Source organism: Mesorhizobium sp. M0040 (assembly GCF_040323505.1).
In the GTDB taxonomy this organism is placed as follows: Bacteria; Pseudomonadota; Alphaproteobacteria; order Rhizobiales; family Rhizobiaceae; genus Mesorhizobium.
This window is the reverse complement of the sequence record NZ_JAMYVA010000008.1, coordinates 1-115,343: the sequence shown is the minus strand read 5'-3', so window position 1 is coordinate 115,343 and position 115,343 is coordinate 1. Positions and strand designations below refer to the sequence as shown.

Genomic DNA, 115,343 nt, shown 5'->3' with positions numbered 1-115,343 from the left:
GGGCGTGAAGCTGCCCGGTGCAGCGTTGCAGACGGGCGATGCAGACTTCGCCCTATTCCATTCCGTGTCGGCCGCGGTCGAGGACAGCCTGCCGCCCATCCTCGAAATCTTGAGGGAGATCGACCCAACCTTCAGGGAAATCCCTCACAGATCAGATCCCGGACACGCGACGCAATTCGAGAACGCAGTCCGATACAAGGTCGAGTTCCTTACACCGAATACGGGCAGCGATGACTACGCCGATCATGCAACCTCGATGCCGTCTTTGGGCGGTGCATCCGCGCAGCCTCTTCGGTTTCTCGATTTCCTGATCCACGAACCAATCAGAACTGTGCTGCTGCATCGATCGGGAGTGCCTGTCGTGGTACCGTCGCCCGGACGATATGCGGTTCACAAGCTGATCGTTGCCTCGCGCCGACAGAACAACGCAAACGGCGTGGGCAAGCGGGAAAAGGATGTCCACCAGGCAGCACTTCTGGTCGAGGCACTGGAAGCTACCCGTCGCCAGGACGATCTCGCCATCGCGTTTTCGGAAGCGTGGGACAGGGGGAAACATTGGCGTGAAGCGATACAAAAAGGACTTGGCTTGATTCCCCAGAAACAGCGTGGCGACGTCGAGGCGACGATCGTCAACGCACTTTCAGGAATCGGCGAGGAACTGGAAGGATTCAGCGGCTCATCTGCGAAAACAAAGCACGGAGACTAAACGGCAGCAACGGGTGTGGAGGGTAACCTTCTGCCAGCCGTCGCCGAGGCGTTTTTGTTTTCAGGTTTCAAAATCGACTTTGCCTATTCAGCTCTGCGATCGGACCTGCTTGACGGCAGCCTCGAGCGACCGTTCAAACGCGTCGATCACCTGGTCGACCTGCGGCTCGGTGATGATCAGCGGCGGGCAGAAGGCCAGCGCGTCGCCCATATTGCGCGAGATGACGCCGTTCTGCTGCATGAAGCCGTTGACGAGCCCGCCCAGTTCACCGGTCTTCCCCCACGGCGTCTTGTTTGCCTTGTCGCCGACCAGCTCGACCGCCGCGACCAGGCCGATGCCGCGCACCTCGCCGACAAGCGGGTGCGAAGCGAGCGTGCGCAGCCGCTTCTGCAAATGCGCGCCGACCGCACGCGCATTGCCGACAAGGTCGCGCTCCTCGATCAGCTTCAGGTTCTCGAGCGCGACCGCTGCCGCAACAGGATGGCCGCCGCCGGTGAAACCGTGGCCGAAGGTGCCGATACGGTTGCTCTCGTCGGCGATCGGCTCGAATACCTTGTCATTGATCAGCAGGGCTGAGATCGGCAGGTAGGACGAAGAGATCTGTTTCGACAACACCATGATGTCGGGCCTGATGCCGAAGGTCTGCGAGCCGAACATCTCACCTGTTCGGCCAAAGCCGCAGATCACCTCGTCGGCGATGAGCAGGATGTCGTATCTCGATAGCACCGCCTGTATCTTCTCCCAGTAGCCGGCCGGCGGAACGATGACGCCGCCGGCGCCCATGATCGGTTCGCCGAAAAAGGCGGCGATGGTTTCCGGTCCTTCGGCGAGGATCAGCTTTTCCAGCTCGTCGGCGAGCCGCGTCGAAAACAGCTCTTCGCTTTCACCCGGCAGCGCCTCGCGCCAATGGTGCGGCGTCGAGGTATGCAGCACATTGGCAATCGGCAGGTCAAAGGAAGTGTGGTTGTTGGGCAGTCCGGTCAGGCTTGCCGAGGCGATGGTGACGCCGTGATAGCCCTTCTTGCGGCTGATGATCTTCTTGCGCGCCGGCTGGCCGAGCGCATTCGACCGGTACCAGATCATCTTCATGGCCGTATCGTTGGCCTCGGAGCCGGAATTGGTGAAATACGCCTTGCTCATCGGCACCGGCGCCATCTGCACCAGTCTCTCGGCAAGATCGATCAGCGGCGAATGCGATTTGGAGCCGAAATCGTGATAGTAAGGCAGCTTCGACATTTGCCGTACTGCCGCATCGACCAGCCGCTTCTCCGAAAAACCGACCGCGACGCTCCAGAGCCCCGCCATCGCCTCGATATAGCGGTTGCCGGCAAGGTCCTCGACATAGATGCCGTCGCCCTTCTCGATGACGAGCGGCCCCGACTCCTGATGCTTGCGCGCATTCGTATAGCCATGCATGTGAAAGCTTATGTCGCGGGCTTCGGGTGAATTCGGTCGTGCGTCCATGACGGCTCCTGTGTTGCACGCGGAACAGTCCTGCCGCCGGTCCGGCTCAGCAGGTCCCCGTGCGTTATGCCGTTTGATGCATCTTTCTCGAACGGTATAGTGTCAAGCGCTTTCGACAGGGCCAGCGGATGGATGGACGCATGCAGAACTTCGGCTTGACCTGACCGTGGACCATGTCGACTGCATTGTCGCCGGCGCCGGCGTTGTTGGCCTGGCGATCGCGCGAGAGATGGCGCAGCGCGGCATCGATACGCTGGTCCTGGAAGCCGAGAGCGCTATCGGCACCGGGACAAGTTCGCGCAATTCCGAGGTCATCCATGCCGGCCTCCATTATCCGGTTGGATCGCTGAAAGCCCGGTTCTGCGTGGCCGGCCGGGAAAGACTCTATCGCTATTGCGAGGAGCGGGCGATCCCGCACGCGCGCTGCGGGAAGCTCATCGTTGCCACAAATGCCGAACAGGAGCCGGTGCTCGCCTCAATCCGGGCCAATGCACGCGCTTGCGGCGCCGGCGACCTGTTGCGCTTGAGCGAAGCCGAGGCGCATACGCTGGAGCCCAGCCTTAAGTGCACGGCGGCGCTGCTGTCGCCCGCCACTGGCATCATCGACAGCCATGCCCTGATGCTCACCCTGTTGGGCGACGCCGAGGAGCACGGGGCGGCTGTTAGTCTCAACACGCGCATCGCCTCCGGCCGCATCGAAGCAGGCCGCGTCGTGCTCGAGACGGTGGACGCTGCCGGCGGCGAGCGCTTCGAGATCGCCACTCCGCGTTTCGTCAATGCCGCCGGGCTTGGCGCCGCAGCACTTGCCGGTTCGCTTGAAGGGCTCAATCAGCAATTCGTGCCAAAGCTCCATTATGCCAAGGGCAATTATTTTTCGGTGGCCGGCCGGGCGCCGTTCTCGCGATTGGTCTATCCGGTGCCCGAACCCGGCGGGCTCGGTGTTCATCTGACACTCGACCTTGATGGCGTCGCCCGCTTCGGGCCGGACGTCGAATGGACCGATCAACTCGACTACCGCGTCGACCCGGCTCGTGGCGAGCAGTTCTACAGCGAGATCCGCAAATACTGGCCGGACCTGGCCGATGGCAGCCTGCAACCCGCTTACAGCGGCATCCGGCCAAAACTGTCCGGTCCCGGTGAGGCCAATGCCGACTTCGTCGTCCAGGACGTGGCGGTGCACGGCGTGGATAGCCTGGTCAACCTGTTCGGCATCGAAAGCCCCGGCCTGACCTCCTGCCTGACGATTGCCTACCACGTCGCGCAGTGCCTCGCGCCGAAGTTGTAGCGTGCGGCGCCCCGCGCCGCGATCTGCACTGTATCAAGGCGCATTGCGTGAACTTTCAGACGCAAGTCCCCTATGAGGCACATCGCGCACTTGCAGCCCGCTCCGCGCTCTGATTCCCTGCATTCTGGGGCTGTCCTGATTCGCACTGCCCGGTTCAGAGTTTTCGCAGTGCGCCCGGGACAAGCTTCCAGCGACCACTCGGCGTATCCAGGGAGAACGGCAATGAACACCGCGACGAGGCCGGTAATCTCGGAGATGAGGCCCAAGATCACCGTCGTCGGGGTCGGCGGCGGCGGCGGCAACGCCGTCAACAACATGATCGCCGAAGGCCTGCAGGGCGCGGAATTCATCGTCGCCAACACCGATGCCCAGGCCCTTGCCATGTCGAAGGCAACGAGGCTGATCCAGTTGGGCGCTCATATCACCGAAGGTCTCGGCGCCGGGTCCCTGCCCGAGGTCGGCCGTGCTGCGGCCGTGGAATCCATCGACGAGATCATGGATCACCTTGCTGGAACGCACATGTGCTTCGTGACCGCCGGCATGGGAGGCGGAACCGGCACTGGTGCCGCGCCTGTGATAGCGCAGGCAGCGCGGGCAGCCGGAATACTGACCGTTGCCGTCGTCACCAAGCCATTCGTCTTCGAAGGCAGGCGCCGCATGTACGCTGCCGATGAGGGCATCGAGCGCCTGCGCGAAAGCGCCGATACCGTCATCGTCATTCCCAACCAGAACCTGTTCAGGATCGCCGACGCCAGAACCACGTTCGCCGACGCCTTCGCCATGGCCGACCGGGTCCTCTATGCGGGTGTCGGCTGCATCACCGATCTGATCGTCAAGGAAGGCCTGATCAATCTCGACTTCGCCGATGTGAAGTCGGTGATGCGCGACATGGGCCGCGCCATGATGGGAACCGGCGAAGCCGCCGGAGAAGGCCGCGCCAAGAAGGCAGCGGAAGCGGCAATCGCCAACCCGCTGCTCGACGAAGCTTCGATGATGGGCGCCAAGGGCGTCCTTGTCTCGATATCGGGCGGCATGGACATGACGCTGTTCGAGGTCGACGAAGCCGCTACCCGCATCCGCGAGGAGGTCGACAACGATGCCGACATCATCGTCGGCGCCATCTTCGACAAGGCACTCGCCGGAAAATTCAGGGTGTCGGTCGTGGCGACCGGCTTGCGGCGTGGCTTGGAGATTCCACTGCTTGCCGAACCGGAAGTTCGCATGAACTGAACGCGTATCGCTGCAACTCGCTCAGCCGACTGCCAGCCTCGCGTCACCAGGGCCGCGCGCCGTCGATGACTTCCATGGCGCGTGCAGCAAAACGGCCGGCCAGCGGTGCCACATCCGCCGCATCGGCCGCAACCGCGCTGCCGGCCAGCACGCGGTCGGCGATGCCGACGAAGATCACGGCAAAGCGGAACATGGCAAACACCAGATGGAACCGCTGCAGCGGCGCCGTCGGCACGGCGTGGGCGAAGTAATGATCGAGGAATTCGCGCTGTGTCGGAATCCCGAGGGCTGCCTGATCAAGGCCGAGGATGCCGCCATATTCGTCCGATGAGGAATGCCAGGGCATCGAGCAGAAGCCGAGATCAGCAAGCGGATGGCCGAGGGTCGATAACTCCCAGTCGAGTATGCCGATCACCTCGGGCCGCTCGGGATGGAAGATGAGATTGCCGAGACGGAAATCGCCATGCGCGATCGAAACGTGGCCATCATCTGGCGGAAGATGTCGCGGCAGCCATTCGGCGACGGCTTCGAGCGCGGCAATGCGCTCGCTCGGCGATTCCCGCAACTGTCTGGTCCAGCGCGCGATCTGTCGCTCAAAATAGTTCCCGGGACGGCCATAGTCGCCGAGCCCAACCTCTTCCGGCCGGACGGCGTGCAGCTTTGCCAGCGCCTCGGCCATGCCGAAATAGATGCCGCGCCGCTCGTCCGGCGTCAGTCCCGGCAACGCGCCATCGTGGAACACGCGGCCGTCGAGCCGCTGCATCAGATAGAACGGCGTGCCGAGCGGCTCGTCGCCGTCGTGATAGAGCACCGGCCGCGGCACCGGCACCTTTGTCGATGCTAGCGCCTCGATCACCCGGTACTCGCGATCGACCGCATGAGCGCCGCGCAGGATCGGTCCCGGAGGTTTCTTGCGCAGAACCATGCGGCGGCCGCCATAGTCGACGAAATAGGTCGGGTTGGATTGGCCGCCGACGATCCGCTCAAGCGACATTTGGCTATCGCCAAAATGCGCTCTCAGAAAATCCTCCAGGCGTACTGGATCGAAATCCATCCTCATTGCCGGCTCAGCGGTTCCCGCCGCGACCTGTTTCGTCTTTTCTGCCGGCTTCGACATGCCAGCGCCAGAAGCCCGCACCTTCCTCGTTGAGAAAGCGGTTGAGCACCATCTTGTGGACCTCGTCGGCGCCGTCGACCAGGCGAGCCTGGCGGGCGTAGCGGTAGATCCATTCGAGTACAGTGTCTTTCGAATAGCCGCGGGCGCCGTTGATCTGGATCGCCACGTCGGCGGCGTCATGCAGCACGTTGGCGACCTGGATCTTGGCCATGGAGACCTCCTTGCGGGCAAAGCCGCCGCGATCGAGCTCCCAAGCCGCCTTCATCACCAGCAGCCGCCCGATCTCGATGCGCATGGCAAGGTCGCCGAGCATCAGCTGGATACTCTCACGGTCGGCCAAAAGCTGCCCGAAACCGCTACGCTCGGCGGCATAGGCGCGCGCGATCTCGATGCAGCGCTTGGCAAGCCCGAGCCAACGCATGCAATGGGTGAGCCGCGCCGGACCGAGCCGGACCTGGGTAACCCGGAGGCCGCTGCCTTCGCCGGCAAGCACGTCCTCGACCGGGACTTCCAGGCCGTCGAACTCCAGCTCGCAATGGCCGCCATGTTCTTCCGGTCCCATGATCTCGATGCGCCGCACGATCCGCCAGCCCGGCTGGTCCTTGTGGAACAGCAAGGCCGAAAGGCCGTGACGCGGATCGTCCGAAGTGCGCGCAATGAGAATGAAGTGGCTCGCCTCTTGCGCGCCGGTGATGAACCATTTGCGGCCTTTGACGACATATCTGTCGCCACGCCGTTCGGCTCTGGTCATGATCATCGACGGGTCGGAGCCGCCGCCCGGGTGCGGTTCCGTCATTGCAAAGGCCGAGCGCACCTTGCCCTCGACGATCGGTTTCAGCCATCTTTGCTTCTGCTCCGGCGTCCCCAGTCGCTCCAACACCATCATGTTGCCGTCGTCGGGGGCCACGGAATTGAACACGACCGGACCGAAGATCGAGCGGTTCATCTCTTCATAGCAGACGGCCATATCCACCTTGGAAAGGCCGGCCCCGCCGGTCTCGGGTTTGAGCTGCAGGCACCACAGGCCGGCTGCTTTCGCCTTGCCCCGCAGCGTTTCAAGCAGCGGCAGCGCAATATTGCCATGGCCGTCATAGCAAGCCTTGTCAGCCTCGAGCGGCAGGATTTCGCGCTCGACGAAATCGGCGATCCGGCTGCGGAAGGCCTCGGTTCGGACGGAAATGTCGAAATTCATGGCGCTCACAAGGATGAAACGATATGCCGCCATCGGGTCCGATGGTCGCGCGGTTAGTGTAACTGCCGTCGTTGAATGGGAGCAACAGCAGTGCGCCGGCCGTTCCTTGCGCACGTCAAAGCGCCGGTTCGATATGGATCGATGCCGGCGTGCTGCCGATGGCGGTCGAATTCCAGGATCAAAGAGTACTCAGGTTTCGTATGGCTAACGTCCGCGACAATGCTCAGATCAATTCGAGGACAGCGCAGCCATAGCCGTCCAGCGTCAACACTCCGGGGACAGGTCCTTCGCTATCGAGCAGGTTGCTGCCGAAGGGAACGCCGGTTACCGTAACGGGCGTGTCTTTGACGTTTTGCACGAACAACAGCCGGCGTTCGTGATTCTCGCGCATCGTGACCTCGACGCCGTCCGGCAGACCCGGAACCAGAGGCTCCACATTCGCATCCACGAAAGTGCGCGTAGCGAGTTGAGCTGTCAGCTCCGGGGTTAGATAAGTGCCGACATAGAGCACACGGCCCTTGCCGACGGCGCGGGAGGTAATTGCAGGCGTTCCCGCCGCGTAGCGGTTCGACCAAACCCCTACAATTTCGACTTCCGGTTCGACTGCGAGGTTCTCATAGAAATAACCGGCATCGAACTCGTGGTTTCCGACGGCAAAACGACGGATACGGCGGCTGGATTCGGCCGGTCTGTCGGGAGGAATGACGAGCCCGCCGGAGCGCGACATGGTATTGAACAGGCCATTGGCCCCAGGTGCCGCCAGCCGCCCGAAATCCTCGACGCGAACGCCGGTCAACTTCGACAGCGACCGGCCCGGCGCTGTCTCGCGGATGACGTGGTTGTTTTCGTCGCGGGTTCCAGTGCGCGCGCCGATGATGACGGTACCGCCATTTTCGGCAAAGACTTGCAGCCGCTCGGTCCAGCTGTCCTTCCAGATCACCCAATGCGGCACGTAGAACACCTTGAGCTTCGACAGATCGTCTTCCGGGTGGATGAAGCCGCAGGCGATGCCGCGATCATAGCAATACTGATGCAGCAAGGTTGCATCATCCTGCGGACTTGGCAGGCCGATGGGGAAGGTCTTGTGGGCTTCCTGATTGTCGAAGTCCGAGCCGGCGATGCCGACATCCATCCGCACATGGGTGCCTAGGATCTTGTCTTTAAGCGCCGTCATCTCGGTGGCGAACTGCCTGGCTTCGTCATAGCGGCGGCGAGCGACATCATCGTGATCGATGATGCCCATCCAGTATATCTCGGCGCCGAAATGTGCGGGACGCCAGCGGAAGAACATGATCCCATCGGCGCCACGCGCAACCGACGACATCGCCATGCGTCGCATTTCGCCCGGCTCCGGCGTCAGCGTGCAGAAGCCCGGCTGAGCGCCAAAGCCCGACTGTTGTTCCGGCACTATGTAGTTGCCGGAAAATCCCCTGCAGATGTCGAGATGCAGCGCCTGGATCTTGGCGTGATTGCCGAGGCGAAAGAACTCGTCATAGAGGAACGGATAGATGTCGTAGCCGACGAAGTCGAGATCGGTGGAGAAATGGCCGCGAAAGTCGATGTCACGCAATCCGCCGAGATTGTGGAAGATGAACCAACTGGCATTCGCTTTTCTCAGGATCTCGACCTGGTCGTGCTGGAACCGTGCTGTCGAAAAGGCGAGAAAACGGTGGTAGTCCTGGAGGTGACCGGGACCGGGAAAGGACGGTGAGAATTCCAGCGGGAAGACAATTTCGCTGAAATCGCCGTAAGCCGTCGCCCAGAAGTCGCCACCCCAAGCGAAATTCAGCCTGTCTATCGTCTGGTAGGTTTCCTGGAGATAAGCCTGGAATTCCTTCAATGCCGACGGCGAATAGGATTCTGGCATGCTGGTGTTGAGTTCGTTGTCGGTCTGCCAGCCAATGACATTTGCGTTGTCGCGGTAGTGGTCCACCATCGCCCTGGTAATCTTGCGGCTATAGTCGCGAAACACCGGGCTGCTGGTGTCGGCATACTGGCGCGAGCCGTGGCCCATCGACCGGCCATTTCCATCAAGCCGCAGGATTTCCGGATGCTTTGCGGTCAGCCAGCGCGGCGGGGTGGCGGTCGGCGTGCACAGGATCGTGTTGACGCCGTGACGCGCGAGGCCCTCGATTGCCCGGTCGAACAGGTCGAAATCGAAGGTGCCTTCACGCGGTTCGAAAATGTGCCAGGCGAATTCGCCGAGGCGGGCGACGTTGAAGCCGGCCTCGGCCATGCGCCGGGCGTCGTTGTCCCAGTAACTCTCGTCCACATGTTCGGGGTAGTGCGGCGCGCCGACCAGAAAGCGGTCGGTCTGGATCGTGCGCCAGACCGACAGGGCGCGGCCTTTTGAAGTCTTGTTCACGAAGGATACTCCTGCAGATCAGTCGGTGATGGTGGATTTGCGGGCACTGATTGTCCGCTCATCGACAGAGGAAAAGAGATAGACGTCACGCGGCTCGACCTTGAAGCCGACGGTCGCATCGGCAGCGACGGCACTCGCATGGCCGATCTGGACGGTGACGTTGCCGCTGCCGCTTTCAGAACTGACGCATTGCAGCGGGCCCGCGTCGGCATAGAGGATGGTCTCGCGGCCGAGATGCTCGACCAGCCGCACCCGTCCTGCAAAACTCGCTGTCCCTTCCGCGGCCAAGCTGATGCTCTCCGGCCGAATCCCCATCGTCACCCTATCGCCGACCTGTACGGATGCCGCTTCCGTCAGTTCGACAGTCAAAGGAGAAAGACCGGCGGTCGACAGCGTGGCGGCGCCGCCGGAGACAGCGGCGACGGTCACTTCGAAAAAATTCATCCGGGGTGCGCCGAGGAAGCCCGCGACGAAGAGATTGGCCGGATTGCGGTAGAGTTCGAGCGGAGCGCCCACCTGCTCGACCGAGCCGCGATTGAGCACGACGATACGGCTCGCCATTGTCATCGCCTCGGTCTGGTCGTGCGTGACATAGACCATGGTGGCGCCGAGCCTGGCGTGCAGATCGGAAAGCTCGACGCGCATCTGCGTGCGCAGCGCTGCGTCAAGGTTGGATAGCGGTTCGTCGAACAGGAACACGTCGGGCGAGCGGGTTATGGCACGGCCGATCGCCACACGCTGACGCTGGCCGCCGGAAAGCTGTTTCGGCCGCTTGTCGAGCTGGTCGGTAATGCGAAGGATCTTGGCGGCTCGCAGCACGGCGGCATCGATCTCGGCCTTGGGGCGATGCGCCATGCGCAGGCCGAAACCCATGTTCTCGGCGACCGTCATGTGCGGGTAAAGCGCATAGGACTGGAAGACCATGGCAATGCCGCGCTCACCCGGCTCGGTGGTGGTGACATCACGGCCGTTGATGAGAATTTCACCGGTCGAGACGGTTTCAAGCCCGGCGATGATCTTCAACAGCGTTGACTTGCCACAGCCGGACGGCCCGACGGTGACAATGAACTCGCCCTGTTCGACGCTGAGATCGATGCCGCGCAGCGCGTGGTAGCTGCCATAATTCTTTTGTATCTGCCGGAGTTCAAGACTGGTCATGGAGCCCTGCTTGCGAAATGAGTTTCGGATCGGGTGGGCGACGCCTTGAAGCCATGGTCGCTCATCCCTTGACCGCTCCCATGGTGAGGCCGGTGATGAAGTGCTTCTGCATTAGGAAGAACATGGCAACCGGCGGCAAAGCCACGACGATGGTGCCAGCCGAGATCAGGTTCCAGGCCGAGACCCATTCGCCGCGCAGGTTGGCCAGGCCGGCGGTTACCGGTTTGACGGTATCGCTGATGGTGAGCACGACCGCCCAGAAATAATCGTTCCAGATGAAGGTGAAGAGCAGGATCGCCAGCGCCGCAAGAGCGGGCCGCACCAGCGGCACCACGACATGTACCAATGTCTGAAACGGTGTCGCGCCCTCGGCCCTGGCGGCCTGAAACAGTTCTCCCGGCAAGGCGGCGATGAAGTTGCGCATGAACAGCGTTGCAAACCCTGTCTGGAAGGCGATGTGGAAGATGATCAGGGCCGACATCGTGTCGTAGAGGTTGAGCCGCACCATGAGATCGCGCACCGGGATCATCATGATCTGGTGCGGCAGGAAGTTTCCGCCGACAAACAGGGCGAAGACGAGCATGTTGCCGCGAAACCGGTAACGGGCGAGCACGAAACCGGCGAGCGTGCTCAAGATGAGAACGCCGATCACCGAGGGGATGGTGATCGTCAGGCTGTTGAGGAAGTAGCGGGCCATCGGCGTCTGGGTGAAGACCGCCGCGTAGTTGTCGACCAGGCCGAATTGGGTCGGCCAGCCCCACAGATTGCCGCCCATGACATCCTGCGTAGAGCGGAACGAGGTAAGAATGATGGCAAAGAGCGGCGCCAGCCAAACAATCAAGATGCCGACCACCAGCACGACATAGAGGCCACGCTGCCAAATAGCAGTTTCGGGAATCGGGCGGGGAAACATCAGCCGCCTCTTTCATCGGCGCGGATCATCCGCGTCAGGTACCAGGCGATGAAGACCGCCATGATCACGAACAGCACCGAGGCAATGGCCGCGCCATAGCCGAAGCGGTAGGAAAATATGGACTGCTCGAACATCTGATAGGCAAGCACCTCGGACGAACCGAAGGGGCCGCCGCTGGTCATCACCGAGACCATGTCGAAGGAACGCAGTGCGCCGACGACGGTGACGGCGATGGCGATAAAGGTGACCTGCGTCAGCTGCGGCAACACGATGTGGCGCAGCATGTTCCAGCCCCTGGCGCCGTCAACCCGCCCGGCGCCGATCAGGTCCTCGCTGAGATTGTTGAGGCCGGCGAGATAGAGCACCATGCAGAAGGCGATCTGCGGCCACAACGCTGCGATCACGACGGCGAAGGTGACGAAATTTTCATCCGACAGCACTGCCGGGGCGGTCGCGCCGAAGGTGCGGAAGATCAGGGCGAGAAGTCCGAATTCCGGCGTATAGACCCAGGTGAAGACAACGCCGACGGCAACCGAAGCCAGCACCAGCGGAATGAAGAACAGCGATTTGAGCAGGCGCATGCCGCGGATTTTCTGGTTGACGAGCAGCGCGATGGCGAGGCCGAGCGGCGGCGCCAGCATGAACATCACCAACCAGATCAGATTGTTCTTCAGCGAAACATAGAACTGCGGGTCGGCGAACAGTTCGCGGTAGTTGCCGAGGCCGATCCAGACCATCGGGCTGAAGCCGTCCCATTCGTGCAGGCTGATCCATAGGCTCTCGACCGCAGGTGCCAGAATGACGACGGAAAACAGCACAGCGGCGGGCAGAATCAGAAGTGTCGGTGTCAGCCAGCAGCGATGGCGGCGCCAAACCTTCGTCATTTTGGGAGACCTCATTCACGGAAAGCATCGGGGAGCAGAGCACGAACCCCGCTCCCCTCCGCTGGGAGGCGCTAGATCTTGAAGATCCGGCGACGGGTTCCCTCGAGACGCTGAAGAATGGCGTCCCGGCGCTCCGGCTTGGCCATGAATTCCTGGAAGCCGACCAGGCCGGCCTGGGCCATGTCGGGATCGGTATCGCGGTCGTAATATTGCGATGTGCCGGCCACCGTCTTCAGGCTTTCCACGGCTGCGTTGACCAGCGGATCCTTGCTGGCCGGAAGGTCGTTGCGCGGCGGAACGTTGCCGCCAGGTTCCAGATAAGGGCCGAAATTTTCCGGCTGGTAGAAGAAGGCGAGGAACTCGCGGGCACCCGCCTTGTTCTTGGCGTTGGCCGGGATGTGGACCGAATTGACCGAGAATTCTTCGTAGCGGTCGAGGGCGCCGTCAATCTTCGGGAAAGGAGCGAATGTCAGCTGCTCGAGATCCTGCTCAGGGAAAGTAGCCTTCACGAAGGCACCGAGGTTCATCATGCCGGCCTTCTTCTGGGCGAGGAAGGCGCCGGCCTCCTGCCAGCCGAACGACGTCTGATCCGGTGTGAAGAAACTCTGCTTGATCAGCTCTTCCCAGTGGTCGAAAACAGGCGTCAGCGCCGGGTCGGTGTAAGCCATCTTGCCGTTCATCAAGGCAAAGTGCTTGTCGAGACCGTTGATCCGCAGGTTCATCTGGTCGAACCATCCGGCCGCCGGCCAGAGTTCCTTGGTGCCGATGCTGACGGGAATAAGGCCGGCAGCCTTGGACTTCTGGCCGTAAGCGAGGAATTCGTCCCAGGTCGCCGGCACCGTCAGTCCGTGCTCGGCAAAGACGTCCTTGCGATAGAACATGCCCCACATCGTGCCGCCAGTCGGCAGGCCATACTGCTTGCCGTCGACAGTGACGGCACCGGTCGTGGCACCCAGCACGTCCTTGTACTTTTCCTTCTCGAACAGATCCGAAATGTCGTCGAACAGGCCGCGGTTGACGAAGGCGCGCATGCGGTTTCCGGAGAACCAGAAGCAGACATCCGGCGCGCCGGCCACAAGGTAGTTGCGGATCGCGGTCTTGTGGGCCTCGTGATCCATATTGTTGATCACAACCTTGGTGCCGGACTGCTTCTCGAAGTCGGCCGCGATGCGCCGCAAGATCCGCAGGGCATCGGCATTGTTTTCGTCTGAAATGATGGTGACTTCGCTCGACTGGCTGAGTGCCGGCATCGGGAAGCCCGCGAGGGCTCCAGCGGAAATGCCCCCAGCTCCCTTCAGGAAATTGCGCCGCGTCGACGGCTTTTCAATCCACTTGAACGTCATTGTTACTCCTCCCGTGTTGTCAATTCTCTACTGGCACACCGGCCGGCGCGGTTGTTCTTCTCAACGGCACGGCTCACCTCCCGGGCAAGGGAATATGCTTGCCCGCTCCTTCAGAGCGCGGTGACATTGCTAACCGGATTAATTTCGCTGACCCCCGGTTTGGGTGTTGAACAGTCGGGCAAACTTACGCATATGTTTTCTCGAGAGGCAATAATTAATTTACAAAATTAAGAAAGCGGATCCGTGAAGCTCAAGGGTGACCCGAGCACGACTCGGGCGATGAACCGCAGACTGATCCTCAATCTCTTGCGGCAGGAAGGAGCGCGCAGCCGGGCCGACATAGCGTCAGTTACCGGCCTCAGTCCGGCAGCGGTCACCTTCGTCGTGGCCGACCTCATCGAGGATGGCCTGCTGATCGAAGGCAAGACAGTCGTGGGCTCGGCTGGGCGCCGCCCTATCCCGGTGGATATCAACTATGCCAACGGCCTTGCCATAGGTTTCAAGCTGATGGTCGGATCGGTCGAATGCGTGGTCACCGATCTTGCGACCAATCCGCTGGGCTCTCTGCGCGTCAAGCTCTCGGACAGCGATCCCGACCATATCATAGCGACCTTGGCCAAGGCGGTACCGGAGCTGATTTCCATTGTCGATCGGCCCGCTGCCAAGCTTGCCGGGATCGGCGTTTCAATGCCTGGCGTCATAGACAACCAGAAGGCTGTGTGTATCCGCAGCAATCGCTACAACTGGGACAACATTCCCCTTGGCCCGATGCTGGCCGAACTGGTAGACGTCCCCGTGTGGCTTGAGGACGACACCAATGCCTATGCCATTGCCCAGCAACTCTTCGGCCTCGGACGCCAGCACCGCAATATGGCCGTGCTGGCGATCGGCGTCGGAATCGGCTGCGCGCTCGTCTTCGATGGCAAACTCTATCGCGGCGCGAACGGTGCCGCCGGCAAGTTCGGCCACAGCTCTTATGAGGAGAACGGCCGCCTTTGCGAGTGCGGAAAACGCGGCTGCTTGATGGCCTATTACGCCGAGCCGGCGATCCTGCGCACCTGGCGCGAAGCCACCGGGCACAACGAAACGGATAGCAAAGTCAGCCTTATGGCAGCCTTGGCAGACCGCGAACCGCGAGCCGTCGCCATTCTCGAAGAAGCCGGACATGGCATCGGCCGGCATCTCGCCAATCTTGTCAACATCACCGACCCGGAGGTCATTGTCGTCGGCGGTGAAGCCGTGTCGTTTGGCGATGCGCTGTTTGGCCCAATGCGGCTGACGCTTGGGAAAAATACCTTTCGCGCGGCACCACCAATGCTGCTGGACTGGGAGGACAATTCCTGGGCAAGGGGAGCGGCTGCTCTCGTAACGCAGAAACTCTTTGATTTCGAAACATCTGCCGGCAACGCCGCTCCGCTTTCAAAGCCGGCCCTATGGTCGGCATAGGCGAGTGAAATAGACAGCCCTGCGCCTCAGGCCGCCCGAACGCTGCGCGCTCCACGCGCCCAGGCCGGCAGCCAATCGCCATGCGCAACCAGCAAATCATCGACCAGCGACCATATCTGGTCGAGGTCGAGCTCGGCCGCCGAGTGCGGGTCCATCATCGCCGCGTGATAGATGTGCTCGCGGTTCTCGGTCATCAGCGCCTGGACCGTCAGCTCCTGGACGTTGATATTGGTGCGGATCAGCGCGGTGAGCTGCACCGGCAGGTCGCCAATGAACGTGGGTTGAATGCCGGAGGCATCGACGAGGCATGGCACCTCGGCCGCGCAATTATATGGCAATGACGTGATGCAGCCATTGTTGCGGACGTTGCCGTAGATCACCGACGGCTCGCCGGTCCAGACCGAGTTCATGATCGAGGACGCATATTCCTTCGACTGCTCCACTTCGATCTTGTCAGCCGAGCGATAGGCTTCCGCTTGCCCCTTCCAGCGTTCGATCTGCTCGATGCAGCGCTTCGGGTATTCATCGAGCGGGATACCGAATTTCTCGATCAGATCCTCGCGCCCGTCCTTGATGAAATAGGGCGTGTATTCCGCGAAATGTTCGGAGCTCTCGGTGACGAAGTAACCGAGGCGCTTCAGCATCTCGTAGCGCACCTTGTTCGGGCAGCGCGGGTTCCATCCAGGCTTCGGCGCCCGCCCTTCGCTGTAGGCGCGCAGCAGATCCGGATAGAGATTGCGGTAGGAGCCGTCCGGCTGGCGATGCTCGAACTTCAGGTAGAAGGCCATGTGATTGATGCCGGCCGAGCGGTAGCGAATCTCCTCGTAGGGAATATCGAGATCATGCGCCAGTTCCATCGCCGTGCCTTGCACCGAATGGCAGAGGCCGACCTGCTTGATGTCGGGGTATTTCTCCGCGATCGCCCAGGTGTTGATCGCCATCGGGTTGACATATTGCAGCATGATCGCCTGCGGGCAGACCGCGAGCATGTCCTCGCAGATCTTCCAGAGATGCGGCACGGTTCTCAACCCTCGCATGATGCCGCCGACACCGAGCGTATCGGCGATGGTCTGGCGCAGCCCGTATTTCTTCGGAACTTCGAAATCAGTTACCGTGCAGGGCTCGTAGCCGCCGATCTGGAAGGCGACGACGACGAAATCGGCGCCCGCCAGCGCCTTGCGCTGGTCCGAATAGGTCTCGGCTTTGGCCTTTACGCCAAGCGTCGAGATCAGCTTGCCGACGACGATTGCGCTTTCCTCGAGCCGTTGCGGATTGATGTCCATCAGCGCGATCGTCGAGCCGGATAAAGCCGGACGCTGCAATATGTCGCCGACGATGTTCCTCATGAACACCGTCGAGCCAGCTCCGATGAAAGCGACCTTGGGATTTCTTGCCACAACAACCTCCGGCATAAGCAATTAGGCTACCTCGAAAGCGGCTTTGACCAGCCGTTCGGTGTAAGCGGTCTTGGGATGGGACAGGACTTCGTCGACCGGCCCCTCTTCGACGATCTTGCCGTGCTGCATGACGATGACGCGGTGGCACAGCGCCCGCACGACCTTGAGGTCGTGCGAGATGAAGATGTAGCTCAGGCCCCGTTCGCGCTGCAGCTTGCGCAGCAATTCGATGATCTGCGCCTGGACCGAGAGATCCAGCGCCGATGTCGGCTCGTCGAGTACGATGAATTCCGGTTCGAGCGCGACGGCGCGGGCAATCGCAATACGCTGGCGCTGGCCGCCGGAAAACTCGTGCGGGAAGCGCGAGAGGATATCGCCGGGCATGCCGGCGCTGATCAGCGCCTCGCGCACGCGCTCGATCCGATCGTTCCTGGTGGCGCCTATGCGGTTGACGACCAGCCCTTCCTCGATGATCTGGCCGATCGTCATGCGCGGGTCGAGCGACGAGAACGGATCCTGGAAGACGACCTGCATGCGCGACCGCAACGGCCGCATCTGCGCGCGCGAACAGCCATGGATCGGCTGGCCATCGAAATAGATCTCACCGCTGTCCGTGGTGTTGAGCCTGAGCAACGCCTCGCCGAAGGTGGTCTTGCCCGATCCGGATTCGCCAACGAGACCCAGCGTCTCGTGCCGTCGAAGGGTCAGGCTGAGGCTGTCGACGGCGACGAGTTCGCGCAGGTCCGGCCTCATGAACGTGCCATGCCGCAGCATGAAGGAGACGCGCACATTCCTAGCTTCAAGAATAACGTCGGCGCTTTCCGGCAACGGATTGGCCTGGCCGCGCGGCTCGGAGGCAAGCAGGTGACAGGTGTAGGGATGCTGCGGATTGGCGAACAGCTTCTCCGTCACATTGTGCTCGCGCATCTCCCCATGCTGCATGACGTAGACATAGTCGGAGAACTGCCGCACCACGGTCAGGTCGTGCGTGATCAGGATCACCGCCATGCGCAGTTTCTTCTGCAGGTTTCGGATGAGATTGAGGATCTGCGCCTGAACCGTGACGTCGAGCGCCGTCGTCGGCTCATCGGCGATCAGCACATCGGGATCGTTGGCCAGCGCCATGGCGATCATCACACGCTGGCGTTGGCCGCCGGAAAGCTGGTGCGGGTATTGTTTCAGCCGCGCCTGGGGCTCAGGAATCTGTACCTGCTGCAGCAGCTCGAGCGCTCTTGCTTCGGCCTGCCTGCGGCTCATCTTGCGATGCACCCGTATCGCCTCGACGATCTGGCTGCCGATCGTGTAGATCGGGTTAAGCGAACTCATCGGCTCCTGAAAGATCATCGAGATGCGGTCGCCGCGCAGTTTGCGCCGCGCACGCTCGGAAAATTTCAGGATGTTCGCCCCGTTGTATTCGACAGTCGATTTCGGCGACACGACTGCGCGCTTCGACAACAGTCCCATGACGGTGCGCGCCGTCACCGACTTGCCCGATCCCGACTCGCCGACAATGGCGATCGTCTCGCCGCGATAGAGCTGGAAGGAGATGTCCTTGACGGCTTCGATCATGCCGTGTTCGACCTTGAAATCGACGGCGATGTTGCGGGCATCGATGACCGGATTTTCCGAACGGCCGTCATGGTCGAGCCGGACAGGCGGTGCGAAGGATTTGACGAGCGCGTGTTGTATCATGTCACGCTCAATACGGATCGACCGCATCGCGCAGTCCGTCGCCAAGCGCGTTGAACGCGAAGACGGTGACAAGCACGAAGCCGACCGGTGAGAGGATCCAGGGATAGGTGCCGATGACCGAATAGGTCGCGGTGTCTTGCAGCATCAGGCCCCAGGAGATCAGCGGCGGCTTCACCGCGAAGCCGAGAAAACCGAGGAAGGATTCGAGCAGGACCACACTGGGGATTGCCAACGTGACCGCAACGATCACGTGGCTCATCACGTTTGGAAAAATGTGTTGCATGATGATGCGGCCATCTGTGGCGCCGACCGCCATCGCCGCACGAACGTAGTCGATCCGCGCCAGTGCCAGGGTCTTGCCGCGCACTTCGCGCGACATCTGCGCCCAGCCGAGTGCCGACATGACGACGATCACGAAGGCCAGGAAGACATTCGTCGGCGCCGTCACCGGAACCAGCGAGGTCAGCGCCAGATAAAGCGGCAATTGCGGAAACGCGAGCACCAGTTCGACGAAGCGCTGGACCCAGACGTCGAATGTGCCGCCGAAATAGCCCGACACCATGCCGACCGTCGTGCCGATCACGGTGACGATGAAGACCACGGTCAATGCGATCATCAACGAGATGCGCGAACCATAGATCGCACGAGCCAGCACATCGCGACCGAATTTGTCGGTGCCAAGGAAGTGCACCGGCTGGCCGTCGGTCGAGCCGAAGAAGTGCCGGTTCGCGGGAAGCAGGCCAAGCAGTCTGTACTCCGCTCCCTTGACGAAGAAGCCGAGCAGCCGCGGATGGTCGTAGTCCGGCCCGACGACGGGTTGGAAGGTGACCGGGTCGAGGTCTTCCGAATCCGCCAGGGCATAGACGCGTGGCTGGAAGACGAAGTTGCCGTCCTTGTCATGGAAGCTCATCATCTGCGGCGGGGCGAAGCCGACATCGGTCACCTTGGGATCCATCGGTGCGAAGAAGTCGGCAAACACCGCCAGCAGCACGAGAAACGCGACCAGGATGAGCCCGGCCATGCCGGTCCAGGACCGTTTCAGGCGGCGCCAGACGAGTGCGATGTAACTCTCATTGCCGCGCGGCTTGATCTTGGCCGGTTCCTCGGCAAGTGGCGGCAGCGAGGACTCGAAAGCAAGCATCTCAGGGCCCTGCATATTGGCGCACACGCGGATCGAGCATGACGAGCAGCATGTCGGCGATGATGTTGCCGACGATCAGCGTCGCCGACAGCACCATCATGAATGTCGCCGTGACATAGACGTCGCCCACCGCCATCGAGCCAACGATCGCCGGGCCGACGGTCGGCAGGGCAAAGATGATCGCGGTCTCGATCTCGCCGGTCAGCATATAGGGCAGCACCACGCCCTGATACATGACCAGCGGATGCAGCGCATTGGGCACCGCATGGCGCATCACGACCGCACCGCCGCTAAGGCCCTTGGCGCGAGCGGTTTCGACATATTGCGCGTTCAGCGTGTCGAGCAGATTGCCGCGCATCACCCGCATGTTGTAGGCGAGCCCGCCGAAGGTGGCGATGGCGACAACCGGCCAGACATGCCGGACGAGATCGACGAACTTCGCCCAGGACCACGGCGCTCCGCCAAATTGCGGCGAAAAGAAGCTGCCGATCTCGGAAACGTTGAACTGGAAGACCAGCAGATAGACGATGATCAGCGCCATCAGGAAGCGCGGCACCGTCATGCCGAGGAAGGAAATCGCCGACAGCGTACTGTCGATCCAGCTGTACTGCCTGGTCGCCGCCCATATGCCGAAGGTGATACCGAGGACCGAGGCCAGCAGATGGCACACCAGCGCCAGGAGCAGCGTGCGCGGCAGCCGCTCGCCCACCACATCGGCCACCGGCTTGTTGTAATAGAGGCTGTAGCCGAAATCGCCGCGGGTGATGATGCCGCCGATCCAGTTGAGATACTGGACGGGCAGCGGCTTATCGAGACCATGTTCTATCCGATAGGCCTTGGCCTGCGCGTCGGCCTCGGCGAATGAGGCCCCGCCCTGATTGATCAACTGCGAGCGGATGTAGTCGGCATAGTCGCCCGGCGGCGCCTGGATGATGGCGAAGGTGACCAGGCTCAGAATGGCGAGGACCGGGATCGCCGACGCTATGCGCGTGAGCAGGAATCGCAACATCGGTCGGTCCGCTTTCTTGTCTGGCCGGTCGCTCTCTTTGAGCGTACGGAGGTTTGCTTTGTCCGGCCGCGCCAACTGGCGCGGCCGGAGTTCTCAGTCAGGGGAGGTAAACCTAGTTCATCGGGCCCTTGTCTCCGGGCTTGCCGGGAAGCTCTTCGGGGAACAGCTCGTATTTGGCCTGCTTGTCGGCAGCGACAAAGACCCGCTCGCGGACGATCGAATCCTCGGCCCAGTTGAACATGAAGATCGGCGTGCCCTGCGGGATGTTGGAGAAGCGTTTGTTGATGATCAGCGCGCCGGGATATTCCGTCAGGCCGACATTGTAGACGTGCTCGGTCGAGATCTTCTGGAACTTTCTCATCAGGCTGGCGCGCTCGTCATTGTCCGCGGACGAGACAAACTTGTTGACGATGTCGACGAGGTCCTTCTCGAAAGGCATCATATCGACCTCGCCGTTTTCCGGCGCACGATGGTCCCAGCTGGTTCGTGGACCGACCGGGGCCAGTTGATCGGTATTCTGGACGACGGAAGTCAGCTCCTGATCGTTGCGCCGTACCAGCCAGTCGAAGCGGCCGGAGTATTGCGAGGCATCGCGCTGGGTGCCGTTGAGTCCGTTCAGCACGATCCGCAGCCCTAGCTTTTCCATCTGGGCGACTACACCTTCGGCAAGGCTCTTGTCGGTGGTGTAGTCGTTGTTGACGAGCATCACGATCTCGACATTCTTGCCGCCGGCGGTACCTGCAGGAAAATTGACGAAGCCGTCGCCGTCCGTGTCCTTCAGGCCTGCCTTGGCGAGTTCCGCCTTGGCGCCTTCGAGATCGAAGGGGTAGTAGACCGTCGACTTCCGGTCGTAGAAGCTCGTGCCCGAGGATAAGCCGCCCGGATAGATGGCAGTGAACGGACCCTTGACCAGCGAGTCGCCGAGCGCCTTGCGGTTGAGCGCCATGGTGACGCCCTTGCGGAAGTCCTCGTTGCGGTTCAGCTCGCGTATCGCCTGTCCGCGCTCGTCGGGGTTGCCCCAGCCATTGGCTGAGAAATTCATGCGCAGATTATAGCCGATCAGCCGCGCGCCGAACGCAAGCCGTGCCGGTGCGTCCTTTTGCGCCGCGCGCTTCAGCGAGGCGACGAAGTTCTCCGGCTGCTCCAGATTGGAGAAGTCGCCGGCTCCCGCGACGGCCTGAACGTCGCGGTCGGCCCAGGTCGACAATTTGTAGTGCAGTTCATTGAGATACGGCAGTTGGTTGCCCTTCTCGTCGACCTTCCAATAGTACGGATTGCGACGCATGACGATGATGTCGTCGGGGCGGTATGCCACCGGCACCCAGGCGCCCATCACCGGCATGTTCATATATTCCGGCGGGAACGCGTTCTTGAACTGCTCGTAGGTGTTCTTCGAGTATTTCGGATGCTGCGGCTTGAGGATATGCGACGGGCCCGGACAGAAGGTGCCGTAAGCCATGGCGTAAAGGTATTGTTTCGGAAAGGCGTCCTTGAATGTCCACTCGACGGTGTAGTCGTCGATTTTCTTCAACGTCGTGCCGACGCCGAAGGTCTCCTGCGTCGCGCCGTTCAGCGGCGACACATTGGGGTCGATCACCTCGTCGTCCCAATAGAACATCACATCGTCGGCGTTGAACGGAACGCCGTCCGACCATTTCGCGCCCTCGACCAGATGCATCGTCAGCGTGTGGCCGTCCTTGGACCAGTCCCAGCTCCTGGCGAGGTTAGGCAGCGGCTCCGTGTCCTTGGCCTCGACCTGGAAAAGCGGCGCGGTGCGCGTCAGGCATTCGGAAAGGCCGATGTCGATGCCGCCCCAGCCTTGCGTCTGGCCGGCGCCGTAGTTCCAGCCCTCCGGCCGGCCGCCGATGACATGACGCATCGTATCACCGTAGACACCGACGCCGTCCGGCATATTGCCGGTGTTGAAGACCAGCGGCTCCTTCGGCAGCCGGTCCTTGACCGGCGGCAGCTTGCCTGCCTTGACGTATTTGTCGGTGACCCAATCGGGTTCGTGGTATTCCGGAAGTGCCTTGAACTCCAGGATGGAGTCGCGCGCGACGTATTTGATCTTTCCCTCGGCGGGAAATTGCGCGGGCACCGGCGGCACGGTCGGCTCGGATGCATACGCGTTCAGCGCCGAGGCCGAGACGCTAAGCGCCAGCCCTGCGAGAATGCCAATGTTTCGAAAATTCCTCATCGTCTCTCCTCCCTGTTGTTCAGGAGCGCGTTGACGCCGCTCCATTTCTCCTCGACCGAATGTGCAGACGGGTGCGGAAAAATCCTCCGAAAGCTCGCCGCGATCCGTCCTGGCGAAATTCAGACGGCCTGCTTGAGAGCCGTTTTTTCCGCACGCAATTCCTCGATCGAACGGACGTCGCGCCTTGCCGCACCGGCCCATTCGCGGGTCTTGATCCTGGATTTCGAAAGCCGTTCCTTCGCGGCCGGCACCGCATCGGCATATTGCGGCAGCCAGCGAGCCTGGGCGACGACCATTTCGTCCACCATTTGCCAAACCTCTTCCGGCGTCGAAACCGCGCCGACCAGCGGGTCGTGCAGGACCGCGAGCTTCAGCAGGTCGATATCGCCGGAGATCGCCGCATGAACCGACATGCGCTGGACGTTGATCGAGGAAATGCAAGTGGCGGCGCAGGCCTCCGGCAGCGTGATGCCGGAGGCCATGTTGATACCGAAGCGGTCGACGAAGCCGGGCGACTCGACGATCGCGTCCTGCGGCAGGTTGGTGATGATGCCGTTGTTCTTGACGTTGAAATGGCCGCGATAAACGCGGTTCGTCTCCAGCGCCTCGAGAATGTGGCTGGCATGTTCGTTGGAGCGCTTGGCGGGGTCTATCGGCCTGGCGGCGGATTCCAGAAATTGCGGGAACTCCGTTTCGAACCAGTTGCGTGTTTCGGTCGAATAACGAAGGTAGCCGCCGGTCTCGCCGTGGATCCAGTCGGACATGTCGATCCAGCGGGTGATTTCGTCCGGCCGCTTGCGATACCAGGGCAGGTATTCGGAAAGATGGCCGTTGCTTTCGGTCGAATAGACGCCGAAGCGCTTCAGGACATCGATGCGCAGCTTTTCCTGCTGCGAATAGACCGGATGCGCCTCGAAGGCGGCAACCAGCTCGTCCTTACCGATCTTGCGGCCGTTGAGACGCAGGTCGATGAACCAGGTCTGGTGATTGATGCCGGAGCAGACGTAGTCGAGCTCGGTGCGCGACTTGGCGCCGAGCACTTCGGCGATCTGGTCGGCGCCATGCTGGACGCCGTGGCAGAGGCCGACGGTATCGACCCTGCCATATTCGATCGCCGCCCAGGTGTTCATGGCCATCGGATTGGCGTAGTTCAGGAATTTCGCCCCAGGCTCGGCGACTTCGAGGATATCCTTGCAGAAATCGAGGATCACCGGAATGTTGCGCTGGCCATAGAGGATGCCGCCGGCGCAGATCGTGTCGCCGACGCACTGGTCGATGCCATACTTCAAGGGAATGCGGATGTCGTCCGCATAGGCTTCGAGACCGCCGACGCGAACGCAGCTGATGATGTAGCGGGCGCCCTTGAGGGCAGCACGGCGGTCTGTCGTCGCCGTAACCTTGGTCGGCAGCCTGTTGAATTCGACGACCCTGTCGAGGATCAACTTGATCATCTGGAGGTTGCGCTCGCTGAGATCGGTCAATGCGAATTCGACATCCCTGAATTCAGGAACGCACAAAATGTCGGTGAAGAGCTTCTTGGTGAACCCGACGCTTCCCGCACCGATGATAGCGATCTTGAAACTCATCAGCCTCACCTCGACCTGATCGAACACTAGGGCAAAGGCGGCGAAAAGAGGCCTGGCCCGCCTGCCACGCTATGCAGGCTGGAATCCAGCACTTCCTCCCATCCGCTCTTTGACCGCAGTTTCTTTTGCTTTTCTCGAGGGATTATGCGCCTTATTCGGCACGCGACCAGAGAAGGATTATGCTTTTAGGGGTAATTCTGTGCTGCGGAACTTGATCGACATCGGGCCGGCGGGCAGGACGGTATCGCTGCCGCGCGGGCGCCAGCGCCTACACACCATGCCGACAAGCACCGGCTATGAAGTGCGCGAGAACGAGGTCTACGACTGGGATGGGCGCAAGCGCGGCCTGACGCCGTTTACCGTGCTCCAGCATACGATCAGCGGCACCGGCCGATTGCGCTACGAGAACCGGAACTACCGCCTGCAAAAAGGCGACACTTTGCTGGTTCTCGTGCCGCACAACCACCGTTACTGGCTGGCCAAGGGCGAACGCTGGGAGTTCTTCTGGATATCGATGAACGGCGAGGAGGCACTGCGCATCCACAAGTCGATCCTTGCCGCCGTCGGTCCGGTGCTGCGGCTGCAGCCCTCGACGATCGATCATCTGGCTGATTGCAGTGTGCGCCTGATCACGGGCGCGGTCTCGCCGGGAGCCGCCTCGGCCGTCGCCTATGAAGCAGCCATGGCGCTCTACGACGATGTCTTCGGCTCGCATGCCGTCACCGACGACAAGAGCGCCATGCAGCCGGTCATCGATCACATCAGGGCCAATCTCGACAGGCCGCTCCGCGTTGCCGATCTCGCTGAGATCAGCGGCCTGAGCCGCGCGCATTTCTCGCGCTGCTTCGCCGAGAGTGAAGGTCTTCCGCCCGCCGAATTCGTGCTGCAGCAGCGACTGCAGCGCGCGGCGAAGTTGCTGACGAAGGCCGATTTCCTGCCGGTCAAGGAAGTCGCCATCATGTGCGGCTTCGAGGATGCCAATTACTTTTCGAAGGTCTTCCGCCGCCTCTACGGCATCAACCCGACGCAATTCCGCACCAACGGAATGTATGCCAGCCTGGGAACCGCCCGATAGATTGGCACCGCGCGTGGCGTCGGAAGCGGGAACGCTTTTGCTTCCCCTTGGTTTAGGACAAGAGAGCCTGATCGCCGCTGCGGCAACCCGCTCTTGGCGGAGATCAGGTCACAGTTGTCAGGGGAGTGATCGATGAACAATCCCGATCCGAATAACCCGAATCCACTGCCGGACAATCCCAATCCGGAGCCGGCCCGGCCGCCTGCCCCGCCGGAGACTCCGCCGGCAGAACCTCCAGGCGTACCCCCGCCCTCGCCGGATCCAATTCCGACGCCGGACCAGGAGCCGATCGGAGTTCCTCCCGGCACGCCTTCCGAAATTCCTTCCGAACCGACCTTTCCCGGGCCGACCGCCTGAAGGGCGGTCGGGTGGAGGATGGCAAGGGTGATTTCGGCGAAGCGCTCGAAACGGGTCTTGCCATGGAACGTTTTGCGCTGGCGCTCATTCACCCTTCCATCATGGAAACCGGCGGCGGGCCCTGCAACCAACGGAGGTTAAAATGAAAGTTAGCAACTGCATGACAAAGGACGTCGAGATCGCCAGTCCGCAGCAAACCCTGCGCGATGCGGCAGAAATGATGGGTCGCCTCGACGCCGGCGCAATGCCGGTGGGCGAGAACGATCGGCTTGTCGGCATGGTAACCGATCGCGACATCGCAATCCGCGGCGTCGCCCAAGGCAAGACACCTGACGCCAAGGTACGGGAAGTGATGAGCACCGAGGTCAGGTATTGCTTCGAAGACGAAGACGCGGAGGATGTTCTGCGTAACATGGCTGACCTGAAAGTGCGCCGCTTGCCGGTGCTAAACCGCGACAAGCGCCTGGTCGGCATCGTTTCGCTGGGCGACCTCGCCACCAACAGCGAGACGGCGACAGCAGGTGAAGCGCTGAGCGGCATCTCGCAACCCGGCGGCGAGCATTCGCAAACGATACACTGACGGCGCACCACCGGCCGGCCTTTGCTACGACCGAACCGCCGGCTGGATAGACGCCGGCCGCCGGCGAAACTGTTCAGAGGCGAACTGGACTGCAACCCGACGAGGAGCAAGCCATGATTACTATGAAGGCCGTCCGTATCCACGATTTTGGTGGACCGGAGGTTCTTTCGCTGGACGCGGTTCCGTTGCCTCAGCCGCATGACGACGAGGTCACGCTCAAGGTCTACGCGGCAAGCGTCAATCCCGTCGACTACAAGGTTCGCGAGGGCTCTTCGGGCGCGGATCTGCCCGTCACGCTCGGCCGCGACGTATCCGGCGTGGTGGAACTGTGCGGCACGCGGGCCCATACGCTGAAGAAGGGCGATCCGCTATATGCCATGCTCGGCAACGACCGCGGCGGCAACGCCGAATATGTCGTCGTCAAGGCAACGGAGGCGGCGGCGAAGCCGCAACGCTTAAGCCACGCCGAAGCCGCCGCCGTGCCACTTGCGGGCCTTACCGCGTGGCAAGGCCTTTTCGATCACGGCGGCCTCAAATCCGGGCAGCGGGTCCTTATCCATGGCGGCGCCGGCGGCGTCGGTCATCTGGCGGTGCAGTTCGCAAAGGCCGCGGGCGCGTTTGTCGCGACGACCGTTTCCGCGCAGGATTTCGATTTCGTCCGCGCACTTGGCGCCGACCAGGCGGTCGATTACAAGAACCAGCGCTTCGAGGAGCTTGTCGAGGACGTCGACCTCGTCTTCGACCTGGTAGCGGGTGAAACACAGGACCGCTCGTGGCACGTGCTCAAGCCCGGCGGGACGCTCGTCTCAACGCTTTCCGAACCGTCGGCGGAGAAGGCTCGCCTGCATCGGGCTCGCGGCGTTTCCTATTTGACCAAGCCGAACGCGGCGCAGCTTGCCGAGATCAGCCGCCTCATCGACGCCGGGAAGGTCAGGCCATTCGTGCAGGCAATCTATCCTCTTGAGGAAGTCGCCAGGGCCGAGGAACAGCTCGAGAAGCAGCACACGCGCGGCAAGATTGTGCTTCAGGTAGCTGCCTGAGCACTCGCCGAACAACAGGCCGCAGGCCAGTTTGCGGAGTGCTCGGACACAGGCCGTTTTCTGCTGTCCAGAAGCCCGGCGGCCGAGAGTTTGACACAGGACGGCCCGCCGGGCCTGGCCGGCTTAGGCAGGTGCCGGCTGAAGCAGCATGCGCCGGGTTTGCCGGGATGCGCAAATCAAACAAATCAAGGAGATGCAACGGATTGTGAGGCACGTCGCGACGACACCGTCGCACGGCCGCCGTCAGTTAACTGCGAAGCGAAGGGCACAGCGTTTACCGACAGGCGGGCTAGGTTCCTACCGGCCGCAAGCCGCAAAAACCGCTTCAAACTGTCGGAAACCGGCGATAGGTTCGAACGATGTCTCAACCCGCCAATACGATCTCCATTGCCCGTCGCGATCAGATGTTTCCAGTGCTGGCTAAGGCGGACCTGGACCGCATGGGCCGTTTCGGCGAAGCCGTGTCCTATGCTGCAGGCGAACAGATCGTTAAAGCCGGCGAGTTGGCGCCCGGTCTGATCGTGGTCCTGTCCGGCAAGGTGGATATCATCCAGGGCGGCAGCTTCGGCCGGCGCGAAACAATCGTCACGCACGGTGCAGGCAATTTCGTCGGCGAGTTGGCGCAGCTTTCAGCCCGACCCTCACTGGTGGATGTGGAGGCGGTCGAGCCGGTCGAGGCGCTCGTCATCCCCTCGCAAAGGCTGCGGGACCTGATGGTGCAGGAAGCAAACCTCGGCGAGCGCATCATGCGGGCGCTGATCCTGCGCCGTGTCGGCCTGCTCGAGAGCGGCACAGCCGGCCCGATCATTGTCGGACCGGTCGACAGCGGCGACGTTTTGAGGCTGCAAGGTTTTCTGGCTCGCAGTGGTCAGCCGCATCGCGTTCTCGATTCGGCTGCCGATCCCTGCGCCAGGACCCTGATCGAACGCTTCCATGTCGACATCCACCATTTGCCGATCGTGCTCTGTCCGAACGGCAAGCTGCTGCTCAATCCCGGAGAGAACGAGCTTGCCCGCTGCATCGGCCTGGTGAGGCCGATCGACGCCGGCAAGCTGTACGACGTGGCCATTGTCGGCGCCGGACCGGCCGGCCTCGCGGCGGCCGTCTACGCGGCTTCCGAAGGGTTGTCGACGATCGTGCTCGATTGCCGTGCCTTCGGCGGACAGGCGGGTGCCTCCTCGCGCATCGAGAACTACCTCGGTTTTCCGACCGGCATTTCGGGAATGGCGCTGATGGCGCGCGCTTACAACCAGGCGCAGAAATTCGGCGTCGAGATGGTGATACCGGACGAGGCGAAGCTGCTGTGCAGCGCAAGCGACACGTCCGGTGCCCACTACACGCTCGCCGTCGGCGGCGGGGAGACCGTGCGGGCACGGTCGGTGGTGATCGCCAGCGGAGCGCGCTATCGCCGCCTCGACATGGCAAACCTGGCGCAATTCGAGGGAACCTCCGTGCATTACTGGGCTTCGCCGATCGAAGCGCGGCTTTGCGCCGGGCAAGAGGTAGCCCTTGTCGGCGCCGGCAATTCGGCTGGTCAGGCTGCCGTCTACCTGGCGGCGCATGTGAAGAAGGTATGGCTGCTGGCGCGCGGCAGCAGCCTCGATGCGAGCATGTCGCGCTATCTGGTGGAGCGCGTCAGGGCACAGCCGAACATCGAATTGCTGGCTGAGACGCAGATTGCGGCACTGGAAGGCGACGACGGCAATCTTGGCAAAGTGCGCTGGCGCAACCGCGACACCGAGACAGCACGTCCGATCCGCCACCTCTTCCTGTTCATCGGCGCCGATCCGAACACCGACTGGCTGGCGCAATGCGGCGTGGCGTTGGACGCGAAGGGCTTCGTTCGCACCGGGCCTGACATTGGCCAGGAACGTGGTGCGCTGGAGACGAACCGCGGCGGGGTGTTCGCCATCGGCGACGTGCGCTCCGGCTCGATCAAGCGCGTCGCCGCTGCCGTCGGCGAAGGCGCCCAGGTGGTTGCAGCGCTGCATGCATATCTCGCGCGAAACGGCAGTCTCGCCGTGGCGCCACAACTGGTCAGGAGCGTATGATGGCAGACGAATGCAGGCACGCCGGGGACATTCGCGACGTGACACCGAGCGCGCTCGGCTGCGAGGAATGCCTGAAGAGCGGTTCGCAGTGGGTGCATCTGCGGCTCTGCCGCACATGCGGCCATGTCGGCTGCTGCGACGACTCGCCCAACCGTCATGCCACCAAGCATTTTCGGGCAACCGGCCATCCTGTCATCGAAGGCTACGATCCGCCGGAAGGTTGGGGATGGTGCTACATCGACGAGATCTTCCTCGACCTCGGCGACCGCACCACGCCGCAAAACGGTCCGATACCGCGCTTCATTTGAGCTTTTTGCGAGCGGGCCGCTACAGCAATTCCAGGAAAAGTGTGAACGGTTTTCGTCCGGAATTGCGTCAAAACAAAAGATGGAGCTGTTCGGCGTTTCCGTGAAACGATGGACCGTTCTAGTCCAAGGCTGCTTCGGCTTGAGCGGGCGTATCGCGTCCCTCTGGTGGTGCCGATGAACGCTCGCGCATATGCCTGACGGTCTGGAGGACACGATCGGCAAGAGATGCAAGCGCACCCTGTGCCGTGCGCGTCCCGATGACGGATTCCAGCGTAACCGACTGCGTTGAGAATTTGTGTTTGAACGACTCTGCGCCACAGAGGAAATCGACCATGCTCAAGCCGTGATCGATCGACCACTGCACGTAATCCATCAACAGGATCACACCTGGCGACGCCCGGCCGAAATCCGGATCGAACGTCGTCACGAAGGCCATCATCATGTCGTGCTGGACGAAGTTGATCGACACCGCGACCATCACGCCATTGCATTCGAGGACGAAGATATGCAGCACGCCGGCGCGCGCCAACGCATCGACGAGCGCGGCGAGTACCGGCACGCCCTCTTCGAAGAGGTCTGATTCACGCATGCGCTCGGTCAGCCATTTCCGCTTCAAGGCCGCGAGGCGCTCCAGTACCGGTTGCAGCGGCTCGTCGGGCGCAAGCAGGCGAAATCTCATCTCTCCGGTTTCTTCCAGCGCCTTGATGCCGCGCCGATAGTTCTGGCGCGTCTTTTTCGACTGGTCCGCCAACCATGCCGCTCCGCTTTCCCATTGTCCGGCAACGCGATAGCTGACTTCCGTTCGGTGAAAGTGACGAAGCCTGATGCCGCCGGAAGCTCCCGGCGTGAAAATTTTGCGGGCCGCCGCATCCGGCGAGAGACGACTGATCAAGGCAAGATCGAAGCCACCTGCATCGCAGAGTTGGGTCCATAGCTCCTGCAGCGCCGATAACGAGCATTCCGGAGCGACGAGAATATCCCCATAGTCGGTATAGCTGCCGGCCGCCCATTCGAGAAACCGCAGCCCCCTGCGCCTGCCGATCGCCAGCGGAACGACAGCAACGAGTCTCTCGCCCTTCCAGACCAGGCCGATCCGCAACGCGCGCTGGTCACGGCGTTGTACGGTACTCCACCATGCCGAAATCCAGGCATGGCTTTGAAAGATCAGCCCGTCGGTACGATGCCAAAGCTCCATCCAAGCGGCTTCGATCGCAGCCAGGCGATCCGCCGAACGGACGATTTCCAGGCGCTCCGCGCCTAGGACGTCGATGGAAACAGCGGTGTTCATGAAGGAGAACTGTCCTGTGGCTGCGCGACCACATTGGGCCGTCTGTGAAACAGTCGCATGACATGCCTTGCCATCTTCTTGAGCGGCAGGATGTAGAGCCCAAAGAGCGACTGGTAATCGCGCACATCGCGATCGACGAGGCCAAATTTCAGGTCTTCATCCGGCTCCGGGACAAATTGCGTTCCGAACAGACGATCCCAGAACGAAAAAAGCAGGCCGAAATTCTTGTCATAATGACGAGGGTCGATGCTGTGATGCACCTGATGCCAGTGCGGACACAGGATGATGTTGTTCAACGGGCCGAACGAGATCTTGAGATGCGTATGGCGAACAAAGTCCATCATCAGGATGTTGCGGATGACGTAGACGTTGATGCCGAAGATAGCGACCTCTACCGGATCGAGTGCGATCAGGCTCCAGACACCGAAGCAGATGCCCGGGATGACGCCATCCCACATACGGTTCATCAGATCGTCCAGCGGATGAACCCGGTCCTTGGTGATCCCCACCATCACTTCGGCCGAATGATGTACCTTGTGCAATTCCCACAGGAACGGGAAACGGTGCTGGGCGACGTGGTAGAGGTAGTATGAAATATCATAGGCGACCAGCATGGTTGCGGTGAAGATGACGATCGTCACCGGTCCCGCCGGGCCGCCGAGAAGCGGCGCGTGGATGTTAAGGAGCCAGCCAATTGCCTCACGTGTGCCATAGCCCACCGCGACGACGAAGGTGACGCCGGCAGGAATAAGCAGGAAAGGCATCATCGCCCGTTTCGTGATCCAGAACAGGGCGTCGGCTCGCGCCGACGGGTGCAGGATGACTTCCTGTGGGAAGGCGAAGTCGAAAAAGTCCCTGAGGGACTTATGTTCGGCAGTTCGCCAGTAGGCGATCACCGCGCTGCCCAGTGCGGTGAGGAGAAGCAGGCCGAGCGTGGTCAGATTGACGTTCGAAAGCTTTTCCACAATCGCTCTGGCAAATTCGGAAAACATTGATGCAGCGGCTCCTGGTCGTAAGTCGTAAGAAGGCGATCTGGCGAATAGCAAAGCACAAAATTCCCGCCAAACTCGCTACGCCGCCTGCAACCAGTGGCTGTTGCGGGCGCAGCGGGCAAAGCAGGCTGGATGGTGCGAGACTAGCAGATCAACGGTAACGAAACCGCTAAATGTCCAAACGTAATTAATGTCGAATACGGCTGGAACTCGCCCGGCAACTCTACGTTGGCACCGGTTTTTGCTGTTGCGGCGGGTGAATTGGGGCAAGATGGATATCGATCCCGGCTTCGCCCACTTCACCGTGCCAGGCGAGGCGTTCGGCTTGCTGCCTAGTGCCAAAACGCAGTGAAACCCAACCGCCTTGGCCCGGCATGTCACCGCCCGCGCCGATATCGAGCGCAGCATCAGGAAAGCGGATGGCCAACAGTACCTCGTCGCCGCGCAATACCGTGACCGTATCTTCGTGCCGGTCGGCATGGAGGCCGGCGGCCAGTTGGAAGACGATCTCGGACTGGCGCCTGCCGCCGAGCAGTTGGTCGGTGATGAGGATGCCATCGGCCTGGCGCGCCAAAGTGCGCTGATGCACGACGCCGAAGCGGCTTCTATAGCCGTCATGCCGGGCGCTCAGCCTCCAGTGCGGTCCCGGCTCGCTCTCCACCAGCGCTGCGACTGCCTTGTGCGACCAGTTGAAATTTCCAGCGATGGTGCTTTGGCTCTCGCCCTCGATGTTGAGCGTGTTGTGCGCCGGTGTGGAGCGGAACCAGTCGCGCCATGCGCCTCCCGAACCGTAGAGCCAGGTGCCGGGATCGACCAGCACCGGCTCATCGTCGATGCACAGGGTGAGCGACAGCGCGTCGGCATGGCCGTGCGCCGCTATCGAGAGATAGCCGAGCGGTCCGTGGTCGAACGTCAGTTCGACATTGCGGCCATTCATTGCTCCGCGCCAGACGGAGAGCCCGCCTCGCTTGAATGTCTGCAAGCCATGCACCGCGGGCGCCGGGCCTGACGGCGCACCAAAGAAAAGCGAACGAAAATCGTCAGGCTCCGGCGCGTTGCCCGGCGTCCCCAGTAAGCCGTGGATGGCGGCCGCGACGGATCGGATATAGTTCGGCTCGTCGCCCAGCTTCAGCACGTGGCCCTCATCGTCGTCGCCGAAGCGGGCGGCTTTCTGTGGCAGCCAGCCGACGAAATTGGCGAAGGCGCCCAGACGCGCTTCGACGGCCGAGGGAAACGGCGTTCCCGCCTGGCGTGCCGCGGCGGCGCACAGCAAGATGAGTTCGGCGCTGAAGGCTGCATAGGTCGGCGTTTGCTCGGCACCGGCGCCGTCGGCAAGAATCTGCTTGTGCGTCTCATTTAAGAGGGCGCTGCGGGCAATTTCGGATTCGGCCCCGAGCGCCAGGCCAACCAGATATTCGCCAGCCAACTCTGCGACGAGATGGTTGTTGGCGGAGGAATATCGCGACGGAAACCGCGGCAGCCAATAGGCGCTTGCCGCGAGTATCTCACCAGCTTTCCGCAGCGTCGCCGGGTCAAGCCGGTCACCGATAAGGTCCAGGGTGACGATCAGGCTGATGGCTCGCAGCGCTACTTCGATGCCGGAAGCCCAGCCAATGCCTCGGAACGGCGGATTGGCGGAATGCCAACTGCCGATTGCCGCCTCAATGGCACTCCGGGATCGATTGTCCTTGCTGAGGAGCAGGTGTGCAGCCAGTACTGGCAATTGCTGCAGCCGGTTGACCTCCCAGACATATTTTATATCGCCAAGGTCGCCGCCATCGCGAAAATCGATATCGAAAGTATGAGCCTCGGCGCCAGGCCAAAGCCTGCCGGTTACCGGATCAAGACGCCAAAGCTCAGCAGGAAACAAAAGATCGGGCTCACGCTTTGGCCATGTCCGCCCGAGTGCCGAAAACCGGCCATGAAGCATCTCTTGCGCGGCCGCCGCTATGGCCTGCCGTTGAGCGTCGGTCGCTGCCAGCGCAGCATGGCGAAATCCGGGCAGCACTGGGTGCAACTGCGGCGATGGATAGCGCTCCCACCCATCATCGCGGCGGCGCGACGCGATCCTTCGACGTTGCTCGCCCAGCCGGTGCAACACCTCGGCCGGTCCCATGCTGCGCAATCGGTTGATGTACCAGCCGATTCTCATGCACGCCCCGTCAACGTTTCGGTCCTTGTATACCATGCCGTCGAAAAGCTGCGGGCCGGCAATCTTCTTTCCCGTTCGTTGCGGTTAATATCTCCCGCGAGCATGCGGAGGGAGCGATGCGAAAAGCGGTGTATGTTGTTGCCTGGGTGCTCGCCTTGCTTGTGGCGGCCGAGGCAGAGCCCATCCCTCTCAAGCGCGGCGTTGGCGTGCATCAGTGGCTCAACTGGTCGCCGGTGGCGAAAGACGGAACCTACGTTTGGCCGCCCTATCGCAGCGAAAAGGAGTGGCTTGCGGAAAGCAGGCCGCTCACCGACTGGCCGGCCGGGGAGGTGTTTGCCCACATCCGATCGATGGGCTTCGACTTCGTCCGGCTGAGCGTCGATCCCGGCCCGCTGCTTGCCAGCGGGGACGCCAAGCGGCAGCAGGCGCTGGACATACTTGCCGCCGCCGTCGAGCGGATCACGTCGACCGGCCTCAAGGTGGTTTTCGACCTGCATGGCGTCACTCAGGTTCCCGACTACAGCATGGAGATGATCTACGGCGGCGCCGACAGCGAGGGCGTTGCCCGCTATCGTCAAATGGTTGTGGCGGTCGCCGCCATGCTGGTCAAGATAGGCACCGACAAAGTCGCCCTCGAACCTTACAACGAGCCCGCATACTACCCTTGCGATGCGAGCGGCAGCGATCACTGGCAGCGGATCATGGCAGGGACCGTCCACGACATTCGAGCGGTCAGCAGCGAACTTACCATCGTTGCAACCGGCGCCTGCGGCGGCAGCATTGCCGGATTGGTCAACCTCAGCCCCAGCTTTGATGACCCAAACCTCTATTACAGCTTCCATATGTATGAGCCGCACAGCTTCACCCACCAGCGGCCCGATGACACGATCAGCTTTGCTTCGGGACTTCCCTGGCCGGCCGACAGCAGTACACCCGAAGTGGTGACCGAAACCCTTAGAGCGCGGATGGAAGCTGCCGGCTTGAGCAGGGTCGAGCAGGTCATGAACATGGCCACCGCGCGCCAAGCAATCGCGAACTATTTCGAGCAGAACTGGGGCCAGAGCCAACTGGAGGCGAGCTTTCGCCAGGCTGTCGACTGGGCTGAAGGCCACGGCATTCCCAGCCGGCGGCTCTTCATGGGCGAATTCGGCGCTATCCTCATGTCCGTGGACGGCCGCATGGGCGCCTTTGAGGCCGACCGTTCGCGCTATCTCAAGGCAGTGCGCCGAGAGGCCGAACGCTTCGCGATCCCATGGTCTGTCTGGGAGTTCTCCAATCCCTATGGGATGAGCCTCATCCCGCCCGATGGTCCCCCGGTTCCCGACCCGGAGATGCTGCAGGCATTGGGCCTGCCATAGGTGCCGTCACTCGCCCTCACCAGCGAACAACCGGTGGCAAACCCCTGACCGCCAGGCTCGATCGAGGAACGGCCCGCGGCAGCTTTCTCCCGGTTGGGTTGTATTGCACGAAGTGTTTAACACATTTGTTGTACTGAATTGAGGAATGCGCGCGCCTAGGGGGAAAAATGTGTGGAATTGCCGGATGGATCGGTCGAAGGGCTAAAAATCCACAAGAGCGGGCCGCCAGAATGTCAAACGCATTGCGGCATCGCGGTCCCGATGCCGAAGGCACCGAGATATTGGACCTGAATACCGGCGAGCAACAATTGGCATTGGTCCATCGCCGCCTGGCGATCATTGACTTGGCGCCTGAGTCAAATCAGCCGATGCAGATTGAGGACGGCCGTCTCAAAATAATTTTCAACGGAGAGATATATAACTACATCGAGTTGCGCCAGGAACTGATCGGCCTTGGCCATCATTTTCGAACGCGCTCCGATACCGAGGTGCTGCTCCGAGCCTACGATCAATGGCGCTTGTCCATGTTCGACCGGCTGAGCGGCATGTTCGCCTTTGCACTCTGGGATGCTCAGAGGCAGGAATTGATCCTCGGCCGGGATCCCTTCGGGGAAAAGCCGCTTTACCTCATGCAAAGCGAAAGATTGCTGCTGTTTGCCTCGGAGATCAACGCATTGTTGTCGGCGCAGCAAGATGCGCAGCAACTCGATCTGGATGCCGTGGACGAGTATCTGAACTGGCGTTATGTGCCGGGACCACGCACGCTTTTTAAACAGATCCGCAAGCTCAATCCCGGAAGCTATGCTGTCTGGTCGCAAGGGGTGGTCAAGGAAACGCGCTACTATACGCCTCCGGATCAGGTGGCCCTGACCGAGCGGATCGACGGAAAAACCGCCAAGAAGCGATTTCTGGAACTGCTCGACCATTCCGTCGAGATCAGGATGCGCAGCGATGCGCCTTTTGGGGCCTTTCTCTCCGGAGGACTCGACTCCTCGGCTATCGTCGCCCTGATGGCCAGGCATAGCGCTACGCCCATTCGCACGTTTTCCGTCGGGTTCGACGACGCGGCCTATAGCGAACTTGCATTCGCCCGGCGCGTTGCCGATCATTTCAAGACCGATCATTGCGAACTTGTCATCCAGCCAGGCGATCTGATGGATCACCTGCCGGCGATGGTTCGCCAACGCGGTGCACCTGTTTCGCAAAGCAGCGATATTCCAATTTACCTGATGTCGGAGCGCGCCGCCCAGGACGTCAAGATGGTGCTCACCGGAGAAGGAGCCGACGAGATTCTCGGCGGCTATCCCAAGCATCGCGCGGAATCACTGGCCGGGATCTACCAGTCGCTTGTTCCAGCCTCGCTGCACGGTAACGTCCTTTCCCCTTTGGTACGCGCCATGCCGGGCGCGTCGGCCAAGGTCGATACGTTTGCCCGCACCGCGGGCGAAAGGGACTTTGCCGCCCGGATGGTCTCCTGGTTTGGAGCCGTTTCGGCGCAGCAGCGCGCTTGCCTGATCGGCGCGTCCGCAAATCGCCGTTATGAGCGCAACGACTTTCCGTTCTCGTCAAGCGCTGCGGCCTCCCATCTTCGCCGCGTGCTGTTTTTCGATCAGACATCGTGGCTGCCTGACAATCTCCTGGAACGAGGCGACCACATGATGATGGCCGGTTCAATCGAAGGAAGAATGCCGTTCCTCGATCGCGACCTGGTTTCATTCGTCAGCAAATTGCCCGATCGCTACAGGCTGGGTTGGTTGCACAGCAAGCAGATCCTGCGCGACAGCATGGCCAATATCCTCCCGGAGGAAATTCTCAGCCGCCGCAAGGTCGGGTTCAAGGTACCGGTCGCCGAATGGTTTCGCGGATCGATGAGGAACTACGTGCATGACCATCTTTGCTCGCCTCACTCCGTCATCCGCAACTATTTGAGCCCGAAACAGCTTGATCAAATCGTCTCGGAACACACCACGCGTGCCGCAGACCACGAGAAGCTGATATGGGCGCTGTTGAATTTGGAGATATTCCACCGCGAATTCAGGCTCGACGCGCCGCCGCGATCGTCGGCCTCAGCGCTTGACCGGTTGACGGCTTGACGCGGCCGACCGCCAGACATCGCAGATTGCGCCGACAAACGGGGCGAGCTCAAGCCGTTCCCGATGCACGGCCATGGCACCGGCACCAAGCTTTGCCCGCAGTGCCGGGTTCTCCACGAGGCGGCTCAGCGCCTCGGTCAACGCTGTAACATCGCCTGGCGGCACCAGCAGCCCGGATTGCCCGTCGGTGATTATGTCTTCGACCGCGCCAACCGGGGTCGCCACCACCGCCAAACCGGCTGCCATGCCTTCGATCACCGACATCGGCAGATTTTCGGCGAAGGACGGAAGAACCAGAATATCGGCCGAAGAAATCAGCGATGCGACATCGTCCGGTCCCACCCAACCCGGAAAGGCGATCCGGTCTGCAATCCGCAGCGCGGCTGACTTTGCCCGTGCCGCCTCGACTTCGCCATCGCCGGCAATCGTGGCGCGCCAATTCTTGACGGGGTTCATGCGGTGCAGCGCGTCTAACAATTGCGGTACGCCCTTGCGGTCGCCGATGCGACCCAGGAATAGGATATGCACGTGGTCGCCGCCACCGACATGCGCCAGCGACGGGACTTCGGTCGCATTGGGCACGATCACGATATTGCCGGCTGCGCCCGGCGCCCGGCTGGCGACGAAATCGCGCCAAAGCCTGCCCAAAACGATCACCCGATCGGCATGCTCGAACAGAGCTTTGATACGGCGGCTTATGAACCCGCGGTCGGCTTTCCAGAATGTCTGATACTGCGCCCCGTGCAAATGCAGGACATAGGGTATCGACAGCAGCCGTGCGCAGGCGGCGATCACCATCTTGCGGTAGGTGCTGCCGGAAACTGAGATGTTGATATGAATGACATCGGCGCGTCCAGCCAGACGCGCTTTAAGCATCCGTAAGCAAAAACCGAGCATATAGAAGATCGAAAGTCCGACATGCCCCGGGCCACGACTGGCAAGGAAGCACACATCGATGTCGGCGATTTCTTGCCGTTCGAACTCCTGCTTCAGCGCCCCCATGATGCGGTCGATGCCGCCCTGCCCCGAAACGCCCGAGGGCGTCGCGACCAGGACATGTATTTTTCGATCGGATATGAGGCGCTGCAACATGATGGTACTCTAAATAACACAGACCGGGTAACTGCAAAGCAAACGTTCCCGATAAGGTTTACGGCAAATCTTTTAGTTCAAACTGAATCTGTTCACCCTTCGGCGTCATCGGGCTGGATTTTCCGCCAGTCGGCGGCTTGTCGAAGGTGAGTTTTCCAGGGACACGCCCTTGCTGCTCCGTTCCACGCTCATCTATGCTCCGGCGATCCTGCTGACGCGAATTTCGGCGCTGCTCCTGCTGGTCGTGGTGACGCGTCTGATCGACCAGACCGAGTATGGCCTGCTCACCCTGGTGGTGACCGTCGGCGAAATGACCGACATTGCCGTCACCAACTGGCTGCGCATCGCCTTGCTCAGGCTTGGTGGCAAGGGGGAGGTCAGCCGCGGCAGCCTGATGCTGGCCGGGCAGGTGTTGCTTGCCACCACGGCACTGGCGCTGGTCATATCGGTAGGCGCGTCGGCGGTGGTCGTGCCGGAACGCTGGGTCGAGTTCGCGATCGCGGTCTGCGGCTATCTGGTCGCCGGATCCATCAGCCGCTTCGCGTTGACGGTGCTGCAGATGCAGCAGCGCCATTCGGTCTATTCGATGCTAGAAGCCCTGCGTGCCCTGCTGCAACTCGCGTTACCGATCGGCGCTATCCTTGTCTTTCAGGATAGCTTTCTGACGGTGTCGCTCGGCTCGAGCCTCGGCGCCTTGATTGCCGGCATCGTGGCGGGCATCATGGCATCGCGACGGCTCGTTGCCGGTCCGCCGCGCTTCACCCACAGGGACTTCTTTGCGCTCGGTGTGCCGCTGATCATCATGGCGCTGGTAGGCTTCGGGCTCAACAGCGCGGAGCGTCTGTTCCTCAAGATCTATTACGATGCCAGCGCTGTGGCGATCTTCGCCGCAGCCTATGCGCTGGCCCGCCAGCCGATCGACATGGTCGCCAACGCCATCAACATGGGCGCCTTTCCCGAGGTGGTCAGCCGGTTCGACGAGGATGGGCCCGCGGCGTCGGGCCGGCTGCTGTCGCAACTGATGGCGCTGATGATGCGGCTTTGCCTGCCTATTGCAGCGATGCTGGTCGCGCTCAGCAGCGATATCACCGAGCTCATGCTGCCCTCGCAATATCACGGCCGCTTCGGCCTGCTGTTTCCGATCATTGCCTTCAGCGTGCTGTGCGCCAACCTCACCAGCTTCGTCTATGGCGTCGTGGTGCACGCGCACAAGCGGCCGTGGCTGCTGATCATCGCCAATCTCTTCGGCTCGGTGGCAACAATCGCATTGTCCCTGCTGTTGATCCCACCGATGGCGGAGATCGGCGCCGCTTTGGCGCTGGCGGGCGGCTCGGTGGTGGGCTCCATAACCTGCATTATCATCAGCGAGCGGCTCACACCGGTGCCGGTGCCATGGCGCGACATCGGTGTCTCGGTGGTCATCTCGCTCAGCACGGGGGTGGCCGCCAAGCTTGCCAGCATGGTGGCCGGCGACGTGCCGGCAATCTTCTCGCTTGTCGCCGGCGGCACTGCCGGTGCTGCGGTTTTCTTCGGGCTGACCTCGTTGTTCCACCCTGTGGCAGCGACGCAATTCGTCGCCCAGCTGCGAGCGCGGCTACGGATCGCGTAAAGCGAAGTCCAGGGTCAACGCCTGTTTTGTGGGGGAACGCGAATCTATAAACCGGCGTTTCGGCGCCAGCGACGCTCCCAGAACTCCCGGCACAGCAGTCCCGCATAGGCAGTGTTGGTGTCGTAGTAGCGGCGCCACAAGCGTCGCGGCTCCTGGACGACGCGGAACAGCCACTCCAGGCCGGCCGCTTGTATCAGCTTCGGCGCACGGGCAACCTTGCCCCCATAGACGTCGAAACTGCCGCCCACGCCCATCACGAAGCTTGAGGCGAGTTCATCGCGGTAGCGTTTGAGAAAGCGTTCCTTGCGCGGTGTCGGCATGGCCACCAGCAGGCAGTCGGCGCCCGAGGCGTTGATCGCCGCGACGATCCCGGCCTCGTCCTCCGGCTTGAAATAGCCGTTGCGCATTCCCGCTATGACGAGGCTCGGATGGTCCTTGGCAAGTCTCACTACAACCGCGTCGAGAACGTGCTGTTCGGCCCCCAGCAGATACGGCCTGAATCCACGCTTCGCGCAGAGGCTCAGCAGATTGATCATGATGTCGACGCCCGCCACCCGCTCGGGCAGCGCGACGCCGCACAGACGTGCACCCCAAAGCACGCCGATGCCGTCGACATTGACCACGTCCGCCCCGGCCACGTCCTCGCGCAGCTCGGCATTCTGGCGCATGGTAACCAGCTTGGCGACGTTCACGACCACATGATGCAGCGGCCGCCCCAGGGTCATCGCCTCGTCGGCGATGGCCAGTGTCTCGGCCATGGTCAGCGCATGGATCGGTGCGCCAAGGAACTCCCGGCGCCGTGATGCCAACAGGGAATGCTGCGCCCATGCCGGGGCGTGCGCGTTCATGCGGCCTGCTCCCTTGCAAGCGTCACTTGTGCGACCTCTGGTTTCTTGCCTTCGATGCGGGCGTCGGGCTTGCGTGCCTTGCGCCACGTCCACAGACCCCTCGTATCGACGAGCTTCTTGTCCTTGAGCGCTTCGGGGTCGACCAGATTGAACTGCCGATGGTCGACCAGGAGGACGACGATATCGGACTTGTCGATGGCCGAAAGTGCGTCGGTGAACACGACGCCCCTGCCCTCGAGCTCATGCGGCAGCGCATTTGTGTTGGGTTCAGCCGCAATGATCTTCACATTGGGGATATCGGACAGAAGTTTCACCACCTCGACGGCCGGGCTCTCGCGCAAATCGTCGATGTTGGCTTTGAAGCTGAGGCCAAGACAGGCGATCGTCTGTTTGCGGGAGGGGTCGAGCAAGGCCTCGATATCCCTGACCACCGACATCGGCCGTTCGGAATTGATCCGGCGTGCCGAAGCCATCAGCCGCGTGCTGTTGGGTGCGGCGTCGATGATAAAATATGGATCGACCGCAATGCAGTGACCGCCGACGCCCGGGCTCGGCTGGAGGATGTTCACGCGAGGGTGCCGATTGGCGAGATCGATCACTTCCCAGACATTGAGCGACAGATCCTGGCACACTGCAGCAAGCTCGTTGGCGAAGGCGATGTTGACGTCGCGGAACGCGTTCTCGGTCAGTTTCACCAGCTCAGCACTTTCGGCCGTCGTCATGAACAGGTCGCCGGTGACGAAGGTTGAATAGAGTGCCGCCGTCCGTTCCGACGATTTGCGGGACAGCCCGCCGATCGAGCGGTCGTTGTTGATCAGCTCGGTCAGCACCTTTCCCGGCAGCACACGCTCGGGCGAATAGGCGACCAGCACATCGGCGTCTTCGCCATGCTGGACAGGAAATTTGAGATCAGGCCGCAACTCGGCAAGCAGCCCGGTCATGATACGCGTGGTTCCAACCGGCGATGTCGATTCTAATACCACAAGGTCTCCCCGCTTCAGCACGGGGGCGATGCTTCGTGCCGCCGCGAGCACGTAGGTCACGTCCGGCTTATGATCGTGGGTCATCGGGGTCGGCACGGCGATGATATAGGCGTCCGCCGGCTGCGGCGTGCTGTAGGCCATGAGCTTGCCGTTCGCCACGACCTTCTGGATCAGACCGTCAAGGTCCGGCTCGACGATGTGGATTTCGCCGCGGTTGACCTTCTCGACCACCGCTCCGTTGACATCGACGCCAATGACGTTGAGCCCGCGGCTGGCGAAAATGGCGCAGGTCGGCAGGCCGATATATCCCATGCCGATTACGGAAACGGTTTTGATTTCAGCCATGATGCAGCAGTTCCTCAACAATCCGGTTACTGGCCCGGCCATCGCCATATGGGTTGTGTCGTTCCGCCATGCCGCGATAGGCAGCCTGATCGTCGAGCAGGCGATTGGCGTTGAACAGGATTTTCTCGACGTCGGTGCCGACAAGACGGGCGGTGCCGGCCACGATCCCCTCGGGTCGCTCGGTATTTTCGCGCATTACCAGCACCGGCTTGCCGAGTGAAGGCGCTTCTTCCTGCACGCCACCGCTATCGGTAAGCACCAGATAGCTCTGCTTCTGCAGGTACAGGAACGGCAGATAGTCCTGCGGCTCGACCAGGTGGATGTTCGGCACGCCTTCCAGCTCTGCGTTGACCACTGAGCGCACATTGGGGTTTGGATGGACAGGGTAGACGATCTGCACGTCTCCGCGCGCCGCCAATCCCTTCAACGCCGTACAGATGCGCTGGATGCCGCCGTCGAAATTCTCGCGGCGATGACCGGTGACGAGGATCATCTTCTTGGAAGGGTCGAGGAAAGGGAAGCGGGCAGCGAGCTTCGCGTTCATCAGCCTGTCGGCATCGATCGCGCTTGAAAAATGCAACAGCGTGTCGATCACGGTGTTACCGGTCACGAAGATGGTGCTTTCGGCTTTTCCTTCGGCGATGAGATTGTCGCGTGCCTGAACGGTCGGCGCAAAATGCCAGGTGGCGATGTCGCCGGCAATCTTGCGGTTCAGTTCTTCAGGAAACGGCGAATTGATGTTGTGGCTGCGCAATCCTGCTTCGACATGAGCGACGGGGATACGCTTGTAGAAGGCAGCCAGAGCCGCGGCCATCGCAGTGGTGGTGTCGCCCTGTACCATGACGATATCGGGCTTCGCCTTGTCCAGCACCTCGGCCATGCCCAGGAGCACGCGCGAGGTCACGTCGAACAGCGACTGGCCGGGTTGCATGATGTTGAGGTCGTGGTGCACAGGCAAGCCGGTCAGTTCGACAACCTGGTCGACCATTTCACGATGCTGGGCGGTTATGCATATTTCGGTGATGAAGCCTGGATGAGCAAGGGCAGCACGCGCCACTGGAAAGCATTTGAGTGCCTCCGGCCTCGTGCCGAACACGATCAGCAGTTTCTGCCTGGATGGCAGTTTTGGACGTGAAAGGACGTTCATCGCTGATCCTGGTCGCCTGCAGCCTTCGGGACATGCCGACTATTGCCCGCAAGAGCCATGATAGCGCCGGAAAGCGCCTTCGTGATCTCAATTCTTAATATATGATTAACAACCAAGGCCGCGTTCTCCCGGCTTAACTCTTGTGAAAGGTTGGACTGACAAGTAGTCTATGGCAGTAGTCTTGAAAAAGAATATATTGGATTGACTAATATTTTAATCATCGGCCACGCCGACGCATCCCGGCGCTGGGAAAATGAGCTTCTGGTGCGGTTGAGTGCGGCTGGACATGCGGTTTCGAGTTGCCGCGCGCCGACGCCTGAACCCAATGCGCGCACGATGGATAATGTGCTGGCGCTCGAGGGCCGGCGCTTCGGCCCCTCACTGGCAAGCCGTTCCCGGCCATTGCCGTCCGGCGACACCGGCCCAGTCGATCTTATAGTCGATCTCACCGCTACCGCCGCACGACGGGGCACGCCTGTCCTGACGCTCGAATTTTGCGGCCAAAGCAGCTTTGCCGCGGGCATGACCGAGATGCTGGCGAGCGGGCGGCTGCCCGAACTCACCGCTCGGCTCGACGGCGTTGCCGTCGCCAGAGCGCGGCCGATGATCAGCGACCGGTTGTGGCTGTCTCGAACCAGCAACGACCTGCTCGCCGGCGCCATCTCCCTGATTGCCCAATGTGTCGCCCGCTTTTCCGCGGGCAAACTTGCGCCGATTGCCGAGAGCCCGGCGCCGCCCCTGCAGAAAGGCGGATTTATCGGGCACTATCTGCCCTTTTTCGGCAGGGGGTTGGTCGACCGCGCCGTGCAAAAACTGCGACGTGGTCGGCGCCCCTTCTATTGGCAGGTTGCTTATCGGCTGATCGACGGTCCAGGCGTCGCCGAAACCGGACAGCTGGATGGTAAGCCGTTCACCGTGCTTGCCGATGACGGGCAGCGCTTCTACGCCGATCCGTTCGTTCTCGAGCGCGACGGCCGTCATTTTCTGTTTGTCGAGGAGTTTCCCTACTCCACCGGCCGCGGGGTGATTTCTGTCGCTGAACTTGGCACCGACGGCACTTTCGGCGTGCCGAAAGTGGTGCTGGAGGAAGCGCATCACCTGTCATATCCGCAGGTGTTTGCTCACTCCGGCGAGATTTTCATGATCCCTGAAAGCGCTACGGCGCGAGAACTGGTGCTCTACCGTGCCGAGCAGTTTCCGGATCGCTGGGTACGCGATACGGTGCTGATGACGGACAGGGATTTCAACGACGCCACGCTGCTCGAATCCGACGGTCGCTTCTGGCTGTTGGGGACTGAGCGGTTCGGTCACGGCAGCGCGTCCGACACGATGGCCGTCTATTCCGCCCCGGCGCTGCGTGGGCCGTGGGCTGCGCACGCGCTCAATCCCGTCGCAGTCGACCACTCCGCCACTCGGCCGGGCGGCGCCTTTATCCGCCAGGGCGACGCTTTGCTGCTGCCGGTGCAAAACGGGTCTAGAGCCTATGGCGGCGGCCTGGGATTGATGCGGCTGGATCGGCTTGATGATTTCGACGTCCGTTTTGAACTGCCCCGCTCAATCGATCCCGGGCCGGCATGGGCTCGGTCCGGCATTCACACGCTCAATCGCGCGGGCGGTGTCGAGGTCGTGGACAGCGCCGGCTGACCGGATCCGAGGTCCGTGCTTAACGAGATCCAGCCGGGTTTGGGCTGGATGCAGCAGCCGAAGGCATGCTCTCGAGCGAGCCTCCATGGGGCTGCTTCCTGTAGGCAAGCAGCAACACCACGATGATCGTCATGTCCGGCGTTTTTGACGAAAGCGCGTTGTTTGACAGCGCGGCAAGCAAGAACGTTATGGTGCCGATCCATGCCGGCAGCGGCGCCCCGCGCAGCAGCCGGAAGACGAACCAGAATATCAGCGCTGTAAACAGCAGGGCTATGGGCAGGCCGAAGAGCAAGATAATTACCACCGGCGCGCTTTCGATGTAGGGCAGATGCAGCTTCTGCCGGACGATCGCCAGCAGGTCGTCAACGTTCATGCCGAACAGGATGTCGTTCCAGCTGACCAGTCCGAACACCTGATAAATGGTCACCCGGGCCATGAAGTTTTCGTCGAAGATGGTGTTGCTGAACCGATTCAGCAGACCGCCCGCAAACAGTACCGCTACGAGCACCGCGCCACCCGTCACGGTGAACATCAGCACGACAAATTTGGCCTGCCGCTCATATTTGAGCGACAGGCCCGGCCAAGGCACGAACAGCAGCAGAATGAGGATTTCGCCGGTGGCGAGCATCAGCGCGGCGCGAGCGCCCGATGCAGCGCAACCGATGAACAACAGGAAGATCGCCATCACCCGCGCCCATATGCGCCAGTGCGTCAGCGGCACGAATCCGATGGTTGTGGCGCAGAGCGCGCCCAGTGCCAGCGGATGGGCCGACAGGCCAGTTGGCCTGAATTGCAGTTCGTTCAACCCATAGGGCAACAGCCGATGTTGAGTCACCGCCTCGATGGTGCCGATGACAGCGCTCAGGATCGCCATTCCAAGCACGACGTCCCCCAGCGCCCGCCGCACCTCTGCATTCAATGCCAGCATCAACAGGCCTGTGGCGCCGGCCACCAGATAGGTATCGATGATGAACCCGGAGGAGCCCGCACGGCCGGTAACGAACAGATAGGGCACCAGCGCGAACATCAGCACCGAATAGCGGATCAACGCCTTGAATATTCCAATTTCGTCGCCGTGCAGCAGAAACGGCCGGCTGAAAAGAACGATAGGAAGCAGCAGGATGATCGCATAGGTGCCGAAATGCAGCTTCTCGTAGAACGAGCCTCCCTGGGCCGTATAGTCGACGACCATGTTCATCACCTGCGGTGATACCGTAAAGCGAAGCAGGAGCGCGAACGCTGCGCATAGGAAAAACAGCAGCGACAGCGCGTTCTGACGGCGCGCTCGGCTGGACGATAATCGTTCCGAAGCGGCAGCGGGATAGCTCATGGCCCATCCAAATGGCGATATTCGAACGGCATTCTGGGCAACGAAATCCCTTCAACGTCCGCCGGACGGACAGCGTGAGCGGTAAAATGGGCCAACTTGGAAAATAAGATGTTAACGATGTTTCTGTAGAGCAGGCCAAGCGTAATGATTTAACAAGGGTTGTCACCATGTCTGCCGGTTCCGGCACACCCCCCATCTCCGCGACGGCTTCCAATAACAGTGCATTCGAGCGTATCGCCAATGCACGGCGCAGGGCATTGCTGCAACAGCATGGCCCAGTCGCGGCGCTAAGCTCCGCGCCGGTGACGCCGCAACCTCCAGAGCCTGTCGCAACGGTGACCCTGGACAAGATCGGCGATTTCCTCGAGCTCGATTTTCGACGCCTGTTCGTCTGGCTGCGGGCCGGCCTCGCCCTGGCCTTCATGCTGGCGGTAATCGGCGGCATTGTCGGCGGCGCCTATGCATTGCTGAGCAAGCAGCGTTACACCGTCACGACCGAGGTCCTCATCAACCCATCCAATTTGCAGGTTGTGGAAAACGACCTCTACTCGCAACCGGGCCAGATCGATAGCCAACTGCTCAGCACGCGCAGCAAGCAGCGCATCCTGACCTCGGGCAACGTGCTTTCCCGTGTGGTGGACGAACTGAATCTGACTCACGATCCGGAGTTTTTCGATCCGGACCGGAGCACATCCTCGTCCGGCGCTGTGGCGAAGCCCGACCCGAGGCTCATCGCCTTGAAGAACCTGGCGGACCGGGTAGACGCCATCGCGGATCCGACCTCGTTTGTCACAACCCTCTCGGTATCTGCGGAAACCACCGCCAAGGCGATCCTGATCTCGCAGGCCATAGTCAAAAACTTCCAGGAAGAACTGGCTAAGGCGGAAGCTGCCGGCGCCAGCCGTGCCGCGGCTGCCCTTGACAGCCGGCTTGGCCAACTCAAGAGCGACGTGCAGGCAGCCGAAGAGAAGGTCGAGAGCTACAGGCGCAGCCACAACCTGTCGTCCAGCAATGGCCAGCTCGTCAGTTCGCAGACGCTGACGCAGCTCAATGGCGAAATCGTCGATGCGCAATCGCGTGTCATCGCCGCGCAGGCAAGCTACGACGCCCTGGTTGCCTCCGGTATCAACGGGGCCAATCCCGACCCCACGGTTTCGGAAGCGCTCGCGGCGCTGCGCGACAGGTCAAACAGCCTGCGGCAGCAGATCGATTCACAGTCGATGACCTTCGGTCCGCGCCACCCGACGATTGTCAGGCTCAGGACGGAACTCGAGACCGTCAACTCGCAACTCCGGGCCGAGTTCTCCCGCACCATCGGCACGGCAAAGGCCAGCCTGGACAAGGCCGGGGCCTCGTTGGCTTCTCTCAACGCCAGGATGAACGATCTGAAGAGCAATGTATTCACCGACAGCGAATCCGAAGTCGCCCTGCGTGAACTTGAACGCGATGCCGCCTCGAAGAGAGCGGTCTATGAGAGCTTCCTGTCACGTGCGCGCCAAATCAGCGAGCGCGAGCAGATCGACACCACAAACGTACAGGTGATTTCGACCGCGGTGCCCCCGCCAGCGCGCTCATGGCCCCCGCGCACTGCCCTGGTGGCAGGCGCAGGAGCGTTCGCAGGCTTTGCCCTGGGCATGCTGCTGGCCATCGGCATGGGCATCATCCGCGACATGCGCCGGCCGCCGAACCGATCAGGCCTTGCCGCCAGCCGAGCCTGAAGCAAGGCATGGTGAAGCGCATCGTTTTCCACATCGCCAGCCTGAGGGGCGGCGGCGCCGAACGTGTTTTCGTCCTGATGGCAAATGAACTGGCGTCGCGTGGCCACGAGGTCACGCTTTTTACCTGGAACGCGGAAGGCCCTAACGCCGCGCTGCGTTCAGCTGCCGTGCATCTGGTCGACTTCGGCCTTCTCTTGCGCGGCGAGGGTTACGCCAAGTCGGCGACGCTGAAAGGCATCGTGCGAAGCGCAAATTTGTTCCGCCGCCTTGATCCTGATGCGGTCTATAGCGCCCCGGAATTCGCCAATCTGGTGATGGCGCTGTCACTCATGTTGGCCAGAAGCCGGGCAAAATTCTTTCCAAGCTTCCATGCCGCCGCCTCGCTGCCTGCCAGCGGCCTCGGCGCGAGGCTGGCGATCTGGCTTTCCGCGCTGGTTGCAGCGCGCGCAACCAAAGCCATCGCCGTTTCAGCGGGTGTCGGCCGTGACATCATCGCCCGCGGCTTCCCCGAATCCAAGGTCGTCGTCATCAATAACCCGCTGCCGCCGGCTGAAGCACCGCCGGGGACTTCCTATGCCTGGCAGGCAGCGTTGGCGGCGATGGGCGATGCGCCGGTCATTGCCACCGCCGGGCGCCTGGTGCCGGTCAAGGACCACCGGACTTTGCTGCGGGCCTTCGCTGCCCTGCGCGCCGGCCGCCCCGCCCGGCTTGTTATCTTCGGCGAAGGTCCGCTGGCTGCCGAATTGCACGCCTATGCCGAAGAGACAGGCATAGGCGGGGACGTGCTCTTTGCCGGCTATGTCAACGATCCCGCGGCTTGCTATGCCGCGGCCGATCTGTTCGTTCTGTCATCGACCAGCGAAGGCTTTGGCAACGTCTTGGTCGAGGCCATGGCCGCCGGTGTCCCCGTAATCTCCACCGATGCTCCGCATGGCCCGCGCGAAATACTCGCTGACGGCCGTTTCGGCACCTTGGTGCCGGTCGGTGACGCCGCGGCCCTGGCGAAGGCGATGGCCGAGATGCTGGACCACCCCACCCCTGCTGCCGTGCTGAAAAACAGGGCGGCGGATTTCACAGTCGACAAGATTGGCGATCAATACGAAGCGTTGCTCTAGTCGTTACGCACTGCCAGCAGATCGCGGTTGGATGCGGTCGACGTGGTCGGGCTTTGATTGCGATAATCTCTTCACGGGCTGGGGCGCAACGAATTTATCGTGAGGCATTCCCTCGTTCCTTGAGTTGTTGGGCGAGGAAATCCTTGACCGAATCGAGAACCGCATCCCGTTCATGAGATACGCCTGGCAGCAAATCGAAGCGCACGCGCGCCCCCGCCTCCTCGAACGATCGACACAATGCCATGAGGCGTTCCGGCCGTGTTCGCCCCGCATCGTTGGCGCCCGGCATCCAATGGGTGCTGCCTTGGACATGAGTGATCTCCCAAGTCTCCAGGTCAGCGTCGCCGACGATCATCTGGAAAGGCACTTTTGCCAGCGCTGCGGCATCGAAGGTGATGCCGAACTTCTCCGGCAGATCGCGAATGCCCACCCACCAGTCACGCGTCGGATCGAGCAAGGTCACCGAGCCTGGCGCGCCGATTGAGGCCGCCCAGAGCCTGTCGGGATGCAGGATAGCAAAACGATGCGTGAAATGCCCGCCGCCGGAAAATCCGAACATGGCAAAGCGGCTCCAATCCTGACTGTATTTGGCGCTGACCTCCTCAACCATGGCGAGCAGCACCTGATCGTAGCGTATGTTGCCCTCGAGCAAATATTTGTATCCGCTGCGGGCATCATCCCCGAGAACGCCGATTGGAAACAGCGGACACAAAACGGCGCAGCCGTTCCAGCGTCCGAACTCGGAAAACGCATCGCGGAATCCAAGAAAAGAGGTGCGGCCGGTGCCATGGACAGCGACCATCAGATCGACTTTGGCCCCTTCCCCAACCGCGGGAGGCACATACAGGCAATAGTGAAAGCGCGGGTCTGATTTGGAAGCAAAGATGGCGGTCGCGCCAAGGTCATAGGTAGCGCGACCGCGATCCGCGACAGGCCCCTTGGCAACGCTTGTCAAATCGATAACTCCTTAATAGGCCCGGCATTCCGGCAACAATATACCGGTCGGCCGACCTCGTGAACTGGAGGCGCCTCTCCAGGCAGCCGCGAGGAGGACCTCGTCGTGCATCGGAAGCAGGGCGCCGGCGGGGCGATCAGGGGCAAAAAGAATGCCTCCGCCAACGCCTCGGGAAGCCGCCATTAACTTTTCGTTAACCATGCCGGGCTAGCCTTAACCAATCAGTAAGGACTCGCCTCTGTGACCTGCGTCGCTCCCATCCAAAACAAGTCCATACGCTTTCGAGCGCGCTCGTTTGTAGCCTTCACCCTCACCCCTGAGGCCCCGCTAGGGGAATGGCTGCAAAGCCTCGATCACTGGACCGAAAACTCTCCCGGCTTCTTTGCCGGCCGCCCGGTCGTGCTCGATCTGAATATACTCAAGCCCGAGGTGGGCGAGATGCGGGATCTGGTCTTACAACTCGCGGAGCGCGGGATTCGCATCTACGCGATCGAGGCCGATGGCAATGTAGCTCTCGATGCCGATCTGCCGCCGCTCCTCGTTGGCGCCAAGGAGGCCACCGCCGACGCGCTTTACGTGCAGCCGCACCCGAAGGCCGCAGCTGAGGCCAAGACGGAAGAGCCGCAGGCGCCGAACTCATTGATGATCAAGGCACCGATCCGCTCCGGCCAGTCGATCTTTCATCCCGATGGCGATGTGGTCATTGTCGGCTCCGTCAGTTCCGGTTCCGAGATCATCGCCGGAGGATCGATCCACGTCTACGGCACGCTGCGTGGACGTGCGTTCGCCGGCGCCACGGGAAATTCCGCGGCTCGCATCTTTTGCCGGAAAAACGAAGCCGAACTTCTGGCGGTGGACGGCTGGTACCGCACTGCCGAGGAGATGGACGCCTCCTCGCGAGGAAGGCCGGTACAGGCCTTTCTCGAGGACGGCGCACTTTGCGTCGCACCGCTCAACTAACAACATTGGAGGCACAAATATGGGCAAGGTAGTGGTTGTCACATCCGGCAAAGGGGGTGTCGGCAAGACGACCTCGACGGCCGCTCTCGGCGCCGCGGTCGCGAAAACCGGCAAGCGGGTGGCTCTCGTCGATTTCGACGTCGGCCTGCGCAACCTCGATCTGATCATGGGTGCCGAGCGGCGCGTTGTTTTCGATATCGTCAACGTCATTCAGGGAACCGCCAAGCTTTCGCAGGCGCTGATCCGTGACAAGCGACTCGAAACGCTGTTCCTGCTGCCGGCCTCGCAAACGCGCGACAAGGATGCTCTCACCGAGGAAGGCGTCGCCGATGTCATCGACAAGCTGCGATCGGTTTTCGACTACGTCTTCTGCGACAGCCCAGCCGGCATAGAGCGGGGCGCGCAACTTGCCATGCGCTTTGCCGACGAGGCGGTAATCGTCACCAACCCGGAAGTGAGCTCGGTCCGCGATTCCGATCGCATCATCGGCCTGCTCGACTCCAGAACGATGAAAGCCGAGCAAGGTGAATCGATTGTCAAACACGTCCTCGTCACGCGCTACGATGCTGCGCGCGCTGCCCGCGGCGAGATGCTGAGCATCGATGACGTGCTCGAGATCCTGTCGACGCCCTTGCTGGGAATAATTCCCGAGAGCCAGGACGTGCTGCGCGCATCCAATGTGGGCGCGCCGGTTACGCTCAGCGAAAACACCAACCCCGCCGCACGCGCCTATATCGACGCGGCAAGAAGACTCGAGGGCGAGGACCTGCCGGTCATTCTGCCTTTCGAGCGGAGGGGCCTCCTCGACCGGCTGTTGGGAAGGAGGGCAGCATGAACCTGCTCGATATCTTCAAGCGCCGCGGCAGCGCGCCGGTGGCGCGCGAACGCTTGCAACTGCTGTTGGCTTACGAGCGTCGAAGCCGCAACCAGCCCGATCTCGTCTCGGTGTTGCGCGAGGAGATCATGGCGGTGATCGCCCGGCATGTTCAGGTCGACCAGGATTTCCTGCAGGTGAGCATGGATCACGGCGAAACGACGTCGAGATTGGAGATCGACATCCAGATCCCCAACAAGGTCGCAATGCCCATGGCCGCGGCGTTCTAACGGAATCCTCCGGCCAGGGCTTGCGTCGGCTGCTGCCGAGGTTGCGGCGCCGTGGTTGGCGTGTTTGACCCGGTCGCCACCGGCAAGTTCTCGCAATTCGAGGACAATAACCACTCCCTCACCAAAACCCCGCGGCCGTTTCCAGCCGCGGGGGCCTTGGGAGGGCCTTTCGAAGCCGTGGTCAGATGTTGGCGAGCAATTCGTTGACGCGGCTTTCCATGTCGGCAAGGGCGGTGTCGACGTCCTTCTGGCCACTGATTGCTGCACTCATCTCTTCGCCGATAATGTCCTGGATCGCAAACTGACGCTGTACGGCGGACGGCAGCGGCTTGCCGAGATCAGCGACCGCAGAGATCGTGTTGCGATGCGGCAGGGCCTTGAACGCGTCCGAGGTGATGACGGCCTTATAGGCCGGCAGGTGACCGGTGCGTGACCATTCGAAGTCGTTGTCGGCGAAGAACTTCAGGAATTTACCGATGGCCGCGATCTGTTCAGGCGTGCGGTCTTTCTGCGAAACGGCCCAGGTGTGGCCGTCGGCATATTGCGCGTGGGCGCCGCCAAACAGCTGCGGATACGGATAGACCGCATAGCCGCCCTTGTTGAGCGCCGTACCCTTGGTCTCGGACTGGGCGTTGTAATCGCCGACCACCCAGGTGCCGTTAAGGTGGACGCCACCCTCGCCGGCAAGGAAGGCGTTGATCGAGCCGCCATAATCGAGATCCTTGGTGGTGTAGCCCTTCTCGAAGATCGCCTTGTACATCTCGACGACCTTCTTGGCTTCCGGCGTATTCAACTTCACATGCTTCGGATCGGCGAAGAAATCGGAATCCTGCTGGAAAAGATAGGTGTAGAGGTTGCGTGTGTAGAGTGCAGTCTCATTGGTCAGGTTCTGGACGAAATAAGGCTTGCCCGTCTTCTGCTTGAACTGTTCGGCCTGGGCGAGCAGTTCCTCGGGCGACTTTGGAAAAATCGGCGTGCCGTCGGCATTGACCAGGCCGGCTTGTTTGAAAAGATCCATGTTGACGTGATAGAGCATCGTCCAGCTGTCGATCGGCAGGCCATAGACCTTGCCGTCTTTGGTGGCGCCATTGCGTGCCGCGTCGGTGAAGGCGTCGGGTGTCACGCCGACCGACTTCAAGAGATCGTCGAGCGGCATCAACAGGCCCTTCGACTGATAATCCGACAGTACGGATTCATGGATCGTGACGATGTCCGGAGCGTCGCCTGAAGCGAACTGCGCGGTCAGCTGATCATAGCCGGGCCATTCCACGGTGGTGACGTTGACATGGACATCGGGATTGTCGGCGTTGAACTTGTTGATTAGCGAGGTGATGATGCCGCATTCGCCAACGGCCTTGGTGGCATCGGTGTTGGTGCCGAAATCGGCATCGCAGGCGCCGAAAAAGCGCTGCACGCTCAGCTCCGTGGCCGCGAAGCTTGGACTTGCGAGCATCATTGCGCCCGCAGAGACTGCTGCAAACAGTATTTTCTTCAGTTTCATATCAGTTCCTCCTACTGAGTTTCCGCCGCTCCACCCTGGATTGGCTTTCGTGCTTCAATCGCTGCGCATTCCCCCGGCCGTCAGGCAATCTTCGTTATCTCACCGCAGCGCCGGAGACCGCCGTGACGATGTATTTCTGGAAGAACAGGTAGACGATCAGGATCGGTGCACCGGCGAACACCGCCTGCGCCATCAGGAAGCCGATGCCTTCGGACTGGGCGAAGTTGGTCTGGGTCGAGGCCATGCCGACCGTCAGCGTGAACATGTCCTTCTTCGTCGCCGAAATCAGCGGCCAGAAGTAGTCGTTCCAGGCGCCGAGAAAGGTGAAGATGCCGAGCGTCGCCTGCGCAGGCAGCGTGAGCGGCAGAAGCACCTTCCAGAAAATTCTGAGCCGGCTGGCGTTATCGAGCATGGCGGCTTCGTCCAGCTCCCTCGGGATGGCCTTGAAATACTGGGTCATCAGGAAGACACCGAACGGAGCCGAAAGGCCCGGCAGAATGAGCCCTTGATAGGTGTTGTGGAACTTCAGCATGCTGAAGATCTGGTGACGGGCGACAAGCACGGCCTGTTCCGGGACCGCCAGACCGAACAGCACGATCACGAACAGCACGTCTCGGCCGGGGAAATTCAGCCGTGCAAAACCGTAGCCGGCGAGCGACGACAGGATCAACGTGCCGAGCGTCAATCCGCCCGAGACGATGATGCTGTTGCGCACCCAGATGAACACCGACGAGGTGCCGACGGTGTTGATGTAGTTCTTCAGCGTATAGGGCGCGTGAAACACCGAATTCGGATCGGCCATCAGCTCCGTATTGTCCTTGAGTGACAGGCCGATGACCCACAGAACCGGCGCGATCATGACGATCGAAAGCAGGATGACCAGGGCCAATAACAAATGGTCGCCAAATGCCCGGCCCTTGATGGAAGCTGCTGTGGCGCTCATGCCTGGTCTCCCCTGCTGCGTGTCACCAGGTACTGGGCCATGGCCGCGACCAGGATGAGGATGAACAGGATTTCCGATGCAGCGGCGCCCAGGCCGAGATCCCAGCGACGGAATGCGGTATCGTAGATGTAGAGCACGATCGGCTTGGTCAGGTTGTTCGGACCGCCGCGCGTCATCAGCCAGGCCTGGCCGAACAGCTGGAATTGCAGCACGATCTGGATGATGATCACCAGGATGAAGGTCCGCTTGATCGACGGCAGCGTGATCGAGCGTAGCGTCTGCCAGCGATTGGCATTGTCCAGCGCTGCCGCCTCGTAAATATCCTGTGGAATCTGCTGGAGCGCCGAGAGAAAGAGCATCATCGGCAGGCCGATACACCACCAGATGGTGGCAATGGCGATGCCGACCATCGCCAGGCTGGGATCGGAAATGAAGGCCGGAGCCGTTGCGCCGAACCATCCGTAGATCGTCGACAACAGGCCGACATTCGGAATGAAGACGATGCGCCAGATCAGCGTGACGATGGTGACCGATAGCACCGACGAGGAAAAGAACAGCGTCCGCAAAACCGCGGCAGTGCGCGTGCGGCGGTTGAGGCAAAGCGCCAGGAAAAGGCCGATCAGCGCCAGCGTCGGCACCGTCAGAAGCACGAAATAGAAGGTGTTCCAGATCGATTGCAGGAAGACCTTGTCGTGATACAGCCTGGCGTAATTGCCGAGACCGACAAAATTTCCGGACGAAAACGTGTCGGCCTTGTGGAAACTCAGCCACATCCCCCAGAGCAGCGGGAAGAGCAGCAGCGTGGTGAAGAAGAACAAGAATGGCGCAACGAAAATGACGTTTCGCCATTGCGGCGCATAGATGTCGGCGGTAGGGGCTCTGACGCCGACAGCAAGCGTCGCGGTCGGGGACATCGCCAGCCGGTCAGCCATCTCAGGCCTCCCTCGCATGCCAGGCGCGGCCGGTCTCGTTGAACAGATGCGATTTCTGGCCATCAAAGGCGAGCCCGATTCTGTCGCCGACGGCGACGCGGCTGTTGCCGGCATCCGAGCCGACGATCTGCTGGCCATCGCCCAGCCGCGCGTAGATCAGGGTGCGTTCGCCGAGGCGCTCGAGCACATCGACCACGCCGCCGGCATTGCCCTGTCCGGCGGCAACGATGCGCACGTCTTCAGAACGGATGCCGAAAGTGTACTTGCCATCGGTCAGTTGGCTGGAGGCGATCTCGGTCTGCACCGAGACGCCGTCCGCAAACCTGGCCGTGGCGTTCTCGCCGGATCTGTCAAGCGTCGCATCGACGAAGTTCATCGCTGGCGCGCCGACGAAACCCGCGACGAATTTGGTCGCCGGGCGCTCGTAGATCTCCATCGGGGTACCGATCTGGTCGATCTTGCGATTGTTCATGACGACGATGCGGTCGGCCAGCGTCATTGCCTCGACCTGGTCATGGGTGACGAAGATCATCGTCGATTGCAGCCGCTGGTGAAGCTGGGCAAGCTCGATGCGGGTGCGGGTGCGCAACGCGGCATCGAGATTGGAAAGCGGCTCGTCGAACAGAAAGGCCTTCGGCTCCTTGACGATCGCACGGCCGATGGCGACGCGCTGGCGCTGACCGCCGGAGAGCTGGCCCGGCTTGCGATCGAGCAGATGCGGCATTTCGAGGATGCGAGCGGCTTCGTTGATACGCGCCTCAATGACCTTGCCTGGTACGCCGATATTCGCAAGGCCGAAGGCCATGTTGTCGCGCACCGTCATATGCGGATAAAGCGCATAGGACTGGAACACCATCGCAATGCCGCGCTTGCCCGGCGGCAGATGATCGATGCGCTCGTTGTTGATGGCAATCTCGCCGCTATCGACAGCTTCAAGACCGGCGATCATCCGAAGAAGCGTCGATTTTCCGCAGCCGGACGGCCCCAGGAACACGATGAATTCGCGTGCCCTTATGGAGAGCGACAGATGATCCAGCACCGTCATGGCACCGAACTGCTTGCTCACGTTCCTGATCTCGATATCGGCCGTCACGTCGACGCTCCTCCTCAGCGTTTGCGCTTTCTCGATGATCCGCCTGAACTCAGAGCCTCAGGCGTATGACCTGGTAGGAATAGGCGGGCAGTGACAGGCTCAGCTTGCCGCCGGCGAGCGAGGCGCCCTCACCCTTCCTGGGGCCGACATTGCCAGGGTTTTCGGCCGAATTGACGGCTTTCAGATCGGCGTGTGCCATCACCTGGTGATCGACGATCTCCGCCGCGCCGAAGCCGGTGAGGTCGACCACTGTTTCGATTGCCTCGCTCGAATGGCGGTTGACGGCGAAGAAGGTGACGTGGCCGGTTTGCCTGTCGTGCACGCCGGCAACATCGACATAGACTACGTCGCCCGCAACGCTGGATTTGTAGGTCGGGCTTTCCACCTTGAGATCCAGCGCATTGCCGCGACCATAGTTAGAAGCAAACAGATAGGGATAAAAAATCGTCTGCCGCCATGCCGGGCCATTCGGAACGGTCATGATCGGCGCGATGACATTGACCAGTTGTGCCAGGCAGGCGATCTTGACGACATCGGAACGGCGGATGAAGGTGTTGAGGATCAGGCCGACCTGCAGCACATCCTCGAAATTATAGATGTCTTCGAGCAACGGCGGGGCGAACGGCCAGCCGTTGCTGCCGCCGAGTATCTTCCTGTCCTGCTCCTTGGAATGGTACCAGACGTTCCATTCGTCGAACGAGATGTAGACCTGCTTGTTGGAGCGCTTCTTGGCCTTGATATACTCAATGACGCCGGCGACCGAGACAATGTAGTCGTCGAGCTTTTCGCTCATGGCGAGATAGTTCGGAGCGTCGTTGGCTTCATTGTCGAAATACATGTGCAGCGAGATGTAGTCGACCTCGTTGTAGGTATGGTCGAGAACCGTCGCTTCCCATTCAGGGTAGGTCGGCATCTTGGCATTCGAAGAGCCGCAGACCACCAGCTCGAGTGACTTGGAGAAGGCGCGCATGGCCTTGGCCGTCTCATGCGCTAGCCGGCCATACTCGTCCGCGGTCTTGTGGCCGATCTGCCAGGGGCCATCCATTTCATTGCCGAGGCACCAGAGCTTGACGTCGAAGGGCTCCTTGCGGCCGTTGGCGATGCGCCTGTCGCTCCATTTGCTGCCGCCGGGATGGTTGGCGTACTCCAGCAGATTGCGGGCTTCGTCGAGGCCGCGCGAGCCGAGATTGACGGCAAGCATCATCTCGGTGTTGGCGGAGGTGCACCAATCGGCAAATTCATGCAGGCCGACTTCGTTGCTTTCCGATGTGTGCCAGGCGAGGTCGAGGCGCACTGGTCGCTGTTCCTTGGGGCCAATGCCGTCTTCCCAATTGTAGGCCGAGACGAAATTGCCGCCGGGATAGCGGACGATCGGAACATTGAGTTCCCTGACGAGATCGATGACGTCCTGACGCATGCCATTGGCATCCGCTGTCGGATGGCCGGGCTCATAGATGCCGGTGTAAACTGCCCGCCCCAGATGCTCGATGAAGGATCCGTAGAGCCTCGGATCGATTTCCGAGACGACATAATGCGGATGAGCCGTAACGGCTGCCTTCATGCATTCCTCCCATCGATATCACAAACGATGATTTAAATCATCTTGCCCGATATCAAAGAGGAATTGGCAGCCCTTCGTCAAGCCAAAATACCCAAATGTAGGACAATTAGACGAACGCTTTGGCACAGCAGAAAGCCAGATAGTTGAAATTGCTGCGTTATCTTCAGAACCCGGTTTCATGATATCAACCAGTTTTGATCCTGAGCAGGATGTCCTGATCGTAATTTCCAAAGCCCTTGCCGAAAATGTTGATCCCGCCGGGGCGCTTGGCGTCGTCCTTGACGCCGATACGGACGCGGATTGAATGATGGCTCTTCAGATCGAGTGCGGCGAGGCCGGTTTCGGAAATCCTGAGGCCGTCGACATAGGTGCCGTCATTGGCAATTCGCCAGTTCTTCAGCTTACCGTATTGCGAGCCCTTGAGCTTCCACCAGGAGGGCGTGAAGACGCCGCGCTTGTCGCCGAAATCCCCCGGCGACGTCCAGGTGCCGACATCGACGCCATTGATCGTCAGCGTGATGTCCGAGGGCCAATCGGCGCTGGTGCCCGGCACTTCCGAAGACAGCTCTATCGCAACTTCGAGTCCGGTGATCTCGGCATTGGCGAGCTTGGCATTGTTGGGGAACTGGTATTCGACAAAACCGCGCGTGAACCATAGCAGACCGGCTTTCATGCGGTCCGGATCGAGGAAAGTGTTCGGCACATCGAGCAGACCGATGATGCCGTCCGGCGAACAAAGGCCGCAGGGCGCGGTAACCTCGAAGCCGGTATAAAGCCCGATCGGCATCGACACTTCGATCGCGTCGTTCTTGACCGCACGATATTCGCTCTTGAACACGACGAGCACTTCTTCCGCCGTCGGATAACAGATTTTCTGACTGCCTTTCTTCGCTTTCAGGTTCTCGGTGCGGATCAGCCCCGCATCCTCCAGCACCTGGATGTTGGTCGAGACGGTCGACTGCGGAAGCGACAGCACGGCGGCGATTTCGTTGACATTCATCGGCCCCTTCTCATGCAGCAGTTTCAGCATCGAGATCCGCGCCGAGGAGGCAAGCCCCTTGAGCACGGCAATGCCTTCCTCAGGTTCAATCACCAGAAAATTGCGACTCATGAAATTGCCCGGCCCATGTAAAATCTGTATCCGAAATTACCCTGTATATCGGGATATCTGATTTAATCAATGTGCAGGCGGAACGCCGGGCAATTTGTTGAATCCGGCAGGGCGAGGGTCGCGCGGTGGCCCTGCACAGAATTTGTGCAGGAGCCATATGCAGAGTGGACACCTGAACGCCGATCGCCCAATCTAGTCTGGAGCCGAGCCCGGTGATGGTGGCTTGCACATAAAGTGGTTGGACGGGTCGTGACCAAAGGGTGGAAATTATACGATCAGCGACTGGCCTGGGTCCTCGTCGCGCCTGTGCTTTTACTGCTTACCCTGCTTCTGCTGCTGCCGATCGCGATCATGACGGTCTACACGTTTTTCACCTTCGTCACCGCGGGGGTGGAATCGGCGGTGCTGACCTTCGACAACTGGAAGGAATTCCTCACCGACAGCTACTATCACGGTTTTCTTTGGAAGACCGTTCGCGTCGGCGCCATCACCGCTGTGATCTGCGCGATCCTTGGCTATTTCCCCGCCTATTTCATCTGGGCCACGACCTTCAGGCACAAATGGCTGTTGTTGCTGCTGCTCATCGTGCCGTTCTGGATCAGCTTCACCATCCGGACATTCTCGTGGATCCATATTCTCGGCGAACAGGGGCTGATCAACGTCGTGCTCATCAGGCTGGGGGTTATCAACGAGCCGTTGCCGATGCTCTACACCGAGGGCGCCGTCATCATGGGGCTGCTGCATTTTCTGCTGCCCTATATGATCCTGAACGTCTATGTCAGCCTGGAAAGCATCGACCGCACGCTGATCGCCGCCGCCCGCTCGATGGGCTGTACCAGCGCGCAGGCGTTTCGCGAAGTGACCCTGCCGCTATCGATGCCGGGGTTGGGCGCCGGGCTGCTGCTCTGCTTCGTGCTGGCGGCCGGCTCCTATGTGACGCCGCAGCTGCTCGGCGGCAGCCGCGATGCGCTGTTCGGCAACTTGATCTACGACACCATCATGGGGCAGCTCAATTGGCCGATGGGCGCCACGCTTTCCATCGTCCTGTTCGTCCTGCTCGGCGCGGCCGCGGCCGCCTACAGCCGCTATATGGGCCTATCGCAGATCATGAAGGGCCTCAGTGCATGAGTGCGGATCATCCCGATCGCGAAGGCAGATGGGCGTGGCGGCTGACCGGCGCGATCACGGTGTGCGTCTACGTCTTCATGTTTGCGCCGATCCTCGCCACGGTCGTGCTTTCCTTCAACGCCTCGATGTTCGGCGGCTTTCCCCTCACCGGCTTCAGCCTGCGATGGTACGAAAAGCTGCTCACCAACGAGCCGGTTCTCGACGCCTTCCGGACATCGATGTGGATTGCCCTGGTGACGGCAACGGTGACGACGCTGCTCGGCATCATGGCGGCATTGGCGCTGGTGCGCTTCGAGTTCCGTGGCAAGCAGGCGATCAACACGCTTGTCATTCTTCCCGCGCTGGTCCCCGAAACGATACTCGGGGTCGGCCTGCTGGTCATGATCAAAGCCGTCGACCAGCCGCGCAGCATGACGCTGCTGGTGCTCGGCCACATTCTGCTCACGCTCCCCTACGTGGTGCTGATCGTCCAGGCGCGCATGGTCGGCATAAAACGTTCATATGAGGAGGCGGCGCTTTCGCTCGGGGCGCCGCGTGTGTCGACATTCCGCGAAATCACGCTGCCGCTGCTCATTCCCGCAGTGCTTGCCAGTGTTCTGCTCGCTTTCACCATTTCGTTCGACAACACCTCGGCCAGCCTGTTCTGGCGGCCGGCGGGCGTTGAGACCATGCCGACGCAAATCCTTTCGATGCTGAAGATCTCGATCAGCCCCGAGGTGAACGCGCTCGGAACCGTCATGATCCTTTTGACGGTCGGCATTCCCTTGGCTGGCGGGCTCATCCTGCAAAGCCTCACCTGGTTCAAGGCAAGCAAGTGAAGATGAAAATGGGAGAATGGAAATGAAACTGACAACCGCCAAACGACTGGAACGGCTCAACGAACGCTATGCCAATGGCGACATCAGCCGGCGATCATTCCTGACGCTGACGGCCGCCGCTGCCGCCGCCACCGGGCTTTCCATGCCCTGGATGGGACGGGCGCTGGCCGCGGTTTCGGAAGTGCGCTTCGACGGATGGGGCGGCGTGGTGCAGGAGGCGATCGATAAGTACGCGTTCCAGCCTTACACCGCCAAGTCCAAGGTCAAGGTCGTCCAGGGCACCTTTGGCGACGAGAACGAGATCATCACCAAGATCAAGACGTCGAAACCAGGCGACTTCCAGATCGTCCATTCTTCCGGCGTCAACTACTACATCAAATACGTCAATGGCGGTTTCAATTCGGAGATCAACGAGGCGAACATTCCGAACATGGCGAATGTCCTGACCGCCATGATCGAGCCGTTCCGCAAGATCACGCCGAAGCTGTCGGCAGTGCCATATGATTACGGCACCACCGGCATCGCCTACAACAACAAGGTCATCTCGCCGGAGGAAGCCAAGGAAAAGGGCGCCAACCTGCTTGCCGACAAGAAATATGCCGGCAAGATCGGCGGCTACGCCGATATGACGACGCGCGTCTGGTATGCGGCACTGCAGACGAAACAGGACCCCAACAACATCCAGGACATGGACGTCGTCTGGGCCAAGGTTCGCGAGACCCGCGACCTGGCCAAGAAATTCTGGAGTTCCGGCGCGGAACTGATGGACCTCCTGTCGCGCAACGAGATCGTCGTCACCGACGCATGGTCAGGACGTGTCGCCGCCCTGCAGCAGCAGGGCCAGCCGATCGGCTATCTCGACCCTGCCGGCTCATACGCGTGGATGGAGGACATGCTAGTGCTCAAGGGTTCGCCGATGGCCGAATGCGAGGAACTGATCAACTTCATGCTGGATCCGGCCACCTCGATCGCCGTCGCCGAGGGCCAGAACTATCCGCCATCGCTTGACCCCACCAAGGTGAAGCTGACCGACAAGATAGCGGCGCTTCCGGCCTTCGACCCGACTGGATCGATGAAATCGCTGACCTTCGCCGATCCGCTCTACTGGGCGAAGAACGAAGACGCCTGGACCAAGCAATGGGACAGGGTGTCGAAAGGTGCATGACGACAACAGCCCCGACCAGCAGCCCCGGCCGGCTTCGGCCGGGGCTGATGGCGACCCGCTCGCCCAGAGCGAGCGGCAGCCGATAGGAAAGCCTGCGGTCGAGTTTCGCGACATCGATATTTTCTACGGCAAGTTCGCCGCTGTGCGCGATTTTTCACTGGCAATCCGCAAAGGTAGTTTCGTCACCTTGCTGGGGCCGTCCGGGTGCGGCAAAACGACGATCCTGCGCTCGATCGCGGGCCTGGTCGACATCTCCAGTGGCCAGATCTCGATCGGCGGAAAGCGGGTCGACGACATCCCGATCTATAAGCGCAACATTGGTCTGGTGTTCCAGAACTACGCGCTCTTTCCGCACAAGAACGTCTTCGACAACGTCGCATTCGGCCTGAAATACCGAAACGTGCCGAAACCGGAAATCGTGCGCCGGGTCAAGAAGGCGCTGGATATGGTGCGGCTGCCCGGCAGTGAGACAAAGCTGCCGTCGCAGCTCTCGGGCGGCCAGCAGCAACGCATCGCACTGGCCCGCGCCATCGTCTTCGAGCCGGAAGTGCTGCTGCTGGACGAGCCCTTGTCGGCGCTCGACGCCAATATGCGCGAGGACATGCGCGTCGAGATCAAGAAAATCCAGAGGGAGACGGGCATCACCGCTATCTTCGTGACGCACGACCAGGAAGAAGCCTTGTCGATGTCCGACCACATTGTCGTGATGAACGCCGGCCTGATCGAGCAGATCGGCTCCCCCGCGCAGGTCTATGACCAGCCGGCCACCGCATTCGTCGCCAATTTCCTTGGCAAGGCCAACATGCTGCCCGGCAGCGTGACAGTGATGGACGGCAAGATGGCGACGATCGCGCTGGCCACCGGCCATGTCGTAAAGGCGGCCGCGCCGAAGGCGCTCGCGACCGGCAGCGCGGTCACCGTCGTCGTTCGCCCGCAGAAGCTTACCGTCGGTACCGCCGGTGCTGCCAACAGGCTGGCGGGACGGATCGTCTCGACCTCCTATCTCGGCGGCAATGCGGTCTACGAGATCGACATCGGCGCCGGCACGCTGGTGCGCGCCAACACGTTGATCGACGGCCAGCCCCTGCGTGAAGGCGAAGCGGTCGATGTCTGCTTCGACCCGCTGGGCTGCGTGCTTCTCGACGCGCAAGGCTTACGCATCGCCTAGCGAGGCGGAACTGAGCCGTTCAGTCTTTCGCCTCACCCTTTGGCCCGAGAAACCGCGCATAGACCTCACCGACAATACCGCGCCGGAAAACCAGCACGCAGACCATGAAGGTCAGGCCGGTGGCGATGGTCACCGGAAAGTTCGAGGTGGCGAGCGTGTTTTCCAGGCCGACGACCAGACTGGCGCCGATGATCGGCCCGGCCATGGTGCCGATGCCGCCGAGGAGCGTCATCAGGATCACCTCGCCCGACATCTGCCAGGTGACGTCGGTGAGCGTGGCAAACTGAAAAACGATCGCCTTGAGCGCGCCGGCCAGCCCGGCCAATGTTGCCGACATGACGAAAGCCGCCAGCTTGTAGTTGGCGACGGAATAGCCGAGCGAAATGGCCCGGCTCTCGTTTTCCCGGATGGAACGCAGGATCATGCCGAAAGGCGAGTTGATGATGCGCCAGATGGCGAACACGCCGATCAGGAAGACCGCCAGCACGAAATAATAGATGTTCATCGAGACGTTCACGTCGAGCATTCCAAGCAGCCTGCCGCGCGGCACGCCCTGGATGCCGTCCTCACCTCCGGTGAACGGCGCCTGCACGCAGAAGAAGAAGAACATCTGCGACAGCGCCAGCGTGATCATGGCGAAATAGATGCCTTGCCGGCGGATGGCAAAGAAGCCCATCACAAGGCCGAGCAGCGCAGCTCCCAGGACACCGAGCAGGATGCCCGCTTCCGGCGGCCAGCCCCAGACCTTGACCGCGTATGCGGTGAAATAGGCCGCCCCGCCGAAGAATGTCGCATGGCCGAAGGACAACAGCCCGGTGTAGCCGAGCAGAAGGTTGAACGCGCAGGCAAACAGCGCAAAGCACAGCATCTTCATCAGGAAGATCGGATAGACGAAGAAAGGCGCCACCAGCAGCGCCAGGATGCCGAGCCCGACCAGCGCCCATTCAAGCCGTGCCGAATTCTTGGCACACGTCTCGCGAAGTGTCAGTTCGGCCATCTCAGGCATCCCTTCCGAACAGGCCGGCTGGCCGGACCAGAAGCACGATTGCCATGATGACGAAGACCACCAGATTGGAGGCATCGGGATAGAAGACCTTGGTCAGGCCTTCGGCGAGGCCAAGCATGTAACCGGTGACGATCGCCCCGAGGATCGATCCCATGCCGCCGACCACGACGACGGCGAAGACGACGATGATGAGGTCAGATCCCATCAGCGGGCTCACCTGATAGATCGGCGCGGCGAGAACCCCCGCAAGCCCGGCAAGAGCGGCGCCGAGGCCGTAGGTGAGGGTCAGCAGCAACGGCACGTTGACGCCGAAAGCCTGCACCAGCCCGGGGTTCTCCGTCGCCGCCCGCAGATAGGAGCCCAGCCTGGTCTTCTCGATCAGCGCCCAGGTGCCAAAACAGACGATCATCGAGGCGACCACCACCCAGCCGCGGTAATTAGGCAGGAACATGAAGCCGAGATTGGTTCCCCCCGAGAGCAGCGGCGGCACGGAATAAGGGCTTCCCGATACGCCATAGTAGTAACGGAACACTCCTTCGAGCACGAGCGCGAGGCAAAAGGTGAAAAGCAACCCGTAGAGCGGGTCGATGTCGTAAAGCCTCGACAGCGCCAGGCGCTCGACCACGACGCCGAAGCCGCCGACCGTCAGCGGCGACAGGATCAGAGCCGGCCAGTAGCCGATGCCAAACCGGGTGAGAAGCAGGTACCCGACGAAGGCGCCGAGCATATAGAGCGCGCCGTGGGCAAAATTGATGACGCGCAACAGGCCGAATATGACAGCCAGGCCCAGGCTCAACATTGCGTAGAACGAGCCGTTGATGAGGCCGACCAGCAATTGGCCGAGGAATGCCTGAACGGGTATTCCGAAGATCATCGCAACATAGCGTCGGATCGTGCGGCGTCCAGATCGACCTCTATTCTCGCCGAAGCGACGATTACGGCTGAACGGTCCTGATCCGATATCGCTGAACGAGAATTCCCGTCGTCAACCGCCGGCTGGATGATGGCAAGCAACCAGGCGGCCCTCGCCAATGCTTTGGAGAAGCGGACGGTCGCTGCGGCAGATCGGGGTGGCAGCTGGGCAACGGGTGTGGAACCGGCACCCTGAGGGTGGGCTCATCGGGCTGGGCAGGTCACCCTTGAGCACCAGCCGGCCGCGCCGCGCCCGGTCGATGCTGGGTATCGGCACGGCGGAACGCAGCGCCGCGGTGTAATGATGTCTGGGCGCCGCAAAGACCTCGTGGGTCGGCCCGCTCTCCACGATCGATCCCAGATACATCACCGCCACACGGCTCGAGATCTGACGCACCACGGAAAGGTCGTGAGCGATGAACACATAAGTCAGGTTGTACTCCTCGCGTAGGTCGGCGAGCAGATTGACGATCTGCGCCTGGATCGACACGTCGAGCGCCGAGACCGGCTCGTCGGCCACGATCAGCCGTGGCCGCAGCGCCAGCGCGCGGGCGATGCCGATACGCTGGCGCTGGCCGCCGGAGAATTCGTGCGGGTAGCGCGATGCGTGCTGGGGCGACAAGTCGACCCGGCGCAGGAGCTCGGCCACGCGGTCCGCCATTTCCGATGCCGAGAGGCGTTCATGGATGCGGAACGGATCGGCCAGCAGATCGCCGACCCGCCGGCGCGGATTGAGCGAAGCGCTGGGATCCTGAAAGACCATCTGCATCTGCCGCCGCAACGGACGAAGCTGGCGCTGGGAGGCGTCGCTGATGTCGCGGCCCTCGAATTCCAGCGACCCCGAGCTGATTTCGGTCAGACGCACCAGACACCGGCCAAGCGTGGATTTGCCGCAACCGGACTCGCCGACGATGCCGAGGGTCTCCCCAGGCCAGATGTCGAGCGACACCGTATCAACCGCATGCACGGTCCGGCGCTGCGCCGGGAAGATCGAGCGGCCGACGCTATAGCGCTTCGACAGGTCGCCGGCACGAAGCAGCGGACGTTCGCGTGGCATGGCATTCATCGTTGCATCTCCACCACGCCGCCAGGCCTCTGGGCAGCGAATTGTCTGCGCGTAGGCTCCGGCAACAGGCACGCGGCGCGATGGCTCTCGCCTTGCATGATCGGCAGTTGAACCAGACAGGCGTCGTGGCGAAAGGCGCAGCGGGGGCTGAAGGCGCAGCCCTTCGGCAGGTTGGAGAGCGACGGCGGAATTCCCGGAATGGCAGCGAGCCGGGCTGGACGTGGTCCCTCCATCGGCGGGATCGAGCCGAACAAGCCCCATGTGTAGGGATGCAGCGGCGCCCGGAACACGCTGCTCTTGCCGCCCTCCTCGACAAAGCGTCCGCCATACATCACCAGTACCCGGTCCGCGACTTCGGCGACGACGCCAAGATCGTGCGTGACCACGATCACAGCGGAACCGAACTGGTCGCGCAATCGTCCGATCAGTTCGAGGATCTGCGCCTGCACGGTAACATCGAGGGCTGTAGTCGGTTCATCCGCGACGAGCAGCGCCGGGTTGCACGAGAGCGCCATGGCAATCACCGCGCGCTGGCGCATACCGCCGGAAAGCTGGTGCGGGTAGCTGTCGATGACCCGATCCGGATTTGCGATGCCGACCGCATCCAGCAATTGCACGGCCCTCGCCCGTGCCGCTTTCGCCGACACTTTTTCATGCGCGCGGACCTGCTCGCCGATCTGGTTGCCGATCGTATGCACCGGGGTGAGCGCAGACATCGGATCCTGGAAGATCATCGCGATCTGGCGGCCGCGAATGGCATCGAGCGCACGCCGCTTGAGCCCGATCAGCTCCTGTCCCATGAAACGGATGGAACCGGAGACGATAGCGTTGGGGCTGTCGATCAACCCCACAATGGCGAGCAAGGTCTGGCTTTTGCCCGAACCGGATTCGCCGACCACACCGACGATCTCGCGCTGCTCGACGGAGAACGAAACACCTCCCACCGCGCGCACCAGGCCCTCGTCGCTGCGGAAGGAGACGGTGAGGTCCTTGACCACCAGAAGAGGAGCATCAGCCGACATCGCGAGCCCTCGGGTCGATGAAGACGAAGACCACGTCGACGACGAAGTTTGCCATCACCACGAAGAAGGCGGCGTAGATCACCGTGGCAAGGATCATCGGCAGATCGAGCGTCTGCAGCGCCTCGTAGGTCAGTTTTCCGACGCCCTGCAGTCCGAAGACCACTTCGGTCAGCAGCGCGCCGCCACCGACCAGGGCACCGAAGTCGAGGCCGAACATGGTAACAAATGCGACCAGCGAGGTCCTGAGGCCATGATGCAGCACCACCCGCCGCTCGCCGATCCCCTTGGCTCGGGCGGTGCGGATGAAATCCTCCTGCATCATCTCGATCAGGCTTGCCCGCAGCACCCGGCCGTAGAGACCGACATAAAGGGTTGCCAGCGTGAACCACGGAATGACGAGCGCCTTGAACCAGCCCCAGGGATTCTCGGTCAGGGGGATGTAGCCGAGCGGAGGAACCCAGGAAAACAGCCAGCTGTCGTGCCAGCGGCTTTGCGTCAGCAGGTTGGCGACCTCGCCCAGCCAGAACACCGGGATCGACACGCCTACCAGGCTCAGGATCATCAGCGCGCGATCAATGAATGTACCGCGCGTTGCGCCTGCGATCACACCGACGATCAATCCGCCGAGCACCCACAGCACTGCCGCGCCGCCGACCAGCGACAGCGTCACGGGAATGGCGCTTATCACGGTCGGAATGACGCGCTGCCCGCGATTGACGAAGGAGGTGAGATCGCGGCTGACGAAAAGCCGGTTCATCATCAGCCCATATTGCACCGGCAATGGCCGGTCGAGACCGAAATCGTGGCGCACCTGGATCAGCGTCTCTTGCGAAGCATTGCGGCCGGCAATGCGCGCCGATGGATCAGCGCCAGGCGTCGCAAAGAAGATCAGGAAAGCGACGACGCTGATACCGAACATAACCAGCACCATCTGGCCAAGCCGGAAGCCGAGCGCGGCAACCACTAGACGCCCCTCGGCGAGGATTTCGGATCGAGCGCGTCGCGCACGCCGTCGCCCAGAATGTTTAGGGCCAGCACCGTGATCACAATGGCTAGCCCCGGCGCCAGTGCCACGACCGGCCGCGAATAGAGCAGGCCCTGGCCGTCCTGGATGATCGTGCCCCAGCTGGCATCCGGCGGCTGCACGCCGATCGACAGGAACGACAGCGAGGATTCCGTCATCATGTTGAGCGCCAGGATCAACGGCACGAAAACGATGATGCGGGTCACCACATTGGGCATGATGTCGCGCAAAAGGATGCGCCAGGGCGATGCGCCAAGGCCGATCGCAGCGGTGACGAATTCGGCATGCATTAAGGTCAGGACATGGCCGCGGATCGGCCGCGCCACATAGGGCACATAGACGATGCCGATGATGAAGACCGGTAGCCACAGGCTGCCGGAGCGGATTTCGAACGGACCGATCTGGATACTCTGCGCAATCAGCACAATCGACAACGAAATCGCCAACAGGAAAATCGGAAAAGCCCAGAGCACGTCGAGAATGCGCGACAGGCCGATGTCGACGATGCCGCCGAAGAAGCCGGAAACGACCCCCAGGAATGTCGCGAGGACAAGGCACAGCACGGCTGCAGCACCCGCGATCAACAGCGAATCCCGTCCGCCGTAAAGCAGCCGCGCCGCGACGTCACGGCCCTGGTTGTCGGCACCGAGCATATAGGGGCCGATGCGCCAGGTCGGCCCGACCGGCGTCATGCCGAGGCCAAGGCCTTCGGTGGAGGGCTGCAGCACCGGCTGGGTCACCCCATCGACGACGATCTCGCCATTGAGATTGGTCACAAATGGATCGGTGCCGGAGACGTATCGCGCATAAAGCGGCGCCGCGAGCGAGGCGATCACGATGACGACGAGCACGGCGAAGGCAGACATTACCGAACGATCGCCTTTCAGCTTGCGCCAAGCGGTACGCCACGGGCCATCGGTGGCCCGGCGAACCGGGATGGCAGGCTGGTCCGCAATGACATTGACCATGAACAGGATTGCCTGGGAAAAATCGCGGCCTGGAAGATGCGCTGATCCGCCGGAAAAGGAAATGCGACGGAGAGCCAGCGGCACTCCGTCGCATTGGCTCCGGTCGGCTATTCCACCCAGGACTGGCTGACAATCCAGTAGAATTGCGGGCTGAAGGTGAAGTTCTTCAGCCTGGAAGAGATCACATCGACGCGCTTTGGCGTGAACAGGACAGCGACCGGAGCCTTGTCCGTCACAGCCTTGTCGATGGCGGTCCAGAGTGTCGCGCCCTTGGCCGGATCGGCGATGGTGGCTGCCTCTGCCTCGTCCATCGATGCGTCGATCGACTTGTCGCAGAGCCCCGAAATATTGACCGAGGCGTCGGAGCCCGGCGTAAACGAGGCACAGCTGAACAAGACCTGCAGGAAATTCGATGGCGCCGGGTAATCCTGGAACCATTGCGAGATCGAAATCTGCACCTTGTTATTGGTGTTCTGGATGTAGGTGAACTGTATGTTCTGCGAGATCGGCTTGACCGACGTCTTGTAGCCAAGCTGGTTGAGCACATCCTGCAGGTAGACGCCGATCGCCTTGGAGACCGTGGTGTCCTCGGTGATGATCGTCACCTCCTGACCTGCGGTTCCCGATTCAGCGACCAATTGCTTGGCCTTGTCCATATCCGGTGCTGACCACTTCTCGCCCGGATTGGCGGTGAACGGGCAATAGGCCGCAAATGACGGGAAGCCCGGCGGCAGGATCTGGCAGGCCGGCTGCGCCAGATTGCTGCCGCCGAACAGCTTGACGATCGCGGCGCGGTCGATCGCGAAGTTCACTGCCTGGCGAACGCGGATGTCGTTGAACGGCGCCAGATTGGTGTTCATCGGCGCATACCACATTGCCGTCAGCGGGTGAACCGTGACCTGCGCGGCATATTTGGTGCCGAGTTCGGCGAGACGGTCGGACGGCGGTGGGTCGAACATCCAGTCCGCCTGGCCATTCTCGACCGCCGTCACCGCCGCCTCGTCGGTAAGGCCGAATTCGTAGTCGATCTCGTCCGGATATCCGGCCGGCTGCGCTTCCTTGCTCCATTCCTTGAAATGAGGGTTGCGCACAATCTTCATCAGCTTGTTGGGGTCGTAGCTGGCGATCATGTACGGTCCGGTACCCGGGATCGGATCGGTGCCGGCGTCCTTCAGCGGCGCGCTCGCCGGCAGGATCGACGCGTGTGGAACGGCCAGCTTCTGCAGGAACTCGGCATCCGGCTGGACCAGGTTGAAGGTAATGCTTCCGGCCGCATCGTCGACCGACAGGCCACCTTCGAGGGTGCATGCAGCGGGGGCCTTCAAGCACGCATCCGCGCCGACGATGCCTTTGTAGAAGGTCCCGGCCGTCGGCCCGCTGATCTTGAAGATGCGTTGGAACGAAGCCACCACGTCCTTCGTGGTGACATCCGAGCCATCCGCGAATTTGATGCCCGTGCGCAGCTTGAAGACGTAGGTCTTGCCGCCGTTCTCGACCTGCGGGAGGCTTTCCGCCAGGTCCGCGACGACTTCGAAGCCGGTCTTGTCCCCGGCCTTCTTGTAGGTCACCAGGCCATCGTAGAGGACATAATTGATCTGGAAATACTGCAGCGTGTAGTTGATGTGCGGATCGGCGGTGCCTGCCGCGGCATTGGCCAGCAGTCGGAGTGTGCCGCCTGGCTTGCCCTCGGTGGCCAAGGCACTGCTTGCCGGCGACATCATGGCCACGACGAGCAGAGCCAGGCAGGGTATCAACGCTGCAAATGCTTTTTGGGGTCGCATATTTGTTCCCTCATGGAGGCGTGTCGGCTTTTGCCGCGCTGAACCCGGTCGATCGACCATTGCGCGGCTGAAACAGTCTGGGTTTGCGAACGGTGTCCGCTACTTGGCCCAATCGCAAAAGACTACGGCGAGCGAAGCCGGACGGGATAGCTATTAAGATAGATAGGGTCGGACAGGCTTATCCCGCCTATTTGTTGAGCAGCCGGCCGACATGGCTATTTGACAAGCAATCATCAGCGGGTAAGCTTGCCCGATGCAAAGCCTTCCAGGCGATCTAGAGAGCCGGTTCCAAACCGGAATGAGCATCGACGCTGCCATGGCGGTGGCAACGGAGGTGCTGGAGCCCATCGGTTTCACCGCATTCATCTACGACTATACGCCCGTGCCGGTCAGTCACAAGGGCGAGCTTATCACGCCGTCGCTGATGGCTCTGCGCAACGTGCCGCGCGACATGCAGGATCTCTGGTGCAAGGGCGGATATTATCAGCTTGACCCGGTGCAGGAGGCCGCGCTCACCGTATCGAGACCGTTTCTCTGGTCGCACAGCGGCGTTCAGAGCACCGTCATGCAGCGCGTGCTCCAGTCCAAGCACGATCCTGTGGTCAGCTATTTGCTTGACACCAGGATGACCTGCGGCGTCACCGTACCCATTCGCCTTGCCGGCGGCGATCTCGCCACCTTCACCGCGATCCGTGCCGATCCGGAGGCCGGGTTCGAGCTCGAAGCCAGACCCTTGATCGCCGAGATCGGAGATCTGGGTCATCTGCTGCATGACTCCGCCTACACCGGTTTCGACGCCGGAATCCGCACCTGCCAACATGTCCATCTGACGTCGCGCGAACGTCAGTGCCTGCGCCTGGCCGCTGCCGGACTGACGGCCAAGCAGGTCGCGCGTGAGATTGGCCGCGCGGTGCCTACCGCAACGCTGCACCTCAACGCGGCGACGCGAAAGCTTGGCGCGCGCAACCGCTTCCATGCCATCGCGCTCGCCGCCCATTACCGGCTGCTCGAACCGGAGCATTGAGGCTCGCGACCTGCGGGCGATCGGCCTTGCCTCGGGCAAACCCATAACCGGCGAACCTATAAATAGTGCTAGCTGTAAATGCGCTGGGCCGCTTAGTACCGTCGGCCGCACACAAGGCTTGGGAGGGGTGCACCAAAGTGGCTCCTGCCGCGCCATGATGCGGAGCTTGGACTGTGACGGCACATGCGATCACCGAAGGATTTAGCGACTACAAGGGCTATCGCACCTGGTACCGTGTGACCGGGGACCTCGGGTCGGGCAAGCTGCCCCTGGTCGTCGCTCATGGTGGACCGGGCTGCACCCACGACTATGTGGACTCATTCAAGGAGCTTGCCGGAACCGGGCGAGCCGTCATCCACTACGATCAGATCGGCAACGGCAAATCGACCCATCTGCCGGACAAGGGCGGCGACTTCTGGACCGTCGATTTCTTCCTGGGCGAACTCGATGCGTTGCTCGCCCATCTCAGCATTGCCGGCCATTATGCCCTGCTCGGCCAGTCCTGGGGCGGCATACTCTCGGCCGAGCACGCCGTGCGCCGCCCTGAGGGGCTCAAGGCATTGATCCTGGCCAATTCGCTGGCCTCGATGGCGCTGTGGGTGGAAGGAGCCCGGCAATTGCGCACCGAGTTGCCAGCCGATGTGCAAAGTGCGCTCGACCGGCACGAAGCGGCGGGAACCACCGATCACCCCGAATATGTTGCGGCGACGAAGGCTTTCTACGACCGTCATGTCTGTCGCGTCGTTCCGATGCCGCCAGAGGTCGCCCGGACATTTGCGGCAATCGAGGAAGATCCGACCGTCTATCACACCATGAACGGTCCCAATGAGTTCCACGTCATCGGCACGATGCGGAACTGGACCATCGTCGACCGCCTGCATCGGATCGAGGCGCCGACCCTGGTTTTCCGCGGCTTCTACGACGAAGCGACCGAGGCCTGCGTCCAGCCCTTTCTGGATCTTATCCCGTACGTTGAAGGCCTGGTCTTCGCGAATTCCAGCCACATGCCGCATGTGGAGGAAAAGCACGACTGCCTCAGCGCCGTCGGGCGCTTCCTGGCCAAATACGATTGACGTTCCAGCACCAGGCCTTCTGTTCCAACGGATCGTCGACACGACGCAGTCGTCGTGAGGCAGGTTCAGAAAACCTCGAACCGTCCCATTTCTCCGCCGACGCACATTGCTATGCCTCGGTGATGGCGACGCCACGCTATGTGGATGTCCCGCAAAGGCCTGCAGGGTCGTCCGATGAGGCCAAATCACGGGCAGAATGCCAGATCACGGACAGCATAAAGGAGCCCATTCGAGCGCCTTTTCCATTGCCCGCGGAGGCGGAGGCCTAACGTTGCGGCGCAGATTGGCATGTCGCCGGCATGGCCGCAATCAGCCTGCCTTCCCCTGAACTGGCATCCCGTCGCTGAAAAACCTGACGGATACGGAGGACCAAGTTGCCGGTGGGTACGGAAAGTATCGGACCCAAAGTTTCGCCAAGCAGTTGCAACCGAATTCATTAGCCGGCGTTAAAGTGCGGGTGATCTAGCGGGGCATGGGGAGGCTTTCATGCAGACGTATCTCGTCGAGCGTATGGACGGCGACGATGTTATCTCGGTGCGCGTTGTCAACGCGCCGAGTCCGTTCAGAGCCGCAGCTATGATGACGGGCGGGCGTATTACCTTCCGAACGTGGGAAAAGGATTGGATCCGCGTGACCGACGAAAATCGGGGACAGATCTATGCCTATTGTTTCGTCCCCGGCAGCTATTCCGACACCGAAGCATCGCCGGTATCGTCCGGAAGAACCACCGAATAGGCAATATGCCTGAATAGCGGCAATTCCATCTTCGACCCCACCTTGGTCTTCGAGTCCGCCTTGGCATGTGTCCGTGTCATGCGCACCACAACAGCCAGCGAGCCCGGCATGATTGGCTCGGCCGGCGGCTTGCGAAACAGGCGAAGTGACTAACCAAGCGCGTCCTTGAGGGAAGATCAGGGCATCATCAGAATGATCGATGAAAAGATTGGGGCGGGGGGCGATAAGTGACCCTAATCTTAGCGTAGGCAACTCATGTCTTCGGCATATTTGGGATCAGAAGTCGCGGATCAGGATCTAGCGGTGGATTGTCAGACAACGACCTCGGATAATTGGTCAAGTGTCCCACAATACGCACTGGATCAGGGTGGTCCCGTACTGCGCCCATTTCAAAGATTGGGCGTCGATTTTACCAACATTGCGGCCTTCGATCACCTGAGAAATGTCGTCCGCCAGTACCCCGACAAGCTTGCAATCAGCGACGGCGCCAATCGTCTGACCTATTCCCAGCTCCTCCGGTCAGTCGAGACGCTGTCCCACCAGATCGCGGCGACCGTCCCAGACGGACAGGCGATAGGGATTCTTCAGGCCAACTCGGCCTGGTATCCCATTGCCATGCTGGCAAGCATGACGGCTGGGCGGCCTTCGGTGCCACTCAACGCGCGAGATCCTAGCTCGCGTATCCTTGAAATCGTGGCCGGGGCGCGGCTCTCAGCTGTCCTGGGCGAGGGCAATGTCCGACCCGATGGATTGCCCCACCTGGTCAGTTGGATCGATGTGTCGACCAGTGCGGCCTCGCAGGCTGGGCAAGTGCCTCGTTCTTATTCCGTCTCGGTCGATGCGCCCGCCATCGTGCTTTATACGTCAGGGAGTACGGGCCGGCCCAAAGGCATCGTTAACAGCCAGCGCAGCTTGCTGTGCCGGGTCCAGCAATATGTCGATGCGTGCCACATCAACTCGGATGATGTTTTCCTGCCATTGACCGGACCCGCCACAATCGCCGGGTGCCGGGAGATTCTTGCTGCTCTTCTCACCGGCGCCACCTTGCATCTGGTCGAAGTCGAAGCGGTCGGCCTGCGCGCCGTTCAACGCCTGGTGCGATCCGAAGACGTGACAATCACCTATCTGGTGCCGGCACTGCTTCGCGCGCTTATGGCAGACGGACCTGCAGAAGCGTTCCATTCACTCAGAGTCGCCCGGATCGGTGGCGAGAAGGTGCCCTGGACCGACATCGCCCTGCTGCGCAAGGCCGTCTCCGATACGTGCCTTATCCAGATCGGTTACTCGTCAACCGAGACCACCGGCTCGCAATGGTTCCTGCCGCGAGACTGGCCAGAGCATGGAGATTCGGTTCCAGTTGGCTGGCTGCTGCCTGGAATCACCTTCGCAATTGTCGACGAAGCGGGCCGCCGCGTTCAACCGGGCCGCAGCGGAGAGCTTCTGATCAGGAGCCCGTATGTCTTGCTTGGCCATTGGGAGGACGGGGCGGTTGTGCCGGCAACATCAGACCCGCACGATCCAGGCCTTCGGATTTTCGCGACAGGTGACCTCGTTCGACTTGATGATCAAGGCCTACTGCACATCGTCGGTCGCAAGGGGCGCCAGGTAAAAATCAACGGTCGACGCGTCGAGCCAGCCGAACTCGAACGGGTGCTGCGTTGTGCACCCTCTGTCGCGGATGCCGTGGCAATCGTGACGGCCGCGAATGAGCTTGTCGCCTTTGCTGTTCCTCGGCGCTCGGCCGAAGCGACCTTTTCGGACGAGCTTCGCCAGCTTGTCAGGACCAATCTGCCGCCGCCGCTGCGTCCCTTGCGGTTGCACACGATCGCCGAGATTCCGCGTCTGCCGAGCGGCAAAGTCGACATCACGACACTTGCAGAGATGGATCTTTCAGCCAGAGAGACAGCGGCGACCGCGCGTCCGCTCGAGCCGCGAGGCAAGCTGACCGCGCAGCAGGTTGTCCAGCGGGCATGGACCAGCATTCTCAATACGCGCGTGGCGGCAGGACGCTGGGATGACGCCGGAGGAGATTCGCTGAAGCTGCTGCACTGCGTCATGGAAATCGAAAGCGCCATCGGGCAGGAACTCGGCCTTGAGGCCTTCACCGTCGGGATGAGCCTGGAGCAAATGGTCAAGGCGGTCGTGTCCGCCCAGGCAGGCGATCAAAGCGCGCGCGCCCAGAAGCACGACCCTCCCATTCTTTTTCTGTTCCCGGGGTCCGTCGGCTATGGCCCGAGCCTTGCAGCCTTTGCAGCAGCGATGGGCAAGGTGACCCGCGTTGCCCCGATCAGGTATCCGGCCCTGGCTATGATACTGCGCGGACAAGACAGCCTCGCCGATATGGCCGACGCCGCCGTCGACCAGATCCGCCGCGCCCAACCCTCGGGCCATGTACGACTTCTCGGCCATTCGCTCGGCGGCGCTGTTGCCTTCGAAGTTGCGGCGCGGCTGCTGGCAGCGGGGCGAACCGTAAAGTTCCTCGGCATCCTCGACACCAGCCTCGTCGGGGAGCGAAGCGCCCGCTGGGAGACGTTTACGCGCACATTCAATCGAATCCGAACCAACCGCGTGTCCGCTTACCGGATGGCATGCCGCGCCCTCGCGAAAGTCGCCGTGGCAATGAAGCGCGAGGCACAACTGGTCCAGTTTCTCGACCGCTTCGCTCAAGGACAGTTCAACGCGACGAGCTTTAGAACCAAACTGGAACTGCAAGAGGTTTTGCGCGCGCAAGCCTTCTTCCAGTGGGTGGCCGAGCCAAAGCCGGCTCTGCCGATCACAGGCACCCTGTTCCGCTGTGCTCGACCCGGAATGCCTCTGGCAATCGGCTGGGATAGCGTCTTCGCCCATCTGGACGTGATTCCGATCGTCGGCAGCCACATCGATCTGGTTGTAGAGCCTCACCTTACCACCAATCGTCCCCTTATCGAGAAAGCGGTGGCGAAAACCTATTCGCCAATCGAGTCTCGCAAACTGGAGTACAAGCCATCGACCTGATCTCAACATTCGGCAAAGACGCCCTGGTGCTCGACGCTGGCGCGGAAGTCGATCGCATCGTCCAGATCTTGCGCCAGCAGGTCTTCGGCACGCTGCGACGTCGAGGGGTGGTTGTCGGCCTCTCAGGCGGCATCGACAGCTCCGTCGTTGCGGCGTTGTGTGTTCGCGCCTTTGGGAAAGGCAAGGTCCTCGGGATATTCATGCCGGAGCGCCATTCCTCCGGCGACTCACTGAGGCTCGGCCGCATTGTCGCCGCACACCTTGGTATCGAAACGATCCTGGAGGATATAACGCCGGCCCTGGAAGCGATCGGCGCCTATAGACGGCAGACCGAAGCAATCCAGACCGTCGTTCCCGAATATGGGGACGGCTGGAAATGCAAGCTGGTGCTCGCCTCGGTTCTCGAGAGCAACGGTCTCAACATCACGCGCCTCACGGTTCAGGACCCCGAGGGCAGGACCGACACGGTGCGCCTGCCGTCGGCGGCCTATCTGCAGATCGTCGCTGCAACCAACTACAAGCAGCGCCTGCGCAAGATGACCGAATACTACCATGCCGACCGCCTCAACTACGCGGTAGCGGGCACGCCGAACCGCCTGGAGTACGATCAGGGCTTCTTCGTCAAGCAGGGCGACGGAATTGCCGACCTGATGCCAATCGTCCACCTCTACAAGACCCAGGTCTACCAGTTGGCCGAATATCTTGGGGTGGAGGAAGAGGTCCGGCGCAGACCGCCCACCACAGACACCTTCTCGATGGCGCAGAGTCAGGAGGAGTTCTACTTCGCGCTTCCTTATTATCTGATGGATCTGTGCCTCTACGGCTTGAACCATGGGATCGCCGACGAAGACGTCGCCGAGGCAACCGGCCTCACCGTGATGCAGGTCCAGAAGGTTTTCAAGGATATCGACAGCAAGCGGCGCGCCGCACGTTATCTTCACGCGCGGCCGTTGGTGTCCTCTTCAATGGGCGAGGGCTAGGCGATGTGCGGCATCGCCGGAATTGTGTCGCTGAGCGCCGCAGCGGCGCCCCCTTCCCGCGATGCGCTGATACGCATGGCGGGCGCGCTGGCGCATCGCGGCCCGGACGAACGCGGCCTTTACCGGGACAGACGTGCGGGATTGGCGCATGCCCGCCTGTCCGTCATCGATCTCGCAAGCGGCCAGCAGCCACTCGCCGGCGCGGGCGACACAATGTGGATCGTCTTCAACGGCGAAATCTTCAATTACGTCGAGCTGCGACAAGACCTGGTCGCGCTCGGTTATCGCTTTCGCACACGCAGCGACACCGAGGTCATCGTCCATGCCTATCATGCCTGGGGCGAGGCCGCCTTCGAGCGAATGAATGGGCAGTGGGCAGTCGCCATCTGGGACTCCGTGGCAGGTCGTCTCGTCTTGTCGCGGGATCGGTTCGGCATCTGCCCGCTGCACTTTTGCGAGCATGGCGGACGGCTTTACTTCGCCAGCGAGGTGAAGGCCATTTTCGCGGCCGATGCGGATATACCCCGCGCCTTCGATCCAGCCGGCATCGATCAGACTTTCACACTCTGGACTGTCGCGCCGCCACAAGGCGTGTTTGGAGGAGTAAGCGAACTCACGCCGGGGCATGTCCGCATTTATGACAGCGGCGTCGTCCGGGAGCGGGCTTTTTGGAAGCCTGACTATCCAGAGGTTGACGGACCCGGCGATGATGAATTCACCGGCTCGCTTGATGACGCGGTGGAGGAAGTGCGCAGCGCCCTGGAAGCCGCGACGGCGCTCAGGATAGTACGCGCCGACGTGCCGGTCGGCTGCTATTTGTCCGGCGGGCTCGACAGCTCGCTGGTCGCCACGCTGGGGAGACGCTTCGCGGGCGAGCGCTTCCAGACTTTCTCGCTGCGTTTTGCCGACGCCGAGTATGATGAGACGCATTTCCAGCGCCTGGTTGCCGGCGTGGCCGGCAGTGACCATCATGAGGTGGTTGTTTCGCGCAGCGATATCGCTGGCATCTTCCCTGAGGTGATCTACCACACCGAGCGGCCAATCCTCAGGACCGCGCCGGCGCCGCTGTTCCTGCTCTCGAGACTGGTGCGCCAGCACGGCATCAAGGTCGTGCTGACCGGCGAAGGGGCCGACGAAATGTTCGCCGGCTACGATTTGTTCCGCGAGGGCAAGGTCCGCCGCTTCTGGGGACGCCAGCCCGCCTCGACGCGACGCTCGCGGCTGCTGGAGCGCCTCTATCCCTATCTCAGCCGCTCGCCGGTGCAGCAGCAGGCGATGGCACGCCAGTTCTTCGGGCGCGACATCCACGCCTGTGACGCGCCTGGTTTTGCGCATGGCACGCGCTGGCGTACCACAAGCGCCATCAAGCGGCTGTTTTCGGCAGACATGCGCGCCCAAACGGAGCGCCGCAACGCCGTGTCCGAGCTGCTTGCCCGCCTGCCGCCGGAGTTTTCGCGATGGGGCTCTCTTGCGCAGGACCAGTATATAGAGATTCAGACGCTGATGTCGGGATACCTGCTTTCCTCACAAGGGGACAGAATGCTGATGGCTCATTCCGTCGAGGGGCGCTTCCCGTTCCTCGATCATGAACTCGTGAGACTCGCGAATTCGCTTCCTGCCGCCTACAAGCTGCGCGTGCTCGATGAAAAGCATGTGCTGAAGCGCGTAGCGCAACCGATCGTGCCGTCGGAAATCGTCACCCGCAAGAAGCAGCCTTACCGGGCCCCCAACGCGCTTTGCTTTGTCGCAGATGGCGCTCCGGCCTACATTCGCGAAGCACTTTCGGAGGCGGCGCTGCGCGAAGCGAACGTCTTCGATCCCAAGTCGGTTACCCGGCTCCTGAACAAGTGCCAGGCCAGCGCCGGCGACGGCGACCTGTCCAACTCCGACAATATGGCGCTGGTCGGGGTGCTGTCGACGCAGCTTCTTCATCGGCAATTTATCGCGAGCCGTCCAAGTGGGGCTCGCACGCTCAAGCTCAGCATCGATATCGACCGCGAACACCGCGAAGAGGTGCTCGCATGATGCATGGCGCCGTACCGCTCCTGCGCGACTATCTCACCCACTCTGCCAGCCGGCTCGGCGAGAAGGTGGCCCTGGTGTGCGGCAATCAACGTGTCACCTATGGCGATCTCGATATGCGTTCGAACGCCATAGCGCACCATTTGACCGATGCCGGAATTGCGCGTGGCGATCGCGTGGTGGTCTTCGCCGACAACACTGTCGAGGCCGTCATTGCGTTCTGGGCGGTGCTCAAGGCCAACGCCGTGGTGTGCATCGTCAATCCGCTCACCAAAAGCGACAAGCTTGATTATCTGCTCAACGATTGCCGCCCGACGGCACTGATCACCGACAAACACCTGCACTCGATTTTCAGGGAGCCGGCGCGGAATTGCCCATCGTTGCGCCGCATGATCGTCTCCGGGCCGATCGAACACAGCGACCTGCAAGAATTGCCGCATGCTGTGCGCTGGGACGCCGCGGTCGCGGCAGCCCGCAGCACGCCGCCCGCGCGCCGCTGCATCGACATCGATCTCGCTGCGATCATTTATACGTCCGGCTCGACGGGCGAGCCCAAGGGCGTGATGCTGACGCATCGAAACATGATCGCCGCGTGCGCCTCGATTTCCTCATACCTGGCGCTTGCCGAAGACGAGGTGATCCTCAATGTCCTGCCGCTCGCCTTCGACTACGGTCTTTACCAGATGATCATGGCATTCGGCGCGGGCGCCCGGCTGGTGCTTGAGCGCTCGTTCGCCTTCCCGGCGCAGATCCTTGGGCTGATCAAGCAAGAAAGGGTGACGGGTTTTCCCGGCGTACCGACCATCTTCGCCGCACTCGGGGAGCTCAGGTCTCTCAGGGATCAGGATTTTTCGAGTATCCGCTACGTCACGAACACTGCGGCCGCCCTGCCGCTCAAGCACATTCTCCTGCTGCAGGAGCTGTTTTCTGGCGCCCGCATTTATTCGATGTACGGCCTTACCGAATGCAAGCGTTGCACCTACCTGCCGCCGGAGGATCTGGAGCGAAAGCCGTCGAGCGTCGGGATCGCCATCCCCAATACGGAAATGTGGATTGTCGACGAGCATGACAGGCGGGTCGGCCCCGGCATCGTTGGTCAGCTCGTCATCCGCGGAGCGACGGTGATGAAGGGCTATTGGGGCAAGCCGGAGGCGACAGCCAGGAAGCTCAAGCCCGGCCCGCTGCCGGGTGAGCAGGTCCTATACACCGGCGACTACTGCCGGATGGACGCCGAGGGCTATCTCTACTTCGTCGGTCGCGGCGACGAGATCATAAAATCGCGCGGAGAGAAGATAGCGCCGAAGGAGGTGGAAAACGTGTTGATGAACATTGCGGGCGTACGGGAAGCCGCGGTCATCGGCGTTCCGGACGAGCTGCTCGGGCAAGCAGTGAAGGCATTTGTCGTGATGGAGCAGGGAAGCATGATCGGTGAAAAGCAGTTGCAGAAAGAGTGCCAGAGACGGCTGGAAAACTTCATGGTTCCGAAGTCCATCGTCATCGTACCCAGTCTGCCGATGACCGACACGGGTAAGCTCAAAAAAACGGCCCTGTCATGAGTCGGTACCAGGGCGAAGTTGATCAGCATTCATCTTTTGTACCGGAGGCGAAATCAATGTTATCTACCAAGGATAGAACCGATACCTGCAGCGAACAAATTCGCGCTTTCCTGGCTTCGAATTTCTATATAGCCGATCCCGAGAGCCTGGAGAGCGACACCTCGCTACTCGACCAGGGCATCGTGGACTCGACGGGTGTGCTCGAGGTTATCGGCTTCATCGAGGAGACCTTCGGCATCACGGTCGAAGACAGCGAGCTGCTGCCGGAGAATCTCGATTCCATCGAGGGAATTGCGCAATACGTCATGCGCAAGAGAAACTGACGCAAGAGAAACTGATCGCCGAAATCTCGCGCAACTCTGTTTCAACTTCCCGGCCGTTTCTAGCCGCGACAGCGCGTCTACCTGCCGCGGCTGCGATGCTTACGCCTGCGCCCTCGTATGTCCCACAACCACCCTGCCCTCACCGGCCTGGTTGGTGACTGCCCGGATACCCTCATAGGCCTTGGAACGCTCGAGCAAACTCATGACCTGCCGGTCCTGGCCAAGCCCCACCTCGAAAAGCAGGATGCCTCCGCGCCGCAAATAGCGCGGCGCCTCCTTGAGCACCCGCATGTGGATGCTCAGGCCGTAGGGGCCGGCTGCGAATGCTTCACGCGGCTCGAGCTCGACCAGATGCGAACGGTCGCCCTCGAGCCGTTTTTCCGAAATGTAGGGCGGGTTGCAAACGATCACGTCGATCGTGCCGTCGAGCTCCAAGCCTGAGAAGGCGCTGAACAAGTCGCCCTGAAGCACCGTTACCCGGTCCTCGATTTCAAGATGGATGACGTTGCGGCGCGCGACCTCCACGCATCCGTCGGTAAGATCGCTTGCCCACACGCGCGCGGTGGGAGCGTGGTGCGCGATGGCGCACGCCAGATTGCCCGCCCCACAGCACATGTCGACAACGCGAGGCACCGGCAGGTTCAGTTGGCTCAGGACATCGAGAGCGGCCTTGCCGAGCAGTTCCGTTTCCGGCCGAGGAACAAGCGCACCGGGCGAGACCAGCAACTGCAATCCCATGAAGGTGCTGCGCCCCCTGCCGTAGGCATCGGCAACATTGATCTCTTCGCTCACGACACTCGCCTCCCCGATTTAGCCGGCGTTGGTGGCCGACAATTGCGTACCGATGAAGTGTATCTCAAAACCGTTTAACTCTCGATCGACAAAATCAAAACCGATCCCTCCCCAGACGCTTCGAAGCCTTGATGCTACAAAGATGACCATAAGCTTCTGCGCCGTGTCATGATTAGGAATATCTCCTTACTCGACCCGGTTATCCCCAGCCTGGCGAGCCGGTTGCCGAATTCTGAGCCTGGCGTCACGATTTTGCTACATTTTAATCAAAGAAGGCACGTATGTAAGCAATTCGTAATGTTCCAGCAGCGGGGCGGGGCTGCTGCTTCCCGGAAGGTTAAAGTTTGTCCCTCATCGAAAGAATCGACGAGATTGCGCGGCAATTTCGCGTCAACGAGCGCACATCATGAAGTCGACCAAAGGGCGCTCGCTCGATCTCCGCTCCGCAATGTTCGGCTGTGTGCACGGCCTCGTCGGCGTAGGCGTTTTCTCGGCATTGATAAATATCCTCGCCTTGACCGGCTCCGTCTACATGCTCCAGGTCTATGACCGCGTGCTGCCTTCGCAGAGCGTGCCGACTCTTGTCGGATTTACAGTCGGGATGCTGGGACTTTACGCGGCCTATGGGCTCCTCGATTTCGTGAGGCTTCGCCTGTTGGTCCGCATCGGCAGCCGCCTGCATAGAAATCTGCAGCAAAAAGCGTTCGCAGCCTCGCTTTCCCTGCCCCTCGTCGCCGGGCCGGATGCGAACCGGGTACATCCGCTTCGTGATCTGGACCAGCTACGTGGCTTTCTTTCCGGGCTCGGGCCGACAGTCTTATTCGACGCTCCCTGGATACCATTTTATATGGTGGTCATCTATCTGCTGCACCCCGCGCTTGGCGTGCTGGCAACGCTCGGCGCATGTGCCGTTGTGTTTTTGACGGTGGTTGCCGAGATCATCGGCCGCAAACCTGCGGCTCGTGCATCTGAGACACTCGTAGCGCAGCGGCTTCTGGCCGACTCCGGCCGCCGCAACGCAGAGGTTGTTCAGGCGATGGGCCTTTCCGCCCCGCTTAGCCGGCGCTGGAACGAGGTCAGTCATCTTTATCTGAAGAACCAGGAACGGCTCTCCGACGTCGTCGGCGCAGCAAGCTCACTGTCGAAGACGCTCCGAATGGCCCTGCAATCATGTGTGCTAGGGCTTGGTGCCTACCTTGTGATCGGCGGCGAGGCCTCGCCTGGCGTGATCATTGCATCGTCCATATTGCTGGGCCGCTCGCTGGCGCCGGTCGATGTGGCGATCGCAAACTGGAGAGGGTTTCTGGCAACCCGCAAAAGCTATACCGAGCTGTCGGCAGCCCTGGATGCTTTTGATAGCCAGCAAGAGCCAATGGAACTGCCCGGCCCGAAGGCTGAGCTTGCGGTCGAGGAATTGACCGTCGCGCCACCAAGCCTGCAGAAGCCCACCATCTTCAATGTAAGCTTCCGCTTGGCGAGAGGCGCAGGGTTGGCTGTCGTCGGCCCGAGCGGCTCCGGCAAGACCACGCTCGTGCGCGCTTTGGTCGGGGCATGGAAGCCGCTTCGTGGCACGGTAAGATTGGACGGCGCCTCGCTCGATCAGTGGAATTCAGAACTGCTCGGCATTCATATTGGCTACCTTCCGCAGGACGTTGAGCTGTTCGACGGGACGATCGCCGACAACATTTCGAGGTTCGGCGGCAAGCGCGACGCAAAAGGCGTGCTGGCAGCTGCCAAGGCTGCGGGCGTGGACAAGATGATCATGCGTCTTCCGCAGGGTTTTCAAACACGCATCGGAGAAGGCGGCGCGGCCCTTTCGGCTGGGCAGAGGCAGCTCGTCGGGCTTGCCAGGGCACTTTACGGCGATCCATTCCTCGTCGTTCTTGACGAACCAAATTCCAATCTGGATGCAGACGGTGATGCTGCTTTGGCCGGCGCAATCCTGGCAGTGCGTCAGCGCGGCGGTATCGTGATCGTCGTTGCGCATCGCCCCTCCGCTCTCGTCAACATCGATCAGGTACTCGTCCTGTCGAACGGGATGCTCCATTCGTTCGGCTCGCGCGAAGACGTTCTGGCAAATGTGATCCGGCCCTTCCCGCGCCCGGACAAGCCAAGCATTGTCGTTCCGCTGCAGCACGGTGCAAGCGGGCATGCGTGAGGTATTGCTTAGTGTCTAACGTGACCATGTCGTCATATGCTGCGGTTGGCGGCGAAGGCCAGCCGACCGGGGAGAAGCCGGAGCCGGATGGGATTCGAGCCAATCCACCCTGGGGTACTCTGGTCCGGAGCCTAGCAGCACATTGTAGTTCCGCCGCACAAAGGTGCAGCCGGGCATATGCGAGGTATCGCTCTGCTGTTGCCGTGTCGTCATACGTCGCAGCCGGTGGCGAAAGCCGTTCGTTGGAGACGAAGCCAGAGCCGGATGGCATCCGGGCCAATCTGCTCTTGGGCCTGGCAACCAGCTTGCTGTTGATCTTTGGCGGAGGGCTCTGGTTGGGATTGACCAAGATTGCCGGCGCGGTGATTGCGCCCGCAACCGTGGTGGTCGAAAGCAACATTAAAAAAGTCCAGCATCAAACCGGCGGCACCATCGGCGGAATCTTCGCGCAGGACGGCGATCATGTGAAGGCCGGCGATGTGTTGGTCAGGCTGGACAACACATTGACCCGAGCAAACCTGCAGATAATCACCGAGGACCTCAATCGCGCCACCATTCGTCTGGCCCGACTGGAGGCCGAGCGCCAGGGTCTGCCGGAAATGCAGATCCCGCCCGACCTTCGCGCTCAAATGGGCGACCCGCAAGTGGTGGCACTTGTCAGTGGCGAGCGTGCCTTGTTTGAAAGCCGTGCTGCGGCGCTGGCTGGCCAGAAGGCACAATTACAAAGCCGCGCGAAGCAGCTGGAACGTCAGATCGATGGCCTCAAATCGCAGCAGTCTGCAACGGACGAGTCTCTGGATCTGCTGACCAAGAACCTTGCCGATGTCGCATCTCTCTACGCAAAGAAGTTGGTGTCCAAGGAGAGGTTGAGCAATGTCAGCCTGGACAAGACCCGGGCTCGCGGCGAATCGGGACGCCTTGTCGCAGCGATAGCAGAGGTACAAGCTCACATCAGTGAAACGGACCTGCAGGTGCTTCAGCTCGACGAACAAATGCGGAGCGACGTGACCAACGAACTTCGCGAAACGGAAGCCAAGCAGACCGAGCTCAGTGAGCGCAAGGTGGTGGCCGAAGACGAACTCAGCCGGACAGACATTCGTGCCCCGCAATCGGGCACAGTACAAGAATCCTCGGTCCATACCGTAGGAGGCGTGATTGGCGCAGGAGAGGTGCTCATGATGATTGTGCCCGATTCCGACAACCTTGTCGTCGACGCTTCCATTCCTCCGTCGCGTATCGATGAGATTCATCCCGGACAGCAGGTGTCGATCCGCTTTCCAGCGTTCGACGCCGGCACCACACCTGCTTGCGAAGGCTCGGTCAAGCGCGTCTCAGCGGATCTGATCAAGGATCAGCAACGCCAGCTTTCCTTTTTTTCGGCGCGCATCGACGTCGAGAATGAAGCGACGTGCCTGACAGGAGAGAAAATACTCAAACCGGGCATGCCCGCCGAAGTCCACATAAGAACCGACGAGCGCAGTGTCTGGTCCTACTTGATGAAGCCCCTTACCGACCAGTTTTCCAGGGCCTTCAGGCAATAAAGCGGTTGCGAAACGCGGCCCGATCTATCGGGTCGCCGCATTTTCGAGAGCGCTGCTGAATCTGACCTCGATCGTGTCTCCCGGCATGACCTCGGTGTCTTCTTGGGCAAGCTGTTTTCGCCATTCTTCGCCGACCTTGCGAATGATCGTGACCTCGGCCTGGACCTTCTCGCCGGCAACCGGCAACGGCAGTGCGGCAGCTCCCGTGGGCTGCAACTTTTGGCTGGCGGCGCGAAGCCTTGCGCTAACGTCGGCAAGGCGCACGTTGGTATCCTTCAACTCGATCAGCAGACCCATCCTTCTTTGGTTGTCATTGCGTTCGTGCTGTCTGGCAAAATCGTCCTGCTGACGTCGTGCTCTCATAAGCTCAACCGACGTTTCGAGTGCCCGGCTGGAAGAGAGAACCAAAGCGCGCCGAACGTCGGCGAGCCGGTTGTTGGTGAGATTTCCGGACTCAAACGCTTTCCTTACGCGCGCCAGATCGTCTTCGTCCGCCTTCACCCCATCCGCTTCGGCCTGCTCGCGTTTGAGCAAGGTCTCGGTTTGTGCGGCGGCATCCTTGCCGCTTTTATCCAGAAAGCCCTGCTCTTGCTGGAAGTTGTCCAACGAGAGCTTCAGCCCTTCCGCTTCAGCCTGCGCGATCGCCGACGCAAAACTTGCCGGCAAGGGAGATCCTTGTGGTGGCTGCATGTCGAAAGTCGGTTTGTCCTGAAGTTCGGCGCGGATGCGGGCGCTATGAAAATAATCTCTCGTATATTCCCCCCAAAGCGACTCGTAATCGCGCCGCAGATCCACCGGATCTGGGCCAACCTGGTTTGCCCGGGACCGCAAAAGGCTGAAACCGCCTGACACGGCAATCGCCTGCCGCACGGTCATCAGCGGGCGGTAGGCCTGCTGTCCGGGAGTGAGCACGTCGCCGGTCACATAGATCGGTCTGTACTCCGCAACCACGGCGGTCACGTCTGTCGGCTTGATGACGATCATTTGCTCCCGCCCATCAGGCAGACGCTGGTGGAATATCTTGGTCGGCAAGATCGTCTGCATGCGCGTTTGCAGTTCAGCCGGAGTTAAGCCGCCCACCGAAACCATACCGACTTCGGGAAGCGCGATCGTGCCGTCCATCTGGACCACCGCACGTTGCGTTCGCTCCGGGATGGAGGCAATTCCAATCTCGACGGTGTCGCCGGCAGAAAGTCGATAGGCGACCCGCGGTTCCGCTGCAGCAGCCGTATCCATGGCAGCCAGCATGCCGAGCACGACAATAAGGATTCGATCAACGAGGACCATGGGCGACAATCTCCTTCTGGCTCGAATCCGGCGATACCGCGGCCGCAATCAACAGCGGAGCCAATCCTCCCGGGCGAAAGCTCATGTCATGTAACCCATTTCGTGTCGCACCCGGCCTTCGCTGAGGCGCCCTTGCCACCATCCGATGGTCCGCTCCAAGCCTTCGCGCAGGCTGGTCTGGGCACGCCATCCAGTCTTACTTTCGAGGAGCGAAGAATCGGCCAGCAAGGCACGCACCTCGGAATTCTGCGGCCGCAGGCGGCGCTCGTCCCGGTGGATTGGTTTCTTGCAGCCACTCAACTCGATCACCAGATCCAATATGTCCGAGATCGTCACAGCGCGCTGGCTTCCGGCGTTGTAGGCATGGCCAAATTCGAGCTCGGCCGAACCTGCGGTCAAAAACGCCGCCGCGGTGTCTTCCACGAAAGTAAGATCGCGGATCGGGCTTGTGTCTCCCACCATGATCGCCGGGCATTTTTTGTCGAGAGCCTGGCGTATAATGGTCGGTACGATGGCCCGCTCACTCTGGCGCGGGCCGTACGTATTGAAGGGCCGCATGATGACCACGGGGATGTCGAACGATCTGGCGTAGGACTCCGCCATCATGTCCGCGCCGATCTTGGATGCCGAATATGGTGACTGTCCCTGCAACGGGTGGGATTCGCTGATAGGCATTGTCAGCGCGGTGCCGTAAACCTCGCTTGTCGAAGTGTGCACTACACGCTCCGTCTCCCATTGGCGCGCCGCTTCGAGAACGTTGACCGTGCCCAGGATGTTGGTCTCCACATAGGACTGGGCAGCGGCATACGAATACGGGATAGCTATCAGTGCGGCGAGATGAAACACGACCGCCTGGCCACGCACGATCCGGTTAAGGAACGCGCTGTCGCGAACATCGCCGCGGACGAGATTCAACTGGCTTCGTATGGTGACGGGCAAATCGTCCAGCCAGCCGTGGCTGTCGAAGGAATTGTAGAGTGCCAGCGCGGTGACGTCGGCGCCGCTGCGGACGAGTGCTTCGGTGAGATGAGAACCGATGAACCCGTCGGCACCCGTAACCAGAACTTTCCTGCCCTTGTATGCCATGACCCAAGCGTTCCCCCTATGACGTGAGGCACTGACTTTGCAAATCCACGAGAGCGCGGATGTCCCACCTGCTCTCAAGGTCCAATCGGCGGCGGCGAAACCACGCCAAGCACCGCCAGCAAGCCGCGCACCATCCACACAACATCGGAGCCGATCGTGCGCTGCGGATAATAGGAAAGGTCGAGCCTGGCTTTGGCAGGAAACAGAACCTGGCGATAGAACAGTAGCGGGTCCACCGATCGCGGATAGAAACGGGCTTCATGCCGGAAGAGAACCTGGGCTGGACCCAGCAAGCCTGGCTTGTATTGTAAAACGTCTTCGAAGCCCCCGCGAAAACAATCGGCGAAGGCAAGGCTCTCCGGGCGTGGCCCGATGATTGCCATCTCGCCTCTGAAGACGTTCCAAAGCTGTGGCAGTTCGTCGAACTTGGTGACGGCGAGGAACCGTCCTATCGGCGTCATGCGGCTGTCATCGGCCATGGTCAGAGCCAAGCCACCGGGGTCGCATTGCACGCTGAACTTGCGGAACTTGTACATGCGGAATGGGCGAGCACCGGCCCCGACGCGGGTCTGTGTGAAGAAGATGGGCCGACCGCCTTCCAGCAGCAGCGCCACGGCAATCAGCAGCATCAGCGGGGCGAAGACGATCGCCGCGGCTGCCGCAATGACGAGATCGATTGCTCGTCTCGCAGACCCATGGGCGGCGCTCGAGACGTTAGACCGGTGAATGGCTAGGTCCAGGGCATTCATGCGGCTGTTCCTGTCTGAGCGCAATTATTGACCGCCGCGGCAAGAGCGACGACTACCGATTCGACCAATGGCGCGGTGATCTGCGGATGCAGCGGTACAGTCAGTTCGCGCTGCGCGAAATCTTCAGTGCGCGGTAAGTGAGTACCGGGAATGAGCTCACGATAGAGCGTCATCTGGTGCACCGGCGGGTAGTGGATAGTGGTTTGTATCCCTTGCCCGCGCAGTGCGTCGATGACGTCTTGCCTGTCGGCGTAACGTGGCAAAAGGATAGGCATGATGTGGTAGGCCGACGTCCGCGGCTCGTGGAACGGGATGGTCACGGCCGGGCAATGCTTCGCTATGAGACGGCGATACAGCATGACCAGGATACGCCTGATCTCATTCCACTCCTGCAGATTTTGCAGCTGGACCAGTCCGATCGCAGCCCGCAATTCATCCATGCGATAGTTGAATCCGAGCATGGTGACATCATACTGAGGGGTGCGGCTGTTCAGCCTCTGACGCGTCCCGGTGGTCATCCCATGTCCACGCGCCTGGCGGATTGTCTCGAGCAGACCGGCATCCCTGGCGATCACAGCCCCGCCTTCCGCCGTGGTCATGTTCTTGTTGCCGTAGAAGCTGAAGGCGGCTGCGGCACCAAATGTCCCCACCTCCTTCAAGCCCGGCGCATGCGCCGCGTCCTCGACGATGTGCAGCCCCCGGGCACGGGCGAGCCTCTGCCATTGTTCCCGATCGGCGAGGTAGCCGGCGAAATGAACGAGAATGATTGCCTTGGTGCGGGCCGTGCATTTCGCTTCGGCTTCCACGATCGACATCAGCGGCACGTCGGCTGACTCGATGTCGACGAAAACCGGCGTCGCACCGACATAGAGGACCGCATTTGCGGTCGCCACGAACGTCAAGGATGGCACCAGCACCTCGTCGCCCGGTCCGATGCCAAGTGCGTGCAAAATGAGATGAAGCGCTGCGGTGCAAGAACTGACCGCGACGCAATCCTCCGCATCATGAACGTCCGCAAAAGCTTGTTCGAAGGCTCGTACCTGCTCCCCCATGGTCAGCCAGCCGCTGTCGATGACCTTGGTCAAAGCAGTCTTCTCCGGCACACCCAAGATCGGGGCACTGACCAAGAGCATCACAACCTCCTAGACTGATAACTGTGGGAACCGGGCTCGTGACTTCATCATGCAGCCGTCGCAGTGACCTCGATCGAGGCCGACTGGTCTTCCCAGGAAATGGTCTGTGCGTTCTGAAAATCGTCGACGCGCCCGATATCGAGCCAGAGACCCTCATGTTTGTACACGTGCACGGTTGTGCCGTTCTGCATCATCTGCAGCATCAGGTCGTCGAACCCAAAGGGTATGCCGGATGGGATAAACTGCAGAACATCCGGGTTCATGCAGTAAATTCCCATGCTGACCAGATGCGAAAGCGTCGGCTTCTCGCGAAAGACCTGCACGGTATTGTCGACTTCGTCGATGACGCCGAAATCCATCTTGATCAGGCGACAGGCTGTTGCGATCGTCACTGGATCGGTGTGCTTACGGTGCGCTGCTACAAATCGACTGAGGCTTAGATCCGTGAGGACATCGCCATTGAGAACGATGAATGGCTCCGTCAGTTCATCCCTGATCAAAGACAGTGGCCCGATGGTGCCAAGCGGCTCCATCTCCTGCGTATATCGAATTTTCAGGTTCCACTGCGAGCCATCTCCACACACGGTGCGGATCAAGTGGCCGAGATACCCGGTTGTAATATAAACTTCCTGAATGCCGTTGCGTCGCAACCATTTCAGAAGCATCTCGAGAACCGGCCGTGCGCCGATCGGCATGAGCGGCTTCGGCAAGACCGAAGTGAAGGGGCGGAGGCGTGTTCCCATTCCTCCACATTGAATAACCGCTTTCATCCTGGTCCTCCCTTGTTCATTCGGCCTGAACGCTATCGTCACGGGCCGGCTATCCTGCCCTGGTCAGCACCCGGGAAACGCGTTCTTGTCCCCTCAGAAGAACCGGTGAGATTTCCCGTAGAAGACCGGTGAGATTTCTCCACTGTCCCCTGATCCGGACATTGCATCTGGATGGTATGTGGCCGTCAGGGTGGATGTCGTCGTGCATTCGAATGGTAACAATTCAGCCGTTTTGCTGTTCTATATCTTTAGACCTATAGCACTGCTGAACGACCGGCCGGTCTGTCAGCTGTCCAAAAGGTCAGAACGTATGTTCGACGACGTTCGGCGGGTTTCGCTCACAAGGGGCAAAAAAAGAGGAGCGTTTCCCGTCATTTAAGATTATATTAGAAATCTGGCGTTTGCGGTGTTGGGGGTGCCGCAGCGTCGGCTGGATGAATCGACGAGTGGATGGCCACGACTTTCAGGCCATTACCGTTCAATCCATTCAGATAGGCGTTGGGGTAGTTCAATGTATCGAATCGTCATCGCCGACGATCACGGCTTGTATCGTCGCGGCTTGCGATTGGCACTGACCGCAGGCATTCCAGGTGTGGAGATCTTTGAAGCGTCCTGTTTCGACGCGGTGCTCAGTTTGCTGGCAGAGCAGTCGTTCGTGGATCTTGCGATCCTGGATCTGAATATGCCGGGCCTGTTCAATCAAGAAGTGCTCGGCGGGATCCTGTCTGCCTATCCGGACACGCGATTTGCGATCGTTTCCGGAAACGATTCACGCTCGGAAATACTCACGGCTCTGTCGATCGGACTTCACGGCTACATCGTAAAATCGCAGACGGACGAAGAGGTTGTTTTGGCCGTCAATGAAATCCTCTCCGGCCGCATCTATGTTCCTGCACTTCTGTCACGCCCGGGAGCGACGCAAACAACCCACGCGCATACCCATTCCGACGACAAAGGCCCACAGAGGCGTACCGCTGGCGTCAACCTTGGCAGGCTGACTTCGAGGCAAAAGGAAGTCCTCAAGCTGATGGCGGAAGGCTATTCAAACAAGGAAATTGCGCGCGATCTGGAAATCGCAGAGGCGACCACGAAAATCCACGCTGCTGCGGTTCTGCGTGAATTGGGGGTACGCAATCGGACCGAGGCTGCCGTTATGCTGAAGACTTGGCTTTCGAGACATGCCAGCTAGAGCGCCGCGCGTCCTTTTGGACGTGCAAACGGCGTCCCAAGACTCCTCATGCATTTTACTGCATATCCCAAAGCCGCGGCGCAGCTTTGGGCCGACGACATTCTTGGAAGGAACCCTGCGCATTTCAAAGGCCGCTCAGCGCGACCTGCCTTTAGATATCTGCTTTCCGATTGGAGCACTGCACTACAATCCGATTTCCTTGCGTGACAGCCGCAGCGAATACCGCAACCCTTGGTCCGATATTTCCAGGCTGGGAGAGTGACCGACAAGCGGCGCTCCATCCACCCCGATTATCATGGAACCGAAACCATGACGGACTACGCTTGAGGTCCTACGCCGCCCCGATTCCACCCACTCGAACACGATATCACTGCCTGTTTCTTCAGCTGCGAACGTCCAGCTTACGTCGATCCGGCCTTTTGGATCGGCAAGCGCTCCATATTTCATGGAATTGGTGGCAAGCTCGTGAACGATCATTGCAAAACTCTCGGCGGCGCCTCCCGACATCGCCACGGAAGGACCGCTGACCGATATCGCACGTGTTCCAATATATGGGTGCAATTCTTGCGCAACGAGATCGTTTATCGCCCCCGATACGCTGCCGTTGCGTGAAAGAAGCAGATGGGTTGCCTCGAGCGCGCGTATCCGGTCGATCAGCATTTCCTTGTATTTGGCGACGTTGTTTCCGGGAACATCGACCATTTTCACGAGCGCCGTGATCACCGCGAAAACGTTGCCGAATCTGTGACGCTGTTCGAGCATGATGCGCTCCCGCTTCTTTGCCGCGGCGCGCAGCAGCGTGGTTTGTCGTCTCTCGCTCAGGTCGGCAGCCACTCCAAGCCGCTGTCCACCATCATCATGTCTTTCCTCCCTTCCGCGCAGCGCAACCCAGCGGATATGTCCGTCCGGTCGGCGGACGCGTATCTCAACATCGTAATTCGTGACCGATGGTGCGGCCTTTCTCGATGCCGCCAGCTTTGGCCAGTCCGCCGGATGAACGACAGCTGACAGCTCCTCCAAACTGCGGCTATTGGCCTGGGCCAGGCCGAGAATGTCCCAGAACGTGTCCGAGCCCGTGACTATCCCGTCTTTAAGGTCTATGCGCCACGTGGCCAAGCGTCCAGCAGACAGAGCGAGGTCCAGCCATTCCTTCTGGGCCCGAAGCGCTTCGTGAACAGCGCGTCGTTCCGAAATATCGTCGACCACCACGAAGATGCTCTCCGAGAGGCCACCCTCGGGCACGGACGAAGAAAGCGTTAGCCTGGCCCAGAATGCCGTACCGTCCTTTCGTGACAGACGCACCTCCGAAACGAACGAAGAAATGTCATTGCCCAGCCTCGCCAGCAATTGCGCCAAGGTATCCCGGTCGTTCGGATGGGCGAGCGTATCGAGCTGCAATTGGGCAAGCTCCTCCTCCTTGTACCCGGTCATCTCACAAAGGCGTCTGTTGGACTGCAGCAACTCACCTTTCTTGTTGGTGTTCGCGAATCCCATGGCAGCACGTTCGAAGGCCCAACGATAGCGGCTTTCGGTCGCCTCGACGGCAGCGAGCCTGGCCTCCGCGACTTCCAGCAACTCACGCAAGTCCTGCCGCAGACGATGGAAGGTCATGGCAATCACGCCACCCGAAACCAGAAGCAGGATTGCGCGTGCCCAATCTCCACTTGAAATCTGATCGTGTCCTCGTGCCCACAGCCCGACAGCCACCATCAGAATGGTCGCAGCGAGCGCCGGTACGCGGTCTTCGAGATAGGCAATAATAATAATAGCCGGAATAAATTCCAGAAAACTGGCGCCTTGCCCAATATAGGCTGACGATTTTATTTCAAATATCAGTGTGGCAGCTAACACCGATGCAGAGGCAATATGAGTTAGCAATCTGCCCGACGGGTTCGAATTCGACCTGCGCGACTGCGAGCTCATGGACACAGACTACAACCTTCTGACTAGCCCGTCGAGACTAGAGCAAAAAACGTACAGCTTAGTACCACTGCCGGATTGCCATACCGCTATCATAGCGCGCATTTTATCGGACGCAGCGGGGCCTAAGAGCTGCCTTAGAACTGTCGGATCATACTAAGTTTTCAAGGTGGTGATGAACGTATTATCCGTCAGCGCATAGAAGACTAGAATCCAGCTACACATAGAAGACTACATGAATCCCGAATATTTATTTCGGGCGTGTGAAACTTTGGGTTAGGGGTAGAAAATGAATCTGATCGATAGACAGGTCGATGCTTCTTCGAGCAATCGGTACATTGTTACGAGGACCAAGTATGATTTTGAAGCGCGGAATACGCGGCCCTCTTCTGGTCACCTTCCCGATCGCGCATCGGATCCATTGGACGCAAGGTTCGGCGAACCAAAAGGCCGCAGTCTGGAATCCATAACCGGCGTGCTTGATCGCATTGGCTGTGGCTATCTCGTGCTGAATCGCGAAAGAAAAGTAGTCGAGTGGAACGCAGCCGCCCAAACCACGCTTGAGCGCCAGGGCGAAGCGGCCGACACGGCGAGCGGACTTACGGCCGCCCTAAGGCGGCTGATCGCGAATGTTCCGGGCCAATTCCTGCCGGGCTCGTTGTCTTGGGTGGTGATCCGCAGCAGGGGCGACCGACCGGTGATACTGAACGAGAACGGCGTTATCGCTCCGGACGGAACGAGCATTGTGGCGCTGCTGGATCGCGACAACAGGTCGGGGCCAAATCCTCGGACGCTGCAAAGAATGTTTGGCTTGACGAGCGCAGAAACGCACCTCGCCTTGCGCTTGGCCCAGGGCGACGCACCTTTGGAGATCGCTCGCAGCTGGCGTCTCAGCCGCACCACGATCCGTTCCCAGCTTGCCTCGCTGTTCGCCAAGACCGAAACAAAACGCCAGGCGGAACTGGTGGCCCTTCTTGGGCGTATTTCGGTCCTGCCGTAAGGCCGGCCACTTAGATCCAATCGCCGGACGTCGGCATCCGCCCGGGATTCAAACTACGCAAGTTGGCGTGTCATGACTTGGCAGGTCGTGCACCGCATTGCGCACTCCACTAGGTTCGATGCGCCAGCGTAAATATCGAAAGCCGCAATCCCGGACCGGCTATTCGGTACTGTCGAACGGATTCGAAAGGCGACAAGTGGACAACGATCTATGCAGCGATTCTGTCCTTGCCGCAGCGGAGAAGATGGAAATCGTTCGATCCCGTTCGGACCGCGCGGTGAAGAAACTTGCACGGACAGGACCGATCGTCGTCACCGGCGCCGCAGGCTTCATTGGTTTTCACGTGGCCTCACGGCTTTTGCGTCTTGGTGTCAAAGTCGTGGGCGTCGACAGTTTCACGCCCTATTACGATCTGCGGCTCAAGGAAGCGCGGTTTGCACGCCTCTGTAGCGAGGCGAAGTTCACGCCGGTACGAATGGATCTGGCGGATGCCGCGCGCGTTCAGTTGCTGTTTTCAAACGTTCGCCCCTCACACCTTGTCCATCTCGCAGCTCAGGCCGGCGTGCGTCATTCACTTGTTGACCCGCACGCCTATGTGCAATCGAATATAGTGGCGTTTCTCAACGTCCTTGAGGGCTGCCGGCATCATGGCGTCAGTCATCTCGTCTACGCCTCTTCGAGCTCCGTCTACGGCTTGAATCGAACCATACCGTTTTCCGAAAACCACGGCGCCGATCATCCCGTCAGCTTCTACGCCGCCACCAAGCGTTCGAATGAATTCATGGCGCATTCATACAGCCATTTGTTCGGCCTGCCCGTGACCGGACTGCGCTTCTTCACCGTTTATGGCCCTTGGGGCAGGCCCGACATGGCCGTCTACTTGTTCACGCGCGCGATCGTCGAGAGCAAACCAATTGAAGTAGCCAATGCCGGCCGCGTGTGGCGAGATTTCACCTATATCGACGATATCGCTGAGGGCGTGGTTCGAGCACTTGCTACACCGCCGCAGCCGGATCCGAATTGGGACCCTTGCACCGCCGACCCTGCCACAAGTTCCGCGCCGTATCGCGTCTACAATATCGGCAACGACCGACCCGAGGAGATCAACCGGCTGATTTCGATCATCGAGACCGCTCTTGGCAGCCGGGCAGTTCGCGTGAATGTGCCGTTGCCGCCTGGCGACGTTCTGGAGACGCGCGCCGACGTCAGCGATCTTCGCCAGGCCGTCGGCTTCGCCCCGGCAACACCGCTAGAGGACGGAGTGCGACGCTTTGTCGAATGGTACCGGGACTTTCATGGAACGGATGCCGCGGCCAGCGTACGGCAACAGACGTTGGTGAATGAGGCCACCGTGTAGGCCGCGGGCCCTGTCGGGCGATGATCTGCCACTCGGCGCGTAACGCGTCGGCCACAAAGCCGCACTCGCCAGCCTCTATCCGACACAACCCTGGACTCGAAATTCCTGAACGCTGATGCCGTGGCGTATCGGGGCGCGACGGTGTCAAATCAGCGCAGGAACCAATGTCGCCGCTGGCCTTCGACTGCGTGCGTTCTGAACGATGTTAGCGCAAAGATCAGCCCAGGGATAATTTTCAGCCGTTTGCTGATGTAGATCGACATCGCCACATTCCAAATCGCCAACGCAAGCGCGAGGCCCACTGCGGCGCCCGGCGCGCCGTAGAGCGCAATTCCTGTGGCACAGCCTATGATACTGGCCGCAGCGCCGACGATCATGGTTGCGGCTGCCGCCCATTCGTTTCCGGTCATCATCAAGAGGAGCATCTGGGGTCCGCACAGCGCGACAAAGACATATCCGAGAATGAGTATCCGCGCGACGGGTGCCGCGGTACTGAAATCCCCGCCGAACCAGCTCAACAGAGGTTCAATAATCGCAAGCATCGGGATGGCCATCGTTAAAGCCCCACCAGAGGAAAGTAGGGCGGCCCGTGAAAACAGCTGCTGCAGAGCCAGCCGATCGCCTCGGGCATGAAGGGCGGCCGCTGTCGGCGCAAACATCGTAGAGACGGCAACCAAGGAAAGGCTCACAAGCAAGGCGACGTTCAATCCCAATGCGAAAATGCCTGCTTCGCGAATGTGATGCGTCCAGCCCAGCACCATGACTCCGGCCCGGCTGATGAAAACATCGAGCCCAGCCATGAGCATCATTGGCGGAACCGCGGACCACCATTCCCGCGACTCGTCGCCTGGCTGAACCTGCCGCAAGCCAGGCGGCTGAAATTTTGTCGCCATGACGAACACCAGGCCGACCGTGATGGCTGAACTTGCCAGCACCGCCTGCATCACCAAGGGTGCGTTGGGGGTCCATGATCCGGATAAGCCCGCCATTCCCAGCAACGTCAACAAGAGGCCGTCGCGCACTATGCGTTCCGGCAGGAGGGCCGAGACACCGCCGCCGAAAGCACGAACAAGTGTTGCGCCCAAAGCGTAGGCCGTGACCAAAGGCACTGCTGCCATGCCTAGCAGCTGGCTGATTTGAAGCTCCTTGTGAGAAGGATCTGAAAAGAAAAAGATCAAGGCGGCGCCAACGATGCCGAATAGTGTCGCCGCCGCCAGCGACCTCTGCAGAGCAAACCTGATTACGCCGTGTACCAGGTCAAGCCGCCCTTTGGCACTGTAGGCGGAGACGAAACGCAACAAGGATACGTGGAAACCAAGCGTTGCAAGATAGGCAAGCACCGAGGTCCAGGCCAGAACATAGGAGTAGATGCCATAGCTGGTGGAGCCAACGATGCGCGCAATCAATAACTGCGCCAAGCTGGTCAAGCCCGCACCCCCGATATAGACCAAAAGAGCGAAGATGCTGGCATAGCCGAGACCCCGGCCCGTGTCCTCCTTGTGCGGCAAAACCATATTCGTTGGAGCAACGGAGGCCGCAGGGAAGCGGGCGAGCTTCGGATCGCTGAAATCGTCGATGTCTTTTGCGCCGGCGTCGCGCATTTCATCGCCTTGATCGCCTTTGGCCGCGGACCCTGCTCCGGACTGCGAGATCGTCGATATTATCTTCCGCTCGACAGGTCGAATGCCGTGGCGGTCGTTACGCGGAATCCCGCATGTGACATTCATGATGTTCTCTCGAGCAAGAGATCCGCGCTGTCCCCAAACCGGTAGCCGGCGTGTTTCCTAAGATTGACCTGCGTGAGAACGCTGCCTACGGGGACCTGAGCCGTCTCGTCCTCCGTCAGCAACTGCAGAACACCACGCGCGATGCTGCGACGCGTCCTGGCCCAGCGAACAGCAAAAAGAACTGCGTCAGCCCAGCCCGTCAGTAGCCTGGCCTCAGGTCCTCCAAGTCCCAGCGGTCCATTTATGATGACGATGCTGTACATCGAGCGCAGCTCATCTGTGACCAGGGACCCGTCGATCATGGACAGTTGCGGCAGCAGATCCTCTGATGGTGCGAGTGCCATGAAGTCGATTCCAATTTCAGGCATTCCCGTGACCGCGTCGTGCAGCGGACAACGGTCGCTCATATAGTCTCCAAAGGATTTATGCGGCTTGAACGCACCGAATTCGTTCAGAAACTCGTTCGTGAGGCGGGCGCCCGTGCCATCAAGATCGAGAAAAAGCACTCGTCCCCCAAGTCGGGTAGCTGCCAAGGCGAGGCTCCATGCGAGCTCGGTCTTGCCATCATGCCGGACGCTGGACGTGACGAGGATGACGTGCGACGCACGGCCTCTCGCTTTGTTGAGAGCCACGGTGACAAGGAGAGAAGTGACGGCTCGGCTGTAGCTGCAGTTTTGCTGGCCGAGAACCAGCTGCTGTAGTCGTTTCGCGTGTATTGTGGGCGCTTCCGGTATCAGCCCCAGGCACGGAACCCTGAGCGCGGCTTCAGCTTCGGCCCCGCCGCGCAAGGTCTGATTGAGACGGCTGCGGACCAAGACGAAGACCCCGCCAATGAGGCCAAACACGATCATGCCGGGCGGAATAAGAAAGATGGGCGGCAGGGTTTTTGGATTCGTTGGCGGCCATGCCGCTGAAAGGATCGAGACCCCGGGCAAGGGAGTTGCGATGCGCTGCACCAGATCCTGTTGTTGGGTGAGAAGCTGGTTGTATCGCTGCGTCAGGATGCTGACCTGCGGCTCGAGCGCACGCAAGCCGGAAAGCCGGCCGGCTGTGTCGGCCACCACCGCATCGAGCACATTCTTACGGCCCTCCAGAGCAGCGATCTGGGCACGGTAGATGTTCCCCTCCGCCGCAATGCGAGCAGTGCCTTGTTCGATCTCGCCGTTGATCGCAGTGCTAAGGCCCACATCCGCATTGTCGTTGGCTTGGCGGGCCGCCATGTCGGCCAATACCGGAGACCCGATCGCTTCGGCGAGCGCCGCCACCGATGCTCCTTCCTCTCGCAAAGCCTCGATGTGCTGAAGGCGAGATTCCGTCGCTGAGAGATCCGCTTTCGACAAGGATATCTGCTGACTAAGTTCGGCTGTCTCCTTGGCAGCGTTATCCGCCGCACCCTGATCGACCGCGCCATGGCTCAGTCGATACTTTTCCAGGCGGTCGGTCGCTTTCGCCAGGTCGCTTTGTACGACCGGCAGGCTGGCGACGATCGAGGCGAGTTCCAGCCGGTCTGACGCCCTGCGCTTCTGTGCGAGATCGTCGATGTATACTTGGACGAACGTATTGGCCACCAGGGCGGCTCGCGCCGGATCGTCGTCTGTGAAGCCGACGGTGATCACCCTTGATCTCAGTTCCTGTCCAACCCTCATGCCCTTGCGCAATGCCTTGAGTTCGGCTGCATCGGCCGCCTCCGGCCCGCCCTGCGGCCAAATCCTTTCCAGCAGACCAGCTGCGAAGGTGCGTATGTTCTGCAGGTTGCCGCCTACCGGGGCGGCGCGGGAATTTCCGACATCACCTTGCTCAGCAATGTTGCCGATCTTTGTCTCGCGTAGGGCTGCCACCAGGCGACGCAGATGCCCCTGCGAAGAGAGCATGGTTAAGTGGTCATCAATGCTCGCATCCAGCATCTCCTGAGCAGAATCCGCACCTCCGGGAGCCGCGTTCCTGCCAGGAGCATCGACAATCACCTGTGCGGTCGCCTCGAACAGGACAGGACGCACAAAACCCGCAAGCCCAGCCAACACTCCGCCCAAAATCACCATTGCAAGCAGGAACCATTTTCTCCTCGCGATGGTAATGAGGAGTTGATGGAAGGGGGTCTGCGCGTCGACCTGTTCGCGCAGGAATGGCCTCATGCGCGGATTGATCTCGCGCGTCGGCACGTGCATTTCAGTGGCGCGCGGAAGGTGAATTCGGCTGACTATGGAACCTTCCATCTCATACTCCTGTCGGTTCGAGCGCTGTGGACATGCCCGTTGCCGGCCCGGCGGACCGCCCGGCCTCGTTGCGCCAGGCCTGGAACATCAACGCGGGCCACAAATCGCGAGAATGATCCTGTCTTCCGTCAAGATGGTCGCGCCAGCAGGTTTCGACCTTCGCAAAGTCGAAGATCCCATCTCCGGAGAGGCGTATATCGGCGACTAGATCGCTGGCCCAGATGCGCAACGGGCCGCTCAGCCAGACTGCTATGGGAACATCGAAACCCTGCTTCGGCCGGTCGATCAGCCGTTGCGGAACATAGCGGCTAAGCAGCTGACGAAGAAGCCACTTGCCTTTGCCATTACGGACCTTCGCATGTGCCGGCAGCCGCCAGGCGAATTCGACAACCCGATGGTCGAGAAGCGGGCACCGGCCTTCGAGGCTATTGGCCATGCTGGCGCGGTCCAACTTCACCAATATATCGTCGGGCAGGTAACCGGCCATGTCGTCGTACAAGAGACGGGACAGCAGGCCATCAAGCCGGGGGGACCCTTGAATTGATGTGGGCGGCGTGTGGAGTGCGAGGCTCCCGGTCGATGCTCCGGTCAGCCGTCGATGCAATTCGTCCTCATCTGGCGCAGCGAGCAGCCGAGCGAGGCGATGCAGCCGGTCGCTCCGCAGCGCGTGCCGTCCACTCGCCGAAAGCGGCAGCTTGCCGACGAAATCGTGACGCGCTGCACGGGCCAGCAATCCGACCCCTGCAGCAAGCGCGTGACGCAGCGGCGACGGCAGCGCATGCTGTCGTTTCAACCGCGCAGCCATGAAATGACGGGCGTAACCGGCGAAGCATTCATCGCCACCGTCGCCTGATAGGGCCACCGTAACGTGCTGGCGAGCGAGCCGCGCCACGAGCAAAGTCGGTATCTGCGATTCATCGGCGAACGGCTCATCCCAGATCCGCGGCAGTTCCGGAATGACTTCACGCGCAGCGGCTGCTGAAAGGTGGAGTTCAGTATGATCGGTGCCCAGGTGCCGCGCGACCTCCGCCGCGTGGGGAGCCTCATCAAACCCGCCTTCTCCGAAAGCGATCGTGAATGTGCGCACCGGTTTTGGCGATTGGGCCTGCATCAGCGCCACAACCGTGGAGCTGTCGAGGCCACCAGACAGAAAGGCACCCAGCGGCACATCGGCTATCATGCGTTCCCGGACGGCAAGTCGAAGCAGGTCGTCGAGTCCATCGGTCAGTTCTTCGTCGGTACCGGCGATTGGATTCTGTCGACCGTTCGCGGCGACTTCAGGCAGCGACCACCAGTGTCGGGCGCGTTGCGAAAGGGATGCGGCGCTGCGCGCCTCGGCAAAATCCGCCGCCGTCACAGACAGGACCGAGCCCGGAGGTAGCTTGAACACGCCTCGCCAGATGCAACAGTTACCCGGTACCCATCCCTTCGAAAGCATTGTCGCGGCCGCGTCGAGATCGAGCTCCTGACAGAAACCTGGAAAACGATGGATTGCCTTCAACTCGGAGGCAAAAACGAGCGCATCGCGCGTTGCAGCAACATAGAGCGGCTTCTTGCCCATTCGGTCGCGGGCGAGATGGAGGGTCCTGGTCTTTAGATCCCACAAGCCAAATGCGAACATGCCAGCGAGGCGCGTGAGTGCGGTGTCGAGACCCCAGCTCTCGATTGCGCACAGCATCACTTCCGTATCGCTGGCGCCACGGAACCGATGGCCAGCGTCTTCAAGCTCGCGGCGCAGATCGCGGAAATTGTAGATCTCGCCGTTGAAGGTAATGGCATATCGGCCACTTGCCGAATGCATCGGCTGGCGTCCTGCTTCCGATAGGTCGACTATAGCCAAACGCCTGTGGCCGAAGGCAATGCCGGCTTCGCGATTGATCCAGAAGCCTTCGCCATCAGGCCCACGATGACGAAGGGCCGTCGTCATCTGGCCGATTGCCCTGAGCGGCTTGATGTTGGCGGCATCGGGTGCAAGGAGAATTCCGGTAATCCCACACATGCCATCACCTCAGGTCGCTAGAGGTTGCCGAAATCGTTCGCGGCGTTCCGGCAACAAGGCAAATGGTAAGCGCAAACCACACGATTGGGTGGCGGATGATCAGATGTGGCATTCCGAAGATGACGATCGACACCACCAGCACGAACAGGGCATCGAGCTTCGCACGCCATGCGCATAAAGCCGCCGCGCCGACAATCCAGGCCAGGGCCAGGACCGCAACCAAACCACCTTGAGTGTACAGATCGAGAATCGTGTTGTGAGCCTCGAAAGGCCGGGGCAGAAATTGGCTGTAGGAAATGGGCGGGCGCTCCAGATGCGGGCCAGGACCAAGGCCCAGGGATCCTGACGTTAGGCCCTTGCCCAATGCATCTCCCCAGAGATGGATTCGAAGTGCAGCGGTTTCGGCGGTCGCTTCGCCGCCCTTGTCCTTGGTAAGACTCAAGGCGAACTGTTCGACGCTGCCCACCTCCGTGACGATGTAAGGCGTCATCGACATGGCCAACGGAAGGAAGCCAATCATCAGCAGGAGGGTAACTTGCCGGGACAGGCTGACCTTGCCGTCACCGGCTGCGAGCCATGTCCGAACCCGCAGCCCAAGAAATATCAGGCCGACCAGGACCGTCGTGTAAAGATAGGTATCACTCTTCGTCAGCCTTCCGACATAGATGGTCAGGATAAGGCTGCTGAGCCCGGCCAACCTCGCCCACGGCTTGCTTGTAGTCGTCGCAAGATGCAAGGCGAGCGGACCAAGGAGTGCGCAATAGAGCGCGAGCTGGTTGGGGTTCTCGGACCAGCCTCGGAAGCGATCCCAGTACCAGGGATCGACGCCGGATTGGTGGATCCAACCCCATCCAAGTGCCAGCTGAACAATAAAGCATGCATTCGCAATAGCGACCACCCACCAGGCAGCACTGCGCAGACGGCGATCCGCGTCGGGCTCTGCGGCGGCCAGGCAGGTGACGCAGATCAGCAGCAGGTAGGCTACCATATCGTGCATCACCACCGACAGATACAGTACCGTGGTCAGGTAGCCAACGATGGTGCCAATACCCAGAGCGAGCGTGATGATCAGCCAGAAGCCCGCAACACGGATCAGGGCGGGCCTGACTACCAAGTGACCGCCGGCGAGCACCCGCCCGATCGACAGCATGATCCAAAGCGCGAGAAACAATTCGCCATAGCCGTAGGGCAAGCCCGGAACTGAGAGCTGCGCCGCATACGACATGGCCACGCCGCAGGCCAGGATCGCGTCCCGGATCATCGGCGCGCTCCACCCGATCCGCGGTTTGCAGCAGGCTCTTCAAGCAACACCGGCGATGCCGGTCGAGCGAAGCCGCCCTGGGATTTGGCACTAAGGACATTGTCGTAGAGATCGCAATATTGCTCGACCACCCAGGGCAGCGAGAACTGCGTCCGGACGAGCTCGACAGAGCGAGCGCCCATGGTCCGTCCTTTCCGGCGGTCGGACAGGACCTCTATAATTCGAGAGGCAAGGCCGTTCGCATCGTGCGGGGGGACGAGATGGCCGTTCCATCCGTCCTCGACCACCTCATTGCAACCAGGCATCATCGAGGCGACGATAGGCAATCCCGCGAGCCCTGCCTCCAGCAAGACGCGCGGAATCCCTTCTCGGTATTGTGTTGGAAAGGCGAACAGATCGGCCATGCCAAGAAGGGCAGGAACGTCGCGTCGTGGACCCAAGGCGATGACATGCGGCACATGTCGATCGATCTCAGCCTTGTCCACTGCAAATGGGCCCTCGGATTCCAATGGGCCGACAAGCACGAAACGGGCATTGGGCCTTTCCGACAGGATGCGAGGGACTGCCTTGAGGAGTGTCGGGATGCCTTTCTGGCGTGTTAGCCGGCCGACAAAAATTACGATCTCGGCGGATTGGAGCCCAAGCTCTTCGCGCATTTTCATCGCCGACGGGGCAAGATGCCTTGCCATGGCGAACGCATCGACGTCGATTCCAGAACTGCGGATCACTCGTTCGCTGCCGCGTCCGATCAGTCGGTAGCGTTCAAAGAATGCCTGATCGTCCCGATTCTGGAACACCGTAGCCGCCGTCCATAACGACGAAAGCCATTGCAGTCCGCAAAAGATTGGGCGCAGGGCAAGGGCGCGCGGTTCCAGGGACGAGAACGTCCAGCCCAGACCGTTAATAGTGCGCACGACTGGAACGCTTCCGCGCACCGCAAGTGGCGTCACCAGGTTGGGCTTGGTGTCGAAGCTTTGGATAATGTCCGGCCGGAGTTCCGCCATCAGCTTTCGAATGGTTCTGATGGCGGCCCATTCTCCGCTGCTGCTGGAAAATCGGTCGAAACCGTAGCTGCGATGCGGAATGCCATGCCGCAGGAATGCGGCTTCACCGCCGCTCGACACCGCAGTAACACGGAATCCCTTCTCTCGCAGCGACATCAAGAACGGAATTCGCAGGGCATGATCCTCGCCTCCGACACACACCAGATGCGGATTCATCCTGCGTCTCCTGACCGTTCGCTGTAGCCCGATCGCGCGAAGTGGCCGGCCCTTGAATTTGCTTTCATGGTGTTGGTTTCGCTACCCATCTCGCCCAAGGTCACGGTAGGGGCAGGTCTTGCCACTGTCCTCGTCTGTTTAAATGACGCAAACCCTGTCCCGGCAGCGGGCCGCCGTACCCAGCCGGTTCAGGTCGCCGCGCGTTGCATCAAAGAGGTCGGCACTGCCCGGGTGCCGAGCGCAGAGTGGTCCGCAGACAAACGGCTCGCGCTCCGCGGCACACTTTCCTGTCATTGCTGGCTATCGTCGGAAAGCCGCCTGCTTTAGCGCGGTTCCCATCATCGTCTGGATGCGCGAAGTTTGACCACGCGGGAGGTGATCGTCCGTGCCTCCGAGGCTAGCAGGATTGGAATGCCGTCGCGAACCGGATAGGCAAGTCCTGCGCTCTTCGAAACGAGTTCATCGCGATCCGAATCCCAGGCAAGTGAGCCCTTGGTCATTGGGCATACCAACCATTCTAACAACTCAGGGTTGAAAGAGGCATTCTCTTCGGCTCGCTTATCCGTATCCATCTGCTATTCCTTTCTCGGCCGTGACATCAACAGTGAGCTCCGGCGCGAGCGCCCTTGGCGATACAAGCCGTCACCCGACGTCATCGCTGTAATTCGTAGGATTCCGGCAAGGCTCATAAGCCTTGCAAACTGCACAATCACGCTAGGTGCAGGCTTGGCCACTGTCGTCGTCCGTTTGAATGAATCGACATCGAACGGAGCCGTATGGCGGCGAAGTTGAACGTGAGGCGTTAAAAGCGTGAATGGAGCAAGCACGATCGGCGATATCGCCATAGGCGACCGGAAGGTTTCGTTATTGAAGACCGCTCGCGGCTAATGCTCTCGAGCCGGTGTCTGATCCTTCCGGCCAGTCAATACGGGCGACGAAATCGTAAACCGGCCCGCCGGGTACTCCCCAATTGCTTGACCAGATCACCTGTGAACCGTCCGGGGACGGCGAGGCGTGGGTCTCACTCCAGTAGTCGAATGGAACGTTCTTCGTCTGCACAATGCGCCGGACCTCTCCGCTGCCGTCGATGCGCAACGCGATGACTTCCCGCGCATACGGCGCCCAAGCCGGATATTTCGATACTTCGTCCGGATTGCCCGAATAGGTAAGGAACACCCAACCGGGCCTGTCCAGCGACCTGAGCGATGCATGCTGTGCTTCACCATATCTCATGAGCGAGGTGACTTTCCCATCTGACAGCCTTCGCTTGATCACCTGGTATATGTCTGGATCGGACTTACTGATCCCCACATAGATTTCGCTGCCGTCGGCATCGACGGTCATGTCGCCATGGCCAGGCCGATGATGCTCAGTCCATTTCTGGCGCAGAACGCCGTCAACAGAAAAGATGAACGTCTGTTCAGTGTCGTCTTTCAGGTTCTGAATGCATAAGATGTTGACGCCCAGCGGCGAGATTGAGCAGGCGCCGTTGGCTCCGACAAGCTCTGCGAGATCGATTTCCGGAAATTTCCGCCGCTGTCTGAGATCGTAGGCAAAGACGACCGCTTTGCCGTCCCGGCGAACCGCGCGTACGGCAATACGGCTGCCATCACGGCTTGGATTACCTTTGTATGGCCCGAACTGGAGATTGCTACTGTCAGCCGAAACAAACAGGACCTCCTCATGATTGGTGCGTGGCGCCCAGGTCGAGATTTTCCGACCACCGACGCAGATCATCAGGTCGGGATCGTGAGGATGCCATTCGCATTCGGTCGATCGATCACGGCGAAAAAGCGGGGCGTAGGTGCGCCCATCCAGGAAGCATAAGCCGCCGCAGCCGTTGCTGATGACAAGAAGGCTCTGATCCGAATTCCAGGCCTGGGCGCTCGAATAGCGGTGGCTGCAATATTTGCTCCCGCATGCGATGCCGGCGCCGAGGATTCCGGGTTTGGTTATTCGGGTGAAAGGTGTGCCAAATGCCGCATCCTTCGCGGTGTGCAGGTAATCCGGCAGGTCCATGGCTACCGGCGCGACGAACTTTGTCGATGCGACGTCCTCTCCACTCACCGCTCCGTGGATAACTATGGATATCGCGCTGACAGCAGCTAACGTCAACGCCAAGGCAGTCTGGTAGCGAGAAAAGCGCATGTCATGTCAACTCGCGCGGTTCCTTTTCAATAATTCGATTTTCCATATTATTGGATATCTTCTTGTCGACGCTTCAAAACCGCATCTCTCTAAGCTTCAACTCTTTTAAATTTCGCCCGCGCCGCGCCGAACTTGTCGATTACTCCACGCGCTATCATTTCTGTGGCGGCTGTGAGCCCGTTCGAATCTAAACTTTCGACGCAAGTTGTTGGCACGGGAAACGATCCAAGTTGTTCCCCAATGAGATTAACGTGGTCAATATGATCAAGACTGCTCTGCAGATCGACTTCGAGGAACTTCTGAATGATACCGAGGTTACGCCGGCGTTCCTTCAGACGGACCTCTAGAATTTCCCTTGGCGCCTGCAATCGGACAAGCAGATCCGGTTTGGGTAGAAGCTCGAGCGCGCGCGACACCCTTTCACGATCCGTTATGCCGCTGAACAAAACCAGTGAACATACGAATTGCACCATACCCTGGTCAAAAATTGAGATCGTGTCATTGGACGCTATTGCCGCGCGCCAAGCTTGAAGAAGAGCTTCAAGATGCCAGTTCAGGCGAGCCGCCCACAGCTCATTCTTGGGTGGAAGAATCTTAAGCACTTCTGCACCGAGAGAACGCTGTCCGATCCACTTTGAATGCAAGCCGGAGACCAGTTTGAAGGCGGCCCTTCTAACCGGATGTCGGCGGTCACCGGTCTGCAAAACAACACAGTAGCCCTGAGCTCGCAAAACGTGCACCAGCTCGGACGCTAACGTCGTCTTACCAGCACCGGACGGCCCAAATAGCTCCAAGATCATCTTTCAATCCAGACTGAGGGAAGCCTACTGGCAGTGACGTCATGTCCATTTGCTGAAGCGAACGCCCATCTCTTCCTGGGATGTCTAGCCGACGAGCCAGGAATCCGCGCCATCCGTATGAATGACGGTGTGGTCACGTTAGGATATCGACGGACGCCAAAATCGTGAACGGAAGGAGTGCGTTTCGGTGACTATCCTTCCGGATTGCCTACCGTCCGTTTACCGTTCCGTCTCCGAAAGGGGTGTGCAGTAGCCCTATTCCCCAGCACACTTCCGCGCGGGCGCGGCAGTCATGAGTTCGGCATGTCTCATCCGTTCGAGGGATGCGAGACACCCAGCCTTCTGGAAACCTTCTCTGTGATGGACGCAGCCAACTGGCCGTTTATCCCCTCTATCGCCAATAGGGCAGCTTGGTCGGCTATCCAATGAACGTGTCGGACAAAAATCTTCGATCTCATCTGCAGGAGAAATCGTATGAAAGCAGGCATATGAGCGAGAACCTCGAGCCACATCAGACGGCAGCGGCAAATACGGCTATACCTGCCAATTACAACGCCAAGGTCGCGGCAGTCGCGGCCTATGAGCTCCCGACAAAACAGAGATATCAAGATCCGAGTTTTGCGAGCTGGTACCTGAACGGCTATGCAGGCCGGTTGAAGCTGTCCACCGTTGCGTCATACGTCATTGCGCGACGGGAGCAACGCTGCATCGCCAAGGCGCTGGAGAGGTGCAGCCCGCCTCCATCTCAGGTGCTCGATATCCCATGCGGAACCGGGAAGCTGGCCGGCGTGCTGGGCCAGCATAATTGTCGGGTGCTGGCTGCAGACATTTCAATGGAAATGATGGCCTTGGCTAGATCAGCATATGAAGGTCAATCCGGATTTCGGGGATTCATCCGATGTGACGTGACGCAGCTGCCGTTCGCCGACGAAAGCTTTGATACGGTGGTCTGCCTTCGCCTCATTCACCTTATCCCGCCACATCTCAGGCGCGACATTATCATTGAGCTCGCGCGCGTTGCCAGCCGTCGCCTGATCGTATCCTACGGCCTTGGCACCCGCCTCCAGAGAATACGGCTAAGGCTGCGGAAGATGATCACCGGAAGGATGTCGGCGCCTCATCCCGTCAATCTCACCGTTGCACGACAGGATTTCGCGGCGGCGGGGCTCAAGCTGGTACGCTCTTTTAGCGTCCTGCGGTTCCTGTCCTGCGAGCAGCTGTTCGTACTTGAGAAGGTAAAGGCTTGACCTGCCGCCGGTTTGCAGTCTTCGCGTTAGCACTGGTATTGCGGATCAGGCCGCTGATGGTTGTCAAGAGCTGAAACGGCTGCGGGAGGTAGCTGTGGAACCGGCAGGCAAGGCCATTCCGGCGCGCATGGCATCACTCGACCTGCTGCGCCTGGCTGCAGCCCTCGCGGTCGTGCTCTTTCACTATCTTTTTGGCGGCGCGATCGCGGGCAATCTCGACGTGGAATATCCTGCCGCAGCACCTTACGCCATCTACGGCTATCTCGGCGTCAATCTGTTTTTCCTGATCAGCGGTTTCGTCATCGCGTGGTCGGCCGAAGGTCGAACCTGGCAGGAATTCGCGGTCGCCCGCTTCGCCCGGCTTTATCCCGGATTCCTCGTCTGCATGACCGCGACGTTTGTTGTTCTCGTCGTCGCCAAAGATCAGCGTTTTCCAACCGATGTTCCAACCTATGTAGCCAATCTTTCCATGTTCGCCCGCCTCTTCGGCAGGCCGTCCATGGATGGCGTCTACTGGTCGATCATGCTCGAGATCCTGTTCTACGGCTGGGTTGCAGTGCTGATCTTTGCCGGCGCCTTTCAGCGCTGGAAAATACCCATCGCGGCCATCTGGCTCGCAATTTCGGCAACCAACGAGTTCTTCTTTGGGAACCCGGTGATACGCATTCTCTTCATTACAAACTATGCGCCTTTGTTTGCCGCCGGCATCCTCGCGGAAGACATCGTTGCAAGGGGCCGTTCACCGGCTGCGTTCCTGTTTCTTGCCGTCGCGTTCCTGGTGTCTTGCCAGACCGCAATGTTCTCTCATAACTGGATGCAGGAGCACTTTGGCGCAGCCATTTCGTATCCTGCTCTCTTCACCGCCAACATGGTGGTCTACGGAGTCTTCGCTGGCGCGATATTGCTCCGCTCCGTGATTGCTCCATCCAAGGCTATCATGATGCTCGGAGGGTTGACTTATCCGCTGTATCTTTTGCACCAGTATATCGGCTACATTTCGCTTAACGCGCTGGCGCCTCATGTCGGCAAGAACGCCGCATTCTTCGTCGTGTTGGCCGGGGTCCTCCTTGCCTCTTTTATCGTCTGGCGCTTCATCGAGACGCCGGTACGCAAGCCGCTCGTCCGCGCCCTGGTGTCTGGGATATATCGCCTTGCACCAGCCTCGCGGCCAATCCGGCCAACCTCTTCCGCGCGAACATCATGATCAGGAGCTTTCGGCGGATGCCGCAGAAGATGTTTGAGTCCAACCGTCGCCTCGCGGAAAAGGCAACTGGGTAGCCCACGACGCCTGCGCAAGCGAATACATGATTTGTGGGTCAATCCGCAGGCGAGCAGCAGGCCGGCGATCAGGCGAGACAGCACCGGGGTTCCTTCCAAGCCGCCGATGTTGCACGGCACCGCTGTTGCGGCAATGCCGGCTGCGCGGCGCATTCGCATTTCGGAGAAGCGCCGTCTAGATCGGCAGCTTCGTCGATTGCGTCACATTTTGTTCTTGCTTTGTGCCGGCAGCTATGCTAGTAATTTGGCTATGGTGCAGATTCGCACTGACGGCCCGCCGCTAGGCGGGTTTTGTTTTTGGTCTGGTTTTCAGATTTCCCGGCCATCCCGCGTCGGACGGCTTCTCGGTCGCGACATTCGAGCCAAGCTCCACACGGTCGGATCAAGTCAGCCGAGTCTTATCCCGAATAGAACGATCCTTGCCTGGTCGTCGATACCGTTGCGGAAACGAGTTCGAAGGGAGCGCTCCTCCAAGGCTCAATCCTACTTCAAACCCTCAATCTTTCTGTCAAAGGGTGTCGGTATGTGATTTGGCGCTAATATACGTCGTCTGTAAGTAGGCGCGGTCGAAACAGAAAAAGGAATATTGGATGACAACTCTGCATTACACGTCAGGTGGATCGGGCACGGAAATTGCGCAAGCCGGATTCAATCTGGCCGACGTTTCATCTGTTGACCAACTCAATGCGCTGCCGGACGGTATGAAGGGCTTGGTCTACCTCAACGAAACCGACGGAGCGACGTCGTCCTTTATCGACAAGATCACGCCTTTCATCGGCAATCCGAAGCTGTTCGGATTCTTCCTGGTCGACGAGCCGGATCCCACCGGGCAATGGGGCACCTACGCCTCCGCCGCGAATCTGAAGGCGGAATCCGACTGGATTCACGCCAATGTGCCGGACGCCAAGACCTACATCACGATGATGAGCTTGGGGACGTCCGCGAATCCGGATTTTTCGAACACGTACAATCCCGCCAATACCGGTATCGATTACTACGGCGTGGATGTCTATCCTGTCCGCACGGATGGCGCGGTCGACTATAACATGATCGACAAATTCGTCGCTGCCGCTCAGGCATCGGGCATCCCGACGAGCAAGATCATTCCAGGCTACCAGACGTTTGGCGGTGGCGACTATAACACCGACATGGGTGGCAAATATGTCGTGCCCACCGCCGCCCAGATGGAAACCATGATGGACCACTGGGCCAAGCTGGTTCCGTCACCCGCCTTCGAGTACGCGTACGCCTGGGGTTCACAGCGAGGCGACACCGCGCTTGAGAGCTCCCCGGAACTGCAGGCCGTTTTCCGGCAACACAATCTCAGCACCGCCGGGACTGCTCCTTCCGAAGCTGCGGCCACCGATCCCATTTCTACGGCGACGGTCCCTTCCGAGGCCACCACCGGCGATAGCACCTCGACTGTCACCGCCCCTTCCGAAGCCACCTCCAGCGGCGGCACCTCGACCGCCACCGCCCCTTCCGAAGCCACCTCCAGCGGCAGCACCTCGACCGCCACCGCCCCGGCCGAAGCCACCTCCAGCGGCGGCACCTCGACCGCCACCGCCCCTTCCGAAGCCACCACCGGCGATAGCAATCATGGCAAGACCACGCTTTCGCATCTCCTCGCCGGCAACGGCGGTTCGACTACTACCGCCGCCTCCGGCGCTACCGCCAGCGATGGCAGTCATGGCAAGATCGCGCTATCGCACCTCCTCGCCAGCGACGGCAGTTCGACTACTACCGCCGCCTCCGGCGCTACCACCAGCGATGGCAGTCATGGCAAGACCGCGCTGTCGCCCCTCCTCGCCAGCGACGGCAGTTCGACTGATACCGCCGCCTCCGGCGCTATCACCAGCGATGGCAGCCATAGCAAGACCGCGCTTTCTCACCTCCTCGCTAGCGACGGCAGTTCGACTGCTACCGCCGCCTCCGGTGCCACCACCAGCGATGGCAGTCATGACAAGACCGCGCTTTCTCACCTCCTCGCCAGCGATGGCAGTTCGACTGACACCACCCACGATAATGCCGGCGGCAAGGTAAGCGAGGGCAGCAGCGTTGACCGCATATTGGCCTCGTTGAGCCATTCTCTTTCGGCCGGCTCGGAACTTCTCCCGACCAACGATCCATCCGACAAGACGGCAACCAGCCTGATCCGCCACGGGTTCGCGCAAACCGTCCAGCCCGATGAAAGTGTCGGCGCCCAGGCAAAAAACGGCGCCGCCGCCGAGATCATGTCTGGCCACGGAGGCAACGATGCCTTCGACTTCAGCAAGCTTCAGGACAAGCTCCACCTCGATCAAGCCGCTCTTACCGAGCTTAAGTCGGGCGGGCTTTCATTGCATGCTTCCCCTGCTGGTACGGCCACGGATGATGGTTCCCACCACATCATCTTTGACAGCTCAACCGGGTCGCTCTCTCTCGACAGCGACGCGGTCGGCGGCGCAGCTCAAGCGCAGCTCGCTACCCATCTCCCGTTGCAGCATCACTCTTTGATCTGAAAACCGGAGCGGCGGACCTTCAACTCGAGCGTGTCCGCCGCTCCGTCCGTGTTCAATTGCGCCACGGAAGCTTGACTAAGAAAAATGCGATATCGGCAGACATCAGAGAGATCGAAGTTGGTCGCATTATCGCCAATGCGAATTCCGGATTCACCACACCCTACGCAGTCTCGGCAATTTTCAGCACTGCGTCGATCTCGGCCATCACCGTTGCCGGCAGCGGCCCTTTCTCCAGCGCACCGAGATTGTCCTCGACCTGCTCGGGCCGCGTGAAGCCGGGAACCGGCAAGGCGATTGCCGACTTGGCGAGTATCCAGCCGAGCGCGCCTTGCGCAAGCGTGCGTCCGCCCGAGGTGAGCAGGTCGCGGCTTGCCGAGAGCCTTGACAGATAGTGCGGGTTGGCGGCGCCATCCCTGAAAAACACCATCCATTCGGCATTCCCGCCGCGCACATCGTTGGTGGGCAGCCGCATGGCCGGCGTGTATTTGCCGGTGAGCAGCCCCATTGCCAGCGGCAGCCGGCTGAACGAGACGAGGTTCTCGCGCGCCGCAACGGCCATCAGCTCGTTCGCCGGGGTAAACACATTGAAGTCGTTCTCTACGGCGACGAACCCTTCGCGCGGCGCGTAGGCGGCAAGCCGTTCGCGGTGATCGGTGCTCCAGCCGAAGCCGCCGATCTTGCCCTCCTGGCGCAACAGGCCGAGCGTATCGAACACCTCGCCGGCGCGCTCGATCGGATACTCGTTGATATGTAGCAGCACGACGTCGATACAATCCCGCTGCAGGCGCTGCCGCGAATTGTCGATCGATGTCCGGATTGCCGCGGCAGAGGCATCCTCGGGTGCGATCTTACGCGTTTCGGGATCGCCGAAATAGCCGACCTTGGTGACGATGACGGCTTCGTCCTTACCCCTCAACGCCCGCCCGAGGATCAGTTCGGCATTGCCGGCGCCGTAGGCGGCAGCCGTGTCGAACACCCGCGCGCCGATCTCATAAGCCATCGCCAGCGCGGCTTGCGACCTGATATCGTCGACCTCGCCATAGATTGTCGCCGTGTCACGCCAACGCGCGGGGCCACCCGCCGCCCAGGTGCCGATGCCGATGCGCGGTACCGAGCGGCCACCCCAAAGCATCATCATCTGCATGCCCGGCTCCTCAACGACGCAAGCTGGCGTGGCGGGCACGCTCGCGGATCTCTTCGCGAGAAATGCCGGCATCCGCCAGTGTGCTGTCCCGGGCCTGCCTCAAGCTCGCAAGCGTCTGGCGATAGGCAATCCAGCGGGCGAAACGGTATCGAAGTTCATCCAACATGATCGTCTCCTTTGGCACGCAGAATGCCCGCCCGGGTTGGTCGAAAGCGCAAAGCCTCTGCGCGAATCGCATGCGCGATCGAAAGGGCTGCGCTCGCTTCTTGGCCAGCCGAGGCGCTTGTCCCTGTCCCGCCAGGCAGGATTGTCCAACGCCTCCAATGCCTGCATACTTGCGCACGATGCCCGCTTTGCGCTACAGCCACGGTCGCAAGGAGTTTTTCATTTCTGCAAAAATGGATATCGGCTGGGACGATCTGAGGTTGTTTCTCGACGTTGCGCGGCTGGGTGGCTTGAGCGCAGCGACGGGAACCACGCGCCGCAGCGCAGCCACCCTTGGACGACGCGTCACCGCGCTCGAAAAGCAGATCGGCGAACCTCTGTTCGTGCGCCAGCAGACCGGCTACCGGCTGACCCCGGTCGGCGAGGAACTGCTGCGGCGCGCCGAAGACGTCGAGGCGGCAATGCAGTCGCTGACCCGCTGGC

At 60.8% G+C, this 115,343-nt stretch carries 92 protein-coding genes and 1 pseudogene (1 of these 93 running past the window's edge); 40 read left to right on the top strand and 53 right to left on the bottom strand.

The window, feature by feature from the left end:
- Positions 1-706, top strand: the 3' portion of a protein-coding gene (locus tag NKJ91_RS09880) for a nucleotidyltransferase family protein (RefSeq protein WP_352455374.1). Its footprint begins 407 nt before the window's first position; 706 of the gene's 1,113 nt are visible here — the last part of the coding sequence; its start codon lies off the left edge, out of view; its stop codon occupies positions 704-706.
- 87 nt (positions 707-793) lie between these two features.
- On the opposite strand, the gene NKJ91_RS09875 is transcribed toward NKJ91_RS09880, so the two are convergent.
- On the bottom strand, positions 794-2,170 hold the full coding sequence (locus NKJ91_RS09875; RefSeq protein WP_352455373.1) for an aspartate aminotransferase family protein: 1,377 nt from the start codon (positions 2,168-2,170) through the stop codon (positions 794-796).
- 166 nt (positions 2,171-2,336) lie between these two features.
- Between NKJ91_RS09875 and NKJ91_RS09870 the strand changes: the two genes are divergently transcribed.
- Positions 2,337-3,455, top strand: coding sequence for an NAD(P)/FAD-dependent oxidoreductase (locus tag NKJ91_RS09870; RefSeq protein WP_352455372.1), 1,119 nt, complete (start codon positions 2,337-2,339; stop codon positions 3,453-3,455).
- A 222-nt stretch (positions 3,456-3,677) separates the two neighbouring features.
- On the top strand, positions 3,678-4,685 hold the full coding sequence (gene ftsZ, locus NKJ91_RS09865; RefSeq protein WP_023677189.1) for a cell division protein FtsZ: 1,008 nt from the start codon (positions 3,678-3,680) through the stop codon (positions 4,683-4,685).
- A gap of 43 nt (positions 4,686-4,728) precedes the next feature.
- Here the strand turns inward: ftsZ and NKJ91_RS09860 are convergent, their stop codons facing one another.
- From NKJ91_RS09860 to NKJ91_RS09830, 7 genes are all read right to left on the bottom strand, one after another.
- A complete protein-coding gene (locus NKJ91_RS09860) occupies positions 4,729-5,745 on the bottom strand; it encodes a phosphotransferase family protein (protein ID WP_352455371.1) in 1,017 nt (338 codons plus the stop codon).
- A 7-nt stretch (positions 5,746-5,752) separates the two neighbouring features.
- Positions 5,753-6,994 carry an acyl-CoA dehydrogenase family protein gene (locus tag NKJ91_RS09855; protein WP_352455453.1) on the bottom strand — a complete coding sequence of 414 codons (1,242 nt, stop codon included), beginning with the start codon at positions 6,992-6,994 and terminating at the stop codon, positions 5,753-5,755.
- Between the two features lie 223 nt (positions 6,995-7,217).
- Positions 7,218-9,359, bottom strand: coding sequence for a beta-galactosidase (locus NKJ91_RS09850; RefSeq protein WP_352455370.1), 2,142 nt, complete (start codon positions 9,357-9,359; stop codon positions 7,218-7,220).
- A gap of 18 nt (positions 9,360-9,377) precedes the next feature.
- Complete coding sequence (locus NKJ91_RS09845) at positions 9,378-10,517, bottom strand: ABC transporter ATP-binding protein (RefSeq protein WP_352455369.1); 1,140 nt, start codon at positions 10,515-10,517, stop codon at positions 9,378-9,380.
- Between the two features lie 61 nt (positions 10,518-10,578).
- Complete coding sequence (locus tag NKJ91_RS09840; RefSeq protein ID WP_352455368.1) at positions 10,579-11,430, bottom strand: carbohydrate ABC transporter permease; 852 nt, start codon at positions 11,428-11,430, stop codon at positions 10,579-10,581.
- Complete coding sequence (locus tag NKJ91_RS09835; RefSeq protein WP_352455367.1) at positions 11,430-12,314, bottom strand: carbohydrate ABC transporter permease; 885 nt, start codon at positions 12,312-12,314, stop codon at positions 11,430-11,432. Before NKJ91_RS09835 ends, NKJ91_RS09840 begins: the two co-directional genes overlap by 1 nt.
- Positions 12,315-12,385: 71 nt before the next feature.
- Positions 12,386-13,657 carry an ABC transporter substrate-binding protein gene (locus tag NKJ91_RS09830; protein ID WP_352455366.1) on the bottom strand — a complete coding sequence of 424 codons (1,272 nt, stop codon included), beginning with the start codon at positions 13,655-13,657 and terminating at the stop codon, positions 12,386-12,388.
- A gap of 243 nt (positions 13,658-13,900) precedes the next feature.
- Here NKJ91_RS09830 and NKJ91_RS09825 point away from each other — a divergent pair, with 243 nt between their 5' ends.
- On the top strand, positions 13,901-15,103 hold the full coding sequence (locus tag NKJ91_RS09825; protein ID WP_352455365.1) for an ROK family transcriptional regulator: 1,203 nt from the start codon (positions 13,901-13,903) through the stop codon (positions 15,101-15,103).
- A 26-nt stretch (positions 15,104-15,129) separates the two neighbouring features.
- On the opposite strand, the gene NKJ91_RS09820 is transcribed toward NKJ91_RS09825, so the two are convergent.
- The 6 genes from NKJ91_RS09820 to NKJ91_RS09795 form a co-directional block, all read right to left on the bottom strand.
- Entirely contained in the window at positions 15,130-16,500 is a 1,371-nt protein-coding gene (locus tag NKJ91_RS09820) for an alpha-glucosidase/alpha-galactosidase (RefSeq protein WP_352455364.1), read from the bottom strand.
- Between the two features lie 21 nt (positions 16,501-16,521).
- Positions 16,522-18,189, bottom strand: coding sequence for an ABC transporter ATP-binding protein (locus tag NKJ91_RS09815; protein WP_352455452.1), 1,668 nt, complete (start codon positions 18,187-18,189; stop codon positions 16,522-16,524).
- A gap of 10 nt (positions 18,190-18,199) precedes the next feature.
- Positions 18,200-19,333, bottom strand: coding sequence for an ABC transporter permease (locus tag NKJ91_RS09810; protein ID WP_352455363.1), 1,134 nt, complete (start codon positions 19,331-19,333; stop codon positions 18,200-18,202).
- Between the two features lies 1 nt (position 19,334).
- On the bottom strand, positions 19,335-20,342 hold the full coding sequence (locus NKJ91_RS09805; RefSeq protein ID WP_352455362.1) for an ABC transporter permease: 1,008 nt from the start codon (positions 20,340-20,342) through the stop codon (positions 19,335-19,337).
- Positions 20,343-20,454: 112 nt separating this feature from the next.
- Complete coding sequence (locus tag NKJ91_RS09800; protein ID WP_352455361.1) at positions 20,455-22,539, bottom strand: ABC transporter substrate-binding protein; 2,085 nt, start codon at positions 22,537-22,539, stop codon at positions 20,455-20,457.
- 119 nt (positions 22,540-22,658) lie between these two features.
- Positions 22,659-24,125 (bottom strand): alpha-glucosidase/alpha-galactosidase, encoded by a 1,467-nt coding sequence (locus NKJ91_RS09795; protein WP_352455360.1) that lies wholly within the window; start codon positions 24,123-24,125, stop codon positions 22,659-22,661.
- A 71-nt stretch (positions 24,126-24,196) separates the two neighbouring features.
- Between NKJ91_RS09795 and NKJ91_RS09790 the strand changes: the two are divergent.
- The 6 genes and pseudogenes from NKJ91_RS09790 to NKJ91_RS09765 all read left to right on the top strand — a co-directional run bounded on the left by NKJ91_RS09790 (position 24,197) and on the right by NKJ91_RS09765 (position 29,536).
- A pseudogene (locus NKJ91_RS09790) lies at positions 24,197-25,200 on the top strand (AraC family ligand binding domain-containing protein).
- Positions 25,201-25,568: 368 nt separating this feature from the next.
- Positions 25,569-25,703, top strand: coding sequence for a hypothetical protein (locus tag NKJ91_RS09785; RefSeq protein WP_352455359.1), 135 nt, complete (start codon positions 25,569-25,571; stop codon positions 25,701-25,703).
- On the top strand, positions 25,700-26,137 hold the full coding sequence (locus NKJ91_RS09780) for a CBS domain-containing protein (RefSeq protein ID WP_031211895.1): 438 nt from the start codon (positions 25,700-25,702) through the stop codon (positions 26,135-26,137). The genes NKJ91_RS09785 and NKJ91_RS09780 overlap by 4 nt, the downstream gene beginning before the upstream one ends.
- 113 nt (positions 26,138-26,250) lie before the next feature.
- On the top strand, positions 26,251-27,177 hold the full coding sequence (locus NKJ91_RS09775; protein ID WP_352455358.1) for an NADP-dependent oxidoreductase: 927 nt from the start codon (positions 26,251-26,253) through the stop codon (positions 27,175-27,177).
- 359 nt (positions 27,178-27,536) lie between these two features.
- Positions 27,537-29,228, top strand: coding sequence for an FAD-dependent oxidoreductase (locus NKJ91_RS09770; RefSeq protein ID WP_352455357.1), 1,692 nt, complete (start codon positions 27,537-27,539; stop codon positions 29,226-29,228).
- Positions 29,225-29,536 carry a UBP-type zinc finger domain-containing protein gene (locus NKJ91_RS09765; RefSeq protein WP_036238601.1) on the top strand — a complete coding sequence of 104 codons (312 nt, stop codon included), beginning with the start codon at positions 29,225-29,227 and terminating at the stop codon, positions 29,534-29,536. Before NKJ91_RS09770 ends, NKJ91_RS09765 begins: the two co-directional genes overlap by 4 nt.
- Before the next feature lie 118 nt (positions 29,537-29,654).
- Here the strand turns inward: NKJ91_RS09765 and NKJ91_RS09760 are convergent, their stop codons facing one another.
- From NKJ91_RS09760 to NKJ91_RS09750, 3 genes are all read right to left on the bottom strand, one after another.
- Positions 29,655-30,824 (bottom strand): GNAT family N-acetyltransferase, encoded by a 1,170-nt coding sequence (locus tag NKJ91_RS09760; protein ID WP_352455356.1) that lies wholly within the window; start codon positions 30,822-30,824, stop codon positions 29,655-29,657.
- Complete coding sequence (locus tag NKJ91_RS09755) at positions 30,821-31,816, bottom strand: sterol desaturase family protein (RefSeq protein WP_023677167.1); 996 nt, start codon at positions 31,814-31,816, stop codon at positions 30,821-30,823. The genes NKJ91_RS09760 and NKJ91_RS09755 overlap by 4 nt, the downstream gene beginning before the upstream one ends.
- A gap of 223 nt (positions 31,817-32,039) precedes the next feature.
- The gene (locus tag NKJ91_RS09750) at positions 32,040-33,968 is read right to left on the bottom strand and encodes a heparinase II/III family protein (protein ID WP_352455355.1); all 1,929 of its coding nucleotides are present in this window, start codon (positions 33,966-33,968) and stop codon (positions 32,040-32,042) included.
- 116 nt (positions 33,969-34,084) lie between these two features.
- Between NKJ91_RS09750 and NKJ91_RS09745 the strand changes: the two genes are divergently transcribed.
- Both NKJ91_RS09745 and asnB (NKJ91_RS09740) read left to right on the top strand, forming a co-directional pair.
- Positions 34,085-35,326, top strand: coding sequence for a glycoside hydrolase family 5 protein (locus NKJ91_RS09745; protein ID WP_352455354.1), 1,242 nt, complete (start codon positions 34,085-34,087; stop codon positions 35,324-35,326).
- A gap of 167 nt (positions 35,327-35,493) precedes the next feature.
- Entirely contained in the window at positions 35,494-37,419 is a 1,926-nt protein-coding gene (gene asnB, locus NKJ91_RS09740; protein ID WP_352455353.1) for an asparagine synthase (glutamine-hydrolyzing), read from the top strand.
- Here the strand turns inward: asnB (NKJ91_RS09740) and NKJ91_RS09735 are convergent.
- The gene (locus NKJ91_RS09735) at positions 37,393-38,511 is read right to left on the bottom strand and encodes a glycosyltransferase family 4 protein (protein ID WP_352455352.1); all 1,119 of its coding nucleotides are present in this window, start codon (positions 38,509-38,511) and stop codon (positions 37,393-37,395) included. The genes asnB (NKJ91_RS09740) and NKJ91_RS09735 overlap by 27 nt on opposite strands.
- Positions 38,512-38,680: 169 nt before the next feature.
- On the opposite strand from NKJ91_RS09735, the gene NKJ91_RS09730 reads away from it, so the two are divergent.
- Positions 38,681-40,120 (top strand): lipopolysaccharide biosynthesis protein, encoded by a 1,440-nt coding sequence (locus NKJ91_RS09730; RefSeq protein WP_352455351.1) that lies wholly within the window; start codon positions 38,681-38,683, stop codon positions 40,118-40,120.
- A gap of 44 nt (positions 40,121-40,164) precedes the next feature.
- On the opposite strand, the gene NKJ91_RS09725 is transcribed toward NKJ91_RS09730, so the two are convergent.
- From NKJ91_RS09725 to wecB, 3 genes are read right to left on the bottom strand one after another with little or no spacing between them, the layout of a single operon-like run.
- Complete coding sequence (locus tag NKJ91_RS09725) at positions 40,165-40,968, bottom strand: WecB/TagA/CpsF family glycosyltransferase (protein ID WP_031211886.1); 804 nt, start codon at positions 40,966-40,968, stop codon at positions 40,165-40,167.
- On the bottom strand, positions 40,965-42,296 hold the full coding sequence (gene wecC / locus NKJ91_RS09720; RefSeq protein ID WP_352455350.1) for a UDP-N-acetyl-D-mannosamine dehydrogenase: 1,332 nt from the start codon (positions 42,294-42,296) through the stop codon (positions 40,965-40,967). The genes NKJ91_RS09725 and wecC overlap by 4 nt, the downstream gene beginning before the upstream one ends.
- Entirely contained in the window at positions 42,289-43,443 is a 1,155-nt protein-coding gene (wecB, locus tag NKJ91_RS09715) for a non-hydrolyzing UDP-N-acetylglucosamine 2-epimerase (RefSeq protein ID WP_352455349.1), read from the bottom strand. Before wecB ends, wecC begins: the two co-directional genes overlap by 8 nt.
- Positions 43,444-43,644: 201 nt before the next feature.
- On the opposite strand from wecB, the gene NKJ91_RS09710 reads away from it, so the two are divergent.
- A complete protein-coding gene (locus tag NKJ91_RS09710) occupies positions 43,645-45,087 on the top strand; it encodes a glucosamine inositolphosphorylceramide transferase family protein (RefSeq protein WP_352455348.1) in 1,443 nt (480 codons plus the stop codon).
- Positions 45,088-45,106: 19 nt separating this feature from the next.
- Here the strand turns inward: NKJ91_RS09710 and NKJ91_RS09705 are convergent, their stop codons facing one another.
- Entirely contained in the window at positions 45,107-46,417 is a 1,311-nt protein-coding gene (locus NKJ91_RS09705) for a VpsF family polysaccharide biosynthesis protein (protein WP_352455347.1), read from the bottom strand.
- A gap of 167 nt (positions 46,418-46,584) precedes the next feature.
- Between NKJ91_RS09705 and NKJ91_RS09700 the strand changes: the two genes are divergently transcribed.
- Both NKJ91_RS09700 and NKJ91_RS09695 read left to right on the top strand, forming a co-directional pair.
- Positions 46,585-48,135: a GumC family protein gene (locus tag NKJ91_RS09700; RefSeq protein WP_031211881.1), complete on the top strand. Its 1,551-nt coding sequence runs from the start codon at positions 46,585-46,587 to the stop codon at positions 48,133-48,135.
- Positions 48,136-48,143: 8 nt separating this feature from the next.
- Positions 48,144-49,250: a glycosyltransferase gene (locus NKJ91_RS09695; protein WP_352455346.1), complete on the top strand. Its 1,107-nt coding sequence runs from the start codon at positions 48,144-48,146 to the stop codon at positions 49,248-49,250.
- A gap of 94 nt (positions 49,251-49,344) precedes the next feature.
- Here NKJ91_RS09695 and NKJ91_RS09690 read toward each other — a convergent pair whose 3' ends face one another.
- Positions 49,345-50,205 (bottom strand): hydrolase, encoded by an 861-nt coding sequence (locus tag NKJ91_RS09690; RefSeq protein ID WP_023677154.1) that lies wholly within the window; start codon positions 50,203-50,205, stop codon positions 49,345-49,347.
- 240 nt (positions 50,206-50,445) lie between these two features.
- Between NKJ91_RS09690 and minC the strand changes: the two genes are divergently transcribed.
- From minC to minE, 3 genes are read left to right on the top strand one after another with little or no spacing between them, the layout of a single operon-like run.
- Entirely contained in the window at positions 50,446-51,165 is a 720-nt protein-coding gene (gene minC, locus NKJ91_RS09685) for a septum site-determining protein MinC (protein ID WP_023677153.1), read from the top strand.
- Between the two features lie 19 nt (positions 51,166-51,184).
- Complete coding sequence (minD, locus tag NKJ91_RS09680) at positions 51,185-52,000, top strand: septum site-determining protein MinD (protein ID WP_023677152.1); 816 nt, start codon at positions 51,185-51,187, stop codon at positions 51,998-52,000.
- On the top strand, positions 51,997-52,269 hold the full coding sequence (gene minE, locus NKJ91_RS09675; protein ID WP_023677151.1) for a cell division topological specificity factor MinE: 273 nt from the start codon (positions 51,997-51,999) through the stop codon (positions 52,267-52,269). Before minD ends, minE begins: the two co-directional genes overlap by 4 nt.
- 181 nt (positions 52,270-52,450) lie before the next feature.
- Here the strand turns inward: minE and NKJ91_RS09670 are convergent, their stop codons facing one another.
- The 6 genes from NKJ91_RS09670 to NKJ91_RS09645 all read right to left on the bottom strand — a co-directional run bounded on the left by NKJ91_RS09670 (position 52,451) and on the right by NKJ91_RS09645 (position 59,410).
- Complete coding sequence (locus tag NKJ91_RS09670) at positions 52,451-53,770, bottom strand: ABC transporter substrate-binding protein (RefSeq protein WP_352449655.1); 1,320 nt, start codon at positions 53,768-53,770, stop codon at positions 52,451-52,453.
- A 94-nt stretch (positions 53,771-53,864) separates the two neighbouring features.
- A complete protein-coding gene (locus NKJ91_RS09665; RefSeq protein ID WP_352455345.1) occupies positions 53,865-54,713 on the bottom strand; it encodes a carbohydrate ABC transporter permease in 849 nt (282 codons plus the stop codon).
- On the bottom strand, positions 54,710-55,627 hold the full coding sequence (locus NKJ91_RS09660) for a carbohydrate ABC transporter permease (RefSeq protein WP_051406145.1): 918 nt from the start codon (positions 55,625-55,627) through the stop codon (positions 54,710-54,712). Before NKJ91_RS09660 ends, NKJ91_RS09665 begins: the two co-directional genes overlap by 4 nt.
- A gap of 19 nt (positions 55,628-55,646) precedes the next feature.
- Positions 55,647-56,738 (bottom strand): ABC transporter ATP-binding protein, encoded by a 1,092-nt coding sequence (locus tag NKJ91_RS09655; RefSeq protein WP_352449658.1) that lies wholly within the window; start codon positions 56,736-56,738, stop codon positions 55,647-55,649.
- 49 nt (positions 56,739-56,787) lie between these two features.
- Positions 56,788-58,299: an arabinosylfuranosidase ArfA gene (arfA, locus tag NKJ91_RS09650; protein WP_352455344.1), complete on the bottom strand. Its 1,512-nt coding sequence runs from the start codon at positions 58,297-58,299 to the stop codon at positions 56,788-56,790.
- Between the two features lie 184 nt (positions 58,300-58,483).
- Complete coding sequence (locus tag NKJ91_RS09645; protein WP_352455343.1) at positions 58,484-59,410, bottom strand: ArsR/SmtB family transcription factor; 927 nt, start codon at positions 59,408-59,410, stop codon at positions 58,484-58,486.
- A 249-nt stretch (positions 59,411-59,659) separates the two neighbouring features.
- On the opposite strand from NKJ91_RS09645, the gene NKJ91_RS09640 reads away from it, so the two are divergent.
- From NKJ91_RS09640 to NKJ91_RS09625, 4 genes are read left to right on the top strand one after another with little or no spacing between them, the layout of a single operon-like run.
- Positions 59,660-60,538, top strand: a complete 879-nt coding sequence (locus NKJ91_RS09640; RefSeq protein ID WP_352455342.1) for an ABC transporter permease — start codon at positions 59,660-59,662, stop codon at positions 60,536-60,538.
- Positions 60,535-61,356 carry an ABC transporter permease gene (locus NKJ91_RS09635; protein ID WP_352455341.1) on the top strand — a complete coding sequence of 274 codons (822 nt, stop codon included), beginning with the start codon at positions 60,535-60,537 and terminating at the stop codon, positions 61,354-61,356. Before NKJ91_RS09640 ends, NKJ91_RS09635 begins: the two co-directional genes overlap by 4 nt.
- A 22-nt stretch (positions 61,357-61,378) precedes the next feature.
- Positions 61,379-62,521, top strand: a complete 1,143-nt coding sequence (locus NKJ91_RS09630) for an extracellular solute-binding protein (protein WP_352455340.1) — start codon at positions 61,379-61,381, stop codon at positions 62,519-62,521.
- Entirely contained in the window at positions 62,514-63,689 is a 1,176-nt protein-coding gene (locus NKJ91_RS09625) for an ABC transporter ATP-binding protein (RefSeq protein WP_352455339.1), read from the top strand. Before NKJ91_RS09630 ends, NKJ91_RS09625 begins: the two co-directional genes overlap by 8 nt.
- 19 nt (positions 63,690-63,708) lie before the next feature.
- On the opposite strand, the gene NKJ91_RS09620 is transcribed toward NKJ91_RS09625, so the two are convergent.
- The 7 genes from NKJ91_RS09620 to NKJ91_RS09590 form a co-directional block, all read right to left on the bottom strand.
- A complete protein-coding gene (locus NKJ91_RS09620; RefSeq protein ID WP_352455338.1) occupies positions 63,709-64,686 on the bottom strand; it encodes a branched-chain amino acid ABC transporter permease in 978 nt (325 codons plus the stop codon).
- A gap of 1 nt (position 64,687) precedes the next feature.
- The gene (locus NKJ91_RS09615) at positions 64,688-65,569 is read right to left on the bottom strand and encodes a branched-chain amino acid ABC transporter permease (protein ID WP_352455337.1); all 882 of its coding nucleotides are present in this window, start codon (positions 65,567-65,569) and stop codon (positions 64,688-64,690) included.
- Positions 65,570-65,680: 111 nt separating this feature from the next.
- On the bottom strand, positions 65,681-66,673 hold the full coding sequence (locus tag NKJ91_RS09610) for an ABC transporter ATP-binding protein (protein ID WP_352455336.1): 993 nt from the start codon (positions 66,671-66,673) through the stop codon (positions 65,681-65,683).
- Positions 66,670-67,695, bottom strand: coding sequence for an ABC transporter ATP-binding protein (locus tag NKJ91_RS09605; protein ID WP_352455335.1), 1,026 nt, complete (start codon positions 67,693-67,695; stop codon positions 66,670-66,672). The genes NKJ91_RS09610 and NKJ91_RS09605 overlap by 4 nt, the downstream gene beginning before the upstream one ends.
- Positions 67,685-68,659: an ABC transporter permease gene (locus tag NKJ91_RS09600; protein WP_023675638.1), complete on the bottom strand. Its 975-nt coding sequence runs from the start codon at positions 68,657-68,659 to the stop codon at positions 67,685-67,687. The genes NKJ91_RS09605 and NKJ91_RS09600 overlap by 11 nt, the downstream gene beginning before the upstream one ends.
- Positions 68,659-69,687, bottom strand: coding sequence for an ABC transporter permease (locus NKJ91_RS09595; RefSeq protein WP_352455334.1), 1,029 nt, complete (start codon positions 69,685-69,687; stop codon positions 68,659-68,661). The genes NKJ91_RS09600 and NKJ91_RS09595 overlap by 1 nt, the downstream gene beginning before the upstream one ends.
- 107 nt (positions 69,688-69,794) lie before the next feature.
- Positions 69,795-71,468, bottom strand: coding sequence for an ABC transporter substrate-binding protein (locus NKJ91_RS09590; RefSeq protein ID WP_352455333.1), 1,674 nt, complete (start codon positions 71,466-71,468; stop codon positions 69,795-69,797).
- 298 nt (positions 71,469-71,766) lie between these two features.
- Here NKJ91_RS09590 and NKJ91_RS09585 point away from each other — a divergent pair, with 298 nt between their 5' ends.
- The 8 genes from NKJ91_RS09585 (at position 71,767) to NKJ91_RS09550 (ending at position 82,175) form a co-directional block, all read left to right on the top strand.
- Positions 71,767-72,492: a LuxR family transcriptional regulator gene (locus tag NKJ91_RS09585; RefSeq protein WP_352455332.1), complete on the top strand. Its 726-nt coding sequence runs from the start codon at positions 71,767-71,769 to the stop codon at positions 72,490-72,492.
- 173 nt (positions 72,493-72,665) lie between these two features.
- Positions 72,666-73,565, top strand: a complete 900-nt coding sequence (locus NKJ91_RS09580) for a proline iminopeptidase-family hydrolase (protein ID WP_352455331.1) — start codon at positions 72,666-72,668, stop codon at positions 73,563-73,565.
- A gap of 486 nt (positions 73,566-74,051) precedes the next feature.
- Positions 74,052-74,300, top strand: a complete 249-nt coding sequence (locus NKJ91_RS09575) for a hypothetical protein (protein ID WP_156937305.1) — start codon at positions 74,052-74,054, stop codon at positions 74,298-74,300.
- A 255-nt stretch (positions 74,301-74,555) separates the two neighbouring features.
- On the top strand, positions 74,556-77,294 hold the full coding sequence (locus NKJ91_RS09570; RefSeq protein WP_023675632.1) for a non-ribosomal peptide synthetase: 2,739 nt from the start codon (positions 74,556-74,558) through the stop codon (positions 77,292-77,294).
- A complete protein-coding gene (gene nadE, locus NKJ91_RS09565; protein ID WP_352449782.1) occupies positions 77,291-78,274 on the top strand; it encodes an NAD(+) synthase in 984 nt (327 codons plus the stop codon). Before NKJ91_RS09570 ends, nadE begins: the two co-directional genes overlap by 4 nt.
- 3 nt (positions 78,275-78,277) lie before the next feature.
- On the top strand, positions 78,278-80,299 hold the full coding sequence (gene asnB / locus NKJ91_RS09560) for an asparagine synthase (glutamine-hydrolyzing) (protein ID WP_352455330.1): 2,022 nt from the start codon (positions 78,278-78,280) through the stop codon (positions 80,297-80,299).
- On the top strand, positions 80,296-81,852 hold the full coding sequence (locus NKJ91_RS09555) for a class I adenylate-forming enzyme family protein (RefSeq protein ID WP_352455329.1): 1,557 nt from the start codon (positions 80,296-80,298) through the stop codon (positions 81,850-81,852). Before asnB (NKJ91_RS09560) ends, NKJ91_RS09555 begins: the two co-directional genes overlap by 4 nt.
- 56 nt (positions 81,853-81,908) lie before the next feature.
- Positions 81,909-82,175, top strand: a complete 267-nt coding sequence (locus NKJ91_RS09550; RefSeq protein WP_023675628.1) for an acyl carrier protein — start codon at positions 81,909-81,911, stop codon at positions 82,173-82,175.
- A gap of 99 nt (positions 82,176-82,274) precedes the next feature.
- On the opposite strand, the gene NKJ91_RS09545 is transcribed toward NKJ91_RS09550, so the two are convergent.
- Positions 82,275-82,967 (bottom strand): N5-glutamine methyltransferase family protein, encoded by a 693-nt coding sequence (locus NKJ91_RS09545; RefSeq protein ID WP_352455328.1) that lies wholly within the window; start codon positions 82,965-82,967, stop codon positions 82,275-82,277.
- A 406-nt stretch (positions 82,968-83,373) separates the two neighbouring features.
- Between NKJ91_RS09545 and NKJ91_RS09540 the strand changes: the two genes are divergently transcribed.
- Together NKJ91_RS09540 and NKJ91_RS09535 are read left to right on the top strand one after the other, a co-directional pair.
- Positions 83,374-85,125, top strand: a complete 1,752-nt coding sequence (locus tag NKJ91_RS09540; RefSeq protein WP_352455327.1) for a type I secretion system permease/ATPase — start codon at positions 83,374-83,376, stop codon at positions 85,123-85,125.
- Between the two features lie 242 nt (positions 85,126-85,367).
- Complete coding sequence (locus tag NKJ91_RS09535) at positions 85,368-86,666, top strand: HlyD family type I secretion periplasmic adaptor subunit (protein ID WP_352455326.1); 1,299 nt, start codon at positions 85,368-85,370, stop codon at positions 86,664-86,666.
- 24 nt (positions 86,667-86,690) lie between these two features.
- Here NKJ91_RS09535 and NKJ91_RS09530 read toward each other — a convergent pair whose 3' ends face one another.
- The 5 genes from NKJ91_RS09530 to NKJ91_RS09510 all read right to left on the bottom strand — a co-directional run bounded on the left by NKJ91_RS09530 (position 86,691) and on the right by NKJ91_RS09510 (position 91,691).
- Positions 86,691-87,953 carry a polysaccharide biosynthesis/export family protein gene (locus NKJ91_RS09530; protein WP_352455325.1) on the bottom strand — a complete coding sequence of 421 codons (1,263 nt, stop codon included), beginning with the start codon at positions 87,951-87,953 and terminating at the stop codon, positions 86,691-86,693.
- Between the two features lie 81 nt (positions 87,954-88,034).
- Positions 88,035-89,039 carry an SDR family NAD(P)-dependent oxidoreductase gene (locus NKJ91_RS09525; protein ID WP_352455324.1) on the bottom strand — a complete coding sequence of 335 codons (1,005 nt, stop codon included), beginning with the start codon at positions 89,037-89,039 and terminating at the stop codon, positions 88,035-88,037.
- A 74-nt stretch (positions 89,040-89,113) separates the two neighbouring features.
- On the bottom strand, positions 89,114-89,788 hold the full coding sequence (locus tag NKJ91_RS09520) for a sugar transferase (RefSeq protein WP_023675621.1): 675 nt from the start codon (positions 89,786-89,788) through the stop codon (positions 89,114-89,116).
- Positions 89,785-90,921, bottom strand: coding sequence for a DegT/DnrJ/EryC1/StrS family aminotransferase (locus NKJ91_RS09515; protein WP_023675620.1), 1,137 nt, complete (start codon positions 90,919-90,921; stop codon positions 89,785-89,787). The genes NKJ91_RS09520 and NKJ91_RS09515 overlap by 4 nt, the downstream gene beginning before the upstream one ends.
- Before the next feature lie 47 nt (positions 90,922-90,968).
- The gene (locus NKJ91_RS09510; RefSeq protein WP_023675619.1) at positions 90,969-91,691 is read right to left on the bottom strand and encodes a nucleotidyltransferase family protein; all 723 of its coding nucleotides are present in this window, start codon (positions 91,689-91,691) and stop codon (positions 90,969-90,971) included.
- Between the two features lie 511 nt (positions 91,692-92,202).
- Between NKJ91_RS09510 and NKJ91_RS09505 the strand changes: the two genes are divergently transcribed.
- Positions 92,203-92,880 (top strand): LuxR C-terminal-related transcriptional regulator, encoded by a 678-nt coding sequence (locus NKJ91_RS09505; protein WP_023675618.1) that lies wholly within the window; start codon positions 92,203-92,205, stop codon positions 92,878-92,880.
- Between the two features lie 183 nt (positions 92,881-93,063).
- On the opposite strand, the gene NKJ91_RS09500 is transcribed toward NKJ91_RS09505, so the two are convergent.
- Positions 93,064-94,803: a PAS domain S-box protein gene (locus tag NKJ91_RS09500; protein ID WP_352455323.1), complete on the bottom strand. Its 1,740-nt coding sequence runs from the start codon at positions 94,801-94,803 to the stop codon at positions 93,064-93,066.
- A 286-nt stretch (positions 94,804-95,089) separates the two neighbouring features.
- Here NKJ91_RS09500 and NKJ91_RS09495 point away from each other — a divergent pair, with 286 nt between their 5' ends.
- Together NKJ91_RS09495 and NKJ91_RS09490 are read left to right on the top strand one after the other, a co-directional pair.
- Complete coding sequence (locus NKJ91_RS09495) at positions 95,090-95,800, top strand: helix-turn-helix transcriptional regulator (protein WP_352455322.1); 711 nt, start codon at positions 95,090-95,092, stop codon at positions 95,798-95,800.
- A gap of 244 nt (positions 95,801-96,044) precedes the next feature.
- A complete protein-coding gene (locus NKJ91_RS09490) occupies positions 96,045-97,157 on the top strand; it encodes an NAD-dependent epimerase (protein ID WP_352455451.1) in 1,113 nt (370 codons plus the stop codon).
- Positions 97,158-97,306: 149 nt separating this feature from the next.
- Here the strand turns inward: NKJ91_RS09490 and NKJ91_RS09485 are convergent, their stop codons facing one another.
- The 8 genes from NKJ91_RS09485 to NKJ91_RS09450 all read right to left on the bottom strand — a co-directional run bounded on the left by NKJ91_RS09485 (position 97,307) and on the right by NKJ91_RS09450 (position 108,525).
- The gene (locus NKJ91_RS09485; protein ID WP_023675614.1) at positions 97,307-98,884 is read right to left on the bottom strand and encodes a lipopolysaccharide biosynthesis protein; all 1,578 of its coding nucleotides are present in this window, start codon (positions 98,882-98,884) and stop codon (positions 97,307-97,309) included.
- A complete protein-coding gene (locus NKJ91_RS09480) occupies positions 98,881-101,097 on the bottom strand; it encodes a GumC family protein (RefSeq protein WP_352455321.1) in 2,217 nt (738 codons plus the stop codon). Before NKJ91_RS09480 ends, NKJ91_RS09485 begins: the two co-directional genes overlap by 4 nt.
- 1 nt (position 101,098) lies before the next feature.
- A complete protein-coding gene (gene asnB, locus NKJ91_RS09475) occupies positions 101,099-103,096 on the bottom strand; it encodes an asparagine synthase (glutamine-hydrolyzing) (RefSeq protein WP_352455320.1) in 1,998 nt (665 codons plus the stop codon).
- A gap of 4 nt (positions 103,097-103,100) precedes the next feature.
- Positions 103,101-104,357 (bottom strand): O-antigen ligase family protein, encoded by a 1,257-nt coding sequence (locus NKJ91_RS09470; RefSeq protein ID WP_352449683.1) that lies wholly within the window; start codon positions 104,355-104,357, stop codon positions 103,101-103,103.
- Positions 104,354-105,577 carry a glycosyltransferase family 4 protein gene (locus NKJ91_RS09465; RefSeq protein ID WP_352455319.1) on the bottom strand — a complete coding sequence of 408 codons (1,224 nt, stop codon included), beginning with the start codon at positions 105,575-105,577 and terminating at the stop codon, positions 104,354-104,356. Before NKJ91_RS09465 ends, NKJ91_RS09470 begins: the two co-directional genes overlap by 4 nt.
- A gap of 338 nt (positions 105,578-105,915) precedes the next feature.
- Positions 105,916-106,149, bottom strand: coding sequence for a Trm112 family protein (locus NKJ91_RS09460; RefSeq protein WP_023675609.1), 234 nt, complete (start codon positions 106,147-106,149; stop codon positions 105,916-105,918).
- 292 nt (positions 106,150-106,441) lie between these two features.
- Positions 106,442-107,725: a hypothetical protein gene (locus NKJ91_RS09455; protein WP_352455318.1), complete on the bottom strand. Its 1,284-nt coding sequence runs from the start codon at positions 107,723-107,725 to the stop codon at positions 106,442-106,444.
- 89 nt (positions 107,726-107,814) lie between these two features.
- Complete coding sequence (locus NKJ91_RS09450; protein WP_352455317.1) at positions 107,815-108,525, bottom strand: AAA family ATPase; 711 nt, start codon at positions 108,523-108,525, stop codon at positions 107,815-107,817.
- Between the two features lie 425 nt (positions 108,526-108,950).
- Between NKJ91_RS09450 and NKJ91_RS09445 the strand changes: the two genes are divergently transcribed.
- The 3 genes from NKJ91_RS09445 to NKJ91_RS09435 all read left to right on the top strand — a co-directional run bounded on the left by NKJ91_RS09445 (position 108,951) and on the right by NKJ91_RS09435 (position 113,551).
- Complete coding sequence (locus NKJ91_RS09445) at positions 108,951-109,772, top strand: class I SAM-dependent methyltransferase (RefSeq protein WP_352455316.1); 822 nt, start codon at positions 108,951-108,953, stop codon at positions 109,770-109,772.
- 94 nt (positions 109,773-109,866) lie between these two features.
- Positions 109,867-110,976 carry an acyltransferase family protein gene (locus NKJ91_RS09440; RefSeq protein ID WP_352455315.1) on the top strand — a complete coding sequence of 370 codons (1,110 nt, stop codon included), beginning with the start codon at positions 109,867-109,869 and terminating at the stop codon, positions 110,974-110,976.
- 664 nt (positions 110,977-111,640) lie between these two features.
- On the top strand, positions 111,641-113,551 hold the full coding sequence (locus tag NKJ91_RS09435; protein WP_352455314.1) for a calcium-binding protein: 1,911 nt from the start codon (positions 111,641-111,643) through the stop codon (positions 113,549-113,551).
- 160 nt (positions 113,552-113,711) lie between these two features.
- Here NKJ91_RS09435 and NKJ91_RS09430 read toward each other — a convergent pair whose 3' ends face one another.
- Both NKJ91_RS09430 and NKJ91_RS09425 read right to left on the bottom strand, forming a co-directional pair.
- Entirely contained in the window at positions 113,712-114,695 is a 984-nt protein-coding gene (locus tag NKJ91_RS09430) for an aldo/keto reductase (RefSeq protein ID WP_352455313.1), read from the bottom strand.
- 10 nt (positions 114,696-114,705) lie between these two features.
- Positions 114,706-114,861, bottom strand: a complete 156-nt coding sequence (locus NKJ91_RS09425) for a YjiS-like domain-containing protein (protein WP_156937304.1) — start codon at positions 114,859-114,861, stop codon at positions 114,706-114,708.
- A 157-nt stretch (positions 114,862-115,018) separates the two neighbouring features.
- Between NKJ91_RS09425 and NKJ91_RS09420 the strand changes: the two genes are divergently transcribed.
- A partial coding sequence (locus NKJ91_RS09420; RefSeq protein WP_352455312.1) for a LysR family transcriptional regulator occupies positions 115,019-115,343 on the top strand: 325 nt, incomplete at its 3' end.

Bases quoted from the DNA above. Each gene is read 5' to 3' on its own strand.
- NKJ91_RS09875 (WP_352455373.1), bottom strand. From the start codon at position 2,170: ATGGACGCACGACCGAATTCACCCGAAGCCCGCGACATAAGCTTTCAC.
- ftsZ (WP_023677189.1), top strand. From the start codon at position 3,678: ATGAACACCGCGACGAGGCCGGTAATCTCGGAGATGAGGCCCAAGATC.
- NKJ91_RS09860 (WP_352455371.1), bottom strand. From the start codon at position 5,745: ATGAGGATGGATTTCGATCCAGTACGCCTGGAGGATTTTCTGAGAGCG.
- NKJ91_RS09855 (WP_352455453.1), bottom strand. From the start codon at position 6,994: ATGAATTTCGACATTTCCGTCCGAACCGAGGCCTTCCGCAGCCGGATC.
- NKJ91_RS09845 (WP_352455369.1), bottom strand. From the start codon at position 10,517: ATGACCAGTCTTGAACTCCGGCAGATACAAAAGAATTATGGCAGCTAC.
- NKJ91_RS09840 (WP_352455368.1), bottom strand. From the start codon at position 11,430: ATGTTTCCCCGCCCGATTCCCGAAACTGCTATTTGGCAGCGTGGCCTC.
- NKJ91_RS09835 (WP_352455367.1), bottom strand. From the start codon at position 12,314: ATGACGAAGGTTTGGCGCCGCCATCGCTGCTGGCTGACACCGACACTT.
- NKJ91_RS09830 (WP_352455366.1), bottom strand. From the start codon at position 13,657: ATGACGTTCAAGTGGATTGAAAAGCCGTCGACGCGGCGCAATTTCCTG.
- NKJ91_RS09810 (WP_352455363.1), bottom strand. From the start codon at position 19,333: ATGCTTGCTTTCGAGTCCTCGCTGCCGCCACTTGCCGAGGAACCGGCC.
- NKJ91_RS09805 (WP_352455362.1), bottom strand. From the start codon at position 20,342: ATGTTGCGATTCCTGCTCACGCGCATAGCGTCGGCGATCCCGGTCCTC.
- NKJ91_RS09800 (WP_352455361.1), bottom strand. From the start codon at position 22,539: ATGAGGAATTTTCGAAACATTGGCATTCTCGCAGGGCTGGCGCTTAGC.
- NKJ91_RS09795 (WP_352455360.1), bottom strand. From the start codon at position 24,125: ATGAGTTTCAAGATCGCTATCATCGGTGCGGGAAGCGTCGGGTTCACC.
- NKJ91_RS09780 (WP_031211895.1), top strand. From the start codon at position 25,700: ATGAAAGTTAGCAACTGCATGACAAAGGACGTCGAGATCGCCAGTCCG.
- NKJ91_RS09775 (WP_352455358.1), top strand. From the start codon at position 26,251: ATGATTACTATGAAGGCCGTCCGTATCCACGATTTTGGTGGACCGGAG.
- NKJ91_RS09770 (WP_352455357.1), top strand. From the start codon at position 27,537: ATGTCTCAACCCGCCAATACGATCTCCATTGCCCGTCGCGATCAGATG.
- NKJ91_RS09765 (WP_036238601.1), top strand. From the start codon at position 29,225: ATGATGGCAGACGAATGCAGGCACGCCGGGGACATTCGCGACGTGACA.
- NKJ91_RS09760 (WP_352455356.1), bottom strand. From the start codon at position 30,824: ATGAACACCGCTGTTTCCATCGACGTCCTAGGCGCGGAGCGCCTGGAA.
- NKJ91_RS09755 (WP_023677167.1), bottom strand. From the start codon at position 31,816: ATGTTTTCCGAATTTGCCAGAGCGATTGTGGAAAAGCTTTCGAACGTC.
- NKJ91_RS09750 (WP_352455355.1), bottom strand. From the start codon at position 33,968: ATGAGAATCGGCTGGTACATCAACCGATTGCGCAGCATGGGACCGGCC.
- NKJ91_RS09745 (WP_352455354.1), top strand. From the start codon at position 34,085: ATGCGAAAAGCGGTGTATGTTGTTGCCTGGGTGCTCGCCTTGCTTGTG.
- asnB (WP_352455353.1), top strand. From the start codon at position 35,494: ATGTGTGGAATTGCCGGATGGATCGGTCGAAGGGCTAAAAATCCACAA.
- NKJ91_RS09735 (WP_352455352.1), bottom strand. From the start codon at position 38,511: ATGTTGCAGCGCCTCATATCCGATCGAAAAATACATGTCCTGGTCGCG.
- NKJ91_RS09725 (WP_031211886.1), bottom strand. From the start codon at position 40,968: ATGAACGCGCACGCCCCGGCATGGGCGCAGCATTCCCTGTTGGCATCA.
- wecC (WP_352455350.1), bottom strand. From the start codon at position 42,296: ATGGCTGAAATCAAAACCGTTTCCGTAATCGGCATGGGATATATCGGC.
- wecB (WP_352455349.1), bottom strand. From the start codon at position 43,443: ATGAACGTCCTTTCACGTCCAAAACTGCCATCCAGGCAGAAACTGCTG.
- NKJ91_RS09705 (WP_352455347.1), bottom strand. From the start codon at position 46,417: ATGAGCTATCCCGCTGCCGCTTCGGAACGATTATCGTCCAGCCGAGCG.
- NKJ91_RS09700 (WP_031211881.1), top strand. From the start codon at position 46,585: ATGTCTGCCGGTTCCGGCACACCCCCCATCTCCGCGACGGCTTCCAAT.
- NKJ91_RS09695 (WP_352455346.1), top strand. From the start codon at position 48,144: ATGGTGAAGCGCATCGTTTTCCACATCGCCAGCCTGAGGGGCGGCGGC.
- minD (WP_023677152.1), top strand. From the start codon at position 51,185: ATGGGCAAGGTAGTGGTTGTCACATCCGGCAAAGGGGGTGTCGGCAAG.
- minE (WP_023677151.1), top strand. From the start codon at position 51,997: ATGAACCTGCTCGATATCTTCAAGCGCCGCGGCAGCGCGCCGGTGGCG.
- NKJ91_RS09670 (WP_352449655.1), bottom strand. From the start codon at position 53,770: ATGAAACTGAAGAAAATACTGTTTGCAGCAGTCTCTGCGGGCGCAATG.
- NKJ91_RS09665 (WP_352455345.1), bottom strand. From the start codon at position 54,713: ATGAGCGCCACAGCAGCTTCCATCAAGGGCCGGGCATTTGGCGACCAT.
- NKJ91_RS09660 (WP_051406145.1), bottom strand. From the start codon at position 55,627: ATGTCCCCGACCGCGACGCTTGCTGTCGGCGTCAGAGCCCCTACCGCC.
- arfA (WP_352455344.1), bottom strand. From the start codon at position 58,299: ATGAAGGCAGCCGTTACGGCTCATCCGCATTATGTCGTCTCGGAAATC.
- NKJ91_RS09645 (WP_352455343.1), bottom strand. From the start codon at position 59,410: ATGAGTCGCAATTTTCTGGTGATTGAACCTGAGGAAGGCATTGCCGTG.
- NKJ91_RS09635 (WP_352455341.1), top strand. From the start codon at position 60,535: ATGAGTGCGGATCATCCCGATCGCGAAGGCAGATGGGCGTGGCGGCTG.
- NKJ91_RS09630 (WP_352455340.1), top strand. From the start codon at position 61,379: ATGAAACTGACAACCGCCAAACGACTGGAACGGCTCAACGAACGCTAT.
- NKJ91_RS09620 (WP_352455338.1), bottom strand. From the start codon at position 64,686: ATGGCCGAACTGACACTTCGCGAGACGTGTGCCAAGAATTCGGCACGG.
- NKJ91_RS09615 (WP_352455337.1), bottom strand. From the start codon at position 65,569: ATGATCTTCGGAATACCCGTTCAGGCATTCCTCGGCCAATTGCTGGTC.
- NKJ91_RS09610 (WP_352455336.1), bottom strand. From the start codon at position 66,673: ATGAATGCCATGCCACGCGAACGTCCGCTGCTTCGTGCCGGCGACCTG.
- NKJ91_RS09605 (WP_352455335.1), bottom strand. From the start codon at position 67,695: ATGTCGGCTGATGCTCCTCTTCTGGTGGTCAAGGACCTCACCGTCTCC.
- NKJ91_RS09595 (WP_352455334.1), bottom strand. From the start codon at position 69,687: ATGGTCAATGTCATTGCGGACCAGCCTGCCATCCCGGTTCGCCGGGCC.
- NKJ91_RS09590 (WP_352455333.1), bottom strand. From the start codon at position 71,468: ATGCGACCCCAAAAAGCATTTGCAGCGTTGATACCCTGCCTGGCTCTG.
- NKJ91_RS09585 (WP_352455332.1), top strand. From the start codon at position 71,767: ATGAGCATCGACGCTGCCATGGCGGTGGCAACGGAGGTGCTGGAGCCC.
- NKJ91_RS09575 (WP_156937305.1), top strand. From the start codon at position 74,052: ATGCAGACGTATCTCGTCGAGCGTATGGACGGCGACGATGTTATCTCG.
- NKJ91_RS09570 (WP_023675632.1), top strand. From the start codon at position 74,556: ATGTCTTCGGCATATTTGGGATCAGAAGTCGCGGATCAGGATCTAGCG.
- asnB (WP_352455330.1), top strand. From the start codon at position 78,278: ATGTGCGGCATCGCCGGAATTGTGTCGCTGAGCGCCGCAGCGGCGCCC.
- NKJ91_RS09555 (WP_352455329.1), top strand. From the start codon at position 80,296: ATGATGCATGGCGCCGTACCGCTCCTGCGCGACTATCTCACCCACTCT.
- NKJ91_RS09550 (WP_023675628.1), top strand. From the start codon at position 81,909: ATGTTATCTACCAAGGATAGAACCGATACCTGCAGCGAACAAATTCGC.
- NKJ91_RS09540 (WP_352455327.1), top strand. From the start codon at position 83,374: ATGAAGTCGACCAAAGGGCGCTCGCTCGATCTCCGCTCCGCAATGTTC.
- NKJ91_RS09530 (WP_352455325.1), bottom strand. From the start codon at position 87,953: ATGGTCCTCGTTGATCGAATCCTTATTGTCGTGCTCGGCATGCTGGCT.
- NKJ91_RS09525 (WP_352455324.1), bottom strand. From the start codon at position 89,039: ATGGCATACAAGGGCAGGAAAGTTCTGGTTACGGGTGCCGACGGGTTC.
- NKJ91_RS09520 (WP_023675621.1), bottom strand. From the start codon at position 89,788: ATGAATGCCCTGGACCTAGCCATTCACCGGTCTAACGTCTCGAGCGCC.
- NKJ91_RS09515 (WP_023675620.1), bottom strand. From the start codon at position 90,921: ATGCTCTTGGTCAGTGCCCCGATCTTGGGTGTGCCGGAGAAGACTGCT.
- NKJ91_RS09510 (WP_023675619.1), bottom strand. From the start codon at position 91,691: ATGAAAGCGGTTATTCAATGTGGAGGAATGGGAACACGCCTCCGCCCC.
- NKJ91_RS09505 (WP_023675618.1), top strand. From the start codon at position 92,203: ATGTATCGAATCGTCATCGCCGACGATCACGGCTTGTATCGTCGCGGC.
- NKJ91_RS09500 (WP_352455323.1), bottom strand. From the start codon at position 94,803: ATGAGCTCGCAGTCGCGCAGGTCGAATTCGAACCCGTCGGGCAGATTG.
- NKJ91_RS09495 (WP_352455322.1), top strand. From the start codon at position 95,090: ATGAATCTGATCGATAGACAGGTCGATGCTTCTTCGAGCAATCGGTAC.
- NKJ91_RS09490 (WP_352455451.1), top strand. From the start codon at position 96,045: ATGGAAATCGTTCGATCCCGTTCGGACCGCGCGGTGAAGAAACTTGCA.
- NKJ91_RS09485 (WP_023675614.1), bottom strand. From the start codon at position 98,884: ATGAATGTCACATGCGGGATTCCGCGTAACGACCGCCACGGCATTCGA.
- NKJ91_RS09480 (WP_352455321.1), bottom strand. From the start codon at position 101,097: ATGGAAGGTTCCATAGTCAGCCGAATTCACCTTCCGCGCGCCACTGAA.
- asnB (WP_352455320.1), bottom strand. From the start codon at position 103,096: ATGTGTGGGATTACCGGAATTCTCCTTGCACCCGATGCCGCCAACATC.
- NKJ91_RS09470 (WP_352449683.1), bottom strand. From the start codon at position 104,357: ATGATCCGGGACGCGATCCTGGCCTGCGGCGTGGCCATGTCGTATGCG.
- NKJ91_RS09465 (WP_352455319.1), bottom strand. From the start codon at position 105,577: ATGAATCCGCATCTGGTGTGTGTCGGAGGCGAGGATCATGCCCTGCGA.
- NKJ91_RS09460 (WP_023675609.1), bottom strand. From the start codon at position 106,149: ATGGATACGGATAAGCGAGCCGAAGAGAATGCCTCTTTCAACCCTGAG.
- NKJ91_RS09455 (WP_352455318.1), bottom strand. From the start codon at position 107,725: ATGCGCTTTTCTCGCTACCAGACTGCCTTGGCGTTGACGTTAGCTGCT.
- NKJ91_RS09450 (WP_352455317.1), bottom strand. From the start codon at position 108,525: ATGATCTTGGAGCTATTTGGGCCGTCCGGTGCTGGTAAGACGACGTTA.
- NKJ91_RS09445 (WP_352455316.1), top strand. From the start codon at position 108,951: ATGAACGTGTCGGACAAAAATCTTCGATCTCATCTGCAGGAGAAATCG.
- NKJ91_RS09435 (WP_352455314.1), top strand. From the start codon at position 111,641: ATGACAACTCTGCATTACACGTCAGGTGGATCGGGCACGGAAATTGCG.
- NKJ91_RS09430 (WP_352455313.1), bottom strand. From the start codon at position 114,695: ATGCAGATGATGATGCTTTGGGGTGGCCGCTCGGTACCGCGCATCGGC.
- NKJ91_RS09425 (WP_156937304.1), bottom strand. From the start codon at position 114,861: ATGTTGGATGAACTTCGATACCGTTTCGCCCGCTGGATTGCCTATCGC.